This is a genomic window from Xanthomonas sp. CFBP 8445, from assembly GCF_025666235.1.
GTDB classification, from domain to species: Bacteria; Pseudomonadota; Gammaproteobacteria; order Xanthomonadales; family Xanthomonadaceae; genus Xanthomonas_A; species Xanthomonas_A indica.
Genome location: NZ_CP102594.1, coordinates 377,690 through 491,586, shown reverse-complemented (window position 1 = coordinate 491,586; position 113,897 = coordinate 377,690). Strand labels below are relative to the sequence as shown.

The window sequence follows — 113,897 nt, the reverse complement described above, 5'->3', positions numbered from 1 at the left end:
GCTGGCGCAGGCGCTGCGCGACGGCCGCTTCGGCGTGGACCGGCTCAAGACCGGCACCCCGCCACGCATCGACGGGCGCAGCTTGGACTACGCGGCGATGGAGGAACAGCCCGGCGACGATCCGCTGCCGGTGATGTCGTTCCTGGGCGAGGTCGCCCAGCATCCGCGCCAGGTCTCGTGCTGGATCACCCACACCACCGAGCGCACCCACGCCATCATCCGCGGCGCGCTGGACCGCTCGCCGCTGTACACCGGCCAGATCGAAGGCATCGGCCCGCGCTACTGCCCCTCGATCGAGGACAAGGTGGTGCGCTTCGCCGAGAAGGCCAGCCACCAGATCTTCGTCGAGCCGGAAGGCCTGGACGTGGTCGAGATCTACCCCAACGGCATCTCCACCTCGCTGCCGTTCGACGTGCAGCTGGAGCTGGTGCGCTCGATCCGCGGCTTCGAGCGCGCCCACATCACCCGCCCCGGCTACGCCATCGAATACGACTTCTTCGACCCGCGCGGGCTCAAGGCCTCGCTGGAGACCAAGGCCATGCCCGGGCTGTTCTTCGCAGGGCAGATCAACGGCACCACCGGCTACGAGGAAGCGGCCGCGCAGGGCCTGATCGCCGGCCTCAACGCCGCACGCCAGGTGCGCGGGCTGGAACCCTGGTCGCCGCGCCGCGACCAGGCCTACATCGGCGTGCTGATCGACGACCTGATCACCCACGGCACCAGCGAGCCGTACCGCATGTTCACCAGCCGCGCCGAGTACCGGCTGCAGCTGCGCGAGGACAACGCCGATGCGCGCCTGACCGGCATCGGCCACGACCTGGGCATCGTCGAGGAAACGCGCTGGGCGCGGTTCCAGGCCAAGCAGGAGGCGGTGGCGCGCGAGAACGAGCGCCTGCGCGCGCTGTGGGCCACCCCGGGCAACGCGCTGGGCCGCGAGGTCGCGGCCACGCTGGGCGTGGCGGTGAGCCGCGAGACCAACGTGCTGGACCTGATCAAGCGCCCGGAACTGGACTACGCCGCGCTGATGCGGGTGCCGTCGCTGGGCCCGGGCGTGGCCGACGCGCAAGTGGCCGAGCAGGTGGAGATCGGCATCAAGTACGCCGGCTACCTGGACCGCCAGCGCGAGGAGATCGCACGCCAGCAGCGCCACGAGGACACCCCGATCCCGGCCGCGTTCGACTACGCCCAGGTGCGCGGGCTGTCGGCCGAAGTGCAGCAGAAGCTCGAACGCGTGCGCCCGCAGACCGTGGGCCAGGCGCAACGCATCCCCGGCATGACCCCGGCGGCGATCTCGCTGCTGCTGGTGCACCTGGAACGGGCGCGCCGCAGCCGGGTGGCGTGATCGGTCGCGAACGCGCATCGCACGCAGCCCCACGTAGGAGCGGCTTCAGCCGCGACCGGGCCGCACATCGGCAATGCCCTGTCGCGGCTGAAGCCGCTCCTACGACGGATGCCACGGGTGCAGCGCGTCAGGCGGGGCAGCGCGCGCCACCACCGGCGGCGATTGCCGGGAAGCGGGACTCGCTGAGGTAGGGCTCAGTCCTGCGCGGCCACCGGCAGCAGCCGCTGGCGCAGCAGCAGCGCGGCCAGGTCCAGGGTTTCGCCCGCCACGCGCAGCACGCTGCCCATGTTGATGAAGCCGTGGATCATTCCGGGGTGGACGCGCACCAGGGTTTCCACGCCGGCCTCGCGCAGGCGCTGCGCGTAGTGCAGGCCTTCGTCGTGCAGCGCGTCGCGCTCGGCCAGCACCACCAGCGCCGGGGCGACGCCGGCCACGTCCGGCGCCACCACCGGCGAGATGCGCCAGTCCGACGCCAGCGACGGGTCCGGCAGCAACTGGCGGTCGAAGTAGCGCATTGCCGCCTCGGTCAGCGGCGGGATGCCGGCGTTGTGCACGCGCGAGGGAAAGGGGTTGTCCGCGCGCACGTCGGTCAGCGGATAGATCAGGATCTGGCAGCGCAGGGCGATGCCGGCATCGCGCGCGGCCAGCGCAGCGCTGGCCGCCAGGGCGCCGCCCATGCTGTCGCCGGCGATGGCCAGGCGCTGCGGATCGGCGCCGACCTCGCCCGGATGCGCGGCCACCCAGTGCACCACCGCGATCACGTCCTCGATGCCGGCCGGCGCCGGATGCTCGGGCGCCAGCCGGTAGTCCACCGCCAGCACCTGGCAGCCGGCGCGCGCGGCCAGTTGCCGGCACACGTCGTCGTGCGAGTCGAGATCGCCGACCACACCGCCGCCGCCATGCGCGTAGAGGCAGGTCGGCGCCGGGCCGGCGTCGAGGCCGTGCGGGCGGTACAGGCGCAGCGGAATCGGCGCGGCCGGACCCGGCGCATGAAGGTCGCGGACCTCGGCCATCTCCGCGCGCGGGAACCCGAACTGCGCGGCGACGCCGCGCATCATCGCCCGCGCCTCGGGCAAGGGCAGTGCCTCCATCGGCGGCTGCCCGGACTGCTGCGCCAGGGCGAAGAAACGGACGACGTCTGGATCGAAATACATGGGTGGCCCTCCCGGGGCGGCTGCGCAAGCGGCGTCGGCCAGATTGTTATTTCTTATAACCATTTCCGCAAATAATCGAACTGGAACGCGCATCACGGCGCCTGGCGGGCCAGCGGCAGAGGGCCGCCTGCAGCGGCGCGGAGGCGTGCGCAATGCAGGTGTGGCAAGGCTTCGCGCGGTTTGCGGCGCACGGCGGCCGGTGTCGCGCACGTGGCTGCGCCGCATTGCAGCGCAACATGCGCGTGCGCGACCACAGGGTTCGCGCCGCGCGGCGTGCTCGGAGCGGGAGAACCGCGCTAGTCGTCCTGCGCGGCGGCCTCGCGGCCCTGCTGGCGGATGATGGCCTCCTGCCGCGCGTCCTCGATCGAGGCGCGCACCGCGCGCACGTCGGCACGGCGGGTATCGAAGGCGAAGCGGCCGGTGAGCGCGCTGTCCGGGCGCAGCGTGCCCTTCTCGTACAGCGCCCACATCTCCTCGCCGTAATGGGTGGCGTTGAGCTCGGGGGCGAAGCGCCCCAGGCAATCGCGCAGGTTGTGCACGTCGCGCAGCAGCATGGTGCGGGCGGCGTTGTTGCCGGCGGCGCTAACCACCTGCGGGAAATCGATCACCACCGGGCCGTCGGCACCGACCAGCACGTTGTATTCGGACAGGTCGCCGTGGACCAGGCCCAGGCACAGCATCTTGACCACGTCGCCGACCAGCTGTGCGTGGAAGGCCTGCGCCTGCGCCGGCTCCAGTTCCACTTCGCTCAGCCGCGGCGCGCTCTGCCCGTCGGCGTCGGTGACCAGGTCCATCAGCAGCACGCCGTGGAAATAGCCGCGCGGCTGCGGCACGTGCACGCCGGCATCCACCAACTGGTACAGGGTGTTGGCCTCGGTGTCCTTCCACGCCGCTTCCTGCTCGCGGCGGCCGAACTTGCTGGCCTTCCCGATCGCCCGCGCCTGGCGGCTGCCGCGCACCTTGCGCCCTTCCTGGTACTGCACGCGCGCCTGGAAGCTGCGCTGCGCCATGTCCTTGTAGACCTTGGCGCAGAGCACGTCGTCGCCGGCCTGGACCACGTAGACCGCGGCCTCCTTGCCGCTCTTGAGCGGGCGCAGCACGCCGTCGATGACGCCATCGTCGATCAACGGCTGCAGGCTCGGAGGAATCTTCATCGGGTGCGGCATACCTGGAGTGGGTCGCCGCGATTATGGCCCAAGCCTGGCGTCGTGCCCGGCGCATCGGTGCGGCGTCGCGGGTGTCGCGAACGCGCCGAAGCTGCGTCCGGTGCGGCCTGCGGCCTGTGCGACGCACGAGATGCGGCGCGCAAGCGTCCGGCATTTGTCTACGACGTCCGCCGAGGCGTGCCGCTGCGTTCAGCGATCGAGACGGTGGCGCGGCTGTCGTGCTGTGTGCCGCGAGGGCGCGCGCGCGTTGCCTGGGTCGATGGTTGGAGAGGCGCTCGACGGCTATCGCGTCGGGACTGAAGTCCCTCCCAGAACAAGCGCCTCCCGCGCTAACTGCGCGTCACGTGCCGTTGCGTGCGACCGGGGTCGGTCAGGGAAACAGCGCGCGGCTGGCCGCGGGGCGTGATGGGATGTCGCACAGGACGTCGCCTGGGTCGTCAGTTGGACGGCGTCCAGCTGCCATGCGTCGGGACTGAAGTCCCTCCCACAGGGGGGCGTCGCGCGTGGCGACGCTTCTGCATGCTCAGGCCCGCCTCGAGCTCCGCTTTACTCTCTGTCCACGGTCTTGCCTCAGGCGCCCAGGCCTGCCCCACTCCGGCTCAGGGCGCGGCAGGGGCCTGGGCGTCGGCGCCGCCGCCGAGCACCTGGTACAGGGTGACGCGGTTGCTGGCGTCCTGCAGGCGCAGCGCGATCAGCGCCTGCTGCGCGGCGTACAGCGAGCGCTGCGCATCCAGCACCGCCAGGTGGCCGTCCAGGCCGGCGCGGTAGCGCGCGTCGGCCAGGGTGTAGCTGCGCTGGCTGGCGTCGACCAGGGCCTGCTGCGCGGTCAGCTGCGCCTGCAGATGGTCGCGCGCGGCCAGGGCGTCGGCCACTTCGGCGAAGGCCGACTGGATCGCCTTCTCGTACTGCGCCACGGCGATGTCCTTGCCCAGCCTGGACGCGTCCAGCGAGGCCTTCAGCGCGCCGGCGTGGAAGATCGGCGCGGTGATGCTGGGCACGAACGACCAGGTGCGGCTGCCGGCGGAGAACAGCGTGGACAGCGCATCGCTGCTGCGTCCGGTCGAGGCGGTCAGGCTCAGCGACGGGAAGAAGGCCGCGCGTGCGGCGCCGATGTCGGCGTTGGCCGCCTGCAGGGTGTGCTCGGCGGCGAGCACGTCCGGGCGCTGCAGCAGCACCGTCGAGGACAGGCGCGCCGGCAGCGGCGCCAGCGCGACGCTGTCCTGCATCGCCTGTGCGGTCGGCAGCAGCGCCGCCTCCACCGGCGCGCCCACCAGCAGCTGCAGCGCATCGCGCGCCTGCGCCAACTGGGTGGCGGCGCTGGCGACGGCCACGCGTGCCGATTCCACGCTGGTCTGCTGCTGCGCCAGGTCCAGCCCGGACACGCTGCCGATGCTGTGCCGGCGCTCGGTCAGTTGCAGGGTCTGGGTCTGGCTGTCCAGGGTCTGCTGCGCCAGGGTCAGTTGTTCCTGGTCAGCGCCCACGGTCAGCCATGCCGCGGCGACCTGGGCGACCAGGCTCAGGCGCACGCTGCGCTGGTTCTCGGCGCTGGACAGCCAGTTCTGCAGGGCCTCCTGCCTGAGGCTGCGCAGTTGCCCGAACAGGTCCAACTGCCAGCTGCTGAGCCCGACCTGCAGGGTGTCGCTGGTGCTGACCTGGGAGACGCCGTCGTCGTTGCTGGCGGCGCTGCTGCGGCCGCGGCTCATGCTGGCGTTGGCGTCGAACGACGGCAGCTGCGCGGCACGCTGGATGCGGTACTGCGCGCGCGCCTTGTCGATGGACAGCATCGCCACGCGCAGGTCGCGGTTGTTCTGCAGCGCCAGCGCGATGGTCTGGCGCAGCCGCGGATCCAGGAACACCTGCTGCCAGTCCGGCATCGCCAGCGTGTCGGTGGCGGCGCCGGTCGCGGGCGCCGCATCGGCCGCGGCCAGGTCGGCCGGTACCGGCGCCGCGGGGCGCACGTAGGTCGGCGCCAGGGTGCAGCCGGACAGGGCCAGCAGCGTGGCCGCCGCCACGCTCATGCGGGAGATCGCGCTCATGCCTGCGCCTCCTCGGTGGCGGCCGGGCGCCCGGGGAACATCCGCCGCACGATCACGTAGAACAGCGGCACGAAGAACAGGCCCAGGGTGATCGAGGCCAGGGTGCCGCCGGTGACGCCGGTGCCCAGCGAGTGGCGCGCGGCCGAGCCGGCGCCCTTGCTGAACACCAGCGGCAGCACGCCGAGCAGGAACGCCAGCGAGGTCATCAGGATCGGCCGCAGGCGCATCTGCACCGCGTGCAGGGTGGCGGCGAGCAGGCTTTCGCCGCGGTGTTCGAGGTCGCGCGCGAACTCGACGATGAGGATGCCGTTCTTCGCCGCCAGGCCCACCGTGGTCAGCAGGCCGACCTGGAAGTAGACGTCGTTCTCCAGCCCGCGCAGGGTCATCAGCAGCACCGCGCCGAACACGCCCACCGGCACCGCCAGCATCACCGCGAACGGGATCGACCAGCTCTCGTACAGCGCCACCAGGCACAGGAACACGAACAGCAGCGAGATCGCGTACAGCGCCGGCGCCTGGTTGGCCGACAGCTTCTCCTGGTAGGCCATGTCCGACCACGCGTAGCCGAAGCCGTGCGGCAACTGCTTGCTCAGTTCGGCCATCGCGTCCATCGCCGCGCCGGAGCTGACCCCGGGCACCGCCTGGCCGGTCAGTTCCATCGCCGACACGCCGTTGTAGCGCTCCAGCGCGGCCGGCGCGCTGGTCCAGTGCGAGCGGGTGAAGGCCGACATCGGCACCATGTCGCCGCCGCCGTTGCGCACCGTCCAGCGGTCCAGGTCCTGCGGCGCCATGCGCGCGTCGGCATCGCCCTGCACGAACACCTTCTTGATGCGGCCCTTGTAGATGAAGTTGTTGACGAAGTCGCCGCCGAGCGCGCTGTTGAGCGTGGCGTTGATGTCGCCCGGGTCCACGCCCAGCGCCTGCGCCTTCGCATCGTCGATCTTGACCGCGTACACCGGCGCGTCCTCCAGGCTGGCGTAGCGCACGTTCATCAGCTTGGGATCGTGCTGGGCCAGGCGCAGCAGCTTGTCGCGCGCGGCGACCAGGGCGGCGTGGCCGGCGCCTTCGTAGTCCATCAGTTCGAAAGTGAAGCCGGAGGCGTCGCCCAGGCCGGTGATCGCCGGCGGCGAGGTCACGAACAGTTCCGCGTCGGGCACGTCGGCCAGCGCCTTGTTCAGATGGTCGGCGATGGTCGCCGCATCGTCGTCGCGATCGTCCCAGTCCTTCAGCCGCACGAAGGCCATGCCGACGTTCTGGCCGGCACCGGTGACGCTGAAACCGGCCGAAGACAGCACCGAGCGCACGCCCGGGTCCTTCAGCGCGGCCTTGGTCAGCCGGTCGGTCACCGCCAGGGTCTGCTCCAGGGTGGAGCCGGCCGGCAGCTTGACCAGCACGTTGAGCATGCCCTCGTCCTCGTCGGGCAGGAACGCGCCGGGCAGGCGCCACAGCAGCAGGCCGGTGATCGCGATCAGCAGCGCATAGGCGACCAGGCCCAGCGCGCGCCGGCCCAGCACCCGCTCGACCAGCGTGCGGTAGCGCTCGGACAGGTGCCGGAAGCGGGTGTTGAACCAGATGAAGAACCAGCCCAGACGCCCGTGCGACCCGATCGGCGCCTCGCCCTGGTGCAGCGGCTTGAGGATGGTCACGCACAGCGCCGGGGTCAGGGTCATCGCCACCAGCACCGACAGGATCATCGAGGCGGCGATGGTGATCGAGAACTGCCGGTAGATCACGCCGGTGACGCCGTTGAAGAACGCCATCGGCACGAACACCGCGGTCAGCACCAGCACGATGCCGACCAGGGCGCCGCCGATCTGCTGCATCGAGCGCAGCGTCGCTTCCTTCGGCGGCAGGCCTTCCTGGCCCATGACCCGCTCCACGTTCTCCACCACCACGATGGCGTCGTCGACCAGCAGGCCGATCGCCAGCACCATCGCGAACATGGTCAGGGTGTTGATCGAGTAGCCGAACGCGGCGAGCACGCCGAAGGTGCCCATCAGCACCACCGGCACGGCGATGGTCGGGATCAGCGTGGCGCGCCAGTTCTGCAGGAACAGGTACATCACCGCCACCACCAGCAGCACCGCCTCGATCAGGGTGATGACCACTTCCTTGATCGAGGTGGTGACGAACGGCGTGGTGCTGAAGGCGATGTGGTAGTTGAAGCCGTGCGGCCAGTACTGCTTGAGTTCCTGCAGGCGCTGGTCGATCGCCCTGGAGGTCTCCACCGCGTTGGCGTCGGAGTTGAGCTCGATGCCCAGCGAGGCCGAGGGCTTGCCGTTGAAGCGGGTGATGCTGTCGTAGGTCTCCGGGCCCAGGCCGATCCTGGCCACGTCCGACAGGTGCACGGCGGCGCCGCTGGCATCGCTCTTGAGCACGATCGCGCCGAACTGGGCCGGGGTCTGCAGGCGGCTGCGGGTGGTCACGGTGGCGTCCAGGCGCTGCCCGCGCAACGCCGGCTGGCCGCCGATCTCGCCGGCCGACACGTCGGTGTTCTGCGACTGCAGCGCGTTCTCCACGTCCGAGGGCATCAGCGCGTACTTGCGCAGCTTCTCCGGGTCCAGCCAGATGCGCATGGCGTATTCCGAGCCCAGCGGCTGGATGTTGCCGACGCCGCTGACGCGGCTGATCTGGTCGTCGATGTTCGATTCCATGTAGTTGGCGACATCGAAGTTGTCCATGCTGCCGTCGTCGGACGTGAACGCCACCACCTCGAACAGCGACCCGCTGGACTTGGTGATGACCAGGCCGTTCTGCTGCACCGCCTGCGGCAACACCGACATCACCGACTGCAACTGGTTCTGCACCTGCACCTGCGCGGTATCGGCGTTGGTGCCGGTCTCGAACACCAGGTTGACCTGCGCGGTGCCGTCCGAGGCGCTGGTGGAGGTCATGTACAGCAGGTGGTCCAGGCTCTGCTGCGACTGCTCGATCAGCTGGGTGACGGTGTTCTCCACCGTCTGCGCCGAGGCGCCGGTGTAGGTGGCGCGCACGGTGATGGTGGGCGGCGCCATGTGCGGATAGCGTTCGACCGGCAGCCCATGGATGGCCAGCATGCCGATCAGGACGATGACGATGGCCATGACCCAGGCCACCACCGGGTGGTTGACGAAGAAGCGCGACATGCGGGGGTCCTCAGTCGGCCTGGGCGTCGTCGCCCGGCAGCGCCGGCGCGGCGTCGAGCTGGGCGGCGGTGACCGGATACGGCTGCGCCGGCTTGCCGAGTTCGGCGCGGCTGCCGTTGACCACGATCAGGCGCTCGCCCGGCTTGAGCCCGGACTCCACCACCCAGTCGTGGCCCAGGGCCTCGCCGGTGCGGATGTGCCGCTCCACCACCTTGTCGTGCGCGTCGAGCAGCTTCACCAGCGGCTCGCCCTTGCTGTCGCGGGTCACCGCCTGCTGCGGCACCAGCACCGCGCCCTGGTCGGTGGCCATCGGCAATACCGCGCGCAGGTACATGCCCGGCAGCAGCAGGTGCTCGGGGTTGGGCACCACCGCGCGCAGGGTGACGTTGCCGGTGCCGGCGTTGACCTGGGTGCCGACGAATTCGAGGGTGCCGGCATGCGGGTAGGTGCTGCCGTCCTCCAGCCGCACCTGCACCTGCGCCTTGCCGTCGATGGCGTGGATCTGCCCGGCATCGAGCTGGCGGCGCAGCGCCAGCATCTGCGTGCTGGACTGGGTGACGTCCAGGTAGATCGGGTCCAGCCGCTGGATGGTGGTCAGCGCTGCGTCCTGCGCGGCGGTGAGCAACGCGCCGACGGTGTAGGCGGAGGTGCCGATGGTGCCGGAGATCGGTGCGGTGATGCGGGTGTAGTCGAGATTGATCCGCGCCGCCTGCAGCGCCGCCTTGGCCGCGACCACCGCCGCCTCGTCCTGGTGCAGGGTGGACAGCGCGTCGTCGGCGTCCTGCTTGCTGGCCGCATCCATGTCGGTGAGCGTGCGGGTGCGCTCGGCCTTGGGCCGTGCGCTGGCCAGCGCCGCCTCGGCCTGCACCAGGTTGCCGCGGGCGATGTCGTAGGCGGCCTGGTACGGTGCCGGGTCGATCACGTACAGCGCCTGCCCGGCCTTGACCTCCTGGCCCTCCTGGAACAGGCGCTGGCGCAGCAGCCCGCCGACTTGCGGGCGCACGTCGGCGGTCTCGTAGGCCACGGTGCGACCGGCCAGGGTGCGCTCGACCGGCAGCGTGCGCGCGCCCAGGGTCAGCACCCCCACCCGCGGCGGCGGCGCAGCCGCTGGCTTGTCGCCGGAGCAGCCTCCGGCCACGGCAATGGCCAGCACGACGGCACAGCGAAGGGGACGACGAGGCGCCTGGAGGAGGTCGGACATGGGGAGTGCGGCTGGGAAGAAACGCGCAACGCTACTCCAGGGATGTGTCGCATCGCACCATCCCTGTAACAGTGCGTTGTACGGGCTTCACCAAGGTCGGAGAAACGTCGGAAACCGGCACGCAGCATCGCGTTGGCGGGCGTCGCCATTCGTTCTATTACCGAACACAAATGCGATAATCGCCCAACGTGGCGACGTCCTTGCCAGACGCGGCATGTCATCGTGCGCACGCCCGCTTTCCGCCCTCGTGGCCGGCCGCGGACGCCGTGCGTCTCCCCTGCAGAGGATCGAAAACGTGCAAACCCAATCGGATGTGTCGGCCGGTGGCCGGATCGTGCTGTGGAGCGTCGGCCTGCTGCTGGCGCTGATCGGGCTGGCGCTGCTGGTCGGCGGCATCCGCCTGGCCACGCTCGGCGGCAGCCCCTACTTCCTGGCGATGGGCGCGGCCTGCCTGGCCTCGGCGGTGCTGGTGCTGCGGCGGCGCCCGGCCGGCGCCTGGCTGTACGCGCTGGCCTTCGTGCTGAGCGTGGCCTGGGCCTGCTGGGACGCCGGCCTGGCGTTCTGGCCGCTGGTGTCGCGGCTGATGATGCCGGCGGTGCTGGCGCTGCTGGTCGCCCTGGTCTACCCGACCCTGCGCCGCGCCCGCGGCCTGCCCGGCGGCCGCGGCGCGTATGCGCTGGCGGCGGTGCTGGCGCTGGCCTGCGCCGGCGGCCTGGCCGGCATGTTCGTGCCGCATCCGCCGGTGGCGGCCAGCGGCCCCGGACCGGCACCGGTGCCGGTGACCCCGGCGCAGGCGCAGCGCGACTGGAGCCACTACGGCAACACCGCCGGCGGCAACCGCTTCGCCGCGCTGGATCAGATCGGCCGCGGCAACGTCGGCCAGTTGCAGGTGGCCTGGACCTACCGCACCGGCGATGTCGCCCTCAGCGACGGCAACGGCGCCGAGGACCAGACCACCCCGCTGCAGATCGGCGAGACGCTGTACGTGTGCACCCCGCACAACAACGTCATCGCGCTGGACGCCAGCAGCGGCCGGCAACTGTGGAAGCACGAGATCAATGCGAAGTCCTCGGTCTGGCAGCGCTGCCGCGGCCTGGCCTACTTCGATGCCGACGCGGCGCTGGCCCAGCCAACGGCGGCCAACGCGTCGCCGGTGGCGGCGGCGGTGCTGCCGGCCGGCGCCAACTGCCGGCGCCGCGTGCTGACCAACACCATCGACGCGCGGCTGATCGCGCTGGATGCGGACACCGGCGCGTTCTGCAGCGGCTTCGGCCAGAACGGCCAGGTCGACCTGAAGGCCGGCCTCGGCGCCGCACCCGATCCGTTCTACCAGTTGACCTCGGCGCCGACCGTGGCCGGGACCACGGTGGTGGTGGGCGGCCGCGTCGCCGACAACGTCCAGGCCGACATGCCCGGCGGCGTAATCCGCGGCTTCGACGTGATCACCGGCGCGCAGCGCTGGGCCTTCGACCCGGGCAACCCGCAGGACACGCAGCCGCCGGCCGCGGGCAAGACCTATGTGCGCAGCACGCCGAACGTGTGGGCACCGATGTCCTACGACGCCGCGTCCAACACCGTGTTCCTGCCGATGGGCAGCCCGTCCACCGACCTGTACGGCGCCGAGCGCAGCGCGCTGGACCACCGCTTCGGCGCCTCGATCACCGCGCTGGATGCGAGCACCGGCAAGGTCAAGTGGGTCTACCAGACCGTGCACAACGATCTGTGGGACTTCGACCTGCCGATGCAGCCGAGCCTGATCGACTTCCCGATGGCCGACGGCCGCAAGGTGCCGGCGCTGATCATCGGCACCAAGGCCGGCCAGCTGTACGTGCTCGACCGCGCCACCGGCACGCCGCTGACCGAGGTCCGCGAGGTGCCGGTGAAGGCGGCCGACATCCCCCACGAACCGTATGCGCTGACCCAGCCGCTGTCGGTGGCCATGCCGCAGATCGGCACCAAGCACCTGACCGAAGCGGACATGTGGGGCGCCACCCTGCTGGACCAGATGCTGTGCCGCATCGCCTTCAAGAAGATGCGCTACGAAGGCCTGTACACCGCGCCCGGCACCGACGTGTCGCTGAGCTTCCCCGGCTCGCTGGGCGGCATGAACTGGGGCGGGCTGTCGGTCGACCCGGTGCACGACGTGGTGTTCGCCAACGACATGCGCCTGGGCCTGTGGGTGCAGATGATTCCGCAGAAAGCCGAGAAGGCGGCCGCCTCCAGCGGTGGCGAGGCGGTCAACACCGGCATGGGCGCGGTACCGCTGAAGGGCACGCCGTACGCGGTCAACAAGAACCGCTTCCTGTCGGCGCTGGGCATCCCCTGCCAGGCGCCGCCGTTCGGCACGCTGAGCGCGATCGACCTGAAGACCCGAAGCATCGCCTGGCAGGTGCCGGTGGGCACTGTGCAGGACACCGGCCCGCTCGGCTTCAAGATGCACCTGCCGATTCCGGTCGGCATGCCCACGCTGGGCGGTACCCTGGCCACGCAGAGCGGCCTGGTGTTCATCGCCGGCACCCAGGACTACTACCTGCGCGCGTTCGACAGCGGCACCGGCAAGGAACTGTGGAAGGCGCGGCTGCCGGTGGGCAGCCAGGGCGGTCCGATGACCTACGTGTCGGCCAAGAACGGCAAGCAGTACATCGTGATCACCGCCGGCGGCGCGCGGCAGTCGCCGGACCGCGGCGACTACGTGATCGCCTACGCGCTGCCGAACGCCAAGTAGGAAAACGGCGCCCCATTGCCACCTGTGCGGTGGCAATGGATGGCCCGGCGTTCGTCGGACTTCGCGGCGCCTCGATTGGCCAACGCATGAGTTACGGCGCCGCGCAGCGGCGTCGTATGAGTGGCGTAGGCCAGGCCGGCGTTGCCCGCACCGTCAAGCGCGGTGTTCTCAGCGTCGGCCAGACGTGCGCCCGCGGCGCCCTGCCCTCAACGCGCCGGCTGCAGCCGCATCGTCAACACCGCGGCAATGGCCACCAGCAGCGGCAACGCCAGCACGTAGTACAGGTTGGCCGGCTGCCAACCGGCGTCGACCAACACGCCGACGGTCATCGGCGAGAGGATCGCACCGACGCGGCCGATGCCGATCGCCCAGCCCAGGCCGGTGGTGCGCACGCTCGGCGCGAACACGATCGGGGCCAGCGCATACAGGCCGGCCATCGAGCCGAACAGCGCCGCGCCGATCACGAAGGCCACCGGGAAGGCCAATTGCAGCTGCGCACCCAGCGTGGCGAACGCGGCCATGCCCAGTGCGGCGATCAGGAAGCTGGCCGCGGTCAACCGCGGCAGCAAAAAGCGTGCGGCCAGCGCGCCGAACAACGCGCCGCCGACGATGCCGCCCAGGTTCAGCAGCACCCCGCCGGTGACGCCCTGTTCGGCCGACAGCCCGGCTTGCACCAGCAGTTTCGGCGTCCAGCTCAGCACGAAATAGAAGGCGAACATGTGCATGAAGAAGCCCAAGGCGATCAGCACGCTGTTGCGGCGCAGGTGCGGGGTGAACAGCGCCGCGTAGCCCGCCCTCTCCTGTACCGGCGGGCGCGGCGGCAGCGCGTCGAGCGTCGGTGCGCGCATGCGCGCCAGCAGCGCGTTGAGCCGCGCCAGCGTATCCGGCGGACGTCGGCTGAGCAGGAAATCCAGCGACTCCGGCAGCAGCGCCAGCACCACCGGGATGCACAGCAGCGAGGCGAGTGCGCCGAACAGGAAGGCCGCGTGCCAGCCCCAGCGTTCCAGCAGCACCGCGGCGATCAACCCGCCCAGCGTGGCGCCGATGGGATAGCCGGTGGCCTGCAGTGCCACCGCCGTGCTGCGCCACCTCGGGCTGGCGTATTCGGCGGTGATCACGCCCACGCCGGCAAGCATGCCGCCGATGCCGATGCCGGTGAACACGCGCAGCGCGGCCAGTTGCCAGATGTCCTGCGCCAGCGCCGAGGCCGCCATGCCGACGGTCAGGATCACCAGGCAGCACAGGATCATGCTGCGCCGGCCCCAGCGGTCGGCCAGCGGCGCCAGCAGCAGCGAACCCAGCGCCATGCCCACCAGCCCGGCGCTGAGCGCGATCCCCAGCAGCTTGCCGGACAGGTGCCAGGCCTCGGACACGTGCGGGGCGATGAAGGCCATCACCATCACGTCGAACCCGTCCAGCATGTTCAACAGCACGCAGACCGCGATCGCCGTCCACTGGAAACCGCTCATGCGGTCCAGGACGAGCGCGGTGGGCGGGGCGGCGGCATGGCTCATGGGGTCACTCCTGCAGGAACGGCGAACGAGAACCGCGGCGAGGCGGCGTCACTGGGCGGGCGCGGCCGCGTGCAGGGCATCGAGCGCCTGCCGCAGGCGTGCCGCATCGATCTGGCCGGGGGCCGAGGCGCTGCCGAGCATGCCGAAGGTCAGGCTCTGCCCGAAGGTACCGCCGGACAGCCGCGACACCGCACCCAGCGGCCCCATCGCCATGGTCAGCAACGGCTGGCCGCTGCGCTGGCGCAGTTGCCAGGTGGCGTCGAGCAAGTGCAGCACGTCGCCCGGATCGCGCGGCATCACCGCGATCTTCAGCACGTCGGCGCCCAGCGCCTGCTGCCGCTGCAGCCGCGCCACCATCTCCGCCACCGGCGGGGTGGCGTGGAAGTCATGGCTGGACATCACCACGTACACGCCCTGCCGGTGCGCATGCTCCACCAGCTGCCGCAGCACCGCCGGGTCGCGGGCCATCTCCACGTCGAGCAGGTCGGCGAAGCGCGCGTCCAGCAGGCGGGCGTACAGCGCGCCGTAGGCGGCATCGTCGATCGCCACCGCGCCGCCCTCGGCCTTGGTGCGGAAGGTCAGCAGCAGCGGCTTGCCGTGCAGCGCCTGCGCCAGGCGCGGCCCCAATGCCGCCAGCGCCGCCGCGTCGGTGGCGCCGTCCATCAGGTCGATGCGCCACTCGGCCAGGTCCGCATCGGGCGAGGCGGCGATGCGCTGCGCCTGCGCCAGCGCCTGCTCGGCGTCGTGCGCGGTGATCGGCACGATGATCTTGGGCAGGCCGGCACCGATGGCGAGCCCGCGGATCTGCAGGACGCGCGGCGCCGGCAGCGGGGTGGCCGCGGACGTCGCCGCGGGCGCCGCGGGTGCGGCCTGCAGCGGCGACGCCAGCAACAGGCCGGCGCAGCACAGGAAGGTCAGTCGTCGTGGGAACAAGGGCATCGGGGTCGGCCTGGACAGGAAGGCGCGCAGCGCGCGCTCAGAAGGTGAGCTTGACCTGCAGCCCCACCGCCAGCGCGTTGTCGATGCGCGCATAGGCGAAGGTGCCGGGGTTGACGATGTACTGCACATCCGGCCGCAGCATCAGCCACGGCGTGAGCTGCGCGCTGTAGGACAGTTCGTAGAGTTCCTCGGCGGTATCGAGCGCGAACACCGGCGCGTCCGGCGGCACGCCGGCATCGAGCAACGCCGCGCGCCGCGCGTCGAGCAGGCGATGGTTGATGTCGGCGCCGACGTAGCCCAGGGCGATGCGGTCCTGGCTGCGCCGGCCGATGCCCTGGTACACGCCGCCCAGTGCGTACCAGCGGGTGATCTGCGCGGTGGCGCGGTCGGAGACCATGTACTGGGCGAAGCCGGTGAGGCCGCGGCCGCGTTCGCCGCCAGGGGAATACAGCTTCTGCTCTACCAGCAGGTAGGCGCCGTTGCGGCCGGTGGTGGCGCGCGGATCCAGGCCCTTGCGCGGCACCCGCGAGGAGTCGTAGTAACCGCCGACCTTGTAGGTGCCCGGATAGGCGCCGCCGGCGCCCGGCGTCCAGGTGAGTTCGACCGGGAACAGCGAGCCGGTGGTGCCGCGCGCGTCCAGGTCGAAGGCGGTGTGCACGTTGTTGTTGGTGCTGGGGTTGACCTGGAACCAGCCGACCCGCAGGTTCGCCGCCGGCGTCAGTTGCTGCGCCGCCTCGGCGCCCCAGCGCGCGTTCGGATAGTTGTACCAGCCGCTGTTGCCGGACATCGCCAGCGGGTGCGCGCAGAACGCGGCGTTGACGAAGTTGGTCAGCAGCGTGTGCGCACCGAACTGGTTGCCCATCGCGTAGAAGCCGGCCTTCACGTACGTGCGCCCGTCGTTGAAGCGGCGGTCGTAGCTCAGTTCGGTGAGCCGGGTGAACTGGCCGCCGTAGGCTTCCTGGATCGGGAAGCGGTTGCCGAGCAGGTCGGCCGAGGTGCTGCGGCCGCGGCGGTCGTTGACCGTCACGTGCAGCGCGCCGCCGTCCCAGCCGGCGAGTTTGGCCAGGTCCAGATCCACGCCCAGCCGCACCTGCTGCGCATAGCGCGCGCTGCGCTCGCCGCGCTCGCCGCGGCCGCCGTCGACCACGCCCATGGCTTCGCCGACGTAGTCGCCGCGCACGTTGACGCCGCGCTGCAGCCAGTCGCTGCGCGTGCCGTTCCAGTCGCCGCTGAAGGTGCTGTGCGCCAGGTCGGTGGCGTCCTGCGCGGCGGCGACCGCCGGGAGCAAGGCGACGGCCGTGGCCAGCAGCGACCAGGCCGGCAACGACGGCACGCGTCGCACCGTGCGAACGCCGGCGGATGCGGCGCGGCTCACGGTGCCACCGCCAGCGGCGCGCTCAGCGGCGAGGTCGCGCCATCGTCGCTGGTGACGGTGGCGGTGAGCGTGGCCAGACCCATGCTGTCGCCGTCCAGCGGCAGCGCGAAGCGGCCCTGCCCCTGTGCATCCACCGGCGCCTCGACGCGGCCGAGAAAGCGTTCGGCTTTGTCGTCGCCGGGCCGGCGATTGCCGAACAACTCCACGGTGTACAGATGGCCGGGGCGGCCGACGAAGCTGCCCTGCACCTGCGGCACGCCGGCGCCGCGCTCGATCGCGCGCAACTGCGGGGCGGCCTGGCCGTAGTTCGGCGGCGGTTGGCAGCCGTCCGCCGCGACGGCACCGCAGATCGCCGCGCGCTTGCGCGGATCCGGATCGACGCCAATGCCGCGCGAGCCGACGAAGGGCGCATGCTCCAGGCCCGGCACGCCGAACACGATGGCGCCGCGTGGCTGGCCCGGCACGCAGGCGCCGCCGGCGAAACAACGTTCGATCTTCAGGCCGTTGCCGGACAGCAGGTTGGCGCTGAACCGGTTGGGTTCGCTGCGCGGCTGCGGGCGCACCGCGATGCCGATGCCGTTGCCGGTCAGGCGGTTGCCCTCGATGAGGTTGTCGCGGCCGGTGACGCTGACCCCGATCGAATTGCCGGCGAAGTCGTTGTCGGCGATGGTGTTGCGGTTGCCCCAGTTGATCTGCAGCCCGTCGGAGTAACGCTCGAACCGGTTGCGCAACACGGTGTTGTCGTTGCCCCACAGGATCTCGATGCCCTGCGAGGGCTCGGGGTTGGCGTCGGTGGAGCGGAACACGTTGTCCGCCACCAGGTTCCAGGCGGCGCCGCGGGTCAGTTCCAGGCCGTCGCCGTTGTCGAGGAAGGTGTTGCGCTCGATGCGGTTGCGCACCGTGGTGGTAGCGGTGGACTGGCCGTTGCCGTCGTCGCCGGTCAGCATCACCCCGGCGCCGCCGTGGTTGGCGACGATGCGGTTGTCGCGCAGCACATTGTCGCTGGCGCGGTTGAGCAGCACGCCGATGCAGAAGTTGCGGATCTCCAGGCCGCTCAGTTCCACGCCCCGGGTATCGCGCAGCACCAGGCCCGGCAGCGTGGTGCTGCGCACGTTGGTGCCGAACTGGCCCTTCTCCGCACCCGGGCAGGCGGCGGTGCCCTTGCCGTGGATGTAGCCGGCGCCGTCGATGGCGATGTACTGGCCATCATGCGCCCGCGCCAGGCCCACCACCTGCAGCGGCCCCTGCAGAGCCGGCAACGGCGCGCGCGGGCGGATCACGTACGGCGGCGCGCCGACCGCGGCGATCTCGATGCGGTAGCGGCCGGGCGCCTGGTTGGCGGTGGTGATCGCCCAGCGCAGGGAGCCCGGGGCGTCGTCGTCGGCGTAGCGATCCACGGTGAGCACGCTGCGCTCCGGCGGCGCCGGCTCGGCCTGGTAGGCGCGCACGGCACCGGGAAGCAGGGCCGCCGCCAATAAGGCCAGGCCGCGGGAAAACGCACAGGACATGCACCATCTCCAACAGAATCGGGACCGCGCCGGCGGCGGGCGGCGCCGTGGCCGCCGGTGGCGCACGCGTCGTGCGCTGCCAGGCGCCGGAACAGGGGCAACGCTAGTTTTATCGCAGTGCACCATTCAAGTGCGAATATCGATTGTCGGTGCGTTTATCGCACAATCGGATCTTGGCCGCGTCGAACCCCGGCGCTTTGGGGGCGGCAGTGCAACCACGGCACATGCCAGGTGCGTGGCGCTACGCGGCGGCGGCGGCCTTGCGCGCGATCAGCCGATGCACGCGCTTGCCGGAGGAGGCGCTGATGACTTCGTAGTCGTCGAGCACCTGCATGCCGCCGCCCAGCGCCGCACGCATCCGCGTCGCATCCAGCACGGTATACAGGCGGCCGTGCGCATCGCGCGGCGCGTCGTTTCCGGCCACCCGCCAGCTCAGGTACAAGGTGCCCTCCGGCATCAGCAGCTCGGCCAGCCGCGTGGCGGCGGCGGCCGCGTCCGCCTGGTCGAGATGCATCACCACCGTTTCGCACAGCACGTTGCGAAACGCGCCGGACGGGAGGCCGTCCAGCGCCGGCAACGCGGCCAACTCGAACCGCAGGCCGCGGTAGCGCCGCCGCGCCTCCTCGAGCAGCCCGGCGCTCGCGTCGTAGCCGCACACCTCGAAACCGCGCGCTGCGAGCCAGGCCGTATCGCGCCCCGCGCCGCAGCCGACGTCGGCGGTCGGCCCCGGCGCGAAATGCCGGCGGAGCAGTGCGTACATGTCCTCGGGCGCGGCCTGGTCGCGCCAGTCCTGCGCATAGCGCGCGGCATCGGCGTCGTAGGCCGCGACGGTCGGGCGATCCACCATGGCGATTGCTCCGCGACGGCGTCGCACGACGCCCGGCGTAGCTTAGCCCTTGTGTGCGACAGGCGTCGGGGGACGCGCCCCGCCGCGGCGGCCGGCCCGAGCGAGCGCGGTATCATCGGCGCCCGCGTGGCCGCCGGCCGCCCACCGCCGGAGAGCGCCGTGTCCCCGATCCGCCCCTACCTCGACAAGACCCCGCAGTTGGGCGCGCGCGTCTATGTGGACCCCGCCTGCACCCTCATCGGCGACGTGGTGCTGGCGGACGACGTGTCGGTGTGGCCGGGCACGGTGATCCGCGGCGACGTCAACTACGTGCGCATCGGCGCGCGCAGCAACATCCAGGACGGCACCATCATCCACGTCAGCCACCACAGCCCGTTCAACGCCGCCGGCTACCCGACCCTGATCGGCGCGGACGTGACCGTCGGCCACGGCACCATCATCCACGCCTGCACCATCGAGGACCTGTGCCTGATCGGCATGGGCGCGTGCATCCTGGACGGCGCCACGGTGAAGAAGTACGGCTTCGTCGGCGCCGGTGCGGTGGTCGGCCCGGGCAAGACCGTCGGCGAGGGCGAACTGTGGCTGGGCAATCCCGCACGCAAGGCGCGCATGCTCAGCGACAAGGAGATCGAGAGCCTGCACTACTCGGCGCAGCACTACGTGCGGCTGAAGGACCGCTACCTGGCCGCGGCAGCGCCGCAGTAGCCCGCACCGCTACTCGGCCGCCAACGCCAGCAAGGCGCGGCCGATCGGGCGCGGCGGCTCGCTGCGCAGCACCACGCTGGTGGTCACCGCACCGAAGCGCGCCAGGGCATCGATCACCGGCTCCAGTTGCGCCGGCGCAGGCACCAGCACGCGCAGCACGAAGCAGTCCTCGCCGGTGACCCGATGCACGTCCAGCACCTGCGGCATCTGCGCGAACTGTTCCAGGCATGCGCCGATCTGCGCATGCGTGGTGCGCAGGCGGACGATGGCCGAGGTCGCCAGGCCCAGCGCGCGCGGGTCGACCCTGGCGGTGTAGCCGGTGATCACCCCCTGTTCCTCGAGCCGACGCACACGCTCGGACATCGCCGGCTGCGACAGCCCGATGCGCCGCCCCAGCGCCGCCAGTGCGATGCGCCCATCGCACTGCAGCGCCTCCAGGATCGCGTAGTCCAGGGCATCGCCCCGCCAGGTTTTCGCCGCCACTCGCCTCGCCCCCTCGTCACGCACCGTGGATTCATCGGAAAAACGCCGCATGGGCCGATGCATTGCCATGGCGATGCCGGGCAGGCATCGCGACACTCATGCTTTCTTCCGACGGAGCGTAGCGCATGCAGGACGTGGTGATCGTACCGGGCATCGGCGACTCGGGACCGCAGCACTGGCAAACCCTCTGGCAGCAGCACGACCCGCGCATGCGCCGGCTGCAGCCGGCCTCGTTCGCGCAACCGCAGCTGCACGACTGGCTGCGCGCGCTCGACCACTGCATGCAGCGCTGCGCCACGCCGCCGTTGCTGGTCGCGCACAGCCTGGGCTGCCTGCTGGTCGCGCATTGGGCCGCGCGTGCCGAACGCCTGCCACGCGGCGCCTTCCTGGTCGCGGTGCCCGACCCGGACAGCGCCGCGTTTCCGCATGCGCACGCCGCCAGTTTCGTGCCGGTGCCGACCGCGCCGCTGCCGTTTCCCAGCCTGATCGTGGCCAGCAGCGACGATCCGTACGCGGCGCCTTCCTACAGCCGCCGTTGCGCTTCCGACTGGGGCAGCGGACTGGTCGCACTCGACCGCCTGGGACATCTCAATGCGGCCAGCGGCCTGGGCGCATGGCCGCACGGCGCGCAGTTGCTGGCCGCCTTCTACGCCGGCCTCGGACCTGCGCCGGCCTCCCCCGCCTGAGCGCCACCGACGCAGCGCCGGCGGGATGCCGCGCGGCGCCGTGGGCCGGGAAAAAGCGTGCTCGCGACTGGCGCACCGCGCGCGCTTGCGCGACACTACGCGTCTCTGGCGTGGGGACGCCACCGAATGGAATCGCCGATGATCAAGACTTCGCTGCGCGGCCTGCTGGCCGCTTTTTTCTGTGCGCTGTGCACCACCGCCGTCCCGGCGCTGGCCCAGGACAGCGGCCCGGACATGACCGCCGAGCAGTTCGTCGGTTCGCTGCATTTCCGCGACGGCCATATCGAACTGCCGCAGGCCAAGGTGCATTTCGACCTCGGCCCGGCGTTTCGCTTCCTGGACAAGACCGACGCGCGCCGGGTGCTGGAGAGTTACTGGGGCAACCCGCCCGACGACGACGTGCTGGGCCTGATCGTGCCGCGCCACCCCGCGCTCGACGAGAAGGGCAGCTGGGCGGTGGTGGTCACCTATTCCGACGACGGCTACGTGTCCGACGAGGACGCCAGCAAGATCGACTACCAGGCCATGCTCAAGGACATGCAGGACGAGACCCGCGAGTCCAACGCGCAGCGCAAGAAGGCCGGCTACGAGCAGGTCGACCTGATCGGCTGGGCCGTGCCGCCGCGCTACGACACCGGCAGCAAGAAGCTGTACTGGGCGCGCGAGCTGGCGTTCGCGGGCGAGCGCGAGCACACCCTCAACTACGACATCCGCGTGCTCGGCCGGCATGGCTACCTCAGCCTCAATGCGGTCTCGGGCATGGGCGAACTGGCGCAGGTGCGCGAGGGCATGCAGCAGCTGCTGCCGATGGCCGAGTTCGACAGCGGCGCGCGCTATGCCGACCACAACCCGTCCACCGACAAGATCGCCAGCTACGGCCTGGCCACCCTGATCGGCGGCGGCCTGGCGGCCAAGGCCGGCCTGTTCGCCAAGCTCGGCCTGCTGCTGGCCAAGGCCTGGAAGCTGGTGCTGGTCGGCCTGATGGCCCTGGTCGCTGGCGTGCGCAAGCTGTTCTCCGGGCGCCAGCGCGACGGCGGCACGGTGCGCTGATCGGCGCCGCCGGCGCGCTGGGCAATTCACGCCTTGCCGGCTAAAGTGCCGCTTCGGAAGCAGGACGCAGTCGAGAGCAGCATGCCGCCACAGGCAGCCGGCCGAACGGAAGGACGGCCTCCCCACATCGCAGGCGCCCCTGTCCGCCGCGCCACGCGGTGGTGGTGAACCGCATGCTCGATACCTACCGCGAGGTCATCACGCCCGAGGGCGTGCCGCTGCAGCTGCCGGCCGCCGGCGCGGTGCCGCGCGCGCTGGCCTGGTTGATCGACCTGGCGCTGCGCTTCGCCCTGCTCACCGCCATGGGCATGTTCCTCGGCCTGCTCGGCGGCCTCGGCCAGGGCCTGTACCTGGTGGCGATGTTCCTGGTGTTCTGGGGCTACCCGATCGTGCTGGAGGGCTGGCGTGGCCAGACCCTGGGCAAGCAGGCGCTGTGCCTGCGCGTGGTGGCGCGCGACGGCGCGCCGGTGGGGTGGATGGCGGCGATCACCCGCAACCTGCTGCGCACCGTGGACATGCTGCCGTTCGGCTATGCGGTCGGGCTGATCGCCTGCCTGTTCGATGCGCATTCGCGGCGCCTGGGCGATCTGGTCGCAGGCACGCTGGTGGTGCACCAGCCGCCGCGCGAGGACGCGGCGCTGCCGCCGATCGCCAGCGCGCTCGCGCCGCCGCGGCCGCTGCTGCCGGCCGAACAGACGGCGCTGATCGCCTTCGCCGAGCGCGCGCCGCGGCTCACCCCCGAGCGGCAGCTGGAGCTGGCCGCGCTGGCGCAGCCGCTGACCGACGCGGCGGGCCAGGCCGGGGTGCTGCGCCTGTATGCGATGGCCAACTGGCTGCTGGGCCGCCGATGAAGCAGGAACAGTTCGTCCTGCGCCATCAGCACGAGTGGCAGGCGTTCGAGGCCTGGCTGCAGCGCAGCGGCAGCGGCAGCGGACGCAAGCCGGCGAAGGCCGCCGACACCACCGTCGACCCCAAGCACGCGGCCGTGCCGCCGAGCCCGGGCCCAGACCAGCCGCCGCCGCCGCTCGCCGACGAAGACATGCCGGCACGCTACCGGCGCGTGTGCCATCAACTGGCGCTGGCGCGCAGGCGCGGCTACAGCCCGCAGGTCACCGCGCGCCTGCAGCACCTGATGCAGCAGGGCCATACCGTCCTGTACCGGGCGCCGCGTCCGCGCTGGCGGCGCGCGGCGGAGTTCCTGTTCGCCGAATTCCCGCAGCTGGTGCGCAGCCAGGCCGGCTACATGGCCGCGGCCACCGCGCTGTTCGTGGTGCCGCTGGTGACCCTCTTCGTGCTGCTGCAGTTCCGGCCGGAACTGATCCACGGGCTGATGGACCCGATGCAGGTCAGCCAGATCGAACGCATGTACGACCCGGCCGCCAGCGTGCAGAAGCTGGGCCGCGACAGCGGCACCGACTGGCAGATGTTCGGCCACTACATCATGAACAACATCAGCATCGGCCTGCGCACCTTCGCCAGCGGCCTGCTGGCGGGACTGGGCACGGTGCTGGTGCTGCTGTTCAACGGCATCACCATCGGTTCGGTGGCCGGGCACCTGCACCAGATCGGCTACGGCGTCACCTTCTGGCGCTTCGTCGCCGGGCATGCGCCGTTCGAACTGACCGCGATCGTGATCGCCGGCGGCGCCGGCCTGCAGCTCGGCCTGAAGGTGTTGGCGCCGGGACGGCGGCGGCGCATCGATGCGCTGGTGGAGGGCGGCAAGATCGGCGCCCGGCTATGCCTGGGCGTGGCGGCGATGTTGCTGGTGGCCGCCTTCATCGAGGCGTTCTGGTCGTCCATCGCGACCGTGCCGGCGTGGATCAAGTACAGCGTGTCCGCGGTGCTGTGGACGCTGGTGCTGACGTGGCTGTGGCGCGGCGGGCGCGGCCGGGCGGAGGCGATCGATGCGGATTGAGCGCCTGGACGTGGTGCTGCGCGCACGCTCGGCCTGGGAAGCGATGGAACTGGGCAGCGCCCTGGTCCGCCGCCACGCCGGGGCGATCTGGAAGCCCTGGCTGCTGGTCACCCTGCCGCTGTTCGCCGTGCTCAACCTCGGCGCCTGGGCGATCGACCAACTGTGGCTGGCGCCGCTGCTGCTGTGGTGGCTGAAGCCGGTGCTGGACCGGATTCCGCTGTTCGTGATCTCGCGCGCGGTGTTCGGCGACGTGCCGCGCGTGCGCGACACCGTGCGCGCGCAGGGCACCTGGGGCTGGCGCACCCTGCTCGGCTACCTGACCTGGCGCCGGCTGAGCCCGGCGCGCAGCGTGTTCATGCCGCTGGAGCTGCTGGAAGGCGCGAGCACCGACCAGCAGCGCGAGCGCCGCCGCACCCTGGGCGGGGCCATCTACGGCCATGCGCTGCTGATGGCCAGCGTGTACTGGCATTTCGAAGCAATGCTGTGCCTGGCCTGCATCGCCACGATCTTCCTGTTCGTGCCCATCGACCTGCTGCCGGAAACCGCGCGCGCGGCCTGGTCGCTGATCGGCCAGCAGACCCCGGTGTGGGCCGACCTCGGCTTCAACGCCATAGGCTGGCTGGCGATGACCCTGATCGAACCGTTCTTCGTCGGCGCTGGCTTCGGCCTGTACCTCAACCGGCGCACCCAGCTCGAAGCCTGGGACGTGGAGATGGCGCTGCGCCGGATGGCCGCGCGCCTGCGCGATGCCGCGCCGCTGGCGCTGCTGTGCGTGGCCCTGCTCGCCGCCCCAGCCGCAGCGCTGCGTGCGCAGCCAGTGGCCGACGACACGGCAGTGCAGACTGCGGCAGCGCCGGCCACAGCCAACGACACGCGCGATGCCGATGGCGAGACCGCCACTGACTCGGACTCGGACTCGGACTCGGACTCGGACGCAGATGCCGACACCGACACCGACACCGATGCCGACGGCAAGACGCCTGCCGCACACGCCACCGAGCGCCACCACCATGGGGCGCGCCCGGTCCCGTTGGACGAGGTGTTCGACACCGTGCCCGCCGCCGATGCGCGCTTCGCCCGTGCCGCCGACCGCGCCTACACCGACCCGCTGCTGACCGCCAAGCGCACCATCGGCTACTGGAAGAAGCGCAATCCCGACGAACCGCCCAAGCCGGACGACAAGGAGCGCAACCTCACCCCGTTCGGCGAATGGCTGCAGGCCGCGGGCCAGGCCATCGCCTTCATCGGCAGATGGGGCATGTGGCTGCTGGCGGGGATCGTGCTGCTGGTGCTGCTGCTGACCGCCAAGCACTGGCTACCGTGGATGCGCGGCGGCGGACGCCGACGCGCGGCGGCGGCGGCGGCGCCGGAGCACGTGCCGGTGCTGGCGCCGCAGCCGCTGCCCGACGACGTGGCGACGGTGGCGCGGCGCGCCTGGCGTGAGGGCCGCCACCGCGACGCGCTGGCGCTGCTGTACCGGGCCAGCGTGGCGACGCTGTGCGAGCGCGCCGACCTGGTGCTGCCGCCCAGCGCCACCGAGGCGCAGTGCCTGCGCGCTGCGCAGCGCCTGCCCGATGAGACCGACCGCGGCCTGTTCGCGCGCATGGTGCGAGTCTGGCAGCACGCCGCCTACGCCGGCCGCCTGCCCGAGGACAGCGCCTTCGATGCGCTGGTCGACGACCTGCAGCGGCAGTTCCGGTGGCAGGCATGAACAGCGGCACGCGCAATGCGCTGATCTTCCTGGTCGGCCTGCTATTGGCCAGCGTCGCCGCGGCCTGGTTCTTCGGCCGCTACGAACGCGCCGAGCGGGTGATCGTGTTGCCGCCGCGCGGCGAGGCCGCCTACAACCCGCTGTACGCGCTGCGCCAGACCCTGCGCGCCGACGGCGTGCGCGCCGAGTCGCGGCAACGCCTGGACCTGGCGGCGATGCGCCTGCACCCGCACGACAGCGTGGTGCTGTACGGCGATCCGCGCATGCTCGGCCAGGCCGACAGCGACGCCTTGCTGGACTGGGTGGAGCATGGCGGGCATCTGGTGCTGCGCACGCCCACGGCCGAGGTCAAGCACGGCGACGTGCCGATCCTGGAAGCGCTGGACATCACCGTCGAGGCGCGCAGCCCGGACAACTGCCTGATGATGGCGGTGCCCGGCGCGGCGCCGCAAAAAGTCTTCTGCGACGGCCGCCGCTTCCACATCGATCCGGACACGCCCAGTAATTGGTGGAGCGGCGAGGACGACGACTTCGTGTTTGCGCGCGTGCCCTTCGGCCACGGCAGCGTGGACGTGCTGTCGCAACTGGATTTCCTCGAGAACCAGGACAGCCGGATCGGCAAGATGTTCGATGGTTCGCCGATGCAGAACGACCCGGTCCTGCGCGGCGGCGGGCTGCGCGAGGCCGGCAACCGCCTGCTCGCCCGGCAGGTGCTGGGGCCGAACTACGGCCAGGGCACCATCCACCTGGTCTATTCGGCCGAACTGCCGTCGCTGTGGCGCACCCTGTTCACCCGCGGCTGGCCGGCCTGGCTGCCGGCGCTGCTGATCCTGCTGGCCTGGCTGTGGTCGCGCATGCAGCGCTTCGGGCCGCTGCGCGCCGCACCGCCGGCCGACCGCCGCTCGCTGCTGGAACACGTGCGCGCCAGCGGCGAACACCTGCTGCGCTACGGCCGCGCCGACCTGCTGCACGCGGCGGTGCGCGAGGCGTTCCTGGCGCGGCTGCGCCGGCGCGCGCCGATCGCCGCCGCGCTGGAGGGCCCGGCCAAGGCCGCCGCCATCGCCGACCGCCTGCAGCTGCCGGTGGCGCAGGTCGAACAGGCGCTGCAGCCGCCACCGCCCCACCAGCCCGCCGCCTTGCGCGAGCGCATCCGCCTCCTCGTCCAGATGAGAAACCAGTTATGACCACCGCCTCCTCCGACGCCGTCGCGCCGCTCGCCGGCCCTGCCCTGATCGAACGCGCCGAGGCGATCCGCGCCGCGGTCGGCCACGCCTTCATCGGCCAGCCGCAGGTGCTGGAGCAGATCCTGATCGCGCTGCTGGCCGGCGGCCATGTGCTGATCGAGGGCGTGCCCGGCCTCGGCAAGACCCTGCTGGTGCGCGCGCTGGCGCAGGCGCTGGAACTGAACTACGCACGCGTGCAGTTCACCCCGGACCTGATGCCCAGCGATGTCAGCGGCCACGCCGTGTACGACCCCAAGACCGAGAGCTTCAAGATCCGTCGCGGCCCGGTGTTCACCCACCTGCTGCTGGCCGACGAGATCAACCGCGCCCCGGCCAAGACCCAGTCGGCGCTGCTGGAAGTGATGCAGGAAGGCCAGGTCACCATCGAAGGCACGGCCTTCCCGCTGGCGCCGCCGTTCCTGGCCCTGGCCACGCAGAACCCGGTGGAGCAGGAAGGCACCTACCCGCTGCCGGAAGCGCAGCTGGACCGCTTCCTGCTGAAGATCCTGATCGACTACCCGCAGCTGGAGGACGAGGCGCGGATGGTCGCCGCGGTCACCAGCGGCCGCAGCGCCGGCGACTTCGACCTGTCGCAGGTGCCGCGCGTGCTGGGCGCCGAGGACGTGGTGGCGATGCAGGCCGGCACTGCCGCCATCGCCGTCGACCCGCAGGTGATCGACTACGCCGTGCGCATCGTCGCCGCCACCCGTCGCTGGCCCGGCATCGCCCTGGGCGCCGGCCCCCGCGGCAGCATCGCCCTGGTCCGCGCGGCGCGCGCGCAGGCGGTGCTGTCCGGCCGCGACTTCGTCATCCCCGACGACATCCGCGACGTGGCCAAGCCGGCCCTGCGCCACCGCATCGCCCTGGCCCCGGAACTGCAGATCGAAGGCCAGAGCGCCGACGACGCCCTGAGCGCCCTGCTGGCCAAGGTGGAGGCGCCGCGGAAATGAGCGGGGATTGGGGAGTCGGGATTGGAGATTGGCAACAGCCGGGCGCTGCGGCGGCCCGCGTCGCGGTGTCTTGGCCGACCCGCTGTACCACGCTCTCTGTAATCCGACACCGCCTCATCGCCACGGGACACTGCAGGCGCCGATGCGCGCCTCTGCGAATCCCCACTCCCCAATCCCGAATCCCGGCCCCCCGATGAGACCCGCCCCGCCCCTGCTGGCCCTGCTCGCACTGTGGGCGCTGTGCGGCCTGGCCGTGGCGCTGGGCTGGTTGCCGCTGTGGAGCTGGCAGGCGGCCGCGGCAGGCATCGCGCTGGTCGCGGCGCTGGATGCGTGGCGGCTGTGGCGGCGGCCGACGCCGCAGGTGCGCCGCGAGTTGCCCGAAGCGCTGCCGCTGGGCGTGCAGCGCGAGGTCGTGCTGCACCTGGACAGCGCGCAGCGCCAGCGCGTGGATCTGTTCGACCTGGTGCCCAGCGGCTGGGAACTGCAGGGCCTGCCGCAGCGCATGACCCTGCCTGCCGCGCATCAGACCCAGGTGCGCTATCAACTGCGCCCGACCGCGCGCGGCCGCTTCGTCTTCGACGGCACCCACCTGCGCCTGCATGCGCCCTGGCGCCTGTGGTGGCAGCAACGCCTGGCCGGACAAGTACAGACCGTGCGCGTGTATCCGAACTTCGCGCCGCTGACCCGCTTCGCGCTGTTCAGTGCGGAACAGGCCTCGCGTCTGGTCGGTGCGCACCTGAAGCGGCGCCGCGGCGAAGGCACCGACTTCCACCAGATGCGCGAGTACCGCATCGGCGACAGCCTGCGCCAGATCGACTGGAAGGCCACCTCGCGCGCGCGCAAGCTGATCTCCCGCGAGTACCAGGACGAGAAGAACCAGCAGTTGCTGATGCTGATCGACACCGGGCGGCGGATGCTGGCCAGCGAACGCGGCCTGTCGCACTTCGATCATGTGCTCAACGCGGCGCTGGTGGTGTCGTACCTGGCGCTGCGCCAGGGCGACGCGGTGGGCATGATGGCCAGCGGCGGCGAGGCGCGCTGGGTGGCGCCGCAACGCGGCATGGCCACGGTCGACGTGCTGCTGCGCGCCAGCTACGACCTGCAGCCGCAGCCGGTGGCCACCGACTACCTGGCTGCGGCCACCGAACTGTCGCTGCGCCAGCGCCGCCGCGCGCTGGTGATGCTGGTCAGCAACGTACGCGACGAGGACATCGAGGACCTGCTGGCCGCGGTGCGCCTGCTGCAGCGCCGCCACCTGGTGTGCGTGGCCAGCCTGCGCGAGCGCGAGCTGGACCAGGCGCTGAGCGAGGACGTCCACGACCTGCCGCAGGCGGTGCAGGCCGGCGCGGTGGCACGCTACCTGCAGCAACGCAGCGCCGCGCACGACGCCCTGCGCAGCCACGGCGTGATGGTGCTCGACGTCACCGGCGAGGAGCTGCCCGCCGCGCTGATCGAGCGCTACCTGGCGGTGAAGCGCGACGGCTTGCTGTAGCGCGCCTTGGCTAGGGCGGCGTTGCGCCTTCCCGTTCTTGGTTTGGATGCCAGCAGCCAGCACAGTGCCGTAGCGTGGCAACGCAGGTGCGAGCGGGTATTGTTCCAATGCAATCACTGCCCCCATGTAGGAGCGGCTTCAGCCGCGACGGGCGTTCACCGAGACGCTGTCGCGGCTGAAGCCGCTCCTACAGTGCCCTCGGTGCAGGCCACCGAAAGAGACTGAGCGGCATGCCCCATCCATTGCGCAGATCGCGCGAATCACCTGAAAGGCAAAATGCGCACGGACGCTGCGTACACGCCCGACGTCGCACGCATAGCCACGGACATTGCCGTCGCCATCGGCCGTTCGAACCGATGCCGCCGGCGCACGAACCCCTGGCGTTCGAGCAGCGGACCGAGTACCTCGGTAATCTGCAGAAGGATGCTGTCCTTGGTCTTGTCGGTCATGGCCTGTGCACTACTGGCGTATCGCTTGCGCCGGCGCGCAGACCCCGAAATCCCAGGCGCGCGCTCCGCCTCGGCGTTCCGACGCTCGCCGCATCACCCATGGAAGTCCAACGCCCCAACCAGCACCACATCGTCGTTGCCGCGAGGCGCGCCAACCGCGCCGGGCCGATTGCATCCACAGCCAGCACGCGCACGACCACGGCGGCAGCGCCTCGCACTCCGCTGCCGCTCACGTCGCCGCAGGCACCGGCGGCAACTGCGCACCGGCCTGCTGCAGGCGCTGCAGCGTCCGCATCATCAGCGGCCGGTGCCGCGCCAGCTTCATCCACGCCGGCAAGCGCGCCACCATCGAGCGGCCGAACAGACCGCGGCGTTCGCGCAGCGTCGCCGCCACATAGTCCTGCAGTTCCTGCAGATGGCGCGGGTTGTAGGCCCACAGCACGCCGGCGCGGGTCGGCGCGACCAGCACCAACGGCAGGCCGAAATGCGGATCGCAGGGCGATCCGTCGCGCACACGGTACGGGGTGACGGCCACCGGGCTGCTCTTTCCGCACTGCGCGCAACGTCCGGACAAGGTTGCCGGTGGAGATGCTGCGCCGGTCGATGTCTCACGCACCCGGACCCATTTGTGTCCGCAATGGCCGCAGGCGCGATGGCCTTCCAGCTGCACCGCCCCCACCCAGTCGTCGGCGTCGCTGTCCAGCCCTGCAGCGCACTGCCCGCAACGGAAGCGTGCCTGCCAGCGATACGGCTCCCACTGCGCCAGCACCCAGCCCGGCGCGCCGCAGCGATGGCAGCGCACCGCCACTTGGTCCGCATAGGCGGCCAAGGGCGTGCCGTCGTTGCGGTGCCGACGCGGCACACCAGGCGACGCCGCTTCGGCGCGCGACTGCGACTCAGGCATACAGCACGCCAGGCCGCGCGTCCTCGACGATGGCGTGCGGCAGGAACCGCGCGCTGTCGCGGGTGATCGGGCCATCGTCCTCGCGGATGCCGATGCCGCAGGCGCGGTCGCCGACGATCCAGCTGCCCACCATCGGGTAGCGGCCCTCGAACGCCGGCAGCGGATGCGCCTGCTGGCGGACATACGGCCCGGCATAGGGCCCGTCGCTCTCCAGCACACGGCCATCGTCCAGATGCAGCACGATGTTGGCGCCCTCGCGCGAATGCAGCGGTTTGCGCACCCAGCCCGGCGGCAACGCGCTGCCGTCGTCGAACGCGGCCGGCAGCAGGTTCGGGTGGCCGCGGTGGCGTTCCCACAGCAGCGGCAGGATGCCCTTGTTGCTGAGCAGCGCCTTCCACGGCGGCTCCAGCAGGCGCAGGCCCGAGCCCGGCAGGGCCTGGCCGAAGCGCTCGGCGAACATGTCCTCCAGCGGATACAGCTTGAACAGCGCGCCGATCACCGTGTCGTCCAGATCGGTGTAGCGGCCGTCGCTGGACAGGCCGATGTCCTCGATCGCGATCAGCTCGCCGCTGACGCCGGCCTGCATTGCGCAGTCGCGCAGGTAGGCGATCGTGCCCTGGTCCTCCTCCGAATCGCGCACTGCGGCGAAGTACAGCGGCGGCGGCAGCCCGCCGGCAAGCGCGGCGAAGCGCTCCAGCAGGGCCTCGTGGATGGAGTTGAACTGGTCGGCCTCGTCCGGCAATCGGCCCTGCGCGCGCTGGTCCTCCAGCCACTGCCACTGGAAGAACGCCGACTCGAACAGCGAGGTCGGCGTGTCGTAGTTCAGTTCGTACAGCTTTGCCGGGCCGCGGCCGTCGTAGGCCAGGTCCAGGCGCCCGTACAGATGCGGCTCGCGGCGCCGCCAGCTGTCGGCGATCCAGTCGCGGAACGCCGGCGGAATCGCCAGCCGCTGCATCAACGCCTCGCTGGCGACGATCTCGTCGAGCAGGCCCATCGCCATCGCATGCAGTTCGGCGCTGGGATCCTCCAGATCGCGTTCGATCTGGCGCAGGCTGAACGCGTAATAGGCGCGTTCGTCCCAGTAGCGCTGCCCGTCGATGGTGTGGAAACGGAAGCCGTACTCCGCGGCCTGGGCGCGCCAGTCGCCGCGCTCGACGATCGCGATGCGTTTCATGCGGGGTCTCGTGCGATGGAAAGAGAGCCGGACTCAGCTGCCGAAGCCGCGCCCACCGCCGGATTCGCCGAAACCGCCGCGGCTGACGGTGACCGCCCGATTCGGCGTGGCGCCGATGTGGGTCATGGTCTGGTTGCCGCGCAGGCTGCTGCCGGCCGCGGCCGCGCCGGCACCGCCGGAATAGGACGCCGGCCGCTGCCACTGGTCCTGCCGGTCCTGGTAGGCGGGCGCGGCATTGAACCCGGCGGCGCGGTTGTTGTTGAGCATCTGCGACAGGAAGAAGCCGGTCATCATCGGCCCGATGAAGGAGTGGCCGTGGCTGTCGCGCTGCTCCACGCAGCGCTCCGGCGCATAGTCCTGCGCGCACTGCTCGCGGCTGGCGTACTTGGGCCCCTGCTCGGCGGCCTGCTTCTGCGCCTGCGCGAACGCCTCGCGGCAGGTGGCGATGTCGTGGGTCTGCGCCACGCAGGCATCCACCGAGGTGTACAGGCCTTCCTGCGCTTTGGCTTCCGGCTCGCGCCCGCAGGCGGTGAACAGCAGCGGCGCGGCGCTCATCAACAGCAAGGCGGTCGTCTTCGACCTTTTCATGGCAACGTCTTCCTGAGTCCAGCCACGATGATGCCCGGTTCCGCCGGCCGCGGAAACCCGCGGCCGGCGGTTGGACGTCGCTGCGGACGCAGTCGCGACGCGTCAGCTCGTCGGCGGCGGCGGCACGTAGCTGGACAGGCGCGCGTCGAAATACGGCTGCACCGCGGCGATGTTGGACTTCACCTGGATGTCCATGCCGACGTCGCGGCTCATGCCCAGCACGTCGTTGTCCGGCCAGCCGGGCCCGAAGCACCACTGCGTGCTGGGGATGTTGTTGGCCTGCAGGTGCGCGAGCATGCGCTTGGTCGCCAATTCCGCGCTGGCATTGCCCGCCGGATAGCCGTGCTCGCCGAGAAAACCGCGCTTGCCTCTGTGTGCCAGCCAGTCGATGAACGGCGTGACCATCTCGATGCCGGTGTCCGGCGCAACGGATTCATTGGGATTGGCCCAGGCACCGCCGCCGTGGCCCTCGTTGTCGAGGTAGTTGTGCGCCTCGTAGACGATGCGATCGTACGGATCGGGGATCGTGTCGAGGTTATTGGACACCTGGTCCCACAGGCGCGCGCTCGCGTACTGATTGCCGCAGACGAACACATAGTGCGACCGGTCGAAATCGAAGATGCGCGCCGCGGTGGCGGTGGCGGTGCGCAGCCAGTGGTCGGCCATCACCAGCTTGCTGCCGTCGGCGTTGTACTCCGGTCCCTCGTAGGGCTCGTTCATCAGGCCCCAGCCGAAGATCGCCGGATGCGAACGGAAGCGCTGCACGATGCGGCTCCACAGATCCGGCAGGCCGGCGGCGTTGTACAGCGTGCAGCCCGGCGTGCCGATCACGCGGTACTCGTAGAGCTTGAGCAGGGTGTCGGCCGGGTCGAAGTAGGCCAGGTACAGGAAATTGCCTTTGCGGTAGGTTCCGTTCCACACCGATTGGTCGGCGGGGTCGGTGACCGCGCGCCCATCCGGCCCGATCAACTGCCCGGCCCCATCGCGACGATAACCGGACTTGCTCGCGACCTTGATCGGCAGGCGCATGTAGTCGTGCAACTCCAGGATCGCCACCTTGCCGCGCTGCGCGAGCCGATTCAGCACCTGCTCGACCTGGTCGCAATACGTGGCGTTGAGCGGCATGCCCTGGCCGGTGCTGAAGCGTGCGGCGGTGGTGGGCAGGCGGAACAGCGGGCAGGCGCCGGCGGCGGCGATGTGCTGGTCGCGGATGTCGCGGTAATGCCGGTCGATGATGGCGTTGTCCACGAAGTTGTTGGACGCCAACCCGGACAGGTTGAGACCGGCGAACGGCAGCGTGCCGGCGGCACGGGCCTGGCCGCCAAGGCCCCAGAGTGCAGCGCCGGCGGCAATGCCGACACCGGCGCGCAGCACGCTGCGGCGGCCCGGATCGGCCGGGGTGGAGGCAAGGGACGGGGTGGGGGAGGAAACAGCGGAAGACGACGAACGCACATGCCGAAGCATGGACACCTCCTGTGGTCGTGATGGGCGAGCCGGGCCTACGCCCCCTGACGCACCGGCCTCCGCAGTCTGCCAAGCGGGTGCGGACAGGTCTGCGACCCGCTTCGCACTCCTGGCCGGGGCGCGGCGGCGCCAGCGCGCGTGCTAACGTGAACGGCCCACCCGGTGGCCGCCGGGACGGTTGCAGCAGCAACGATCCGATCGCGCCACCATCGCCAGCCTCCCGCCCGCACGTTCGCTGCTCCCATGCCCGACTATCGCTCCAAGACCTCGACCCACGGCCGCAACATGGCCGGCGCCCGCGCACTGTGGCGCGCCACCGGCATGCAGGACGCCGACTTCCACAAGCCGATCATCGCCATCGCCAACTCCTTCACCCAGTTCGTGCCCGGCCACGTGCACCTGAAGGATCTCGGGCAGCTGGTCGCGCGCGAGATCGAGCGCGTCGGCGGCGTGGCCAAGGAATTCGACACCATCGCCGTGGACGACGGCATCGCCATGGGCCACGACGGCATGCTGTACTCGCTGCCCAGCCGCGAGATCATCGCCGACTCGGTCGAGTACATGGTCAACGCGCACTGCGCCGACGCGCTGGTGTGCATCTCCAACTGCGACAAGATCACCCCCGGCATGCTGATGGCGGCGCTGCGCCTCAACATCCCCACCGTGTTCGTCTCCGGCGGGCCGATGGAGGCCGGCAAGACCAAGCTCGCCGACCACAACCTGGACCTGATCGACGCGATGGTGATCGCCGCCGACCCCACCGCCTCCGACGAGAAGGTCGCCGCGTTCGAGCGCAGTGCCTGCCCTACCTGCGGCTCCTGTTCGGGCATGTTCACTGCCAACTCGATGAACTGCCTGACCGAAGCGCTGGGCCTGGCCCTGCCCGGCAACGGCACCGTGGTCGCCACTCATGCCGACCGCGAGCAACTGTTCCTCAAGGCCGGCCGCACCGCAGTGGAACTGTGCCACCGCTGGTACGGTGCCGAAGACCCGCGCGCGCTGCCACGCGGCATCGCCACCTTCGAGGCGTTCGAGAACGCGATGACCCTGGACATCGCGATGGGCGGCTCCACCAACACCATCCTGCACCTGCTCGCCGCCGCGCAGGAAGCCGAAGTACCGTTCACCCTGCGCGACATCGACCGCCTGTCCAAGCGCGTGCCGCAGCTGTGCAAGGTGGCGCCGAACACGCAGAAGTACCATATAGAGGACGTGCACCGCGCCGGCGGCATCGTCGCCATCCTCGGCGAACTGGCGCGCGGCGGCCTGCTGCACACCGACCAGGCCACCGTGCACAGCCGCAGCCTGGCCGACGCCATCGCGCAGTGGGACATCACCCAGAGCGACGACCCCGCCGTGCAGACCTTCTACCAGGCCGGGCCAGCCGGCATCCCCACCCAGGTCGCCTTCAGCCAGGCCACGCGCTGGCCGAGCCTGGACGCCGACCGCGCCACCGGCTGCATCCGCGACGTCGCCCACGCCTATTCGCAGGAAGGCGGCCTGGCGGTGCTGTACGGCAATATCGCCGAAGACGGCTGCGTGGTGAAGACCGCAGGCGTGGACGAATCCATCCACGTGTTCGAGGGCAACGCCAAGGTGTTCGAAAGCCAGGACGCCGCAGTCAAGGGCATCCTCGCCGACGAGGTGAAGGCCGGCGACGTGGTGGTGATCCGCTACGAAGGCCCCAAGGGCGGCCCCGGCATGCAGGAGATGCTGTACCCGACCTCATACCTGAAGTCCAAGGGCCTGGGCAAGCAATGCGCCCTGCTCACCGACGGCCGCTTCTCCGGCGGCACCTCCGGCCTGTCGATCGGCCACGCCTCGCCCGAGGCCGCGGCCGGCGGCTCCATCGGCCTGGTCCGCGACGGCGACCGCATCCGCATCGACATCCCCCAGCGCCGCATCGACCTACTGGTCTCCGACGCGGAACTGGCCACGCGCCGCGCCGAACAGGACGCCCGCGGCTGGAAGCCAGCGGAACCGCGCCCGCGCAAGGTCAGCACCGCGCTGAAGGCGTATGCACTGCTGGCGACCAGTGCGGACAAGGGGGCGGTGCGGAACAAGGCGCTGCTGGATGGGTGAGGCGTTGTCATGGAGGCCGTGGAGTTCCACGGTCTTCATGGCGCTTTGGCATCGCACTGTGGGAGGGACTTCAGTCCCGACGCGGGATCGCAAACGCCGCTGCTGCATTATGTTTCCTGACGCCTTTGACGCTCGCCGCCGCCCCTAGACCATCCAGCGGACTGCGCACCGCTGGACTTCCTCGGACAGCTGGTCGGCCGACCCGACCACTGCGTGGATCCACCGACCGATGTGCGGCCGGGAACAGGTATTGCCAGCCCGTTCGACCTCGGGATTGGGGTATTTGCGCACCAGCGCGTGCGGCAGGTGCACCCTCCCCGCCCCTTCGGCCAGATCCGCCGCGTGCAGCAGCAGTGCCCTATCGCGTTGCCGCAGCAGCGGCTCGCGCAGGCGCGTTGGCAATGGCACACGCCGATCCTTGCCACTCTTGCCGTCACGCACCACGATCTCGCCGCGCCCCAGCTCCACATCCTTGATCCGCAATCGCAGGCATTCCAGCAGCCGCATGCCGCTGCCATAGAGCAGCCCGACCATCAGCCAGCAAGGTCCCTCCAGCGCGGCCAGCAAGCGCGTGACCTCCTCGACCGAGAGCACCACCGGAATCCGCCGCGGTCGCTTGGCGCGGACCAGATTCTCCATCCATGGCGGTTCCATGCCCAGAACCTGTCGATAGAGGAACAACAAAGCTGCCAGCGCCTGATTCTGCGTTCCGGCCGAGACCTGCCCATGTGTCGCCAGATCGGTCAGGAACGCTTCGACCTCGGCCTGCCCCATCCGCGCCGGATGTCGCGTGCCGTTGGCCAGGATGAAGCGCCGTATCCAGCCAATGTAGGCCTGCTCGGTACGCAGGCTTTAATGCCGAAGCCGCAACCGGCCACTCACCTGCTCCAGCAACCTCGGCGAAGGACGCGCCGTTACGCCTTCATCGTCATGGGTGTAACTCATACGCCAACTCGAACGTCGGATAACGCAGCCAGCATTGGCGCACGGAGCCGCCGCCACCATCAGGCAAGTCATTGATGCAGGCTGGGAATTTCCCGCTTTGCAGACGTCTGCCGTTGGTGGATACTTGGGGCATCACCGCTTTTGGGCGGTCCAATAGTAGTTAGACCTCATGAGAAAGCTACTTTCCGTCCACGACAGCTTTGAAGTTCCGGAGAGAGGGCAGGTCATAGTCGGGCGGAGCGAGGATAAGGACGCGCAGCTGCTAGCTGGCCAGAAGTTCGTACTCGTCCTTGCCAACGGCGAGCGCCACAGCCTTACGGCTTTCGGCGTAGAGCAATTTACTCGGTGTTTCAGCGAGGCCACCCAACTTGGCATCCTCATCGGTGCGCAGCTCAACACTTCAGCGGCTCTCTCAGATTCAGAGATCTGGGTTGATTGCTAACAATTCATTCAAGCCGAACCCGCTTCGCGGGTCGGCTTAATTCACGCGTTAGGGGGCGCGGACAGATTCATGGACCTTGATACCATTCATGGGCTGGAGGAACTGGCACTTGGCGCCGCGCTCTTGCTGCTCCCGGTGCCAGTCTCGGTGCACGAGAAGGCCGCAAGCTTCTGGCGGCAGCACCCGGCGTCGTTTCCTTAGCCCTCTTTGTACTTGCCTTCGCTCAACTACACCTTGCCCGCCGTGAGGCTTCAGATCTTCTCCAGTCAGCCTATGGAATCGGTGCGGTAGTAGCTGCCACCCTACTGCTGCCATCTGTCTTAAATCTCCGCAGCCGCTGGCTCGGCCTGGTCCACCTAGTCACGTTGGCCGACGTGCTCTGGTCCTGGTTCATTGGTGCAATGCTGCTAGCCCGGGATGGCCTATAGATGGGAGCGCTAGGTTTGCCCCCTAACAAATTCGTCCAAGCCGACGCCGCTTCGCGGTGCGGCTTAACTCAGGCGTTAGATTGCATATGACGATTCGTGCTATCGGAAAGACTTTGGCTACAGAGCTTCACCGACGTCTGAAGCCGCTTGGCTTTTCCAAGCGCGGATCCACTTTCTCGCGCGGACGCACCGGCTACACGGAGCTGTTTCGAATCACAGGTAGCTCATGGAACTCCGAAGAAGAGCCTTGGGTGTTCTACCTAGATGTAGCTGTCCGTCTTGATGAAATTCCAACAGATGCGAGGGCCAAGGGGTTATGGCGAGAGGCGCATGCCGTTGGTCGTGTCAACCATCTCCTCGCCTCCGCCCCCGGAGACTTCGCTGCTACCGCTAACTCTGTGGGCGCAACCGCAGAGCAACTTGCACACATTGTTTGCCAAGCAAGCGACGCACTGCCAAACGCCTTGACGGAGATTGAGCGTCGTGCCTCAAAGGGCCTGCTCAGCCCGCTGCCAATTCCAGCCTCGTGGGCGCAGTAGCATGCAACCTAACAATTCCTTCAAGCCGATGCCGCTTCGCGGCGAGGCTTAACTCAGACGTTAGCCCTCACAAATGACATCACCCGTCACACAAGAAGATGCTCTCTCGTATCACAAGGCTACTGGCTGTCCACTCGCGCGCGCATCCGTCGTGCTTGCTGCCATGGAGCCCTCGCTGCGCGAGCGCGTTCCATTGGCCAGTCAGCAGTTCCAAAATTCTCGCGGCCTTCGTGACCGCTAGAGTTCGCACCAGAAACTTCCGCACTTATCGAATCCGCTTGCGCCGAGGCTACGGAGCGTGCAAGGGCGTCGGGACGCACCGGGCGAGGAAGCTGCCATTTTATTTGGCAGGAGCAGGCTCGCATTCTTTACGAGCGGTACAATCTTGTCTGGTTTTCACCAAAAGCAATGGACCCCGGCGTCGTGTATGACTAGGCAGGCTAACCATTCGTTCAAGGCGGACGGCTTCGCCGCCGCTTAACTCAAGCGTTACGTGCCCCCATGCATTCTCGCTCTCTTGCCTCAGTTCTGATGCTTCTCGCGCTGTCTTCCTGTGCGCAAGAGACATCCCCTATCGAAGATCGGAAGGAAAAGATCAAGGTCATGGAATCCAACGCAACAGGGGCGTCGCTCGAGCGGAGAACACGTTCAGTCGCCCGACTCAAATCGGAAGGGGTGCCAGTCATCGAACATCTTCCGGCAATTGAGGATGTCCGAGATGTCAAACGCAGGACCAAAGAGGAAATTGCGTGGCGGGCAATGGCCCTACTAGTCGTGGCCGTTAAAGGTGAAGGCCTAGAGCAGCCTATTGTCGACAAGATCGTCAAAGACTATGGTCTCGATGGACACTTCACACCCAACGAGGCGGCCTTCGTTCAGCAGCAATCTCCTACTACCCATGACCGAATCCAGTTTGCTTGGCGGTATGAGGCTGCATGGACTCTGCTGTGGTCGCTTGGCTACGTCGAGGCGTTGGGAAAGCCCACCGAAATCTGCGACGTCCCACGCGCTGTGAAGTTCCTACACGAACGCACTTCCTCACAGTTTATTTCTGATTCCAAGCTACGGCCCATAGAAGAGATCCTGGATGAGGCGGATCTAATCTATCGCTATCACTGGGCGGTAGTTGATGCCAGGATAAACGGCAAGAAAGCCCCAGCATCTCTAGAGCCGGGAGTAACCATGGAGAGGCACCATGCCCTCAACTGGCTCATTGGATATATGGATCAAGAGTGGGATGACATCTCGACAGACACCTAACAATTCATTCAAGCCAACGCCTTTGGTGCTGTTTAACTTAGGCATTAGACGCCAATGGATGCGTACCAGTTACTCGAACAAACCGCGCCCATGCTGGATGATGTCCTCGGGCGCATCGGGCTTCACCAAACGGGCGCGCCTCTCGATCCCGCTTCGGTTGCACCGCACCTTGATCGCTGGCTGAAGGATCAGCAGGTCCCGGAAGAAGACGTTGGTTTCCTAGTCATGATCGTCGGTGGATTCATCGTCCAATACCTCCTTAGGGTCGCAGGTGCTGAAGCACTGGTTGCGGAAGGCTTTCCGGCGATCAGGCTGCCCGTGGCCGATGTCGTCGCGCGCGAGTTCGACCCATATGCGGCTGCCGCTGGTCTGGTCCGCGGCGACCGGGAACTGGCCGCCTTCCTTTCCAAGGTTGGCAGCTAACAATTCGTCCAAGCCGACGCCGCTTCGCGGTGCGGCTTAACTCAGGTTTTAGAAACAAAACTCACTCCTAGGCATACAAGATTACTACAACATGGATGATTTAGAAGAGTACCCAAGCCGCGAAGAATTCCTAAGTTCACTGTGGAGCGAAATCATCAATTCGCCGATGCAGGAGGTCTGGATCGACAATGTAATCAATACATCGCAGCAGCACCCCGATGGTCCATTCGGGGACGTCGGCCCTGTCCTGGAACGACTGCTTTCTTTGGGAGCATCGAGACGCGACCTGTCCCTCATCTATCGCATGGCATCCTATGAGGCCGTGTTTGACACGCTCTATAAAATGGCGGATCCAGGGGTCAAACCAGATGACGCGCCCATGCTGTTTGAGGACCTGCTTGGGTCGGACCCATCGGGTCTGGACGCCGGGCCTGGTTCAGCGCCAGAGAAGAACGCCTAATAGTCGATGCAAAATTTACCGAACCGCTCGCTGTGACGGGCTAACATCCGCCCTCTAACAAAACGCTGTGCGCCGCAGCGCATGTCTCGGAGACTCACTGACGCATCGTTCTGGGAACACTTTAACGCATCTTGCTCGTCATCGGGGGCCGCTACCTGGTGTTTGCATCTGTGTATGGCATGCGGCTCTACTGGGCGTTTAGTCTAGCGCTAACTGCAAGCGCAATTGTCTTGGCATTGTGTCGCGCGCCCACGTTCTTCGTGGTTGCCGTTGGCGCGATCATCGTTCGTGTTTGGCGTCGCAGCCTTTTCACAGCATCGGAAGTGGGTGCGCGCCAGCAACTCGTTCAAGCCGACGCCGCTTCGCGGCGCAGCTTAATTCCAGCATCGGGTCCTTCATGAACATCCCCGCCAAGTTCGAAATCTCTAGAGTTGTCAGTTCGTTGGAGCACGGTACAAAGTTGGTGGGCCGAATCGCTTCCGGGAAAATCTCGAAGGGGATGTTTGTTCTCGTTTGGATCGATGGCGGCTTGTTCTGGGAGATTCCCGTGCACTCTGTCGAATGCTCAAGACAGAACGACGTGACAGAGGTAGCACTAATGTTGCAGATCGATCAGGAAGAAGATCTCGAGTTGCTAGGAGACTTGTGCTCGGCGGGGACCGTGCTGGACGTAGTTCACACACCGTCGTAGCGGGCCTGACGATTTGTTCTATTCAATCCGGCCACCACTCGCGGTGGCGGCCTAACTTGGGTTGAGCATTGGCAATGCATTTGTCAGTACGTTGATGGAAACCACCACAGCCGGTACGGATGTACTTCCGTCGCTTGATCGGACCGACGACATTTTTTCCGAAAATCGCGAAGTAGATTTCTCTGATAGCTCCCGACTCAGAAAAGCTGCTCTCTTCGCATCCCTCTGCAGGCGGCGACTGATCGGGCTCGGACCCTACTGGCGAGGAGCCGGCATCCACCGTAAGCCTACGGCACACCACAACAGGTCGACGGCGTCGTTTACACACTCCACCTTCCCTTGACATGGTCCGCCGCGAAAGGCAAAAAATGAAGAAGACAATGGCAGGCATCGCCATGACAGCGGCCTTGCTGGGCCTGCCGCTCGCAGCACCGGCTTCGGAGCCAGTGTCATCCATCACCAAGGCGACACTGCAGGAATCCGATAGCGAGTACCAACACAGCCCGCTCTGCGAGAAGGAAGAGCTCACGCTGTGGACCTGCCAAACGCGCAAACGCGTGTTCTCGCTGTGCTCGTCGAAGCTAGTCAACCGGACCTCGGGCTACCTGCAGTATCGGGCGTCGGAGGGTGGCAAGCTGGTATTGCAATACCCCGCCGAGAAGAAGCCGCCGACCGGACTGTTTAGCTATCGCTCGTTCTTGAACGGCAACGCATCGATCGAGTTCGCCAATGGCGGCTACCGGTACAGCCTGTTCGACCCGCTCCGATCCGCCTCGTCCATTTCCGTCTCCGGACCTGGAGCGTCGGACAAGACCACGCGGATCGCCTGCGGCCCCAACCAGACGCTGCAGCTCAACTACACGATGCGGCTGATGTATGACTCGGGCATCTGGGCCGATCCCTGAATGCGATGCAGCACGACTCGCACACCCTCACCAGCGCGTCGCCTGCCGCGGCTGGCGCTGTGGACGGCCAGGGCGTGCGACGGTCTTGGCGATGGGCGCAATCGGCAAGTTGCTACACTCGATACGAGCATCCAGGTCTCACCAATCGCTCGCCATAGGCAAATGTTCGGCTCCACCGTGAAGTTCAGTACCTCATTTTGCTGGCTCCGAAAGATTCCTTCCCTCAACCATCGGCCCCATCATGAAATACACGATCGCCTTCCTGTTACTTGCCCTTGCCTCGTCGCCAGCGCTTGCCCGCAAGAATTGCGATGAGTTGAAGGCGGAGCTCACCGCGAAACTCGATGCCCACGGCGTCAAGGACTACACGCTGGAGATCGTCGACAACGCCGACATCAAGGATCGCAAGGTCATCGGCAGTTGTGCGGCGGGAAGCAAGAAGATCGTGTACAGCAAGAACAAACCGTCGACGTAAGCGACAGGAGCTGTTACGTCATGCATGCAAGGTGGTGCAGCCCCGCGCAGGGCGTCGTCCTCGCGCATCACAGGAGGGCGCCATGCAGGTAGTGGAGCACGAACCGCACGCCTGGTTCCTGCTGCGCGACGGCGACACGCTGCTGCTCGACGTCAACTGCAGCCATGGCCCGGTCGGTTACGCGTGGACCATGGCGCTGACTGCCCAGGAAGTAGAGCAATTCCGCGCGCTCGGGCGTGATTTCATCGCGCAGCTCGCCGAGCGCGTGCAGTCGACCGCGCCGGGGGTCTTGGGCAATCGGTCGCCGTATCTTGTTCGCAAGGCGGATGCCGAGACTCGCCAGCGTGTCACCCTGGCTATCAAGGCCTGGATCCGGGCCGGCTGATCATCCGGCGCGCGTCGTGCTCCCCGACTCCTTACGCCGCACCATCGTTTTCTTCCAGCGACATCGACAATGACACAAGACACCAACGCTCAAGGTCGCAAAGCGCTCCGCAGGACGAAGGAGTCCGAGCAGCGCGCATCTGACGAGGCAACCCTTCCCCTCCCCAAGGAAACGCTCTGGGCCTTGTTCGATCACCTGAATGACGCGCTCGCCGATGGCTGCGATCATTCCTTGCGGCTCACCACCCAGTTCCTCGCGTCCCACGGCGTCGCTCCGGAGTCGGTCATCCCTTGGCTTGGTGCACACGGCGGCTTCTGCGATTGCGAGGTGCTTTTCAATGTCGAGGAGCGCTGGGGCAAGCCGTGACCGGACAGCTGCCTGATGCATGACATGCCGCATCACTTCCTCGCCGATCTGCATCTGCTTCCTGCGCAATCAGGAAGCAAGGCAACTGCGCTCGTCTCCGGCAATGGTGCGCCATTCTCTGCATCGATCAGCAACCGTGGTCGGCCCGTCTCACCTTTACCGGTCGCCCGTCGCCCGGCGATACGTTCCGGGCCGCGGTACAGTTGTTGATGGCTGACGCAATTGCACATTTCCCGGCGGGCGCCGATTTCACGCTCTGGGCGAACGGCAACGCGGGGACAGGCCACGTGGTCTCGAGTACGGCCTGACAAACATCGCGGTCCACCCGGAGTCCCACATGCACGTCGACATCACCCACCACGTGGACGCCAGCGAGCCCGACGACGCGGACGGCTACTACTACGCCTACACCCTCTATCGCTTCAGCGACGGCCACAACCAATTGGTGGCGCGCAGCTACGACGACGAGGCGGACCAGGCGCATTTCCTGAGCATCACGGTGGGCGGACGCGCGCGGACGATGACCGATGCGGATCTGCGGCATCCCCTGCTGCTGGCTGCCGCGGCGTACCTGGGCGAGGCCGGCAAGCGTAGACTGCGCTGGCTGAGCGGCCGCGGCGACGGTTACGAGCCACTGCCCGGCCAGCCCACCATCGGACCAGCGGAGGTTCCATGAAACGCGTCACCGGGATCGGCGGCATCTTCTTCAAGGCGCAGGATCCGGCCGCGTTGCAGGCCTGGTACCAGCGCCATCTCGGCATCGACGTGCAGGCCTGGGGCGGCACTGCCTTCGCCTGGAACGACGGCAGCGGCGCACCAGTGACCGGCTCCACCGTCTGGTCGATCGGCGCGGCGGCGCGGGAACCGCACTTCTCGCCCGGCACGGCCCCTTTCATGATCAATTACCGGGTGCACGATCTGCATGCCCTGGTCGCGGCGCTGCGCGAGGAAGGCTGCCACGTGCTGGATCGTATCGACGAATCCGAATACGGCGCCTTCGCCTGGGTCATCGACCCGGAAGGCAACAAGGTGGAACTCTGGCAGCCACCCGCCGGCCAGTAGCGTTGGCCTCGGCCGGTCGGTTGGTCGACCGATAGCGCCGTAAGCCCGACCAACCAGCGTCGAAACCACCGCACACGCGGGCATCGCCCACGCGCCGACCGGTGGGCAGGCGCTGCCGACGGGCGGTGCGCGATCTTCGCCCTCCCTGCACCGCCCTGCCACTACTGTCCGCGCTCATTGTCCTGATCGGGATCCGCGCCACCGATGAATGCCTCGCTCCCGAATTCCCCCTCGCCCCTGCGCGCGTTCACGGCGCGGGTGCTGGTCGTCATGGCGCTGGGCGCGCTGGCGCTGCTGGCCTGGCAGTTGTCGGAGCTATTGCTGATCGTGTTCGGCGCGGTGGTGGTGGGCGTGCTGCTGCACGGGCTGGCCACGCTGTTGCGCAAGTGGTTGCCGCTGCCGGAGTGGGCGGCGCTGGCGCTGGTGATCCTGGTGCTGGTGCTGGCGCTGTCGGCCATCGTGCTGCTGTTCGGCGCCGAGGTGGCCGCGCAGATCGACACCTTCCGCGCCACCTTGCCGGCGGCCTGGAACAAGTTCCATGCCTGGCTGCAGTCCGGCCCGCTGGGGCCGCAGATCGAGCGCATCCCCGACCAGTTGCGCGACGGCGCCTCGACCCTGGCCACGCACGCCGGCGCGATCGTGCTGTCGGCCGGCGGCGGCGTCACCGACGCGGTGCTGATGATGGTCGGCGGGCTGTACCTGGCCGCGCAGCCGGCGCTGTATCGGAAGGGCCTGCTGCACCTGCTGCCGCGCGACCGTCGCGGCGTCGCCGACGAGGCGTTGACCGCCAGCGGCCAGGCGCTGCGTGCGTGGCTGACCGGGCAGTTGCTGGCGATGGCGGTGATCGGCACCCTGACCGGCATCGGCCTGTGGCTGCTGGGCGTGCCGGTGGCGCTGGGCATCGGCCTGTTGACCGCGCTGCTGGACTTCATCCCCATCGTCGGCCCGATCGTGGCCGCGGTCCCGGCGATCCTGCTGGGTTTCACCGTCAGCCCGCAGGTGGCGCTGGGCGCGCTGCTGCTGTTCGTGGTGCTGCAGCAACTCGAGGGCCACGTGCTGCAGCCCCTGATCCAGGCGCGTGCGGTGGACCTGCCGCCGGCGTTGCTGCTGTTCTCGCTGTTCGGCATCGGCGTGCTGTTCGGGCCGATGGGCGTGGTGCTGGCGGCGCCGCTCACCGTGGTGCTCTACGTGCTGGTCAAGCGCCTGTACGTGCAACATGCGCTGGGCGATGCCGAAGGGGCGGACGGGGCCGGAACGCCCGCCGCCTGATCTGCGGTGCGATCCACCACGATCCCGCACGCCACGATGCCGACCGATCCGCAGGACCCGCAGCGCGACCTGGCCGACACCTTGCACGGTGCCGCCGCGTACAACGACAAGGGCCACGCCTGGCTCGGGCACGATGCCGGGCAGATCGCCGACATGCAGCATCGGTTCCAGGCGCAACTGACGGCGCTGGCCGCGCGCCTGGGCGAGACGCGGCTCGGTCCGGCGCTGAGTGCGGCCATCGCCAGTGGGGCGGCGGCGCGCGACGATTCGGGACGGTACGTCGCGCTGTGCGAACAGGTCTTTGGGGTCCACCCCTCTCGCTGAACCGAAGCGAGCACCGCTCTCGATCCATTTCGACATCCGCGCCGGGTCACTCCTGCGATACGCCCGCTGAACGCGGGTTCTGCACTGGGACCGGCTCGCTTTGACTTGTCATTCACGCGGCCCACACTGGCGGGTGCCTTTCCCTCGCCCAACGACACCGTGAAGAAGCCGCCTCAGGATCCCGCGTCCACCACCGCCGACACCGACACCACTCCCGAAAACCCGCAACGCCGGCGCCTGCTCGGTGGCCTGGCACTGGCCGGCAGCGCCCTGGCGCTCGGCGGCCCCGCCGAGGCCCAGGCCGCGACCGCCCAGCGCGCGCCCGCGCGTGCGCTGTCGGCGACGGAGTTGGATCGGCAACTGCGGCAGAAGATCGAGCACGTGGTGGTGATCTACGCCGAGAACCGCAGCTTCAACAACCTGTTCCCCGAATTCCCCGGGCTGCAGCAGCCGCTGTCCAAGGTGACGCCGGCGCAGGCGCGGCAGGTGGACCGCGACGGCAGCGTGCTCGACATCCTGCCGCCGATCTGGGGCGGGCTGGCGCCGGACGAACAGGTGGTGGCGCACCGCCGCTACAAGATCGGCGAGGACGCGATCGGGCCGCTGCCCAACGCGCCGTTCGCGCTGCGCGCGCCCGACGGCCAACTGCTGCCGCACGGCATCGTGACCCGCGACCTGGTGCATCGCTTCTACGAGAACCAGATGCAGATCAACGGCGGCCGCAACGACGGCTTCGCCGCGTGGAGCGACGCCGGCGGCCTGGTGATGGGCCACTACGCCGATGCGCCGGCCACGCTGCGGCTGTGGAGCCTGGCCCGCGACTACACGCTGTGCGACAACTTCTTCATGGGCGCCTTCGGCGGCTCGTTCCTCAACCATCAGTACCTGGTCGCCGCGCAGGCGCCGTACTACCCCAAGGCCGACAGCAGCCCGGCGCGCACCCAGATCAGCGTGCTGGCCAGCGACCGCCCCGACGAGATCCGCCTGGCGCTGCAGGACGATTCGCCGGGCACCGCGCTCAACGGCCGGCCGCGCTTCGTGCGCAACGGCGCGCTGACCCCGGATTTCTGGGCGATCAATACCCTGAGCCCGCCGTTCCAGCCCAGCACCAGCCAGGACCCGACGCGCCCGGACTACGCCGATCCCAACAGCCCCAACACGCTGCCGCCGCAGACCCACCGCCACATCGGCGACGCGCTCGACGCCAAGGGCGTGGACTGGGCCTGGTACGCCGGCGGCTGGGGGCTGGCGGTGCAGGGCAAGGGCGACACCGGCGACACCAGCGAGTTCCCGGGCAGTCCCAACTTCCAGATCCACCACCAGCCGTTCAACTACTTCGCCAACCTCGCCCCCGGCACGCCGGCGCGGGCGCGCCACCTGCGCGACGGCGGCCTGGGCGACAGCGCCCCGCAGAACCGCTTCCTTGCCGACGTGCAGGCCGGCACGCTGCCGCCGGTGACCTTCTACAAGCCGCAGGGCAACCTCAACATGCACGCCGGCTATTCCGACGTGGCCGCCGGCGATCGCCACATCGCGATGGTGGTGGACGCGCTGCGCAACAGCCCGCTGTGGGACAAGACCGTCGTGTTCATCACCTTCGACGAGAACGGCGGCTGGTGGGACCACGTGGCGCCGCCCAAGGCCGACCGCTGGGGCCCCGGCTCGCGCATCCCGGCGCTGGTGGTGTCGCCGTATGCCAAGCGCGGCCACGTCGACCACGGCGTCTACGACACCGGCTCGATCCTGCGCTTCATCACCCGCCGCTTCGGCCTGGAGCCGCTGCCGGGCCTGGTCGAGCGCGAACGCGCGATGCACGCCGCCAGCGGCGTGGTGCCGGGCGATCTCACCGCCGCGCTGGACCTGGGCTGATCCCGCGCCAGCACGGGTACGCGCGTCGCCCGCCGCTGCCCGCGGCGGGCGATCGCACTTGGCGACGACGCGCCATTCTGCCGCTGCCCGGCCCCGCCTCCACGCCGTGCCGCGATCAGGCGGCGTGGAACGTGCCAGCGCCGCGTTGCCGACGGAACAGCAGCAGCGTGCAGGCCAGGCCGATCAGCGCCGCCAGCGACAGCCACAACGCCGGCGCGGCGCGGCTATGGGTGGTGTGGATCAGCCAGGTGGACACCGCCGGGGTGAAGCCGCCCATCGTTGCGGTGGCCAGGCTGTAGGCCAGCGAGAAGCCGGTGGTACGGACCTCCGCCGGCATCACCTCGGTCAGCGCCACCACCATCGCGCCGTTGTAGGCGCCGTACAGCAGCGACAGCCACTCGCCGACCAGCAGCAGCCGCACGAACGAGGGCGCATCGACCAGCCACTGCAGCGCCGGCCACACCGTCAGCAGCATCGCCACGCTGGCGAACACCAGCAGCGGCTTGCGGCCGATGCGGTCGCTCAGCGCGCCCATCACCGGCAGCCACACGAAGTTGGACAGGCCGATGCAGCCGGTCACCACCAGGCTGTCGAGCTCGCTCAGGTGCAGTTCGGTGCGGCCGTAGGTCGGCATGTAGGCGGTGATCAGGTAGAACGACACGGTGGTCATCATCACCATGCCCACGCCGGCCAGGATCAGCCCGACGTTGGCGCGCAGCGAGCGCGCGATGCCGGCCAGGTCCGGTGCCTGGCGCGCGGCGAACTCGGGGGTTTCCTGCAGCGAGCGGCGGATCAGGAAGATCAGCGGCACGATCAGGCTGCCGATGGCGAACGGCACGCGCCACCCCCAGCTGTCCATCACGCTGTCGGACAGCAGCGCATGCAGGGCCACGCCGAGTGCGGCGGCGAACACCACCGCCACCTGCTGGCTGGCCGACTGCCAGGCCACGTAGAAGCCGCGCCGGCCCGGCGTGGCGATCTCGGCCAGGTACACCGACACGCCGCCCAATTCGGCGCCGGCGGAGAAGCCCTGCAGCAGGCGGCCGAGCAGCACCAGCAGCGGCGCCAGCACGCCGATGGTGCCGTAGCCGGGGACGAAGGCGATCAGCAGCACGCCGGCCGACATCAACCCCAGGGTCAGGATCAGGCCCTTGCGACGCCCGTGCCGGTCGATGTAACCGCCCAGCACCAGCGCGCCGATCGGCCGCATCAGGAACCCGGCGCCGAACGTGGCCAGCGACAGCATCAGCGAGGCGAACGCGCTGTGCGACGGGAAGAACGCATGGCCGATGGCCGTGGCATAGAAGCCATAGACCATGAAGTCGTACATCTCGAGGAAGTTGCCGGTGACCACGCGGAACACGGCGGCGGCGCCGTGCGGCGCGGCCTCGGCGGCGGCTGGGGGCGTAGCGGAAGAGGCCATCGATCGAAGTCTGCTGGAGAAGAAAGGCGCCGCCGTGCGATGGTGTGCGACATCGGCGGCGGCGCGCGTGGCAACGGTACAACACGTCGCGTGCGCATGCCGCCACGGCGCGGCGTGCCGCTACGTGCGGGTTAATGCATGGCGGTCCGAGGGTACGGTTCGTGACACGCGTGGTTGCGACGCCGGGATGCGCCGCGACGCGCCGGCGGTGCGCGCAAGCGCCGATGCCGGCGTTGATCCACCCCCGGCATCGGCACGATGCCTTGGCGCAACCACCTCCACCGAACCTGGCGCGCACATACAGTCGACGACGCCACCACTCCCGAATCGGTAGGCTGCAGGCTGGTCACGCCCCAGGAAGCGCCGCCAATGCCTGCCCTTCGACCGCTGCATCTCGGCGTGATCGCCGACACCCATGGCCTGCTGCGGCCCGAGGCGCTGGAGGCGCTGCGCGGTTGTGCGGCCATCGTGCATGCCGGCGACATCGGCAAAGCCGACGTACTGGAGGCGCTGCGGGCACTGGCGCCGCTGCACGCGATCCGCGGCAACATCGATACCGCGCCGTGGGCGCAGGCGCTGCCCGAGACCCTGGACCTGGACATCGAGGGCGTGCGCCTGCACGTGCGCCACGACCTGAAGACGCTGGACCACGTCGCCGACGGCGTGGACGTGGTGATCAGCGGCCACTCGCACATGCCGTCGCTGCAGACCCGCGATGGCGTGCTCTACCTCAACCCCGGCAGCGCCGGCCCGCGCCGCTTCCGCCTGCCGATCAGCCTCGGCCACCTGTATCTGACCGCGACCGGCCCGCGCGGCGAGTTGCAGACCCTGGACTAGCGCAGGCGCGCGTCCCGCGCTGTCGGGCACGGATGCCCCGCGTGCGGCGGACAGGCGGCGGACGCGCGCGATCTTCGCTACAGTGGGCGCGGGGAGGCGTGCGGCCAGCCGATGGGCGTGGCGGCGCCAGGATGCGACAGCGCGAAGGGGAACGAGCATGCGCAAGGGATGGAACGTGTTCGGCAAGGTCGGCCTCGGCCGCATGACCAAGGACGAGTACCAGGCCAACCTCAACGGCCTGAACATGTTTTTCGGCGCCGTCCTGGGCCTGGTGCTCACCGGCACCGAACGCCTCAGTGCCTGGCAGTTCGGCGTGGCGCTGGCCGTGCTCGCCAGCCTGGTCATCTCGATCCTGTTCATTTCCAGCAGCCGGCACCGGGTGGCCTACGCGATCTACACCCTGGTGATGGCGCTGCTGCTGCCGAAGGTGATCGACGTGATGCTCAAGGGTCACGACCTGCTGCCGGACAAGGTGCAGCCGACACTGATCGTGTGGACCATGATGACCATCATGGTGGAGTTCTGGGGCCGCGAGAAGGACGCCGAACCCGCTGCCGCCACGGCCGCGGACCGCACGCGCGGCTAGGCCGCGCGCGGACGCGGATGCACGTCGCGCACCGTGGCGATGGCGGCGCGCCGCCTCACCAATCGGTCGGCGCGTAGTCCTTGAGGAACTGGCCCCACACGTGCTCGCCGGTGTTGAAGCCGTGGATGATCGGATCGACGATGCGCGCGGCGCCATCGACGATGTCCAGCGGCGGATGGAAGCGCTCTTCCTGCACCTTGCGCGCGGCGATCTCGGCCGGATCCTCGTCGGTGACCCAGCCGGTGTCCACGCTGTTCATGTGGATGCCGTCGTTCTGGTAATCGGCCGCCGAGGTGCGGGTCATCATGTTCAACGCGGCCTTGGCCATGTTGGTGTGCGGATGCCGGGTGGTCTTGAAGTTGCGGTAGAACTGCCCCTCCATCGCCGATACGTTGACGATGTGCTTGTCGCGCTCGGGCGTGCGCAGCATCAGCGGCTTGAGCCGCGCGTTGAGGACGAACGGCGCGACCGCGTTGACCAGTTGCGTCTCCAGCAGTTCCACCGACGACACTTCGTCCAGCAGCAGGCGCCAGGAGTTGCGCCCGCGCAGGTCCACCTGCTGCAGGTCCTGGTCCAGGCGTCCTTCCGGGAACAGGTGCTGCTGGGCGAGCAGATCGTCGGCCAGCAGCGGCACCTGCGACAGTTCCGCGGCGCGCAGCAGGCCGTCGGCACCGGCGCGCCCATTGCCGTCCCCGGCCGGCAGCGTGTTCCCCCCGGACGGCAGCAGGTCGGGACCGCGCAGGCCTTCGTACTGGCCCACCAGCCGGCGCACCTGTTCGGGCAGCTCGTGCAGCGCGGCGGTCTCGCCGGCCAGCATGTGCGCGTAGAACTGCGGCGGCCGGCGCACGGTCTGGCAGGCGTTGTTGACGATGAAATCCAGGCGCGTGCGGGTGGCCAGCAGTTCGCTGCAGAACGCCTCGACGCTGGGCGTGTGGCGCAGGTCCAGCCCGTACACCTGCAGGCGGTGGCCCCATTCGGCGAAATCCGGCTCCTGCGCGTAGCGCGCCGCCGAGTCGCGCGGAAAGCGCGTGGTCACGATCAGCTCGGCGCCGGCGCGCAGCAGCTTGAGCCCGGCCTGGTAGCCGATCTTGACCCGGCCGCCGGTGAGCAGCGCCACGCGCCCGCGCAGGTCCGCGGTCTCGGTGCGCTTGACGTAGTTCAACTCCGCGCAGGGCGGGCACATCTGGTCGTAGAAGTGATGCAGCTCGGTGTACTTCTGCTTGCACACGTAGCAGTGGCGCAGTTCGGGCGAGTGCGCTGCCGGCTCGGCCGCCGCGGCCTGCGCGTGGATCAGCGCTTCCGGCGTGTGCGGCGGGAAATAGTTCGGCGTGCTGAACACCGGCTTGCGCCGCAGCGCGCGGATGCCGGTCTGCGCCAGCAGCTCCTCGGCCTTGCGCACCTTCTCCTGGTGGCGCTCGCGCGCCTGTTCCTTGAGCAGCTTGCGCCGCGCCTTGGGTTCGGGGTTGAAGACCTGGGCGACCACCTGCAGCAGGCGCACCCGCTCGGCCTCCGGCACGGTATCGAGCACGCGCCGGTCGGCGGCGATGGCCTCGAGCAGGTCCAGGGCGATGCGCAGGCGCTCGGCCAGGGGCAGTTTGTCGGGCGAAACAGGGGCAGTGGCGTTCAAGACAGATCCGGGATGGGCAACGGCGAGCCGCGGCAGGGCGCCGGCACGATGCCGACAGGGCAGCACGCAGCCCGGATGCGCCGCCGCCCGCCAAGGCGGCGGACAGCGCGGCTCGGGCCGCGGCGGGCCGGAGGAACCGGCCACCCAGGCATTTTCGCCGATCCGGGGCCCGCGATCCACGCGCGGTGCGATGGCCATGCCCGGCACCCGCCCCGGAGGCGGGGCGCGATCGCTCAGCGCGCCGGTGCGGTCGCGAACTCGCCGCGCTGCAGCCGGGCCACGTCGTTGCCCTGCGCATCCTTGGCCTGCAGATCGGCGCCCTTGGCCGCGAGTTCCTTCAGCACCTCGGTGCGCTGGAACAGGGCCGCGTACATCGCCGCGGTCTGCCCGGCGTTGTTGCGCTGGTCCGGCGCGCAATCGGCCTGCATCAGCCGCTTGGCGATGCTCAGTTCGCCCTTGAAGATCGCGCCCATCAGCGCGGTGTTGCCGCGCTTGTCCTGCGCGCAAGGGTCGGCACCTGCGCGCAGCAACTGCTCCACCGCCGCCTGCTGGCCGTGGTAGGCGGCCAGGATCAACGCGGTATAGCCCTTGTCGTCGCGGGTATCGAGGTCGTAATGGGCCCGGATGAACTCGGCCAGCATGTCCTGGCGGCCCTGCCGCGCGGCATCGAAGAAATAGGTGCGCAATTGCGCCTGCACCGCGGCCGTATCGGGCGCCGCAGGCGCGGCCGGTGCCGCGGCGGCCGTGGCGCTCACCGCCAGGCCGAGCAGGAAAAGAACAACACGACGCATGGTGATCTCCGCAAGAAGATGCGCAGCGCGGCGATAGCGCCGCCACGCCGCGCGTGGGACGCATCAATCCTGCAACTGCGCGGCCAGTTGCTTGACCCGCGCCAGGTCGCCCTTGGCCACCCGTGCCACGCCGCTGCCGTAGGCCGGATCGGCCTTGTACAGGAACGACAGCATGATGTGCTTGCTCACGTCGTCGGTGCCGGCCAGCGATTCGCCGAAGCTCTGGATCAGGTCCTGCTGCTCCTTCTTGCTGTAGCTGCGGAACAGCTCGCCGGCCTGCTTGAAGTTCTGCTCACGCGTGATCTTGGCCTGCTGGGTGGTGCCTGACAGCGGCAACTGGCTGTAGCGCGCGCTCGGATCCTGCGGCCGCGGGCTGAGCCGGCTCGGCTCGTAGTTCACGCCGCTGTTGGTGCTGCCGGCGTTCATCGCGCCATCCTGGTTGCCGTTGTTGACCGCCACCCGCGGCCGGTTCACCGGCAGGCTCAGGCCATTGGTGCCGACGCGGTACAGCTGGGTATCGGCGTAGGAGAAGATGCGCCCCTGCAGCAGCCGGTCTTCCGACGGCTCGATGCCCGGCACCAGGTTGGCCGGCGCCATCGCCACCTGCTCGGTCTCCTGGAAGAAATTGTCCACGTTCTTGTTCAGCACCATCTGCCCGATCTTGCGCTCGGGCACGCCCGGCCAGATCTTGGTGGCGTCCAGCGGATCGAAGTCGAACTTGGCCAGATCCTCGGGCGCGAGCACCTGGATGTACAGGTCCCACTTCGGATAGTCGCCGCGCTTGATCGCGCCGACCAGGTCGTTGGTCAGGTGGCTGTAGTCCTTGCCCTGCACCGCCACCACCTGCTGCGGATCCAGGTTCTTGAGGCCCTGCAGGCTCTTCCAGTGGAACTTGACGTAGTGCACCTGGCCCTGCGCGTTGACCAACTTGTAGGCGTGCACGCCGTTGCCGTCCATGAAGCGATAGCCGGCGGGCGTGCCTTCGTTGGAGTACAGCAGGGTCAGGGTGCGGGTCGCCTCGGGCACGTGCGAGAAGAAGTCGAAGCGGCGCGCATCGTCGTCGAGGTTGGTGCGCGGGTCCGGCTTGAACGCATGCACCATGTCCGGGAACTTGATCGCATCGCGGATGAAGAAGGTCGGGAAGTTGTTGCCGACCAAGTCCCAGTTGCCTTCGCTGGTATAGAACTTGGTGGCGAAGCCGTGCGGATCGCGCAGCGTTTCCGGCGAATGGTTGCCGTGCACCACCGAGGAGAAGCGCACGAACACCGGCGTGGTGGTACCCGGCGCGAACACCTTGGCCTTGCTCAGGTCGGAGATGTCGGCGGTGGCGGTGAACTCGCCATGCACGCCGGTGCCGCGCGCGTGCACCACGCGCTCGGGGATGCGCTCGCGGTCGAAGCGCTGCAGCTTCTGGATCAGTTGCACGTCCTGCAGCAGCGTCGGGCCATTGGGCCCTGCGGTTTGCGAGTTCTGGTTGTCGCCCACCGGCGCGCCATTGTCGCGGGTGAGCGTGGACTGTGCGGCACTGGCCGACAGGCTCAGGGAAGGCGACAACAGGACAAGCAACAACAGGGATCCAGGGCGCATGGCGTCGGCTCGCGTGAAGGGAGCTGCAGCATGGCGGCAGCGCGGCGCACAGAACATTCGTTCCTTGCAATCGATGCCATCGACGCGGCCAATCACGCACGCGCACTGTGATCGCGACCATTGCCGGAGCGCGCAATCCGTTGCAGCGACAGCGCAACTGCAACGTCAATCGACGGCGATGCCAGTGCAGATCGGCCGCAAAATGTAGACATGCACGCGGGGCATCGGCAGCGTCGGCACCTGGCGATGCGTTCGCACGCGCACCGCGGCGCGATGCCGCGTCGGCATTGCCGCGATGGCGACGCTAGCGCTTCGCGCTCAGCGCGCGACTACGATTGGCGAACAGCGTTTGATCGGCACGGCTGTAGGCGTCGCGCTGCACGGCCGCGTCGATGCCGCGCTGGAAGTCGGCGCGGAAGCCCGGCTCGGTGATGCGCTGGGCGATCAGGAACACCGCGTGCGCCGTCTCGGCGCCGACCGCCTGCGCATCGGGAAAGCCCTGGCGCCGGATCAGCTCGGCCAGGCGCTCCTGGCTTTCCTTCTGCGCCATCCGCACCTCACGCGCGAACGCGCGCAACGAGACGGTATCGTGCTGCAGCCGCTGCGGCGTGTAGTCCCGTTTGAGGTCGGCGCGCGCCTGCGCGTCGTCGCTGATCAACTGCAGCAGTTGCATGCGGTAGGCCGGATTGGCCACCGCCGCGGGGTCTTCTGTCGGTGCGCCGGTCGGCTGCGCCGGGGCGATCCCCGCCAGCACCCACAACGCCGCTCCGAACGCCCATCGTCTGGCGACTCGCATGATGATCCCCCCTGTCGCCTGGGATACTAGATCAGCGCGCGCGGCGTGTCCCTGCTTTTGGGCTGGACAACACATATCAGCGCCCAGCTCACACAGATTTAGCGTCTGGAATCACCTTTTTTAACAAACTACGTCACGCATTCGCGACTGATCCAGGCGAGGTTGCCCACTACCTGACACACCCGCGAGGGCGCCCAAGCCTATCCTCCCCGCGATCTCGTCCGCGAACAGTTCGGCGCTTGAGCTCTGACTGCCTCAGGCGGGGAGGAGCATGTCTCCGTCTCCAGCCGCGGCCTGCTTGCCGCCGCGTCACTGTCCGGCGACGTCCGGCGGCAATCCCATCTTGGCTCGGCGCTGCTGCAGCTGCTCCGGCTGTTCTACATCGAACAGGCTGCCATCTGATTTGTGCTGGGTCCCATAGAGTTGCGGCCGACCACTCAGCACGCGGTTGCGATCCACGAATAGCGCGAGATCCTCTTTGCTGTAGCGCCCCTTGTCGGCCGCGGCTTCGATGCCTTGCAGGAACGCGTCACGGAACGTCCGGTCCGCGGCATGCTGCGCGATCAGAAAGCCCGCGTGCGCGCCGTCATCACCGGCGACCGCGGTATCCGGGAAGCCGTATTGGCCCATCAGCGCGGAGAGCTTCTGCTGGTTCTGTTGCTGCGAAGCATGGATCTGCAACGCGAGAGCACGCGCGGCACCAGGATCGCTCTGCAACTGCTGCGGCGTGTAGTGCTTCAGGGCATCGTCGCGGATCTGCTGGTCGGCCCGGGCAAGCTGCAGAAGCTGTTGTCGGTAATCGGCATTTACGCTCGCGGCTTGGTCAGAATGGGCCATCGAGGGCTCCTGTTGAGGACGTGCGAAACCGCAGCCAGCGATCGCGAACAGGGCCGCCGCCGCGGCCAAACGCATCATCATTCGCATAAGGGACTCGTTTCAGTTGGGATCGGTGTACGCTCGGATGCGCGCGCAAGCGGTGCGACGGCGACAGGCGTGGCGAACTCGCGATAGCGCGCGATGTCACCATGCACCAGCAAAGCGCAGAACTTGCGTGCGACATCCAGATGTGGAAGCTTCTGGTCCAGATACAGGAACTGGCCGCCCGGGTTGAGCTCGATGAAGATCGGCTCGCCTCCATCCGCCGGGACGAGAAAATCGGCACAGAAAAAGTCGATGGCCAGCGTCTGTCGCAGGTGCTCAAGCTTGACCAGCAGCGCGTGCGGCAGCGCAATCTCGGCATAGGTGATCGTGGTCTTGTGGCGCACCGCGCGGTAATCGATCTCGCCTTCCAGCGCATGCGTCATCTTGACCGCTACATACTGCCCCTGAAGGCAGACGACGCGCAAATCGCCACGGTGGGGCACAACTTCCTGGTAGTTGGTGGGGCAGGCGCTCACGTCGCCATCGGCCAGGGTTTCCTCGATACAGACGCGCGTCGCATAGGACACGCTATAGCCCGCGTTTTCCGACCAGGCCCCGACGTTGAATGGCTTGACGACAACGCCATCCGGTTCGGCGCTACGAAACCGACGAATGTCGTCCGCACGGCGGCTGATCAGGGTCCGCGGGAGGCGCAGGCCGCTGGCTGCCGCCATCGCCAACTGCAATGCCTTTTGGTCCGCCATCAGCGCCTGCATCGGCGCATTGATCCAGCGCTGCACGCCGACCCCGCTCCCCATCACGGCAAGCGTTCCAAGGTCGAACAGCAATCCCTCGGAGCGGATGAATCCCACATCCTGCTCGTGCACCGCCGCGGGCGGCTGCTTCTTGAACAGCAACCGCCTGCACCAGGCGGCGTCATAGTGCAATGGTGACCCGTCGCGCACGAAGCGGGCTCCGTGCGTGTCGCACAGCATCGATCCGGTCATGCCGGTCGGCCATGCGCCACTGTCGAACAACTCCACCGTATGTCCCGCCGCCACGATCATGGCGGCGATGGCCGTTGCGTGCGTGTCGCGTTGCGGCGCCACGATCAAGACCTTCCTTGCCTCTTCCTGCGTCATCTGGGCATCCGTTGTGCAGTCTCGCCGGATGCATGGCGGCGCTGCAGCGCCGCCATGCGCCTTCCGATCAGCCGATGATGACGATGGTCTCGGTATCGACAGCTTCGACGATGATGACGATCAGCGTGTCGCCCTGCTGCTGACCGCCACCACAGGAGATCGCATTGACTTCTTCCTGGGTCATTTCACGCGCGAAGCGCTGGGCAACGGGACGCGAATTTTCCGTGTTCACGACAGTTTCCATTCCACTCTCCTTGAAAGACAGCATGGTTATTCGCCGGCGACGATGCCGGCGAGCTTCTCGACGCTTCGCGACGCGTCAAGTCTTTCGGCGCCATGACGCACGCCTTGATTCCGCTCCGCCCCCAGCACGACCTTGCGGTCGGCCGAGGCGATGGTGTCTTCTCGATGCGCGATCAGGACGCGCGTCATGCTCAGCGCCTTGATGTGCGCATTGACCATCTCGTCGCGCTGCCGATCCAGATGGCTGGTTGCCTCATCCAGCACCAGGATCTTGGGCTGCCGGTACAGGGCACGCGCCAGAATCACTCTCTGCCGCTGCCCGCCCGACAGGATCGACCCCATGTCGCCAACCAACGATTCGTAGCCCATCGGCATCCGCACGATGTCGTCGTGGATGGCCGCCAGCTTGGCGGCGGCCACAACGCGCTGCAGGCTGGCGTCAGGATCGAAGAACGCGATGTTGTCGGCCAACGAGCCGGCGAAAAGCTGGTCGTCCTGCATCACCGCACCGACCATGCCGCGATAGGTCTCCAACCCCAGCCGTCGGATTTCCACACCGCCCACCTCGATATGCCCTTCGGTTGGCGCGAGCAAGCCCAACAGGAGTTTGGCCAGGGTGGATTTGCCGCAACCGCTCGGTCCGACGATGGCCACCGACTCGCCGGCGCGAATCTTCAGGTCAAAGTGGCGCAGGACCCAAGGATCATCGTCTGAGTAGCGGAAGCTCACGCCCTTCAGCTCAATCTCCGGCGCCAGTTCGGGCCCACTGTAGTGTCCCAGCGCATACGGTTCGGGATCACTCATGGCGATGTCGGCGATACGCTCGGCATGCAATCGCAGCATACGAAACTCGACGCACTTGTCGACCAGGCTTCCTGCCCGGCTGGTGAACAGATCCGCATAGCTGAGAAACGCCACCAGCATGCCCGCCGACAACGCATCATGCAGTGCCATGTAGCCACCGATGCTGATCAGCAGCACGCGCTGGAGCCCGAAGACGCCGCCATTCAATGCGGTGAACGCCAGGCCGATGCGCTGCGCCTGCATATCCAGACTGGCGGCCTGGACGGTCGCCGCGAACAGCCGGCTCTGACGCAGGCCCTGCTTGTTGGCTAGCTTGATCGCCTGGATGCCGCGGACCGACTCCATCAACTCGCTCTGCTGCCGCGCCGAATGAAACAATTGATCGCGGGTGATCCGGAACTGCACGCGGTACATCGCCACGCGCAGCAGCAAGTAGCAGACGAATGCCGTCAACACCAAACCGGCGAGCTTGGCGCTGTAGAAGAACAGCACCACCAGCGCCAGTACGCCGGTCATGCCGTTGAGGACTGCTTCGACGAAACTGCCGGTCAGCGTGGTCTGGATCGACTTCAGCGACCCGAACCGGGACAGCACATCGCCCATATGCCGCTTTTCGAAATAGTCCAGCGGCAATCGCATCAGGTGGCCAAACAGGTTGTTGATCCACTGGCTGTTGAGCGAGGCGCCCAGCCAGCTGACCACCCAGCTGCGCGCCAGACTCAGCGCCGTCTGTGCGAGTACCGCGAGGAGGAATCCGATCGCCAGGATCTTCAGCAGTGGCATGTCTGCGGAGACCAGGACGTGGTCGATCAGCCACTGCATCTGGAATGGCATCAGCAGCACCAACATCTCGATCGCCAGCGCCAGCGCAAAGACCTGCACCAGCGCGCGACGCAGCCCGACGACCCTCCCGGTCAGCATCCGCAAGGACACTGGCTGCGGCGCCGCCACCTTCTCGAAGCTCGGACTCGGCACCAGTTCCAGCAACACGCCGGTGAAATGCTTGCCGACCTCTGCCAGCGGCAGCCGCAGCACGCCGCGCGCAGGGTCGTGGATCAGCGCGACCCCTCGCGTGACGCGCTCAAGGACCACGAAGTGGCTTAGATCCCAGTGCAGGATGCAGGGGCCGCCAACAGCGGCCAGGTAGTCGAGCTCAGCGCGCATCGGCCTGACCTCGAAACCGATGGTGCGCGCGATTTGCATCAGACGCTCAAGACGTGCGCCCTGCAAAGAGATGCTGAAGCGCCGACGCAGGCTGGGCAGGTCGACGTTCTGCCCGTGGAATCCCGCGACCATCGCCAGGCAGGCCAGGCCGCACTCCGCCGCCTCGGTCTGCATGACCGGCACGATCCGCGTCGCAAACGGCGACCTCCAGGGCGACCAGGACCCGCTCATGACCCACGCTCGTCAGACGGGGCATCGCGCATCCCGGCGGCCAGTTCGTAGACCGGCTCGAACATCCATTCGATCAGATGTCTGCGTTCCAGCAGAATGTCCGCATCCAGCGCCATCCCGGGGCGCAGTGGCTCCTTGCGTCCGTACGCCACGACATTCTGGCTACCCAGTTCGACGACCACCCGGTAGCGCTGCTCCTTGATGTCCTGGCCCAGCAACCGGGTCAGATCGCCCGAACTCATCGCACTGCGCGAAATTTCCGCGACGCGGCCGGCGTGCCGTCCGAACTTTTGATACGGGAATGCCTGATAGCGCAACACGACCCGATCGCCCGGGCTGACGAACCCGACTGCACGCGAAGACACCCAGAGCTCGGCGCGCAGACGCGTCTCCTGCGGCAACAGCGTCATCAACGGCTGCTGTGCAGCGACCGGCTGCCCCGGATACACCAGCAGATTGCCGACGATCCCATCCGATGGCGCGCGCAGGATCACCGCGCGGCGGGCCTCGCTCTCGGAAATCGACTGTGCCACGTCCGCCAGTTGCCGGTCGATCTCGTTGTTCTTTCCGATCAGCGTTGCCGGAAGCTGCTCCAGCTGTGTCCGCAATTGCGATTGCTGCTGCCGCAGTTCCAGCGAATGCTTCTGCAGATCCTTGAACTGCGCCTGATTCTGTATCGCCACATCCTGCTGCTGCAGCAACTGCACCTTGGTCAATACCCCACGGTTGCCGGGACTGGACCATTGCTCGTACAGGCGCATGGCGCTATCGGCACGTTGCCGCTGCAGACCGATCTGTTCTTCGGTACTGGCAATCTGACGTTTCAGCAGTTCGATACGCGTACGCAAGTCGCGATCCTGCGCCTGCGACAGGCTGCGCTGTTCCTCGATGTCGGAACGCAAACGCTCGCGCTTGAGGCGCAATTGCGCGATCACCGATGCCTGCGTATCGCCGAGCGAGGCGCTGTCCTGTTCGCCGGAAATCTCGATCAGCGGTTGTCCCGCACGGACTTTCGCGCCCTCCTTGACGAACGTACGCACGACCCGCCCAGAGGTCGAAGGCGTCATGGTCAGCAGCCCGCGATCGGGCACCAACGTGCCACTGACCGCTTCTCGCCGCGTATAGCTGCCAATGCACAGCAGCGTCAGAACAAAGACGAGTAGTGCGATGCTGACCCAGAAGTAAGCCCAACCGAAGCGTGGCGCGTCCAGGCGCACGGCGCCGAGCCAGCCCTCGCGGCGCGCTCGAAACACTTCTTCCCTGAAGAATCCGTCCGCCATCGCCATCCCCTGAGCGGCGCTGTGTGCTTTCCTAGCGCGTGAATGTTTATCGCTTTTTGGGATCAGGGCCGTCAAGCGCGCATCGACGCATCCATGGACGGCACGGTAGACAATTCACGCTGCTACGACGCTGCCCGCGGCGCGTTGCGCAGAGCAGCGACCGGCCACGTCGGCATCAGCGGCGTCGCACGCGCATTCGCTAGCCGATCACCCGCTTGAACGGCGGCAACGCATCGATGATGCGCTTGCCATAGCGCTTGGTCAGCAGCCGCGAATCGAGAATGATCACGCGGCCGTGGTCGTCGGCGGTGCGGATCAGGCGGCCGGCGAACTGGGTCAGGGTGCGCAGCGCGTGCGGCACCGCGATCAGGTTGAAGGCGTTGAGGCCGCGGCTCTCGAACCATTCGCCGAGCGTGGCGGTCTGCGGATCGGTCGGCACCGCGAACGGCACCTGGGTGATGACTACCGTGGTGCAGGCCTCGCCCGGCAGGTCCAGGCCTTCGCCGAAGGAATTGAGGCCGAACAGCACCGAGCCTTCGCCGGCGGCGATGCGGCGCATGTGCTCGCCGATCATCTGCGACTTGGAGCCGTCGCCCTGCACCAGCACGCGGTTGCGCTGCGCGATCGGCAACAGGTCGGCCACCTTGAGCATCTTCCAGCGCGAGGTGAACAGCACGATCGAGCCCTTGCCCCAGTCCAGCTCGCGCACCAGGTAGCGCGCCACTTCGCGCGGGTGGCCCTCGCGGTCGTCCGGCGCCACCGGGAACGCCGGCACGATCAGTTCGGCCTGGTTGGGCAGGTCGAACGGCGAGGACAGCGACACCATCTCGGCGTGCGCGGGCAGGCCGTTGTCGATCGCCAGCGCCTGGAAATCGCCGCCGCCGGTGAGCGTGGCCGAGGTCAGCACCGCCGCGTCCACCTCGCTCCACAGCAGCGAGCGCAGCACCTGCGCGGCCGACACCGGCGAGCAATGGCAGATCAGATCGGCATCGCGCGAGGCGGTGATCCAGCGCGCCATCGGCGGCTGCCCGTCCTGGTCCTCGCGGCGCCAGCCCAGCCACAGCGCGTACTGCTGCTCGACCATCTCCAGGGCCATGCCCAGGTTGCGCTGCAGGCGTTCCTTGGCCGCATCCTCCTGCTTGGACTTGGCCGCCAGCTGGTGCGCGGCCTGCACCCAGTTCAGCAGCGCGCCGGTGTCCTGCGCCTGCGCATCGATCAGCGGCTTCCACGCTTCGGGCAGGCGCCCGTTGGGCGCGCGCCACATCGGCTCGTCCTGGCCCGGCTCCGGCACCCACACCCGTTCAATCTCGGCGCGGAACGCCTTCAGCCCCTTGGACACCTGCGCGGCCAGTTCCACCGCCTCGTTGGGCAACTGGTTGCCGATGCGGTCCTTGTCGGCAAGCCGGTAGGCGGCGCCGACCAGCGCCTGCAGGCGGCCGGTGCGCCGCGCCATCTCGTCCAGCGGCAGATTGGCCGCGCCCTGGTCGATGGCGACGCCGGCGATGTGGTGGCCCTCGTCGAGCACCAGCAGCATGTCCGACGGCGGCGCGATCAGCGGCTGGCCGTTGTCGCTGTCGCCCAGCGACAGCGCCGACAGCAGCAGAGCGTGGTTGGTGACCACGATCTGCGCATCGCGCACCTCGCTGCGCGCCTTCAGCACCGGGCACTGCACCGCGAACGAGCAGCGTCGGCCGGCGCAACCGGCGGCATTGGTGGTGATGCGCGCGCGCAGCGACGGCGGCACCGGCTCCGGCGCGGCGTCCAGGTCGCCGTTCCAGGTCCTGTCGGCATAGGCCTTGGCCAGCGCCCGCGCCTGTTCGGCCTCGGCCGGGCTCAGCGGGCGGTCGTACAACGGCGCCTCGTCCTCGAACATGCTGTCCTGCGCGGCCTCGCCATGCAGCTCGGCCACGTTGCGCGTGCACAGGTAACGGGTGCGGCCCTTGGCCAGGGCCACCGTGGCCTCCAGCCCGGTCGCCTTGAGGAAGGCCGGGATGTCGCGCTCGACCAGCTGCGACTGCAACGCCACCGTGCCGGTGCTGATCACCAGCTTCTTCTTGCTGGCCAGCGCGATCGGCACGCCGGCGGTCAGATAGCCCAGGCTCTTGCCGACGCCGGTGGGCGCTTCGGCCACGCCCACGCCGCCGGACGTGCCCAGCGCACGCGAGACCACGCCGATCATCTGGCTCTGCGCGCGGCGCACGCGGAAGCCCGGCGTATTGGCCTGCAGCTTGGCGTAGGCATCGCGGATGGCCAGCTTGACCGGTTCGGTGAGCTGACGCGGGGACGGGCCGGACGCGGGCGGCGTCGACGGCGAAGGGGACTCGGTCATCCCGACATTTTCTCACGTCCCGTCGCAAGGACTGAAACGCGGGAACTGAACGGCGCGCCATGCCGCCTTACGGCGGCGGCGCGGCCTTGCGCGGCAGCGCCAGCCACAGCGCGCGCAGCAGCAACCCCAGGCCGACCAGGTACAGCGCATCATCCAGCAGATGCACCAGCGCATAGACGCCCGGATGCATGGCGCGGAACTGATCGTCGATCAGGGCCGCCCATGCCAGCACCGCGTCCAACAGCCGCGGCAGGATCGCGCCCACCAGCAACACCGTCAGCCCGAGCCGCGCCCGGGTGCGCGCGCGGCCCGGCGCCAGCCGTGGAAGCAGCAGCAGGGCGATCAGCGGCAGCAGCAGACGCGCCAGCAGGCCGAGCGCGCCGGTCAGCGCGCTCACGTCCAGCACCGGGTACAGCCCCATCGCCAGCATGGCGCCCTCCATGGACCAGGCCCGTCGGCGTCGGTCAGTGCGGCGCCGCCACGCGCGGCGGCAGGGCGAAGCGCAGCGCCAGCACCACCAGCAGCATGCCCACCGCGAATACCAGCGCGGCGACGAAGCTGACAATGCCAAGCATGCTTGAGACCGACGAGTAGCTATGGCCTTGGGAAACCAGCCACATCGGCACGAACGACATCGCCGTCCCCAGGCCCAAGGCAAGCAGCAGGATCGCCAGCCCGCAGATGCCCAAGGTGCGTGCACGGCCAGGACGGCGCGTGAACAGCAGCGCCAGACCGACCACATAGACCAGCAAGAGCGGCAACTGCGTAAGCAGTCGCGTCAGCACTTGCAGCATCAACGATTCGTCCATGCGTTTACTCCCGGATAGATGGCGGAGGCGGCGTCTTTCAGTCGGCGCTGACCAGCACTGCGTCGCGCTCGCGCAGCGCGGCATACACCGGATCGGTGTCCGGGCGCACGCCATGCCATGCCTCGAAGCTCTCGGCGGCCTGTTCCACCAGCATGCCCAGGCCGTCCACGGTGTCGCGGCAACGCGCCGCGCGCGCCCAGGCCAGGAATGCGATCGCGACCTCGCCGTAGTTCAGGTCCACCGCCAGGGTCATGCTGTTGATCAGCGACAGCGGCAGGGTGAAGCTGGCGGCCGGATCGCGGCCGATGGTGGTGGCGTTGACGATCAGTTCGAAATCGCCCAGTTCGCGCAGGTCTTCCCAATAGCGCGAGATCGCGCGCGCCGGCTCGCCCAGCGCATCGACCAGCGCGTCGGCGCGTTCCGGCGCCCGGTTCACCACCACCAGTTGCTGCACGCCGGCCTCCAGCAGCGCCGGCGCCACGCCGCGCGCGGCGCCGCCGGCGCCCAGCAGCAACGCGCGGCGACCGCGCAGGTCCAGGCCGTTGCGGCCGGTCAGGTCACGCACCAGGCCGGCGCCATCGGTGTTGTCGCCGTGCCACTGGCCATCGCGGTAGCTGAGCGTGTTGACCGCACCGGCCGACTGCGCGCGTGCGCTGTGCACCAGGCTGAGCGCGAACGCGGCTTCCTTCAGCGGCAGGGTCACGTTGGCGCCGACGCCACCGGCCGCGGCGAAGGCGGCCAGCGCCGCGGCGAACCCGTCGGCCTGGACGTCGATCGCCTCGTACTGCAGGGCGATGCCGGTCTGTTTGGCGAAGGCGGCGTGGATGCGCGGCGACAGCGAATGGGCGACGGGGTGGCCGAACACGGCAAAACGGGAGTTGGGCATGGAGCGCTCGTTGGTTGTTTTAGACTGGCGGCGACATTCCATGGAATCCCTCATGCGGACCCCTGCCCTGCCGCTCGCGCTGGCCGCGAGTTTACTCTGCGCGCCGTGTGCGTTCGCGCTTTCCGAATTCGGCATCGAGGGCATGGGCGTGGTGTCGACCGCCGCCGACGAGACCCGCGCGAGCGTGTCGCCCGACGGCCAGCGCATCGTCTGGGCCAGTCCCGACCGCGCCGGCGGGCCCGGCGGCGGCGACCTGTGGCAGGCGGTGCTGCGCGACGGCCGCTGGCGCGACCCGCAACCGCTGCCGGCGCCAGTGAACTCGCCGAACCTGGACAGCGACCCGTTCTTCAGCGCCGACGGCCGCTGGCTGTACTTCGCCTCCGATCGTCCCGGCGGCCACGGCGGCAGCGACCTGTACCGTGCGCCGGTGCTGGCCGGCGGCGGCTACGGCGCACCGCAGAACCTGGGCGCGGCGGTGAATTCGGCGGGCAACGAACGTGCGCCGGCCCTGTCGCTGGACGGCACGCGACTGCTGTTCGCCAGCGACGGCCACGGCGGCGCCGGCGGCCTGGACCTGTTCGTGGCGCGCCTGCAGGGTCAGACCTTCGCCGCACCGCAGGCGCTGGCCGGGGTCAACAGCGCCGACGACGAAACCGATGCGGCCTGGCTGGGCGACGGCCGCGCGCTGCTGTTCGCCCGTGCCCACGGCAGCGCGAGCAGCCAGGTGTTGCTGGCGCAATGCGCCGGCGGCCGCTACGCGGACCCGCAGCCGCTGGCGCTGTCGTTCAACGGCAGCGATGGCCACACCGCCGGTGCCGTAGTGGACGCGTCCAAGCCGGGCGAACTGCTGTTGTCCGGCAGCGCCCGCGCGCCGAAGGCCGGCAAGCGCGACCTGTACCGGATCAAGGCGCCAGCGGCGACCGGCAGCGGCGACTGCATCTAAGCGGGTTGCGCGGCGACGCGACGCACGGTTGCAATTGGTCGAGCGCAGTCGCGAACGTTCGCCGAAGGAGTACGGCGGCGGCGGCCGCCCCCTTCCGGCAACCACGCCCGGGCGTTTCCGGGATGCCCGGGCTGCTGCCATGCCGGCGGGCAAGCGGCGTAAGAAAAGGCCGGTGTGGGAGGGACTTCAGTCCCGACGCGTGGCACTTGGGCGCATCCCCTCTGCGCTTGCCGCAACCGAAGCCCTCCTCCAACAACGCGCTCTACCGCAGTCAGCGAGACACGCCGTGGTCTTGCCGGAGCACATTTCGCCTTTTTTGCAGAAACAGCCGCGACATGCATTCCCGGGTGCCGGTCGCGGCTGAAGCCGCTCCTACGAGGCACGGCGTATCCGGTTGATCCATGACCGGCGCAGACGATAGGAGACGCCCTGAAGTCGCGCCACTCGCATCTCCAGCCGGCACATGATGTGCAGCAGCAGTCGACGCAAGCACGCAGCGGACGCCGATTACGCCGCTATCGGCGCATCATCTCAATACACATCGCGTCGGTAGCGCCCTTCGGCGCTGAGCGCATCCAGCGCGTCCTCGCCAAGGATCTCGCGCAACGCATTATCCACGCCGCGCGCCATGCCCTGCAGGCTGCCGCACACATACACGGTGGCGCCACGCGCCACCCAGGCGCGCAGCGTGTCGGCGGCCTCGCGCAGCCCGTCCTGCACGTAGCGCTTGTGCGCCTGGTCGCGCGAGAACAGCAGGTCCAGGCGCTGCAGATGGCCCGCGGCCTGCCAGGCCCGCAATTCGTCGCCGAACAGCGCGTCGTGCGCGGCGTTGCGTTCGCCGAACAGCAGCCAGTGCCCCTGCACGCCGGCCTGCTCGGCCTCGCGCAGCAGGCTGCGCAGGCCGGCGATACCGGTGCCGTTGCCGATCAGCAGCATGGGCGCATCGCCATGCCGGCGGAACCCGGGGTTGGCCCGCACCTGCGCGCGCAGCACGGCACCCACCGGCGCGTGCTGGCACAACCAGCCGGCGCCCACGCCGGGGCTGCCGTCGTCGCGCAGGGTCAGGCGCACGACCAGCTGCAGCAGGCCGTCGGCCGGCACCGAGGCGATCGAGTACTCGCGCAACGGCAGGCTCGGCAGCGCATCCACCCAGGCCTGGAGATCGTCGTCCGGCGCCGGCGGCGTCAACGCGCGTGATGCCAGCGCCTGCCACAGCGGCTGACGCACACCATCGGCGTGCACCGCCTGTTCGGCGTCCAGCGCCTGCGCGGCGAGCCAGGCGCGGACCGTGTCGGCGGCGTGGCAGGGCTGCACTTCCAGGATGTCGCCGGCGTGCCAGTGCGCCTGCGGCGGCGGCGCCAGATCGATGCGCCACACCGGGGCGCCGGCGCTGCCGGGGTTGAGCAGGACGCGACCGGCCAGGCGCCAGTCCAGCGGTTCCGGTGCCTGCAACACCGGCGCCGACGCCGCCACTCCGGTGAGCGCGGACAGTTGCCATTGCCACTGCGCCAGCGCCTGCGGGTCGGCGTTGTCCACTTCCAACGGCGGGAACAGCGCCTGCGCGCCCTGCGCGTCCAGCCAGTGCTGCACCTCCCGCGAGAAGCCACAGAATTGCGGATACTGGCGATCGCCCAGGCCGAGCACCGCATAGCGCAAGTCCGGCAGCGCCTGCGCCTGGCGCAGCACGCGGCGGACGAAACCACGTGCCGCGTCCGGCGGTTCGCCATCGCCGAAGGTGCTGATCACGAACAGCGCGCGCTGGGTGCCGCGCAGGTGCGCCAGGTCCAGCTGCGCCAGCGAGCGCACGTCCACCGCCAGGCCGGCGGCCTGCAGTTGCGCGGCGGTCTGCCAGGCCAGGCGCTCGCCCAGGCCGCTCTGGCTGGCGAAGCCCACCAGCCAGGAGCCGGCGGCATCGCCGACCAGCCCCGGCAGCGCACGCCGCGCGTCGCGCAAGGCGCGCTTCTTGCGACGGCGGTCCAGGTACAGCATCCAGCCGGTGACGAAGAACAGCGACATGCACAGGCTCGCCAGCAGCATCACCACGCGCCCGGGCAGGCCGAAGAAGCTGCCGGTGTGCAGCGCGAACATGCTGGTCAGCAGGCGCCGGCCCAGCGGTTGCTGGCGATACTCCAGGTGGCGCAGGACGCGGCCGCTGGCCGGATCGACCTCCACGCTGTCGTAGGCGCGGTCGTGCGCCGGGTCGGGCGGCAGGTAGCGGGCCACGATCGGCTGGCCGCTGCGGCCGGGCAGGCGCAGATCCAGGTAGGCGCGCTGTGCGGCGGGCACGGTCGCCAGGGCCGCCTGCAGCCGTGCGTAGTCCACCGTCGGCGGCTTGCCGCCGCGGCCGCCCTCCTTGTCCTTGGGTGCGGCATCGCCGCCGAGCATCGCCACCAGCCCCTGCCGGTACCAGTCGTAGGACCAGTACAGCCCGGTCGCGGCGATCAGCAGGTAAAGCAGCAGGCACCAGGTGCCGATCACCGAGTGCAGGCTCCACAGGAAGCTGCGTCCCTGCCGGTTCCACTCCACCGCCCACCAGGCGCGCCAGCTCCACCATCGCCGCGGCCAGCGCAGGTACAACCCGGACAGGCAGAAGAAGATCAGCACGAAGGCGCAAACGCCGGTGACCGCCTTGCCGCGCTCGCCGGCGGCCAGGCGCCGGTGCAGGTCTTCGACGAAGGAGAAAAACCCGTCCAGGCGCGGCGCCGGCAGCACCGCGCCGGTGTAGGGATCGAAGTACAGGCGGCCGCCGTCGCGGCCGGGCAGGCGTACCGCGGACGGCCGCGTGCCAGTCGGGTCGATCAGCAGCCGGTTGCTGCGGTGTGCGCCGTCCAGGTCCAGGCGCCGCGCCAGTTCGGCCAAGGGCAGCGGCTGCTCGCCGGCGGCATGGCGCGCGGCGATGGCCGCCAGCGGCGGATTGGCCAGGCGCACGATCTCGTCCTCGAAGGCCAGCGTGGCCCCGCTCAACCCCATCACCGACAGCACCAGCCCGGCGCTGATGCCGAGCAGCCAGTGCAACTGGAACAACAGCGTCTTGATCACGGCGCGCGCGGGGGACAGGGCGGGCGCGCATTGTAAATGAGAACGCTTATCGCATGCGATTGATCCGGCGCGGCGCGGCGTCTACCGCCAAGCGTGACCGCCGGCGCGGTTGCCATTTGCCGCACATCCAGCGGTCACCCGGCGGACATCGAACCTGGCCAGTTTCTTCACCTCCATCGACCACCCCCGAGGTTCCTGCAATGTCCGTCTCCCTGCGCGGTTGTCTTGCCCTGCTTGCGCTGTTCGCCGCCCAGGCGGCCAGCGCCGCCACCAGCTGCCCCACGCTCTACGTCGGCGGCAAGGCGCCGACGCTCGACGCGTCGATCACCAGCCGCACCACCGAGGTCTGCCATACCGAATACGTGCTGATGGCCTCGGGCGTGACCAAGGGCCCGCTGTACTCGGCCGAGCACATCACCGACCAGCAGGTCGCCGGCGCCGAATCGATCGGCCGCGTCGGCTCCTTCCACGACGAGACCGGCATCCCGGCCGCCGACCGCTCGCACACCTCGGACTACACCAACTCCGGCTTCGACCGCGGGCACATGACCCCGGCCGGCGATGCCTCGACCACCAACTCGGAGAAGGAAACCTTCTCGATGGCCAACGTGGTCCCGCAGGACCACAAGCTCAACACCGGCGAGTGGGCGCGGATAGAGGAGCAGGTGCGCCAGCTGGCCAAGCAGCGCGGCGAGGTCTACGTGGTCACCGGCCCGGCCTTCGACAGCGGCACGCGCAGCAGCATCGGCGCCGACAACGTGCAGATCCCGAACTACGTGTGGAAGGCGGTGTACGAGCCGGGCAACGGCGCGGCCGCCTACATGTGCGTCAACGACAGCACCATCAACTGCGACGTAGTGTCGATCAACGACGTCATCACCATGTCCGGCGTGGATCCGTTCCCGGCGATCAGCGCCAGCATGAAGGCCAATCCGATCGCGCTGACGTTGCCGTAAGGCGGGGAGTCGGGAGTGGGGAATCGGGATTCGTAGTAGCGTCCTGACTCCCCCTGCCCGGGTTGGGGCGGCCGGAGGCGCGTGTGCGCCAGCCGGCCGCCACTGCAAGCGCGCACACCTCAGCCGGTGTGCGCTGTCATCGCGTCGACCAGCGCCGCGAACACCGCGCTGCAGGCGGCGCTGCCGCGCACGTCCTGGTGCATCACGATCCAGCTTTCCAGGCCCACGCGCACCTGCTGCGGCAGCACCGGCACCAGCGCCGGCGTCCGTCGCGCCAGCGCGACCTGGCAGAAGCCGATGCCGCAGCCAGCACGCAACAGCGCCAGTTGCGCCAGATCGCTGTCGGCGCGCAACGCGAACGCCTCGCGCCGCCATGGCGGCAACGCACTGCGCGCCGCGCGCAGGAACGGCGTTTCCGCATCGAAGCCGATCAGCGCATGCTGCGGCAGGTCCTCCAGCGTCTGCGGCAGCCCGTGGCGGTCCACGTAGTCCTGGTGCGCGAACAGCGCCACCGCCACCGCGCCGACGTGGCGCGCGACCAACACGTCCTGGGTGGGGCGGGTCATACGCACCGCGACGTCCGCTTCGCGGTGCAGCAGGTCCTGCACCCGGTTGCTCAGCACCAGTTCCAGCCGCAGGTGCGGATGCACGCGGCGCAAGGCCGCCAGCACCGGCGGCAACACCTCCGCACCGATCACCTCGCTGGCGGCGATGCGCACCGTGCCGCGTACCGCATCGCCGTGGCGGCCCGCCGCGCGCTGCAGCGACGCGGCCAGGCTGCTCATCGCCTGCGCATGCCCGCGCAAGGCCAGTGCGGCATCGGTCGGCAGCAGGCCGGTCTGCGAACGCACGAACAGCGGCACCGCCAGCGCCTGTTCCAGCGCCGCCACGTGACGGCCGACGGTGGGCTGGGTCAGGCCCAACGCGCGTGCCGCCGCCGACAGCGAGCCTTCCTCCAGCACCGCCAGGAAGGACCGGTAGAGTTCCCAACCGATCGTGTTGTCCATACAGAAATGTATAGCCGGTCCGCATTATTCGCCAATTTTCTTCAGCGGCACCGGCACCGACACTGACCGCCGACCACAACGGAGCGCTGTCATGTCCTCTTCTTCTTCCACGGCCCTGGTGCTGGGCGCCAGCGGCGGCATCGGCGGCGAACTGGCGCGGCAGTTGCGCGACGCCGGCTGGCAGCTGCGCGCCCTGCAACGTGGCCTCGCCCACGCCAGCGAGGAGCGCGATGGCATCCATTGGTGCCGCGGCGATGCGCTGCAGCGGGCGGACGTGCTGCAGGCGGCACAGGGGTGCGCAGTGATCGTGCATGCGGTCAATCCACCGGGTTACCGGCGCTGGTCGGAACTGGTGCTGCCGATGATCGACAACACCGTCGCCGCCGCCATCGCCGAGCGCGCCACCGTGGTCCTGCCGGGCACGGTCTACAACTATGGCCCGGACGCCTATCCGGCGCCGGACGAAGACGCACCGCAAGCGCCGATCACCCGCAAGGGCGCGATCCGGGTGGAACTGGAGCGACGCCTGCAGGCCGCGACCGCGCAAGGCGCACGGGCGATCGTGGTGCGCGCGGGCGATTTCTTCGGCCCGCGCGTGGGCAACAGCTGGTTCGCGCAAGGGCTGGTGCGGCCGGGACGACCGGTCACGACGGTGACCCTGCCGGGCGATCCGGGCGTGGGCCACCAATGGGCCTACGTGCCGGACGTGGCGCGGACCATGCTGGCGCTGCTGCAGCGGCGCGAGCGTCTGCCGGACTTCGCCCGTCTGCACATGGACGGGCATTGGGACGCCGACGGTACGCAGATGGCCGCGGCGATCGCGCGGGTCGCGCAACGCCATGGCCTGGCGCCGCCACGCACGCGCCGCTTCCCGTGGCCGCTGCTGACCCTGGCCGTGCCGTTCTGGCCGCTGGCGCGCGAACTGCACGAGATGCGTCCGCTGTGGCGGCAGCCGCTGCGCATGCGCAATACGCGGCTGCTGGAGTTGCTCGGCGAAGAACCGCATACGCCGCTGGACGCAGCGGTGGAGGCGACGCTGCGCGGGCTGGGCTGTCTGCCGGCGGCGACGTCCTCGACAGAGCGCCACCGTGCGTAGGAGCGGCTTCAGCCGCGACCGCCCTTTCCCGGTCACGCCAGGTCGCGGCTGAAGCCGCTCCTACGAGGATCCGCGGTCGATGGACTGTGCGATCGTGCCGCTGTGGGAGCGACTTCAATTGCGAGAGGCTTCCGAGCAAACGCGTGGAGGCCGAAGGACATCTCTAGCTAACGACGGAAGACAATTCGTAGGAGCGGCTTCAGCCGCGACCAGTCGCGACCGACATGCCTGGTCGCAACCGAAACCGCTGCTACGAGGCCACCGACCTGTCCCGCTTCGCCGCGACAACGCGCGACGTCAGAGGCTCCCTGACGTCGCTCCTACAGAGACACGATCGCTCAGCGCGCCTCGCGCAACCAGCGCGCCACCTGCGGCGCGAAGTAGGTCAGCACGCCGTCGGCACCGGCGCGCTTGAACGCCATCAGCGACTCCAGCACGCAGGCGCGCTCGTCCAGCCAGCCGTTGCCGATCGCCGCCTTGAGCATCGCGTACTCGCCGCTGACCTGGTAGGCGAAAGTGGGCACGCGAAACTCGTCCTTCACCCGCCGCACCACGTCCAGGTAGGGCATGCCGGGCTTGACCATCACCATGTCCGCGCCCTCTTCCAGGTCCAGGGCGATCTCGCGCAGGGCCTCGTCGCCGTTGGCCGGGTCCATCTGGTAGGTGGTCTTGTCGGCCTTGCCGAGGTTGCCGGCGCTGCCCACGGCCTCGCGGAACGGGCCGTAGAACGCCGAGGCGTACTTGGCCGAGTAGGCCATGATGCGCACGTGCAGGTGCTCGTCGGCATCCAGCGCGCGGCGGATCGCGCCGATGCGCCCGTCCATCATGTCCGACGGCGAGACGATGTCCACGCCGGCCTGCGCGTGCGACAGCGACTGCTGCACCAGCGCCTGGACGGTGATGTCGTTGAGCACGTAGCCGCGGTCGTCGATGATGCCGTCCTGGCCGTGGCTGGTGTACGGATCCAGCGCCACGTCGGTCATCACCCCCAGCTCGGGGAAGCGCGTCTTCAGCGCGCGCACCGCGCGTTGCGCCAGGCCGTCCGGGTTCCAGGCCTCGGCCGCGTCCAGCGACTTGCCGGCCGGGTCGATCACCGGGAACAGGTCGATCACCGCGATGCCCAGTTCCAGGGCCGCCTCGGCCTCCTTCAACAGTTCCTCGATCGACAGGCGCTCCACGCCGGGCATGGAGGCGATCGGCGTGCGCCCGGGCACGTCGTGCACGAACACCGGCCAGATCAGGTCGTCGACGGTGAGGGTGTGCTCGCGCATCAGGCGGCGCGAAAAGGCATCGCGGCGCATGCGCCGGGGGCGATAGTGGGGATGGGCCACGTGCAGGCTCCTGGGTGGGCGGATTCTGGGAGGCCGCGCCGGTCGCACGGGCCGATGCCGCCAAGGCACCGCAGGCCGCGCCGCCGGCACCGGCGTGAACGCAAGGCGGCCCGCGAGCGGCGCCGTCGGCTGCGCATGTTACTCCCGCCGACGTGGCCCGCCGCATGGGATGGTGCAACACAGCATGCCGGTCGCCCGGCCTGCGGCTCAGATCACGCCGCCGCCCAGGCTCAGCCGGATCACCCCGACCACGATCACCAGCGCATTGAGCATCAGGCCGGTCTTGGCGCGGCCGCGGTTGGGCGCGGCGGTGAACAGCAGCCCGATCGCGGCGATCAGCGCACCGACCGCGGCGAACGGGATCAGGAACCAGTTGCCCCAGCCGAGCAGCGGGATGAAGGCCAGGATCATCCACAGCAACGCCACGATGCCCCACAGCAGACTGATCAGGCCCATGCCGGCCTCCATACGAATGTCAGCCTGCACGATAGCGCACTGCAGAGGCTGGCGCGGCGCGTCCGCCCGGCTGATAGCGGGCAGTCCCCGCTGACCGCGCAACGGATCGCCCAGGCAACACGGGTAGGGGATGCACGCACTGGATCGTCTTTATGCGGGACGGGAACCCTGGACCGTCCCCCATCGAGGAGCAGCCCATGAAGCGCTGGATATGGAGTTTCGCCATCTGCCTACTGTCGTTCCCCGCCGTCGCCGAGCCCGTCTACAAGAAGCTCGTGTGCCGCGACAACGACCCGTTCGTGTTCTGTACCCAAGGCTGCAAGGGCGTGGACAAGAACTGGAGCCCGGTCGACCCGATCAGCGGCTCCTGGCAAGCGGACCCCGGGTATTGCTTGCGGCCAAGTCCGGTGCGCTGCTGCAAGCACGGTTCGCACTGCGGCGCGTGGACGCCCACCGCGATCGTGGCCGTCAGGCAGTACGAAGACATCTGTCCTGCCGCCGTCACCCAAGGCGACTGGACGGACCCGAGCCGGCGTCCGGAGAACGTGCCCTACGAGCACTGACGATCATGCCGCTGCACGACCGACGCAGCGGCGTGCTGCCCCGCCAGACGCCCTGACCTTGGCATGGGGATCACGCCCGCCCTGCCAGGGTGACGGCGGCGGGTTCGGCGCGATTCACCCGGCCCGCCTATGATCGCGTGAGATCCGAATACGGGGGTAAGGCCATGACTGTCCGACCGTTGCTGCCGCTGGCGCTGCTGCTGGCCCTGAGCGGCTGCGCCAGTTCCTCCAAGGTGATGGTCGGCGCGGCACGCCCGCCGATCGATCCGGCGCTGGTGCAGATCTACTCCGCGCCGCCGCCCGGAGCGATCGACATCGCCCAGTTGGAGGCCTCCAGTGCGGCCGGCTTCGGCACCCAGGGCCAGACCGACGCAGCGGTGGACCGGCTCAAGCGCGACGCGGCCAAGCTCGGCGCCAACGGCGTGGTGCTGATGGGCGTGGGCTCGCAGCGCTCCGGCGGCGGCCTGTCGGTCGGCGCGGGCAGCTACGGCGGCCACGTCGGCGGCGGGCTGGGCATCGGCATCCCCACCACGCAGAAACGCGCCGCCGGCATGGCGATCTGGGTGCCGCCGGGGGCGGCGGCGCCGGCGGCACCGCAGCCTGCGGCGCCGCCCGGTCGCTGAATTTGGTCAGGCAGGCCAGCGGCCGGTGGCCTACCCGGCCGATGCGCCGGCGCAGGCGAACCCACTGATCACCCGAAGCGGGTCATCCGGTCTGCCCTGGCCAGCAGGGTGGGCCCATGGACCGTGCCCTCCGCCACTGAAACCCTTGCTAAGCTATTTGCGGGCAAAATCGGCTGGACCCGTCGCGGGTCCGGGGTCGGGATGCCGCTCGCCACGCAACGACACGTTTGGTCCGAACGTTTGGGATGGACCGCTTTCGACAGAGGGAAGGGTGATGAAAAAGCTGATCTGGATTCTGGTTGCGTTCCTGGGGATGCAGGGTGCCGCTAGCGCGCAACAGGTCTACGAAGACCTGTCTTGTCGTTCCAACGATCCGTTCGTGTTCTGTACGCAAGGCTGCAAATCGCCCAACCGACATTGGAAACCTGTAGGTGCCGGCAGCGGATGGGCGCCGATTCCGCCCTACTGCCCCTACCCCACGGTCGTCAGCACCAAGTACTGCAAAGGGTGGTCCGTCATTGCGTACAACGCATGGTTCGAACGCCAGCGCATCTGCCAGGTAGGCGGCGGTAAGGCTAGCGACTGGACGGGACGGCAGCGCCCCGAAACTGATCCGGGAAATCACTGACAGCCGCAGCCTGTCCGATGTCGACGGTGATCGCAAGCGCGCTCACTTGCGCTGTGACGGCACGAACGCCTCGTCCACCGCCGCGGCCAGCTGATCCGGGGGCAACAACCCCTGGTCCAGCAGGAAGTTATTGAACTTCAGCCGGTCGAACCTGGCGCCCAGCGCCAGCTCGGTGCGCATGCGCAGTTCCAGGATGCGGCTGTAGCCGTAGAAGTAGCTGCCGGCCTGCCCGGGGGCACGCACCATGTAGCGGTCCAGCTCCTGCCGCGCCATCGCCGGCGACAGGCCGACCTCGTTCTCCAGCACCAGGCGCGCGCGCTCGCGGTCGATCAGGCCGAGGTTGAGCATCGGGTCGAGCATCGCCCGCGCTGCGCGCAGCAGGCGGAACTGCAAGGCGACCAGCTGCCCGTCCAGCGGTTCATACGGCACCATCTCGGCTTCGGCGTACAGCGCCCAGCCTTCGACATTGACCGAATTGAACGCGAACAGGCTGCGCGCCAGCGACACGCCGCGCTCGACCATGGCGGTGAACTGCAGTTCGTGGCCGGGCCGGCCTTCGTGTGCGCTCAGCGTCCATGCCGCCGCGCCGAAGTTGAAGTCGTCGTAGTGCTCGCCCTTGCCGGCGCTGTCCGGATTGCCCAGCGGCAGCACGAAGGTGCCCTGCTCGCCGGTGTTGCCGACCAGTGGGGCCGGGCGGAAATGTGGCGCCGGTTGCGCAGCGCTTTCGGCCGGCGAGCCCAGGCGCATCTGCATCGGCCGCTGCGGCACGTCGACGATGTGCTGCTGGCGGATGATCGGATCGATGCGGTCGATGACGCTGCGGTAGTGGGCTTCGAGCTTGTCGTCGGGAATGGTGTCGCGCTTGAGCGCACGCAGTACCGCGCGGTAGTCGCGGGCATCGTCGCCGCGCAGGCCCTTGGCGGCGGCCACCAGCGGCGCCAGCTGCTGCATCGTCGCGCGGGTTTCCATGAACTCCAGCTGCGCGCGCTGCATCAGCACCTGCGGTGCGATATCGATACCGACCTGCTTGAGCTGGAACGCGTACAGCTCGGGCGGCAGGCGTGCATCCTCGCGCGCCTGCGGCAGCACCACCGTACGCGTCCAGGTGGCGTAGTCCTGGAACTGCTGGTCCATCGCCGCCAGCGCTGCGTCTGCGCCGGCGATCTTGTACTCGGCGAACAGCGAACGAATGCCCTTGGCGTAGGTGTCGACGTTGCTCAAGGCCTGTTCGACCTCGCGCTTGGTCGGCTGCAGGAGGTTGCCGTCGGCGCGCTTCTCTTCGTAGCGTTGCCGCGCCAGCAGCAGGCTGGAGGTGCTGCCCGGCGCCAGCCCCACGTAGCGCTGCAGCCGCAACAGCGCCTTGGCGCGGCGCGCCGCCGGTACCTGCTCGGACAACAGATTGTTGATGCCGCCGAACACGTGCTGCGGCGCATCGGTCCATGGCAGCAGCAGGCGCTCGTTGAGCGTGCTGCCCTCGATGGATTGATCGGCGGCGTGGATCAGGATCGCCAGATCCTGGCGCACGTTCGGATCGCGCTCCACCTGCAGCTTTTCCTGCAGCGTGCGGCGCGCGGCGGCAGTGGCCTCGCGGAAACGCCGCGCGTTGTCGGGACCGAAATCGGAAACCTGGTCGTCGAATCCTGGCACGCCGAAGAAGCTCACTTCTTCGGCCTGGAACGGCGCCTGCGCCTGCAGCAGGATCTGCGCGAACGCATTGCTGCGCTCTACCCAGGCCGGCGCACGCGTCGCCGCTGCAGCCGGTGCGGCCGCCGCAGCCAGCGCCGGAAATGGCGAAGGCGCTGCCAGCGCCAGGGTCAGGGCGATGGCGAGAACACGTGGCTTCATGGCGCAGCTCCGACAGAATGATGTGCGGACCGTACGCGGCGCGCGCCGGATCGGCCATCTGCCGGAGGTCATGGCTGCCGGGACGCGGCGGTGCAGCATGCGGGTGGGCGGGCATCGCGGCCGCCACCGCACGCCTGCGGTGGCAACGGGAGCGCGTGATTGCAGACGTAGGGGTGCGACGTCGCACACCCATGGAGTCCATCACTGCAGCAGACCTAGGGCGGCGCAACGGCCGCCGCTCACTTACTTCTTGGTGCCGGCCTCGGCCGGCGCGACGTGGTGCGCGTCCGCCGCGGGCAGCGGCGGCGCATCGACCACCATTCCGTCCACTTGCATCCCGTCCGCCTCCTCGTCGTCGGCATCGGCGTCCTGCCCGAGCGCATCGAGCAACGGGATCGCTTCACCCGCATCCGGCAATACCTGCAAGGTGGTGTAGTGCCACTCGCCCGCATGGCGTTCGGCTTCGATGTACAGGGTGCCGTTGGCGCGGCTGCCGTGCAGCGACACGCTCAGCTCGGCATTGCCACTGCCACCGCCGCTGCTGTTGAAGCTGCCGCTGGGCATGATGCCGTCCTTGATCGGCGCGCCCAGCGCGGCCGCCACGCGCGGATCGCGTTGCGCGGCCATCACGCCGACCCGGTACGGCTCGGACGACTTGGTGACGCGCGCGATACCGAGCACGAACACCGCGATCGACGCCAGCAGCAGGGCGCCGAGCACCAGCACGATCAGCGGCACCGCCCACTTCCAGTGCCTCGACCACCAGCCGCGCTTGGCCGGTGGCAGCGCCGTGGCGGAGGCAGGACCGGGCGTCCCGGGCAGTGGCGGCGGACTCGACATGACGTCACTCCTTGTCGTGCGAAAGCGGAAAGGTGAAATGCAGCGGCGCGCTCAAGGCTTGAGGCAGCGCGCCAGGAACGCCTCGGTGGTGCGGTAGCGATGCAGCGCGTTGCTGCCGGACAGGCCGTGCTTGGCACCGGGATAGGTCATCAGCTCGAACAGCTTGCCGCGCTTCTGCAGTTCGCTCATCAGCGAGGTGGAGTTGGTGAACAGCACGTTGTCGTCGGCCATGCCGTGCAGCAGCAGCAATTGCGAGGTCAGCCCGTCCAGGTGCGCGGCCACGCGGCTGTCGCGGTAGCCGTCGGGATTGGCCTTGGGCAGGTTCATGTAGCGCTCGGTGTAGTGGCTGTCGTACAGGCCCCAGTCGGTGACCGGCGCGCCGGCGGCGCCGCAGGCATAGGCCTCGCTGTGCTTGGCCAGCAGCATCAGGGTCATGTAGCCGCCGTTGGACCAGCCGTACACGCCGATGCGCGCCGCATCCACCCACGGCTGCGCCTTCAGCCAGGCCACGCCGCGCAACTGGTCGTCCACTTCCACGGTGCCCTGGTGCTGGTACAGCGCACCGCCGAAATCGCGGCCGCGGCGCGGCGTGCCGCGGTTGTCCAGCGAGAACACCACATAGCCGTGCTGGGCCAGGTACTGGTCGAACAGCGCATCCCCGCGGCCGGGCCAGCCATCGACCACGGTCTGCGCGGCCGGGCCGCCGTACACGTAGACCACCACCGGATAGCGCTTGCCCGGATCGAACCCGTCCGGCTTGATCAGCCGGTAGTGCAGCGGGGTCTTGCCGTCGGCGGCGATCATGGTGCCGAACTCGACCGGACGCTGCGCGGCGCGGTAGGCGGCATAGGGATGCTGCGGATCGGCCAGGTCGTTGACCAGCAGGGTGGCGATCTTTTCGCCATTGGCGCGGAACAGCTCGATCTGCGGCGGCGTGGTGGTGTTGGACCAGCTGTCGACATAGACGCTGGCGTTCTTGGCGAAGCTGGCCGCATGCGTGCCGTTGGGCTTGGACAGCTGCTCGATCGCGCCGCCGGCCAGCGGCACCGCGTAGAGCTGGGTCTGGGTCGGCGACGCCTTGGTCGCGGAGAAGTAGACCTTGCCGGCGGCCTCGTCCACCGCCAGCAGTTCGTCCACCACCCACTCGCCCTGGGTCAGCGGACGCAGCGTGCGGCCGTCTTCCGACGCCAGGTACAGATGCTCGTAGCCGCTGCGCTCCGACCCCCAGACGAAGCGCCCGTCCTTGAGGAAATGCAGGTCGTAGGTGAGCGGCACCCAGGTCGGGCTGGTCTCGGTGATCAGCACGCGCTGCTTGCCGCTGGCCAGGGTCGCCTCGATCAGCTCCAGGCGTTTCTGGTCGCGCGACTGGCGCTGGAAGGTCAGCCGTTGCGGATCGCGCCAGTCCACGCGCGCCAGGTAGATGTCCGGGTTCTTGCCCAGGTCGATCCACTGCGGCTGCGCGCCGGCACGCGGCGCGATCACCCCGAGCTGGATCTTGACGTTCGGCTGCCCCGCCTGCGGATAGCGCTGCTCCACCACCTCGGTATGGTCGGCATAGACCTCCGGGCGCTTCTGCACCGGCACCTCGGTTTCGTCGATGCGCGCGAAGGCGATCGCCGAGTCGTCCGGCGCCCACCAGTAGCCGGTGTGGCGGTCCATCTCTTCGTCGGCGACGAACTCGGCCACGCCGTTGCCGATGGTCTCGCTACCGTCGCGGGTGAGCTGGTGCTGCTGGCTGCTGGCCAGGTCGATGACCCACAGGTTGCGCCCACGCACGAAGCTGACGTAGCCGCCCTTGGGCGAGATCTTCGGGTCGGTGACGAAGCCTTCGCCGTGGGTGAGCTTGCGCACCGCCGCGCTGCCGGTCTTGCTCAGGTCGTACAGGTACAGCTCGCCGCCGAGCGGGAACAGCAGCGCATGCGCGTCCGGCGCCCACTGGTACTCGACGATGCCGGTGTAGGCGGCGATGCGCTGGCGCTCGCGGCGCGCCTTCTCCTCGTCGCTCAGGGTCTCGGTGCCGGGCAGCACCAGCTTCGAATCCACCAGCATGCGGGTCTGCCCGCTGGCGATGTCGTATTCCCACAGATCCAGCTGGTTGCGGTCGCTGTCCTTGCCGCGCAGGAAGGTCACCCGCGAGCCGTCCGGCGCCACCTTGGGCTTCATCAGGGTCGGCCCGGACAGCGGCTTGCTGCCGGTGATGGCTTCCAGGGTCAGTTTCTCGGCGTGGGCGGGAACGATGGGGGTGGCGAGCATGAGGGCGAGAGCGGCGAACAGAGAGCGCATGAAGGTTCCTGATGGAGCACCGAGCGCACGGATGATGCGCGTGCGCCCGGGATTTGAGAAGCGCGCCGGCTCAGCGCTGCCCGAACAGGTGCTTGCGCTCGGCGTCGCTGAGCGGCTTGCCCGCGTTCGGGTTCACCTGCTCCTTCAAGGCGTAGGCGCGCTGGGTGGCCGGGCGCGCGGCGATGGCATCGTGCCAGCGCTTGAGGTGCGGGAAGGCGGCGTAGTCGGGGGTCAGGCCGTTGTACACCTCGATCCACGGATAGCTGGCCATGTCGGCGATGCCGTAGGCGTCGCCGGCCAGGTAGGCGCTGCGCGCCAGGCGCTTGTCCAGCACCCCGTGCAGGCGCCGCACCTCGTTGCCGTAGCGCTCGATCGCATAGCCGATCTTCTCCGGCGCATAGACGTTGAAGTGGCCCATCTGCCCGGTCATCGGGCCGAGGCCGGCCATCTGCCAGAACAGCCATTCCAGTGCGACCACGCGCCCGCGCGGATCGGCCGGCAGGAAGCGGCCGGTCTTCTCGGCCAGGTACAGCAGGATCGCGCCGGACTCGAACACGCTCTGCGGCGCGCCGCCGTCGGCCGGGGCGTGGTCGACGATGGCCGGCATCTTGTTGTTGGGCGAGATCGCCAGGAACTCCGGCGCGAACTGCTCGCCGGCGCCGATGTTGACCGGCTTGAGCGTGTAGTCCAGCCCGGCTTCCTCGAGGAACAGGGTGACCTTGTGGCCGTTGGGGGTGGGCCAGTAGTACAGATCGATCATGGCGGCGGTCCTGGACAGGGGACCCCGAGTGTAGCCGCGCCCCCCGGCTTGGCAGCGTCACCGCCGGCCGGGTACCCTGGCCGCTCCCGCAACGCAGCATTCCAGACCACGCCATGACTCCCGAGCGGCCTCGCCTGCATCCCCTGTCCAACCTGATCTTCGCCTCGCGCTGGCTGCAGTTGCCGCTGTACCTGGGGCTGATCGTGGCCCAGGGCGTGTACGTGTTCCTGTTCGGCAAGGAGCTGTGGCACCTGATCCACGAGGCGCCGAGCCTGGGCGAGCAGCAGATCATGCTGATCGTGCTCGGCCTGATCGACGTGGTGATGATCTCCAACCTGCTGGTGATGGTGATCGTCGGCGGCTACGAGACCTTCGTGTCGCGGCTGGGCCTGGAAGGCCACCCGGACCAGCCGGAGTGGCTGAGCCACGTCAACGCCAGCGTGCTCAAGGTCAAGCTGGCACTGTCGATCATCGGCATCTCCTCGATCCACCTGCTCAAGACCTTCATCGCGGTCGGCGCGCTCGGCGGCATGCCGATGTGTTCGCCGGAGCAGCTGGCCAGCGCCGTGGGCACCGTGGATCTGAAGAGCTGCGCGACGCTGACCGCCACCGGCGTGCTGTGGCAGACCATCATCCACGGCATCTTCATCCTGTCGGCGATCGGCATCGCCTGGACCGACCGGATCATGTCCGCGTCCGCGCCGGCGCGCCCGGCGCATTGACGGACGCGCGCAGCGTCACGCTTTTTGCCGCATGGCAGCGTCTGCCACGCACGCGGCGGCCGCGGATGCTAGATTGACCGATGGGGTGCGCTGGCGGCATGGGGGCCGCAGCACCGCGAACGCACCGCCGTCGCATCGTTGATTGCCAACACCGGGGATTCAGGGGGACGCATGTCGCAACTCACCACATTCGCCAAGGCGCGCCGTGTCGCGCCGGTCCTGTTGCTGGCCGCGCTGGCGGCCTGCTCCAAGCAGGACGAGACCGCACCACCCAGCGCCACGCCGGCCACCGCCGCAGCCAACGCAGCGGCGACGCCGGCGGTGTCGGCCAAGGTGCAGTCGATGGGCACCGAACAGTTGCACGACTCGGCCAGCCAGGCGCTGCGCGAGAACCGCATGTACGCGCCGGCCGGCAACAACGCGGTCGAGTACTACCTGGCGCTGCGCGACAAGCAGCCGGACGACGCGGGAGTCAAGAGCGCGCTGACCGACCTGATGCCGTACACGCTGATCGCCGCCGAACAGAGCATCAACCGCGAGGATTTCCCGGAGGCCCAGCGCCTGATCGGCCTGATCGAGAAGATGGATCCGCAGGCGCCGGCCCTGCCGCGGCTCAAGCAGGGCATCAGCAAGGGCATGGAGGCCGTGGCCCAGCGCAGCCAGGACGAGACCGACAAGGCCAAGAAGGACGCCGAGCAGAAGGCCAAGCTCGCGGCCGAGCAGCAGAAGCAGGCGCAGCAGCAGGCCAGCGAAGCGCAGGCGGCGCAGCAGATCGCCGCACAGCAGGAGGCCGCGCGCCGCGAGAGCGCACGCCAGGAGGCCGAACGCCAGGCCGCCGCGCGCCCCGCCACGCCCGCCGCGACGCAACCGACGCCGGCACCTGCCGCGGCACCCGCGGCCGCGCCGGCGGCCACGGCGCAGACCCTGCGCCCGATCAGCACCCCGGCCCCGCGCTATCCGCCCGAAGCCCTGCGCTCGGGGACGGCCGGCGAAGTGCTGGTGGAGATCACCGTCGGCACCGACGGCGCGGTCACCAATGCCCGCGTCCTGCGCTCCACGCCGCCGCGGGTGTTCGACCGGGAGGCATTGAACGCGACCAAGCGCTGGCGCTTCGAGCCGGTCAGCGCCCCGGTGACCACCCGCCGGACGCTGGCGTTCAATCCCGGCGGTTGAGCCGCCGTTGACGCGTGCCCGGCCACCGTGGCCGGGCACGCCGCATCGCCAGGCGCGGCACCCGCGCGAAAACGCTCAGGACACTGGCGCACTATCCGCACGGCGCCCGGGCGCGCCGAAGCGCCCCTTGCGCCAGGCCACCCAGGTCGCGATCGCGCCCACCACCGTGCAGACCAGCAGGCCCGGCAGCGATGCTTCCGGGCCGAACGCGCCGCCGCTCAGCCAGTCCGGCATCCCGGCCTGCACCGTGCTGCGCGCGATCGCCTGGCCCATGTCGGTGCCCGACACCGCCGCGCCGAACAGATAGCCCTGGGTGAAGTTCCAGGCCGCATGCACGCCGATGGACACCCACAGCCGGCCGGTGAGCACGTAGAAGGCGCCCAGCATGATGCCGGCCTCCACCGCGATGCAGAGCGCGGCGAACACGCTCGCGTTCGGATTGCCGAGGTGGGCCAGGCCGAACAGCGCCGCCGACAACGCGAACGCCAGCCAGGGACCGAACGCGCGCCACAGCAGCCGCAGCAGGATCGCGCGCAGCATCAGTTCTTCCACCACGCCGGCCTGCAGTGCCTTGCCGAGCGCCCCCCACGCCGGCGCCGGCCCGGTCCAGCGGATCGCGTACACGCCCAACGCCACCATGAGCGCCATCACCATCGCGAACATCGCCGCGCCCAGCAGCAACCCCAGGGTCAACTGCGATGGCATCGCGCGCCAGGCGAGCTCCGCCGGCCAGCGCCGCTCGCCCAGGCGGACCGCCACGGCGTAGAGGATGGCGGCCATCGATGCCGTGGCATACGGTGCGAGTTGACCCGCGCCCGGCGGCAGGAGCCTGCCGCACAGCAGCGGCACCGCCACTGCCACGACCACCATCAGCGCCAGCAAGGCGACCGCCCAGGCCACCGCCCTCAGCCAGCGCAGCATGCCCGGCTGCAGGATGCGCGCCTCGCCCAACACCAGCAGGCGCGTGCGGTCGGCGGCATGCGTTGCAGGCGCATCGTGTGGATCGGAAGACATGCAAGGCTCGCTGCGGGTCGGGGTACAGGAAGGCGGATGCAGCCGCCGTGCGGGAACGCCATGCGCATCGCGGTCGCGTGTTCGCACGGCGACCGCGACCAGGGCGACGCAGCGCGCGGCGCTTGTCCGCGCGCTGCTGGCGGCTTAGGCGGAGATCGCCAACTGCTCCTGCCGGTAGCGGCGCACCGCCGCCAGCCACAGCACCGCGGCCGGGCCGAAGCCGGTGAGCAGGTAGACCGCCCAGATCTGCGGATCGATCGCCTCGCGGCGGATGATCTTCATCAGCATCTGGTTCTGCGCCAGGAACGGCACCGCGAATTGCCACAGCGTGGTCTTCAGCGGATACACCATCAAGGCGTAGCCGGGCAGCATCGGCAGCAGCATCAGCCAGGTCATGTGGCTCTGCGCTTCCTTCATGCTCTTGGCCGAGGCCGCCAGGTAGGTCAGCAGCGAGGTGCCGATGAACAGCATCGGCAACAGCACGAACAGCATCTGCAGCATCGCCACGAAGCTGACGTTGAGCTGGCGGCCGATGCCGCTGGCCACCTGCGCGCTGAGCTTGAACGCGAGCAGGGTCAGCAGCAGCGACACCAGGCCGACCACGCAGGCCGCGGCGATCTTGCCGCTGACGATGGCGCTGCGCGAGGCCGGCGTGGCCAGCAGCGGCTCCAGCGATTGCCGCTCGCGTTCGCCGGCGGTGGCGTCGAGGATCAGGTAGGCGCCGCCGATGAACGAGGTGATGGTCAGCAGCACCGGCAGCAGCATCGCCAGCAACGCACCGCGCTTGGCCTCGGGCGTGGCCAGGTCCTGCAGCGCCACGTCCAGCGGCCGCGACACCTGCGAATCGATGCCGCGCGCCAGCAGGCGCAAGGCACCGACCTGCTGGCCGTACATGCTCAACGCGGCCTGCACGCGCTGGGTCGGGATGTCGGCATCGCGGCGGGTGCTGTCCTTGATGATCTCCACCAACGCCGGGCGTCCTTCGTGCCAGGCGTTGGCGTAGTCCTCGTCGATCTTCAACGCCAGGTCCACGTCCTGGCTGCGGATCGCACTGGTCAGGTCCTTCGGCGGCGCGACCGCGTTCAGGCCTTGCGCGGCGAGGAAGGCGACCAGGTTCGGCGCGCGTTCGCGGCCGATCACCGGAATGTCCAGCGGCTTGTCGATCTGCGTGCGCACGCGGCTCTCGGCCAGCGCGCCCATGCCCAGGATCAGCGCCGGGTACAGCAGCGGCCCCAGCAGCAAGGCCAAGGCCAGGGTGCGGCGATCGCGCGAGAGGTCGCGCAATTCCTTGCGCATCACGGTGAATACGGTACGGAGCAGGCTCATGCGTGCAGTCCCTCGTCGCTGCCGATCGCCTTGACGAAGGCGTCTTCCAGATTGGGTTCGCCGGTGAGGGCGCGCAGTTCGTCAGCGGTGCCGGCGGCCACCACCGTGCCCTTGGCGATGATCACGATGCGATCGCACAGCGCCGCCACCTCCTGCATGATGTGGCTGGAAAAGATCACGCAACGCCCTTCCTCGCGCAGCTCGCGCAGGAACCCGCGCAGCGCCCGCGTGGTCATCACGTCCAGGCCGTTGGTGGGTTCGTCCAGGATCACGTTGCGCGGGTCGTGGACCAGCGCGCGGGCGATCGCGGTCTTGGTGCGCTGGCCCTGGCTGAAGCCTTCGGTCTGGCGGTCGAGGATGTCGTCCATGTCCAGCGCCTTCGACAGCAGCCGCGTGCGCTCGGCGATACGGGCCGTCGACAGTCCGTGCAGCTCGCCGAAGTAGGCGATGTTCTCGCGCGCGGTCAGCCGCTTGTACACGCCACGCGCATCCGGCAGCACGCCCAGCGCGCGCCGCACCGCCATCGGATCCTGGCCCACGTCGACGCCGTCCACGCGCACCTGCCCCTGGTCCGGCGCCATCAGCGTGTACAGCATGCGCAAGGTGGTGGTCTTGCCGGCGCCGTTGGGGCCGAGCAAACCGGTGATCTGGCCGTCGGCGGCCTGGAAGCTGACCCCTTGCACGGCCTGCACGGCGCCGGCGCGGGTCTTGAATGCCTTGTGCAGATTGTCGGCGACGATCATGCCTGCCCCTCCCTGTCGAACGCTGCGCAGCTCATGGTTCCCATCCGTTGAATGAAGTGAAGGCCGGCACGCCGCTCATCGCGTCCAGGCAGGTGGCATCGAGGTGCTTGGCATCGGCGGTCTCGAAGAACTGGCCGAGCAGCTTGGGCATGCAGCCCAGGGTCATGGTGCCGTGGCCCTGGCCGCGCACCACCAGGTGGCGGCCGTTGGGCAGGCCCTTCAGCACGCGCTCGGCGTAACGCGGCGGCGTCACCGGATCCAGCTGGCCGGAGGTCAGCAGCACCGGCAAAGTGGAGGTGAATGGCGCGGTGAAGTCGGCCGGCCGGGTGCCGGTCGGCCACACCGGGCATGGCGCGAAGAACATCTGCGCCACGTCCGGGCCGAGCAGCGTGTCGTGCGTCTGCGGCGCGCGATAGCGGTCGGCGTCCTCGGCGCAGATCACCGACCACTGCATGCCGCGGTTCATCTGCCCGTCCAGTTGCCCGCCCATCATCCGCGCCAGCGACATCAGCGGCCCGTAGCGGCCGTTGGCGGCTTCGTCCAGCACCAGCGGCAGCAGCGACGCGGTCTGTGGTGCGTAGGAGAACGAGAACGCCAGGCTGGTGACGGTGTCGGCGGTGACACGGTCGTGGCGGCTCTCGCCGCTGGCCGGATCGCGGTAGTCCACCTCCACCGGTGCCTGCCGCAGCCGCTCCACCACCGCGCGCAACTGCGTGCGGGTATCGGTGGGGAAGCGCTTGGCGCAGGCCGGGTCGGCCTTGCACTGCTCGGCCTGCAGGGCGATGGCATCCTCGAAGGTGGTGGCGAACTCGCCGCCGACCACCAGGTCGTTCGGCGCCACGCCATCGATGACCACGCTGCGCACGTGCGGCGCGTAGCGGCGCGCGTACTGCTGGGCGACGCGGGTGCCGTAGGAACCGCCGATCAGGTTGATCTTGTCCACGCCGAGCGCGGCGCGCACCGCATCCAGATCGCCGATCGCCTGGGTGGTGGTGTAGTAGCGCGGATCGGCGCGGCCCTGCAGCGACTGCGCGCAGCGGCGGGCGTAGTCGACCAGTTCGTTCGCGGTGGGCGCGCGCGCCGGATCGGCCAGCGGCATCTCCTTGCCGTCCGCGCCCAGGCAGCTCAGCGGATTGGACTGGCCGGTACCGCGCTGGTCGATCAGGAACACGTCGCGGCGCTTGCGGGTCTCGCGCAGCGCCATGTCGACGATGCTGGCGACCTGGGTGGCGGCCTGGCCGGGGCCGCCGGCGAGGAAGAACACCGGATCCGGGTCGCTGCCGCCCTCGCCGGTGATCGGCAGCCAGGCGATGTTGAGTTCGATCTTGCGGCCGTTCGGCGCCGCCGGATTCTCCGCCACCGGCATGCGCGCGCACTGCGCCGCGACGTTGTTGGAGGCCACCGGATTGGTCAGCGTGCACGGGTGGAAGCGCAGCGCGCCATAGCTGCGTTCGGACGACTGCGGCGTCGGTGCCTGGGCCGCCTGGCAGGCGGCGAGCAACAGGGTCGCCGCCGCGATGGCGAACGGCCGGGAGGGGTGTCGCATGGTTCGCATCCTTGAGTTCATGGCTTGCAGAATGCCATGCCGGAACATGGCGTCGTCGGGGCCCGGTGGGGCATGGAACGGAGTGCGCGCTTACTCGGCCTCATCGAACAGGAACACCTGCTCGATGCTGTGCGCGAACAGCCGCGCGATACGGAACGCCAGCGGCAGGCTCGGATCGTACTTGCCCGTCTCCAGCGCATTGATGGTCTGTCGCGACACGCCCAGCCGCTCGCCCAGTTCGCCCTGCGACCAGCCGTGCGCCTCGCGCAGTTCGCGGATGCGGCTGTTCATTGGTAGCGGCGCGCGTTCGCGACCTTGACCACCCCATAGGTCGCGCACAGCGCCGGGAACACCCACAGCATCACGCTCGAGGCCGGCACCGCGATCACCTGCGCCGCCTGCAGGAAGCCGGCCGCCATGTAGACGCCGCAGATCAGCCCGGCGGCGATGGCGATGGACTCCAGTTCGATGCGCCGCTGCAGTTCGTCGGAGTCGCGCACGAAGCGCGCCACCGCACGGATCACCAGCGCCAGCATCAAGGCCGGCAGCAGCGCGACCACCACGCGCAGCCAGTGCGCGTCGACGCTGTCGAGCAGGCGCTTCCAGAACAGCATCACCACCACATAGGCGCCCATTGGCGGGAAGAACTCGCGGTAATAGCGCCGCGCCAGCGCCCGCGGCGCACTGTCGGCCAGGCTGCCCCGCGACCACCACATCAACAGCGCCATGAACAGGCCGCCGATGCCGACGCCCATGCATACCCCACGCAGATACTCGCTGCCGCCGAGCGGCAGCCAGGCGGCCGCCGCCAATAGCGCAAGACTCACGCACAGCACCACGATCGCGTTGCGCCTGCAGTTGCCCATCACTGTCCCCGATTCTCAGCCGATCCCCGATCCGACACCGTTGCGGCTGCCGCTCCTGTCGTGCCGACCTTGTCCCCTGTCAAGCACGCTTGACAGGAGAATGCGCGCAGCGGGAACGACTGTCAAGCGTCCTTTACAGATCGAGCGAAAGCATCATGGGCCGGCACAACTGGCCCCTCTCCCACCGGAAGAGGGGTTGGCGTGAGTAAGGCTGCGAAGCGCACCCGACGCTGCGGGAGCATGCGGCTTCGCCCCGGGCAGGCGTTCCCGACGAGGCGGTCGCGGCTGAAGCCGCTCCTACGCAGGATGCCCGCGCGGACGGCAACCACCATTGGCTGTTGACCTGTCCGGATGAGACGAAGACAAACCCAGACGGCGCGAGTAGCCCCTCTCCACCGGGAGAGGGGTTGGGGTGAGGGTAAGCGCGCGAAGCGCACCCGGTGCTGCGAGAACGCGCGGCTTCGCCCCCGGCAGACATTCACGGTGAAGCGGTCGCGGCTGAAGCCGCTCCTACGAGCGAACGCCGCGCCGGCGGCAGCCGCTACTTGCTGCTGACGTACTTCTCGCGGCGGATGTGCTGCACCGGCAGCCCCGCCTCCTTCAGCGCATCGAAGCAAGCGTCGACCATGTTCGGATTGCCGCACAGGTAGGCGATGTCGCCCTCGGCCTGCGGCGCGAATTCGCCCAGGAACTGCTGCACGTAGCCATGCCGCACATCGGCATGCGGCGCCTCCGGCAGTTCGCGCGAGAAGCACGGCACGAAACGGAAACCGGGATGCGCATCGGCGAAGGCACGGAACTCGTCGCCGTACAGCAGCTCGGCCGGCGTCCGCGCGCCCAGCAGCAGCACCACCTCCACACCGCGCTCGGCCATCGCCGCTTCCAGCAGCGGCAGCATCGAGCGGTACGGGGTGACGCCGGTGCCGGTGGCGATCAGCAGATAGCGACGGTTGACGTCGCCGGGCTGCAGGCAGAAGCGCCCGTACGGACCGCTGGCGCAGACCTGGCCGCCGATCTCCAGCCCCTCGAACAACGCCGTGGCCGCGCCGCCGGCGACGAAGCTGACCGCGATCTCGACGGTGGCACCGGCCGGCTGCGCCGGATCGTGGCGGGTGGCCAGCGAGTAGCTGCGCTTGGTCGCGGTGCCGTCGGCATAATGGAAGTGCACCTGCACGAACTGGCCGGGCACGAACGGCAGGGGTTGGCCGTCGTCGCGAACGAAGCGGTAGTGGCCGACGGCCGGGGCCAGCATGTGGCGATCGACCAGTTTCAGCGGGAATTGGGCAGGCACGGAGATGCAACAGTCTGTGGCCGGGGGCGACCCCACGAGGTCTTCTATAATAGCGGCTGCACTTCTCCTGCGCCGTCGATGCGGCGCGAAGGCCCGTCTTGACTCCCGCATCCGCTCCTTCTCCCCAGACGCTGGCGCCTGCCCTGCGCGTGCGCGACCTGCGCAAGACCTACGACAACGGCGTGCAGGCCCTGCATGGCGTGTCGCTGGACGTGCTGCCCGGCGACTTCTTCGCCCTGCTGGGCCCCAACGGCGCCGGCAAGTCCACCCTGATCGGCATCATCAGCTCGCTGGTCAACCTCAGCGCCGGCCAGGTCGAGGTGTTCGGCACCGACCTGAGCAGCCAGCGCAGCGCGGCGATGCGCCTGATCGGCCTGGTGCCGCAGGAGATCAACTTCAACCTGTTCGAGAAACCCTTCGACATCCTGGTCAACTACGCCGGCTTCTACGGCATGCCGCGCGCCGAGGCCGAGCGTCTGGCCGAAGTAGAACTCAAGCGCGCGCACCTGTGGGAGAAGGCCCAGGTGATGAGCCGCACCCTGTCCGGCGGCATGAAGCGGCGGCTGATGATCGCCCGCGCGATGATGACCCGGCCGCGCCTGCTGATCCTGGACGAACCCACCGCCGGCGTGGACATCGAGATCCGCCGCGACATGTGGCGCGTGCTGCGCGAGATCAACGGCGCCGGCACCACCATCATCCTCACCACGCACTACCTGGAGGAAGCGGAGAGCCTGTGCCGCAACCTGGCGATCATCGACCGCGGCCGCATCGTCGAACAGGGGCCGATGCGCGCGTTGCTGGCCAAGCTGGACGTGGAAGGCTTCCTGCTGGACATCGATGGCGAACTGCCGGCACAGCTGCCGGCGATCGAGGGCACCACCCTGCTCGCCCAGGACGCGCACACCCTGGACCTGGACATGCCGCGGGCCATGGACCTCAACCGCGTGTTCGCCGCGCTGGGCGACGCCGGCATCCGTGTGCGCTCCATGCGCACCAAGAGCAATCGCCTGGAAGAACTGTTCGTGCGCCTCACCGGCGAGCACCGCGATGCCGCCACGGCCAGCGCCGGCGCCACGCCGCCGTCCGCCACTCCCTGATGCCCCCACGGCGACGACCATGACGACCCCGACCGATTCCACCCTCCCCGTTTCCGACGCCACCCCGGCCCAGCGCAACTGGATCGCGCTGGGCACCATCGTGCGCCGCGAGGTCAAGCGCATCCTGCGCATCTGGGGCCAGACCCTGGTGCCGCCGGCGATCACCATGACCCTGTACTTCCTGATCTTCGGCGGCCTGATCGGCTCGCGCGTGGGCGACATGGGCGGCTACAGCTACATGCAGTTCATCGTCCCCGGCCTGGTGATGATGAGCGTGATCCAGAACAGCTACGGCAACATCAGCTCCAGCTTCTTCGGCGCCAAGTTCGGCCGCCACGTCGAGGAACTGCTGGTCAGCCCCATGCCCAACTGGGTGATCCTCTGGGGCTACGTCGCCGGCGCCGTGCTGCGCGGGCTGATGGTCGGCGTGATCGTGCTGATCATCGCCATGTTCTTCACCCCGGTGCGCATCCCGCACCCACTGGTGACCCTGACCACGGTGCTGCTGGGCGCCACCATCTTCTCCCTGGCCGGCTTCATCAACGCGGTCTACGCGAAGAAGTTCGACGACGTGGCGATCGTGCCGACCTTCATCCTGACCCCGCTGACCTACCTGGGCGGCGTGTTCTACTCGGTCAAGCTGCTGCCCGGCTGGGCCGAGGCCGCCACCCACGCCAACCCGATCTTCTACATGGTCAACGCCTTCCGTTACGGCCTGCTCGGCAGCAGCGACGTGCCGGTGTGGGTGGCCTACAGCCTGATGCTGGGCTTCGTCGCGGTACTGGCGGCGCTGGCGCTGTGGTTGCTGCGGCGCGGGGTGGGGTTGCGGAGCTGACGTTCCGCGTCCTCCGCGCCCGAGTTGCAGACGGCTCACGCGCCCCAGGCCCCGCAGGCGGCGGCACCACCGGGACGCGTCCCTGCGTCGGCCCGGCTCAGAATCTCTGACAGCAAACCTGGGGCGGCGTCGCGCCGTCTGCCAGCTATGTCGTGATTTCACGGGCTTAGCCGAAGCAGGCGTCGCCAGCTTGCACCGTGTCGATACAAATCGCCGGCTGTCCCGCTTTGCGTCGCCGACCGCCTGCGCTCACTGGTCCGCGCCTGCGCAAACCAGTAAGCGCAGAGGCATTCGCGGATGGCATGACGCGCCACACGCCGCCATATTCCGCCACGCATCACACCCAAACCTGACGGTGCGCACGCCGCAACTGCACCGAATTCACAATTGTATATTCCATACGGGATCGCACGCGTCCAAAGTTTGACTCAATAATGTGATGCGAACCTAGTTAAGCGCCAATTTATTAACGCTAGTTTTCTTGTAACGGCAATAAGCCGACGCTACAGTGCACACGTCCGCTACACACCATCTCTTTACTGGACGTAAAGCGCGGGCCGGAGACCAGCTTCGTCTCCGTGAACGACTTCACTTAATGAACCCACTCGCCACACGTTGCCGCGGGGCACGCTTGTGTGTTGCCGGTAATTGGGCGATCGAGCCAAGGAGAGGAATCAGATGAAGATCCAACGCAAGCCCATCCGCTTCGGCCGCAAGCAGCAAGGCCAAGGCATGACCGAGTACATCATCATCGTGGCCCTGATCGCGATTGCGGCGATCGGCGTGTTCACGTTCTTCGGCGGCACCGTCCGCAGCCAGGTCGCCGGTATGGCGCAGGAGCTGTCGGGCAAGCAGGATGCCAGCCAGATGATCAACCGCGCTGGCACCAACGCCGGCAAGGCGCAGGCGCAGGCCGACAAAGACAAGGGCATGGCCGCTTACAACGGCAACAAGTAACGCTCTTGCCACCATCTGCCCGACGGCGGGCAGATGGTGGCCTGCCGTTGGTCGTACCGGCAGGAGCCGTCCGCAGGCTTCTGCGCATAGCTAGCTCTTCAATCCCATGGAACCAGCCGGGTCCGACGCATGCGTCGTGCCCTCGGCGTGGTGTTGCCCGAAGGAAGCCGTATGGTGATCATCGCCGCTGCCGATTCCTCGACCAGGACGGTCGCCCAAGGGCCGACCTGCGCTCGCGCCAGGATGCGAGGGCAGGCCATGCCGATGGTGCTGGTCTTCCTGATGGTGCTGTGCGTTGGCTTGCTGGTGACCTTCAACACCGGCCAGGTGGTCGGCAAGAAGGTCGAACTCACCAATGCCGCCGATGCCGCGGCGTACAGCATCGCCGTCGAGCAGGCGCGCGCGCGTAATTTCGCGGCGTATCTGAATCGTGGACGCGTCGCCAACGAAGTGGCGATCGCACAGGTGGTCAGTCTGAATTCCTGGCTGACCATGGTGCACTCCTCCTCGGTGCACTTCGAGAAGGTCGTAGAGGTCGCGGAAGTCTTGCTGTTCTGGGTGCCGGCTCTTGGTCAAGTCCTGATCGGCGTGGATCGCGCGATGACGGCGATCAACAGCGCCCTCAAGGTGTTTCGCCGGACTTTCCTGCAGGCAGCGACCACCACCATCGGCCTCTTGGATCAAACGTTCGACCATCCCTATGCGCTGGCCGCCGAAGCGGCCGTCGGCGATCTCACGTCCGAAGCCAACGTCTTCGCCATGGCCAGCAAAGTGGTCAAGGACAATGTGCCCGATGCCGATCTGACCGTGGTCGGCAAGGGCGTTCTGGCCAAGAACGTGCTTTCCGCAGGCAATCAGCTCGAAAGCTATAACCCGGGCGAACGCCGCGGTCTGACCAGTACCAACCAGGGTGGCGAGCGCTACCGCAATGTGGTGATGGCGTCGCGCGATACGTTCACGCGCGCGCGCGACGGCACCGCGTTCGGCATCTTCAACAACAACGGCGGCACCGACATGGTCGAGTACGACCGCTGGTCGGCCGTGGATACCTTCCAACTCAAGCTTCCGCTGCTCTTCACCACCCTCAAGATTCCGATTGGTTGGGCTGGAACGCAGGCGGTCAACAATCGCAAACCCAACTTCTTTCCCGGCATGAACAACGGGCGGGGATGGCGGTCGCCCTACGAAAACAATCGCACCTATCGGGCTTACAACGGCACCAAACGCAGCGACATCGCCGGCGCTTTCATCGAAGGCGACCCGGCCGTGATTCCGGACTTCAAGCGCAACGATGCGTTCATCAACAGCTACCGTTACGGCATCAGCCCACGCTATCGGGACGTCAAGGATGCGTACTCGCAGCAGCCCGACGGCGCGAATGCGGGGCCGATCTATACCGTCGAAGTCGGCACCCGGGTCGACAAGGCACGCACCAGCTCGGCGCTGAAGATCGGCAGTGGCCGAATGCAATTGAAGGACCAGGCACGCGGCGACCAATTGCGCGCGATGGCCAGTGCGCAGGTCTACTTCAACCGGCCCAGTGAACTCAGCGCGTTCCGGCGCTCGGTCTGGGGCAGAGGCGACAGCAAGTTCGAAAAAGGCAGTCTGTTCAGTCCGTATTGGCAGGCGCGCCTGGTGCAAACCCCCATTTCCGACCGCACACTTCTGGTAGCCGCTCCATGATGGTACTGACCAACCGATCCCGCGCTCTGGCACTTGCTTGCATGGCCTCGCTGGCGTCCACCGCCGGTTGCCAGTCGCACGATGCGACCGAGAGCGGCAGCGGCGGGGATTCCTCCTCCGAAAGCGGCGTCAAGTCGCTGCCCGCCCTGCATGTCGTGCTGACCTGGGAGTCGCGCATGGGAGGCGAGAATCTGGAGCGCAAGAACTACCAGGCGAAGCTGGAAGCCTGCCGTGGCTCCGGCATGCCCACGCGTGCGCTTTCGCCGCAGGACGAAGCCAAACTGGGAACCGGCGAGGTCGAGATCATGATCGACGCGCATCGGCAGTTTGCGCATCAGGTCAGTTGGACCCTCGGCGCCGATGGCGATAGCGCGCAGGCTGCGTGCATGGTCAAGCTCGAGGAGCACACGGACAAGGACGCCATCGAAGACGCGAACGGCATGTACATGGCCATCGACAGCAGTGCGCGCGCGCAGGAGCGCCAGACCGTGCAGGCCATCGGCTGGAAACTGGCTGGCGACGCTCAGGTCAAGGGACAGCCCTGCACGCGTTGGGAGAACGGCAAGCAGGAAGTGTGCATGTGGTCGGGCGGCAGCAAGTGGGGCTTTTCCGAATCGCCCGGCGATGCGGCCGGATGCACGATCGATGGTGCCGGTGCGTATCTGCAATCCATTCCGCTGGATGCCAAGCCCCTGCAGGGCGGCAACGGCTGCGTGCTGCAGGTCAAGTCGTTCAGTCTCGGCAGCGGTCTGATTCCTTCCAACGTGGCAGGTGAGAAAGAAGAAAACTAGGAGGACACAGGATGAAGACGACGCTCTTTACACCAGCGCGCAGGATGCGCGGACAGGGGATGGTGGAGTTGGCGGTGTGCGCCGCTGTGCTGGTGCCGCTGTTCCTGCTGATCCCGGTCGTCGCCAAGCTAGGGCATGGCAAGCAGATGGCGATGCAGGCGGCCCGCAACGCCGCTTGGGAAGCCAGCGTGGCCAAAAACTATCAGCCGGCCAGCCGCACCGTGCTGCAGAGCAAGGCGCTTGACCGCAACTTCGCCGATGCAGACGCGCCCATCACCAGCCGTACGTCCGGTGTCAGCACTGGGACGTTCTCCGACCAGATGCTCAACACTTTCTCGAACCAGAAGCTGCTGGAAAAGCGCGACCTGTCGGTCACGCGTACCGCCAACAGCGGCTCTCCCGGCTACCTCGACGACGCAGCGAAAATACTGCCGAAGAACTATTTCGACAATGCCTTCCCGCCCAACAAGAGCGGCTACGTCACTGCGGAAGTGACGCTGAACTATCGCGACCTGAAGACCGCAGATGGTCGACCTGCGCGCTTTCTCGAGCCACTGGACAACCTCAATCTGTCCGACAAGCGTCACCAGACACTGCTGACCGACGCCTGGAATGCCTCCGGACCGCGCAGTGGTGCGCGCAGCGTGATCGCCACGGTGCGTCCTCTGGCGCCGGTCTCCTACTTCGAGGGGCTGAACGGGGTCTTCGATCTGCTGAAGCCCTTGACACCGATCCTGCCCATGGTCGGCTCTCTCGGCGATCTCGAGCTGGGGGCGATCGAGCCGGATGTCGTGCCTGCGGACAAGCTCGCCAACTACCCGGTCAAGCCGGGCAAGCCATGAGTCCGCGCGTCTCCCACCGCTTGCTCGCAGGCGGGCTTGGCGCGCTCTTGTCGACGGCCGCGGCGCAGCAGGCGCATGCGCTGGACTGGCCGGAGGTTCCGGTCCCCGACCAGGCCTCGGGCGAGATCGTGTCCGAGCACATGCTCTACAACGGTATCGCCATGCGGGCCAGCCGCTTCCGTCTCGACCAATCGCCGAAGCAGGTCGAGCAGTTCTATCGCAAGGAGTGGGGCAACGCCGTCGTGACCACGCCGATGGGCAACAAGACCGTGCTCGGACACATGACCAAGAGCGGCTACTACATCACGGTGGAACTGAGTGGCGATGCCAATCGCACACAGGGCCAGATCGGCGTCATGGAAGTTCCCAAGAAGGATCTCCCCGCCGACGGCATCGGCAAGGGCTTCGGCCGGCTGCCCGATACGCAGGTCGCCGAGGACATCGTCTACATGGACACCCCGCGTCATGTCAGGACGCTGAGCATGCTCAACCGCTATACCCCGCTGCAGAACCAGCAGTACTACGCACGCTACTTTGCCGGGCAGGGCTATGCCCGCGACGGCTCCTCGTCGGCATGCACCGTGAGCAGCCCGCACTGCGTTTCCCGTTTCACCCGGCAGGACGATCGCGTCACCGTGACCTCGAGTCGCGGGCACACCGGTACCGTGATCGTCGCGGTGGTCGAATGAACGCGCACGCCCTGCCCGACCGACGCCTTCAGCGCGGTCAGTCCACGATCGAATACACCGTGGTGGTCATGGCGCTGGTGATCGTGCTGATCGCCAAGCCCGACGTGATCACCGAGGTGGTGACAGCCCTGAAAGATCTCTATGCCGCCTTCGTCTACGCCATCTCGGCGTCGGACGTGCTGGTGGGGTGATCCCCTTTCCTCGCGATGACCTGCCCGACGGCGCCTCTTCAATGCAGAAACCCAAACTCAGCAAGAACGTCCTTTTCATCCTGATCGCGGTGGTCATGGCCGGCCTGGCCGCCTTCATCGCAGTCAGCTACATACGTACCACCGTCGCCGAGCGCACCCAGGACAACCGACCGATGGTCGACGTTGCCGTACCGGTGAACGATTTGCCGCAGGGGGCGATCCTGCAGGGCAGCGATCTGGCCCTGCGCACGGTCCCGGCCGAGTTCGCGCCCGCCGATGCGGTCACGCCCGACAACCACACCCAGTTCGAAGGCCGAATGTTGCGGGCGCCGGCACGTGGCGGTGCGCCGCTGAGCGCCAGCGCCCTGGTCCCGCTGTACGACCAGTTCTCGCGGCTGATTCCCAAGGGCAAGGTCGCCTACACGATGAGCGTGGACGAGAACAATTCGATCTCGGGCATGATCGCGCCGGGCGACCTGATCGACATCTTCTTCGTCAAGGACGCCGCCACCAGCAGTGGCAGTGCCGGCAGCGCTGGCGGCCAGGGAGCGGGTGCACAGGTCTTCCCTCTGCTGCAGAAGATCAAGGTGCTCGCGGCCGGCAGCCGGATCGGCGAGGCGTCGACGCCGAAGGAAGGCGAGGAATCCAACACCTCCACCGGCTTTTCCAGCGTCACCCTGGAGCTGGACCAGTACCAGGCCAAGCAGCTGGCCGTTGCCTCCAAGGTGGGCGCGGTACGCGTGCTGCTGCGCGAAGTACAGGACACCTCGCCGGGTGCGGCGACGGGCATGAGCGAAAGTCAGTTGTTGCGATCGCTGGGATCGGGCGATCCGGCAAACACAGGCAGCGGAAGCAGCCGCGTTGAGTTCATCATTGGCGGAAAGGGTTAAGCATGACGCAAGCAACACGCCGTCGCAGGAGCAAGGCCGGGACATCGGCGCCATGGTTGGCCGGCTTGCTGCTGGCGGGCATCGGGGGATGGAACGCATCGGCACAACAGGCCGCCACCAACGCCGCAGCCGCACGGCCAGCCGCGCACACTGCGGCGCCGTCACCGGCGCCGGCAGCCGGACAGGCAGCGGATGCCACGTCGGCGGAACAGGCGCGACTGATGGCGCAAGGGCGCCAGGTCGACCAGCTCAAGCAGACAGTGGAATCGCAGATCCAGGAACTGGGCAACGGCGGCTCCTCGTCAGGCGGTGGCGGCGTCGCTCTGGCCGGCGACAAGAAGCCGTCGGTCGCCCCGCTGATCCAGCCGTCGCAAAGCATCTATGCGGGCGAGGCCGTGGTGCGGCGAGTGCCCGGGGCACTGCGCCGCATCGCGGTCGGCGACGGCGAAGTCCTGAGCGTCTTCTCGGTCGGCAAGTCCGAGCTGGTCATGATCGGCACCAAGCCCGGTGAGACCAACGTCCACCTGTGGATGGCCGATGGCAGCCAGCGCGACGTCAACGTGACGGTGGGTGGCAGCAAGTCCGAAGGTGCGGCCGAGACCGTGCGCGAACTGTTGGGCAATACGCCGGGCGTTACCGTGCGGGCCATCGGCTCCAATGTGGTGATCTCGGGCAACGACGTCGACGCGGCCACCACGGCCAAGATCCAGGCGTTGCAGAAGATCTATCCGCAGGTGTTGAACTTCGCCGGGGCCGACCCGGTGGGGATGCGGCCGATGGTACAGATGGACGTGTCCATCATGGAGTTCAACAAGAACGCCGTGGAGGATCTGGGCATTCGCTGGGACAGCACCATCGATGGTCCGATCGGCGGCCTCATCCGCGACGTGACCACGAACAATTACTTCCGCGTACTGCCGCAGGACAACCAGACCTTCCAGGACATCAAGGACCAGTTGCCCACCAAGCTGCCCGGGCCGCAGGGCTACTTCGGCATCGCCACCACGATCGCCTCGAAGATCAACCTGCTGATGAGCCGCGGCAAGGCCTGGGTGCTGGCGCAGCCCAAGCTGAGTGCCAAGAGCGGCAGCAACGCGACCTTCCTGGTCGGCGGCGAAGTGCCGATCGTGGTGCCGTCGATCCTTGGCCAGACCCAGATCGAGTACAAGGAGTACGGCATCCGCCTGAACATCAACCCGTCGGTCAACTCGTCCAATCAGGTGAATACCTCGATCATGGCCGAGGTCAGCCGGATCGATCCGTCGGTGTCGGTACAGGGCGTTCCCGGCTTCCTGACCCGGCGCGTCGAGACCGAACTGAACGTCAACGCCGGCCAGACCATCGTCATCTCCGGCCTGCTCGATCGGGAGGCCTCCAAGGCCGTGGACAAGCTGCCGCTGCTGGGCGACATCCCGATCCTGGGCAAGCTGTTCCGCTCCGATGGCTTCCGTGGCAACAAGACCGAACTGGTGATCTTCGTGACCCCGCGCATCGTCAGCCCGACCTCGCCGGAGAACCTGCAGGACCTGCAGCGCGCCGAAGGGATCGAGAAGGAGCTGCAGAACGAAATCAGCCCCCGGCAAGACAAGTTGATCAAGTAATCCCACCCACGGAGCGCAAGGTTCACCGCCATGTTCACAGTGCTGATCAATACGCCAGGAGGCGACACGCGTCAGGTCAAATGCATGCACCGCGAGTGCGGCATCGGCCGCGCCGATGCCAATCTGGTGATGCTGCAGGGCTGGAACATCGCCGGCAAACACGCCACCCTGCTGCGCGAGGACGAGGGCGTGTTCATCCTGCCCCTGGGCGGGCGCGAGCCGATCACGCTCAACGGCAAGGTGGTGCTGGCCAAGCAGGGGCCGATCGACGGCAAGGACGAGATCCGCATCGGCCAGTACATGCTGAAGGTCAGTGGCGACGATGCGCGCATCGTCCGGCAGACGCCTGCCGCCAACGACGGCGCTGCGACCAGGGCGGCAGAAGCGCCTGCGGCGGCGAGCGAGGCCGCCGCCGCTCCCCAGCCGACCGCGCCCGCGGCAACAGACATGGTGGTGGCTGGCCCGCCGCCGTCGGACATCGCCACCTGGCGCACCAAGCTGCATATGGCGCTGGTGCGGCAGATGGATCTGCGGCGCATGGACGTGCGCAGCATGGACGACAGCGCGCTGCGCGACAGCACCATCAACCTGATCGACGACATCCTCAAGCGCGAGTTCAGCGATCTGCCGGCGGACATCAGCCCACGCAGATTGGCCAAGCAGGTGCTGGACGAGGCGATCGGACTGGGGCCGCTGGAGGACCTGATCGACGATCCGACCGTCACCGAAATCATGGTCAATTCCCATGACGACATCTTCATCGAGCGTGCCGGGCGCATCCAGAAGTCCGACGTGGTGTTCTCCAACGAACGCGCCTGCCTGGCGGCGATCGAGCGGATCGTCACGCCCCTGGGGCGGCGCATCGACGAAAGCTCGCCGTTGGTCGACGCACGCCTGAAGGACGGCTCGCGCGTCAACGCGGTGATCCCGCCGGTCGCTCTGCGCGGGCCCAGTATCAGCATCCGCAAGTTCGCCACGCGTCGGCTGATGGGTGAGGATCTGCTGAAGTTCGGTTCACTGAACGAGGCGATGCTGGAGTTTCTGATCATGGCGGTGCGCGAGCGCCGCAACATCGTGGTGTCCGGCGGTACCGGCTCGGGCAAGACCACCCTGCTGAACATCCTGTCGAACTTCATCCCCGACGGCGACCGCGTGGTCACCATCGAGGACGCGGCCGAACTCAAACTGGTGCAGCCCAACCTGGTGGCACTAGAAGCCCGCCCGCCCAACATGGAGGGCAAGGGCCAGATCACCATCCGCGACCTGGTCAAGAACGCGTTGCGTATGCGCCCGGATCGGATCGTGGTCGGCGAGTGCCGCGGCGGCGAGTGTCTGGACATGCTGCAGGCGATGAATACCGGCCACGAAGGCTCGTTGACCACCGCGCACGCCAACAACCCTCGCGAGACGCTGTCGCGCCTGGAGGTGATGGTGATGATGGCCGGCATGGAGCTGCCGATGGTCGTGGTGCGCGAACAGATCGCGTCGGCGGTCAACCTGATCGTGCACCAGCGCCGTTATCCCTGCGGCTCGCGCAAGGTCAGCCACATCACCGAAATCACCGGCATCGAAAGCGGCACCATCCAGATGCAGGACCTGTTCCTGTTCAAGCCGACCACCTACCACGGCCCCGACGGCAAGGTCGCCGGCAATTTCGTGGCGACCGGTGCGGTGCCGGAGTTCTACGAGGAACTCGCCGAGCGCGGCGTGTCGGTGGATCTGGGCATCTTCCGCAACCAGGGAGGCGCGCGCTGATGGGCCTGTGGCTGATCGCCCTGCTGGTGTTTGCCGGGACCGCGATGGCCATCCTGCTGATCGCGCGCTCCAGCGAGCAGTTCCTGAAGCGCTACCGCGAAAGCTTCATGGACCAAGCCCGCATGAACCTCGCGGACATGTTCCTGTTCCTGGATCCGGCGCAGGTGTACATGATCAGCGCCATCGTGATGGTGATCATTCCGTTGCTGCTCTGGATGCTGACCGGCAGCCTGGTCATCGCGGTGCTGATCGGCATCTTCCTGATCTTCGCGCCCCGCAAGGTCTACGCGTTCCTGCGCAAGCGCAGGCTGGAGAAGATCCAGGAGCAGCTACCCGACGCGCTGCAGATGCTGTCCAGCAGCCTGCGTGCCGGCGTCGGCTTCGCGCCGGCGATGGAAGTGCTGGTCCACGATGGGCAACCGCCGCTGGCGCAGGAACTGGCGTTGGTCTTGCGCGAGCAGCACATGGGGCTTCGTGCCGAAGAGGCGATGGAGAACTTCAGCAAGCGCGTGCCCATTACCGATGCCGAACTGTTCGTCTCGGCGGTCAACATCTCGCGCGAAGTCGGCGGCAACCTGGCGGAAACCCTGGCGACCCTGGCCGAGACCCTGCGTCGACGCCTGACCATGGAGAAGAAGGTGAAGTCGCTGACCGCACAGGGCCGCCTGCAGGGCATCGTCATGGCGATGCTGCCGGTGTTCCTGATCGGCTATCTGAGCCTGATGTACAGCGAAACCATGCAGCCGATGTTCCATAGCTGGCACGGCTGGGTGGTGATCACCATCTGCCTGGTCATGGAATACCTGGGCTATCGTCTCTGCAAGAAGATCATGACGATCGACGTATGACCTGGATGCTCGTCCTCATCGCTCTTCTGGCTGCCGGCGCCGTTGCGCTGGTGGTGATCGGCACGCGCGGCGTGATCCGCGAGGTCGAACTGGAAGACCGCACCTACTACGACCCGCTACCGCGGCTGATGCAACTGATGTGGCCGTTGGTGACCGTGCTGACTCGGCGCATCGCGCCGCGCCTGAGCGTGGCGCAATTGGAACAGACCCATCGCCAGTTGCAGGCCGCCGGCCAGGACTACACGCTGACGCCGGAAGAGTTCTACGGCTTGCGCATGGCCAGCGCGCTGGTGGTGATCGCTTTTTTTCTGCTGTGCACCGGGATGCTCGGCCACCTGGGTATCGGCTCGGGCCTGATGTGCCTGCTGTTCGGCGGCGTGCTGGGCTGGCTGTACCCCGCGTTGTGGCTGGGCGAGCGGCGCAAGGCCCGGCAGAAGACCGTCGTGCGCGATCTGCCGGTCTACCTGGATTTCATCACCATGTCGGTCGAGGCCGGCCTGAACGTCACCGGCGGCATCGAGCAGGCGGTCGCCAAGGGGCCCGCAGGGGCGCTGTCGCAGGAGTTCTCGCGCATGCTGCGCGATCTGCGCGCCGGCCTGCCGCGCGCCGAGGCCTTACGGCGCATGGCCGAGCGCATGGACATCGCGCAGATCACCAGCTTCACCAGTGCGCTGATCCAGGCCGACAAGGTCGGCGCCAATTTGAGCGACACCTTGCGCGCGCAGGCCAATCAGCGTCGCGAGGAGCGCTTCCTGCGCGCCGAGAAGCTGGCGCTGGAAGCACCGGTGAAGATGATGCTGCCGCTGGTGATGTTCTTCTTCCCGCTGATCTTCCTGTTCCTGGGTTACTTCATCTACTTGAAGATGCTGCAGGAGGGGATCCTGTGAAGCGCGGATGCATCGAGCGCAGCGCCGGCAACCCGATCCCGCAGGTGTGGGCGGCGGATACCTGGTGGTCGCGCGCGCGCGGGCTGCTGGCGCGCCCGGCGCTGGCCGAGGATGGATCGGAAGCTTTGCTGATCCGGCCCTGCGCCAGCGTGCATACCATCGGCATGGGCTACCCGCTGGATCTGGTGTTCCTGGGCCACGACGATGTGGTGCTGGAGTGGCGCGAGAACGTCAGGCCGTATCGCACCGCGATGTGCCGGCGCGCCGCGGCCACCATCGAGTTCCATGGCGGTGCGCTGGACCGCCTGCAGCCGCAACGCGGCGAACACTGGCACTGGCGCGCCACCGCGCCGGCGCCTTCCTCTCCGGGAGTCCGGTCATGAAAGCACGCGTCCGCACTGTGCGCAGCCGCTCATCGATGCGCGGCCAATCCATGGTGGAACTGGTGATCATCACACCGGTGCTGCTGTTCCTGTTGCTTGCCGTCATCCAGGCCGTGCTGCTGTACCGCATGAAGTCCACGCTCGACTATGCCGCGCTGATGGCGGCGCGCGCGGGCGCGGTCAGCGGGGTGGACCGCATGGAGATGCGCAAGGGCTTCGCCAAGGGCATGATGCCGCTGTATGCCAACGACACGGGTCAAGCCGCGGTTGAAGTGGCATACGCGAAGGCGTTCGCCGACCTCACGCTGCATGGCCGCATCACGGTCATCAATCCGACGCGGGCCGCCTGGAGCAACTTCCGCGAACGCCAGTACAACGGCCAGTACGCGTTGCCCAACGACACGCTCGCGTATCGCAGCGATGCGGTCGGCAGCAGCGGCGTCAATGTGCAGGACGCCAACATCCTCAAGATCAAGGTGGTCTACGACGCGCCGCTGGTGGTCCCTTTTGTCGATTGGGTGTTGGGCGGAAAATCCCAGTACCTGAAGCCAGGCACGTTCGAATCGTCCCCGCTGCAGCCATTCACCAGGCGCTTGCCCATCGAGAGCTACGCCATCGTGCGCATGCAGTCGCCGATCTATACGCAGGGCAATCTGGACAAGTGATGCGTCGACAGACACGGCTGGCGTGCGTGATGGCGCTGTGCCAGGGGTTTGCCGGCGTGGTACACGCCGAGGACGCCGGGCTCGCTGGCGTAGCGCAGGTCACCACCAACGAGCTTGGCGGCCTGAGCCGGATCCAGCCGCGCGGCGCGGCGCAGCCGGCGACGGTGTTCTTTCGCGACGGCGCGCTGCGCATCCAGTTCCAGGATGCCGGCGGTCGGTCGTATGCCCTGATCCTCGCGAAGGATGCGCCGACCGGCTGGATCGTCGGCCAGCAGGGCGGTGCCATGCCGGTTCCCGGCATGCGCTGGCCGCTGCGTTTCGACCCGGAGCAGCCCTGTGCGGGCCTGGGCATGTTCGCCGACTGCCAGCGAGGCGACAGCGGCCTGCGCGCGGGCCGCTCCGCGGTGCAATGGCGCTATCGCCTGGCCAACCCGGACGGTCCTGGCAGGACCCGGCAAGGCACCATGTGGCTGGATCGCGAAACCGGCCTGGTGCTCGCCTATCGCGGCAAGACCGGGCTGGAACAGCAGCAGCAATGGGACATCCAGCGCGTCGACTACGGCCCGCAGCCGGACGCGTTGTTCCAGCCACCCGACCTCGCGCACTGATCCCGCTTCCACTGCGACCCAAGCACGCGTTGCCATCGTTGGTCGACGCGGATTCATCGTTCTGCAGCAAGATCGGTCGATCTCGCCGTTACACTAGTTTGGTTCGTCCCCCGACAAGGAGTATCTCTGTGAAAAGAGCAGTAGTGGCGACCTTGGCCCTGGCCGTCATCGCAAGTCTGAGCGCCTGCAAGAAGCATGAGCAGCAGCCCGCGCATCCCGACGATCAGGCGCCGGCCCCCGCGGCGACTGCCAGCAACACGCAGGACGCTCCCAAGCAGCAGGCTGCCGCCAATACGGCATTCGACCCGGCCAGCCTGCCGGTGTCCGACGTCCCGCTGGGAGACTTCCCCTACATCGCGCTGCCCACGGGCTATGTCACCAGCAGCACACCGGACGTCGCGGACTTCGACCAGGTGCCGTTCTGGACCGGCGATCGCCTGCAGCCGGTCGAGGGCAAGGTCTGGTCCGCGCACATCGATGCCGCACAGGGCAAGACCTTCTCGGATCTGGAACTGGAACGCAACATCGAGGCGGTCGTCACGGCACTTGGCGGCAAGAAGATCTTCGACGGCCGGATTCCCGAAGCGGCCACGCAGAAGATCAAGGAGTGGCCACGCGATGTCGCCACCAAGTACAACAGCGGCCTGGGCGATGTCTGGAACAACCCGACGCAGGTGTTCGTGGTGCATCGCGCCGATCGCGATATCTGGATCCACCTGTGCAGCTACCAGTTCGGTGGCGGCCTGCTGATCGCCGAGACCAAGCCGCTGCAGGTCACCGCCAGCCTGCTGCCGGCCAGCGAACTGAAGACGCAGATCGACAAGACCGGCAAGGTGGCGCTGCACGTCAACTTCGCCACCGACAAGACTGACATCCTGCCCGATTCGCAACCGCAGATCGCCCAGGTCGTGCAGCTGCTCAAGCAGGATGCGGCGTTGAAGCTGGCCGTCAACGGTTATACCGACGGCACCGGCGATGCCGCGCACAACAAGACGCTGTCGGAAGGCCGCGCCAAGGCGGTGGTCGCGGCCCTGGTTGCGCAGGGCATCGATGCGTCGCGGCTGAGCGCAGCCGGCTTCGGCGATGCCGATCCGGTGGCGGACAATGCGACCGAACAAGGCAAGTCGCAGAACCGCCGCGTCGAGTTGGTGAAGAAGAGCTGAGCCACACTGGTCACCGCTGCGTGCGGTCACCTGACGGCGCGTGCGGCGCGCGATACGGCGCAACGGCATAGCAGGTTGCGTCGCATCGTCGATCGCACTGCATACACGCTCGTTTGCCGGCATGCGTTCCCACGGTCGGACGCGTCCCACCCCATGGCGATCCACGTCTCATGCGTATCCTGATTCTCGGTGCCGGCGCGACCGGCGGTTACTTCGGCGGACGCCTGGCCCAGGCCGGCGTCGATGTCAGCTTCCTGGTGCGGCCGCCGCGGGCCGCGCGCCTGCAGCGCGACGGTCTGCGCATCCGCAGTCCGCGCGGCGATGCGACCATCGCGGTGAACACGCTCACCGCCGAAATGCTGCCCGGCGCGGCGCAGGCGCGGCCGTTCGATCTGGTGCTGCTCAGCTGCAAGGCCTACGACCTGGACAGTGCGCTGGACGCGGTGGCGCCGGCCGTGCACGACGGCACCAGCGTGTTGCCGATCCTCAACGGCCTGCGCCACTACCGGGCGCTGGATGCGCGCTTCGGTGCGGAACGGGTGATCGGCGGGCTGTGCTTCATCAGTGCGGTGCTCGATGCCGATGGCGCGATCCAGCACCTGGCCAAGCCGGCCTCGCTGACCTTCGGCGAGCGCGATGGCCGCGGCGCCGACAGCGCGCGCGTGCGCGCCCTGGCGGATGCATGCACGCAAGCCGACGTGGATCACCTGGCCACGCCGTGGATCGCGCAGGAGCAATGGATCAAGTACACCTTCCTCACCGCGCTGGCCGCAGCCACCTGCCTGATGCGAGCGCCGATCGGGCGCATCGTCGCCAGCGACGACGGCGTGGCGCTGGTGCGTGGCCTGTATGCCGAGTGCACGGCGGTGGCCGCAGCCGCGGGCGAACCGGTGCCCGAGGCGGCGCAGGCCAGTGCGCTGCAGTTGCTGACCCACCCCGGATCGCCGATGAAGGCGTCGATGCTGCGCGACCTGGAAGCCGGGCAGCAGGTGGAAGCGCAACAGATCGTCGGCGACATGCTCGCCCGCGCCCGCGCCGCCGGGCACGAGGCACCGCTGCTGATGGCCGCGTACTGTCACCTGCAGGCCTACCAGGCCGGCCTTCCCGCGCGCTGACGCGCACTGCGCGCGGTCGGCGCGGCAATTCCCCTTCGCGCCCGCGATGGCGCGCTGCGCGCCGCCGCGGACAATCGCGCGCCCTGACCGCGGGACGGCCACGCGTCTTCGCGTGCCGCTGACGCGCCTGGCGCCTATGCTCGCCCACCACACAGGGGCAAGCGACGGGCACGCGCATGGAAAAACTGTTCCGCGGCGGGCATTTCCTCATCATCCTGCTGTTCCTGCTGTGCGCGGCCGGGCTGATCTGCATGGCCGTGCTCGAGCTCTGGTACGGCCTGACGCCGGGCGGCGAACTGGTGGTGCGCGACCGCTTCAACGTGGTGCTGGAAGCGATCGGGTTGCTCACCGTGGCGCTGGTGACCCTGGAGCTGGGCCAGACCATCTACGAGGAAGAGGTGCAGCGCGACGTCAAGGTCAGCGGACCGACCCGGGTGCGCCGCTACCTGTCGCGGTTCTTCGTGGTCATCGTCATCGCCCTGGCGATCGAGACCCTGGTGTCGATCTTCGAACTGATGCACGACGACCCGGCCAAGCTGCCCTACGCCGCCGCGGTCGGCCTGTGCGCGGCGCTGCTGCTGGTCGCCTGGGGCGTGTTCGTCAAGCTCAACCGCAGCGCCGAGGAACTGGAGCCGGAAGCCATGGCCGAGGCCAAGCGCGAAGACGCGCAGGTCGAGTGAGGCGGGCGGCTGCCGCTCGGCAGGCCGCATTGCGCTTCTCGTAGGAGCGGCTTCAGCCGCGACGACGCCTTGCCGGTAACGCCCGGTCGCGGCTGAAGCCGCTCCTACACCTGTTTACCCGCCGGCGCCTGCCCTCAAGCCGGCGTCGGCAGGCGGAAGAACGTCCGCGCGGCGGCAGTGCTGGCGGCGGCGACCGTCGCCACGTCCTCGCCGCGATCGCGCGCCAGCTCCTCGACGATGTGCGCCAGGAACGCCGGTTCGTTGCGCCGGTCCTTGGGCGTGGGCTTGAGCGTGCGCGGCAGCAGGTACGGCGCGTCGGTCTCGATCATCAACCGGTTGGCGGGAATGTGCTTCACCAGCTCGCGCAGGTGCGCGCCGCGGCGCTCGTCGCACAGCCAGCCGGTGATGCCGACGTACCAGTCGCGATCCAGGTAGTCGAACAGTTCCTCGCGGCTGCCGGTGAAGCAGTGCACCACCGCCGGGCCGAGCTTGCCGTCGAACTGGCGCATCAGTGCCATGAAGTCGGCATGCGCGTCGCGCTGGTGCAGGAACAGCGGCTTGCCGGTGTCCACCGCCAGTTGCAGTTGCCGCTCGAACGCGCGGTGCTGTGCCGGCCGCGGCGAGAAGTCGCGGAAGTAGTCCAGGCCACACTCGCCCACCGCCACTACCTCGGCGTGCATGTGCAGCGCGCGCATTTCGGCGTCGCACTCGGCGGTGTACTCCACCGCGTGGTGCGGATGCACGCCGGCGGTGGCGTACAGCAGGCCCGGATGCTGCTGCGCCAACTGCAATGCCAGCGGCGAGTGTTCGCGGCTGGCACCGGTGACCACCAACTGCGCGACGCCGGCGGCGCGGGCGCGCTGCAGTACGGCGTCGCGGTCGCGATCGAAGGACTCGTGGGTGAGGTTGGCGCCGATGTCGATCAGGGTCATGCGGTTGCGCGGGAATCAGCCGGGAAAGACGCCGATTGTACGGGGCCGGCCCAGAACGCCGCTCTACAGCGGCGCGGCGGCCCCGTATCCTTGGCCGATGACGTCCGCCGTGTTTCCGATCGATCCGCTGCTGCCGCAGATCCGCGACAGCCTCGCCGCCCATCCGCGCCTGGTGCTGGAAGCCCCGCCCGGCGCCGGCAAGACCACCCAGGTGCCGCCGGCGCTGCTCGATGCGCCCTGGCTGCAGGGCCGGCGCATCGTCATGCTGGAACCGCGCCGGGTCGCCGCGCGCAGTGCCGCCACCTTCATGGCCCGGCAGCGCGACGAAGCGCCGGGCGAGACCGTGGGCTACCGCATCCGCTTCGAGAACAAGGTCTCCGCCCGCACCCGCATCGAGGTGGTCACCGAGGGCATCCTGACCCGCATGCTGCAGGACGACCCGATGCTTGAGGGCGTCGGCGCGCTGCTGTTCGACGAATTCCACGAGCGCCACCTGGCCGCGGACCTGGGCCTGGCGCTGGCCCTGGACGTGCAGGCGCAGGTACGCGAGGACCTGCGCATCGTGGTGATGTCGGCCACGCTGGACGGCGAGCGCCTGGCGCAGTTCCTCGACGCGCCGCGGCTGTCCAGCGCCGGGCGCAGTTTCCCGGTGGAGATCGCGCACTTCCCGGCGCGACGCGAGGAATCCCTGGAAGCGCAGGCCCGGCGCGCGGTGGAGCATGCGCTGCAGCAGCATCCGGGCGACGTGCTGGTGTTCCTGCCCGGGCAGCGCGAGATCGGGCGGGTGCAGGCGGCGCTGGCGGCGGTGGGGGTTGGCGTCGAGGGGGCATCCGCCGCCGCGTCGAGCGTTGCCCCAGCAGACACCACTTCCGGCGCCCCCTCATCCGGCGCTGCGCGCCACCTTCTCCCGGAGGGAGAAGAAGGCGGGGTCGAGGTGTTGCCGTTGCACGGCGAGTTGCCGGTGGAGCAGCAGAGCAAAGTGCTGCAGCCCGATCCGCAGGGGCGGCGGCGCGTGGTGCTGGCGACCAACGTCGCCGAGTCCTCGGTGACGCTGCCCGGGGTGCGCGTGGTGATCGACGCCGGGCTGGCCCGCGAGCCGCACTACGATCCCAACAGCGGCTTCTCGCGGCTGGACGTGGCCGCCATCGCCCAGGCCTCGGCCGATCAGCGCGCCGGCCGCGCCGGCCGTGTCGCCAGCGGCTGGGCCTACCGGCTGTGGCCGCAGTCGCAGCGCCTGGAGGCGCAGCGCCGCGCCGAGATCCTGCAGGTGGAACTCGCCGGGCTGGCACTGGAACTGGCCGCCTGGGGCAGCGATGGCCTGCGCTTCGTCGATCCGCCGCCGCCCGGCGCACTGGCCGCCGCCCGCGAGCTGCTGCAGCGGCTGGGCGCACTCGGCGCGAACGGCACCATCACCGCCAGCGGCCGGCGCATGCTCGCGCTGGGCACCCATCCGCGCCTGGCGGCGATGCTGCTGGCCGCCGGCGATGCGCGCGCGCAGGCGCTGGCCTGTGACCTCGCCGCCCTGATCGAAGCGCGCGACCCGCTGCGCCAGGGCGGCGATGCGCTGGCCGCACGCTGGCGCGCCCTGGCCGCGTTCCGCCGCGGCCGCGTCCCGCACGACGCCAACCGCGGCGCGCTGGCGGCGATCGACGCGGCCGCCAAGCAGTGGCGGCGGCGCCTGCGCAGCGATGCCGCTGCGCCGGACAGCGTAGAGGCGCATGCGCTCGGCGATCTGCTGGCCCATGCCTTTCCTGACCGCATCGGTACCCGCCACCCGAACGATCCGCTGCGCTACCTGCTAGCCAACGGCCGCAGCGCGCGCCTGTTCGACAACAGCGACCTGCGCGGCGAGCCCTGGCTGGTCGCCACCGAACTGCGCCACGAGGCCAAGGACGCACTGCTGCTGCGCGCCGCGCCGGTGGACGAGACCTACCTGCGCGCGCAATTCCCGCAGCGCTTCGCGCAAGAAGACGTGGTGCGCTGGGATCCCGAACGGCGCGCACTGAGCGCGCTGCGCGAGACCCGCTTCGATCGCATCGTGCTCGACAGCCGCCCCGCCGGCCGCGTCGAGCCGGCGCAGGCGGCCGCGGCGCTCACCGAGGCGGTACGCGAACTGGGGCTGCAGGCGCTGCCCTGGAGCGAGGGCCTGGCGCAGTGGCGCGCGCGGGTGGCCGGGCTGCGCCAGTGGATGCCGGAACTGGACCTGCCGGACCTGGGCGATGCCGCGCTGCTGGACAGCCTCGACGACTGGCTGCGCCCGGCCTTCGCCAACAAGACCCGGCTCGACGCGCTCGGCGAGGACGCGCTGGGCGAGGCGCTGAAGGCGCGGCTGCCGTGGGACCGGCGCCAGGCCATCGACCGCCATGCCCCGGTGCGCATCGCCGTGCCCTCGGGCATGGAACGGCGCATCGACTACAGCGTGGACCACGCCGGACAGCCGCAGCCGCCGGTGCTGGCGGTCAAGCTGCAGGAACTGTTCGGCCTGGCCGACACCCCGCGCATCGCCGACGGCCGCGTGCCGCTGCTGCTGCACCTGCTCTCGCCCGGCGGCCGGCCGCTGCAGGTCACCCAGGACCTGCGCAATTTCTGGTCCAGCACCTATCCGGAAGTGAAGAAGGAAATGAAGGGGCGCTACCCGCGCCACCCCTGGCCGGACGATCCCTGGACTGCCACCGCCAGCCATCGCGCTAAGCCACGCGGTACCTAGCGCCTATGCCCGATTCCCGGGCATGCCACGCCGTGACAGCGCGGTTGTACCGGGCAGAGAGAGGATGTGGACGACGCGGCCGCGGACACACGCAACATGGTCGATCGGGCCGAGTATGCAGACGCAAGGCCAACGCCGCGCCGCTCGAATCGACGACAAGCCAGACCGCGCACGCAGCACCGGCAGCGCGTCGCAGATCCAACGCTGCGCAGGCCGGGGTGGATCGCGCGTTGCCACCCACGTCCCCGCATTCAGCCGGCAGACGAATCCGCGGCGCTGCGCTAACGCCCCGTATACGGCACGGGGGCGACACTGCAGGCCTTCATTCCTGCCAGTAGGGGACGCCCATGAGCAAGCTGACCATCATCACCGACCGCGCCCTGGATTTCGCCAGCCACGCCGGCGACAGCCTCAAGCATCTCGGCCCGCAGGCGAACAAGTGGCTGCAGTCGGGCAAGGCGGTGAGCGCGCTCAAGGCCGGCGCCGCGCTGGGTGCGGTGAAGACCGGCACCAAGGTCGCGCGCACTGCGGTGCGCCGCAACCCGGCCGTGGCCATCGCCGCCGCCGCGGTGGGCGTGGGCCTGCTCGGCTACGCCATCTACCGCAAGCGCCAGCGCGACAAGGGCACGCCGATCGAAGGCAATGCGCAGCGCATCGAAGCCGCCAGCAAGCGCGGCAACGTCGGTGCGCGCCGCAGCGCCGCCAGCACTCGTGGCACGCGCCGCAACGCGGCAGCGCAGGACGCCACCGAAGAGTGAGATCCGCGCACTGCCGCTGACGGCAGCCGCAGCATGAAACGCAGCGACCGAGAGACATCCCGGTCGCTTTTTTTTTATGGAGTCGCTGCGCCCCGCTCTTCCAACGTAGGAGCGGCTTCAGCCGCGACCGACGGGTTACCGAGATTCCCATGTCGCGGCTGAAGCCGCTCCTACGCATGGCTCGGCACAACACGCACTACAGCGCGCGCCAGGCCCCAGGCGCCAACCCGTCCACCCGGTGCGCGCCCATCGCCGCGCGCACCAGGCGCAGCGTCGGCAGGCCGACCGCCGCGGTCATCCGCCGCACCTGGCGGTTGCGGCCTTCGCGCAGCACGATCTGCAGCCAGGCATCGGGCACGCGCTTGCGGAAGCGCACCGGCGGATCGCGTGGCCACAGCGATGGCGGCGCGTCCAGCAGCGCCACCTCGGCCCGCGCGGTCGGGCCATCGTTCAACAGCACGCCGTCGCGCAGGCGCTGCAACTGCTCCGGTTGCGGTGCGCCCTCCACCTGCACCCAATAGGTCTTGGGCTGCTTGTGCCGCGGATCGGTGAGGCGGTGCGCCAGCGCGCCGTCATCGGTCAGCAGCAGCAGGCCCTCGCTGTCGTAGTCCAGGCGTCCGGCCGCATACACGTCGGCAGGCAGGCCGAACTCGGCCAGGGTCCGCCGCGGCGGCGTACTGCGGTCGGTGAACTGGCACAGCACGTTGAAGGGCTTGTTGAAGGCGATCAGCATCGGCGGGAACGGCAGTGGGCCTGCGCCGCACGGTGCGGCGCAGGCATTGTCCCATGCCCCGGCGGCGCGCCGCCCGCGCGCCAGCTCAGCGCTTGACGAACTTCAGGGTCATCCGGTCGCTCTCGCCGATCGCCTGGTACTTGGCGTCGTCGGCGGCCTCGTGCTGGTTGCTCGGCGGCAGCGTCCACACGCCGCCAGGATAGTCCTTGCTGTCGCGTGGATTGGCGTTGACCTCGCTCTTGCCGGCCAGCTTGAAGCCGGCCGCCTCGGCCATGGCGATCACCTGCCCCTGGCCGACATAACCGCTCTTGTCGTCCGCCGGCACGTCGGCCTTGGCGCGGTGCTCGACCACGCCGAGCACGCCGCCGGGCTTGAGCACTTGGTAGAAGCCCTTGAACATGCCCTCGGCCTGGCCGGCCATGCGCCAGTTGTGCACGTTGCGGAAGGTCAGCACCAGATCGGCCGAGCCGGGCGGGCCGAACACCGGCGCGTTCGGGGCATACGCGACGATGCGCGCGCGATCGTACTGGGCCGGCGCCGCGGCGAACTTCTGTTCCAGGCCGGCGCGCGCCTTTTGCTGGTAGTCGCGGCCGCGCCCTTCCGGCACGGCCGCCGGATCGACCACGGCGGCGATGTACTGGCCGCGCTCGCGCAGGTACGGCGCGAGGATCTCCGAATACCAGCCGCTGCCCGGGGTGACCTCGATCACCGTCTGGGTCGGCTTGATACCGAAGAACGCCAGCGTCTGCCCGGGGTGGCGATAGGCGTCGCGGGCGACGTTGGCGCGGTCGCGCCAGCTGCCGTTGATGGCCGTCTGCAGCGATGCATCCGGCGCTGGCAGCGTCGCGGTGTCGGCGGGCTTGATCGCCTGCGCCGCGGGGGCGAGCAAGGCGGTGGCGATGGCCAGGGTGCAGGCGCAGGCGAGCGAGGTTCGAAGCGTCATGGCAGGCATCCGCAAGAGAGGTGGCGCGAGCCTAGCATGCGAC

At 68.7% G+C, this 113,897-nt stretch carries 103 protein-coding genes and 1 pseudogene (1 of these 104 cut by a window edge); 55 read left to right on the top strand and 49 right to left on the bottom strand.

Going from position 1 to position 113,897, the window contains the following annotated elements; translation table 11 throughout:
* Positions 1-1,342: the 3' portion of a tRNA uridine-5-carboxymethylaminomethyl(34) synthesis enzyme MnmG gene (gene mnmG, locus NUG21_RS02225; RefSeq protein ID WP_263392151.1), read on the top strand. It extends 548 nt beyond the left edge of the window; 1,342 of the gene's 1,890 nt are visible here — the last part of the coding sequence; its start codon lies beyond the left edge, outside the window; it ends in the stop codon at positions 1,340-1,342.
* A gap of 194 nt (positions 1,343-1,536) precedes the next feature.
* Here mnmG and NUG21_RS02220 read toward each other — a convergent pair whose 3' ends face one another.
* The 5 genes from NUG21_RS02220 to NUG21_RS02200 form a co-directional block, all read right to left on the bottom strand.
* Positions 1,537-2,496 (bottom strand): alpha/beta hydrolase, encoded by a 960-nt coding sequence (locus NUG21_RS02220; protein WP_263392150.1) that lies wholly within the window; start codon positions 2,494-2,496, stop codon positions 1,537-1,539.
* 296 nt (positions 2,497-2,792) lie between these two features.
* Entirely contained in the window at positions 2,793-3,650 is an 858-nt protein-coding gene (locus NUG21_RS02215) for a PA4780 family RIO1-like protein kinase (protein WP_048491578.1), read from the bottom strand.
* Positions 3,651-4,261: 611 nt separating this feature from the next.
* Positions 4,262-5,698, bottom strand: coding sequence for an efflux transporter outer membrane subunit (locus NUG21_RS02210; RefSeq protein ID WP_263392149.1), 1,437 nt, complete (start codon positions 5,696-5,698; stop codon positions 4,262-4,264).
* On the bottom strand, positions 5,695-8,823 hold the full coding sequence (locus NUG21_RS02205; RefSeq protein ID WP_263392148.1) for a multidrug efflux RND transporter permease subunit: 3,129 nt from the start codon (positions 8,821-8,823) through the stop codon (positions 5,695-5,697). The genes NUG21_RS02210 and NUG21_RS02205 overlap by 4 nt, the downstream gene beginning before the upstream one ends.
* 10 nt (positions 8,824-8,833) lie before the next feature.
* Positions 8,834-9,976 (bottom strand): efflux RND transporter periplasmic adaptor subunit, encoded by a 1,143-nt coding sequence (locus NUG21_RS02200; protein ID WP_160946743.1) that lies wholly within the window; start codon positions 9,974-9,976, stop codon positions 8,834-8,836.
* A 343-nt stretch (positions 9,977-10,319) separates the two neighbouring features.
* On the opposite strand from NUG21_RS02200, the gene NUG21_RS02195 reads away from it, so the two are divergent.
* A complete protein-coding gene (locus NUG21_RS02195) occupies positions 10,320-12,749 on the top strand; it encodes a glucose/quinate/shikimate family membrane-bound PQQ-dependent dehydrogenase (protein WP_263392147.1) in 2,430 nt (809 codons plus the stop codon).
* Between the two features lie 206 nt (positions 12,750-12,955).
* On the opposite strand, the gene NUG21_RS02190 is transcribed toward NUG21_RS02195, so the two are convergent.
* The 5 genes from NUG21_RS02190 to NUG21_RS02170 all read right to left on the bottom strand — a co-directional run bounded on the left by NUG21_RS02190 (position 12,956) and on the right by NUG21_RS02170 (position 18,932).
* Positions 12,956-14,263: an MFS transporter gene (locus NUG21_RS02190; RefSeq protein ID WP_263392146.1), complete on the bottom strand. Its 1,308-nt coding sequence runs from the start codon at positions 14,261-14,263 to the stop codon at positions 12,956-12,958.
* A gap of 48 nt (positions 14,264-14,311) precedes the next feature.
* Positions 14,312-15,202 carry a type I 3-dehydroquinate dehydratase gene (gene aroD / locus NUG21_RS02185; protein ID WP_242081403.1) on the bottom strand — a complete coding sequence of 297 codons (891 nt, stop codon included), beginning with the start codon at positions 15,200-15,202 and terminating at the stop codon, positions 14,312-14,314.
* Positions 15,203-15,239: 37 nt separating this feature from the next.
* The gene (locus NUG21_RS02180; protein WP_263392145.1) at positions 15,240-16,535 is read right to left on the bottom strand and encodes a carbohydrate porin; all 1,296 of its coding nucleotides are present in this window, start codon (positions 16,533-16,535) and stop codon (positions 15,240-15,242) included.
* 38 nt (positions 16,536-16,573) lie between these two features.
* On the bottom strand, positions 16,574-18,085 hold the full coding sequence (locus NUG21_RS02175) for a right-handed parallel beta-helix repeat-containing protein (RefSeq protein WP_263392144.1): 1,512 nt from the start codon (positions 18,083-18,085) through the stop codon (positions 16,574-16,576).
* A 241-nt stretch (positions 18,086-18,326) separates the two neighbouring features.
* Positions 18,327-18,932: a methyltransferase domain-containing protein gene (locus tag NUG21_RS02170; RefSeq protein ID WP_263392143.1), complete on the bottom strand. Its 606-nt coding sequence runs from the start codon at positions 18,930-18,932 to the stop codon at positions 18,327-18,329.
* A gap of 159 nt (positions 18,933-19,091) precedes the next feature.
* Here NUG21_RS02170 and NUG21_RS02165 point away from each other — a divergent pair, with 159 nt between their 5' ends.
* Positions 19,092-19,637: a gamma carbonic anhydrase family protein gene (locus NUG21_RS02165; protein ID WP_242081407.1), complete on the top strand. Its 546-nt coding sequence runs from the start codon at positions 19,092-19,094 to the stop codon at positions 19,635-19,637.
* A 9-nt stretch (positions 19,638-19,646) separates the two neighbouring features.
* Here NUG21_RS02165 and NUG21_RS02160 read toward each other — a convergent pair whose 3' ends face one another.
* Positions 19,647-20,120, bottom strand: coding sequence for an Lrp/AsnC family transcriptional regulator (locus NUG21_RS02160; protein WP_160946863.1), 474 nt, complete (start codon positions 20,118-20,120; stop codon positions 19,647-19,649).
* Between the two features lie 125 nt (positions 20,121-20,245).
* Here NUG21_RS02160 and NUG21_RS02155 point away from each other — a divergent pair, with 125 nt between their 5' ends.
* The 8 genes from NUG21_RS02155 (at position 20,246) to NUG21_RS02120 (ending at position 29,147) form a co-directional block, all read left to right on the top strand.
* Positions 20,246-20,806 carry an RBBP9/YdeN family alpha/beta hydrolase gene (locus tag NUG21_RS02155; protein ID WP_263392142.1) on the top strand — a complete coding sequence of 187 codons (561 nt, stop codon included), beginning with the start codon at positions 20,246-20,248 and terminating at the stop codon, positions 20,804-20,806.
* A gap of 126 nt (positions 20,807-20,932) precedes the next feature.
* Complete coding sequence (locus NUG21_RS02150) at positions 20,933-21,856, top strand: DUF2167 domain-containing protein (RefSeq protein WP_160946751.1); 924 nt, start codon at positions 20,933-20,935, stop codon at positions 21,854-21,856.
* Positions 21,857-22,017: 161 nt separating this feature from the next.
* Positions 22,018-22,707 (top strand): RDD family protein, encoded by a 690-nt coding sequence (locus NUG21_RS02145; RefSeq protein WP_263393017.1) that lies wholly within the window; start codon positions 22,018-22,020, stop codon positions 22,705-22,707.
* Positions 22,704-23,771, top strand: a complete 1,068-nt coding sequence (locus NUG21_RS02140; RefSeq protein ID WP_263392141.1) for a stage II sporulation protein M — start codon at positions 22,704-22,706, stop codon at positions 23,769-23,771. Before NUG21_RS02145 ends, NUG21_RS02140 begins: the two co-directional genes overlap by 4 nt.
* Positions 23,761-25,482 (top strand): DUF4129 domain-containing protein, encoded by a 1,722-nt coding sequence (locus tag NUG21_RS02135; protein WP_263392140.1) that lies wholly within the window; start codon positions 23,761-23,763, stop codon positions 25,480-25,482. The genes NUG21_RS02140 and NUG21_RS02135 overlap by 11 nt, the downstream gene beginning before the upstream one ends.
* The gene (locus tag NUG21_RS02130) at positions 25,479-26,666 is read left to right on the top strand and encodes a DUF4350 domain-containing protein (protein WP_263392139.1); all 1,188 of its coding nucleotides are present in this window, start codon (positions 25,479-25,481) and stop codon (positions 26,664-26,666) included. The genes NUG21_RS02135 and NUG21_RS02130 overlap by 4 nt, the downstream gene beginning before the upstream one ends.
* A complete protein-coding gene (locus NUG21_RS02125) occupies positions 26,663-27,655 on the top strand; it encodes an AAA family ATPase (RefSeq protein WP_160946756.1) in 993 nt (330 codons plus the stop codon). The genes NUG21_RS02130 and NUG21_RS02125 overlap by 4 nt, the downstream gene beginning before the upstream one ends.
* A gap of 193 nt (positions 27,656-27,848) precedes the next feature.
* Positions 27,849-29,147 carry a DUF58 domain-containing protein gene (locus NUG21_RS02120; RefSeq protein WP_263392138.1) on the top strand — a complete coding sequence of 433 codons (1,299 nt, stop codon included), beginning with the start codon at positions 27,849-27,851 and terminating at the stop codon, positions 29,145-29,147.
* Positions 29,148-29,407: 260 nt separating this feature from the next.
* On the opposite strand, the gene NUG21_RS02115 is transcribed toward NUG21_RS02120, so the two are convergent.
* The 5 genes from NUG21_RS02115 to NUG21_RS02095 all read right to left on the bottom strand — a co-directional run bounded on the left by NUG21_RS02115 (position 29,408) and on the right by NUG21_RS02095 (position 33,636).
* The gene (locus NUG21_RS02115; protein ID WP_019796684.1) at positions 29,408-29,596 is read right to left on the bottom strand and encodes a hypothetical protein; all 189 of its coding nucleotides are present in this window, start codon (positions 29,594-29,596) and stop codon (positions 29,408-29,410) included.
* Between the two features lie 229 nt (positions 29,597-29,825).
* Positions 29,826-30,425, bottom strand: coding sequence for a hypothetical protein (locus NUG21_RS02110; protein WP_263393016.1), 600 nt, complete (start codon positions 30,423-30,425; stop codon positions 29,826-29,828).
* Between the two features lie 67 nt (positions 30,426-30,492).
* Entirely contained in the window at positions 30,493-31,674 is a 1,182-nt protein-coding gene (locus NUG21_RS02105) for a glutathionylspermidine synthase family protein (RefSeq protein ID WP_263392137.1), read from the bottom strand.
* A 33-nt stretch (positions 31,675-31,707) separates the two neighbouring features.
* Complete coding sequence (locus NUG21_RS02100; protein ID WP_184502843.1) at positions 31,708-32,262, bottom strand: DUF1190 domain-containing protein; 555 nt, start codon at positions 32,260-32,262, stop codon at positions 31,708-31,710.
* A gap of 102 nt (positions 32,263-32,364) precedes the next feature.
* Complete coding sequence (locus NUG21_RS02095; RefSeq protein WP_263393015.1) at positions 32,365-33,636, bottom strand: glycoside hydrolase family 5 protein; 1,272 nt, start codon at positions 33,634-33,636, stop codon at positions 32,365-32,367.
* Between the two features lie 333 nt (positions 33,637-33,969).
* On the opposite strand from NUG21_RS02095, the gene ilvD reads away from it, so the two are divergent.
* A complete protein-coding gene (ilvD, locus tag NUG21_RS02090) occupies positions 33,970-35,808 on the top strand; it encodes a dihydroxy-acid dehydratase (protein WP_263392136.1) in 1,839 nt (612 codons plus the stop codon).
* A gap of 193 nt (positions 35,809-36,001) precedes the next feature.
* On the opposite strand, the pseudogene NUG21_RS02085 reads toward ilvD, so the two are convergent.
* Positions 36,002-36,657: pseudogene (locus tag NUG21_RS02085) on the bottom strand (integron integrase); the annotation flags it as partial.
* A 2,108-nt stretch (positions 36,658-38,765) separates the two neighbouring features.
* Between NUG21_RS02085 and NUG21_RS02080 the strand changes: the two are divergent.
* The 12 genes from NUG21_RS02080 to acpA all read left to right on the top strand — a co-directional run bounded on the left by NUG21_RS02080 (position 38,766) and on the right by acpA (position 47,651).
* The gene (locus NUG21_RS02080; protein WP_263392135.1) at positions 38,766-39,422 is read left to right on the top strand and encodes a DUF4272 domain-containing protein; all 657 of its coding nucleotides are present in this window, start codon (positions 38,766-38,768) and stop codon (positions 39,420-39,422) included.
* 90 nt (positions 39,423-39,512) lie between these two features.
* Entirely contained in the window at positions 39,513-39,845 is a 333-nt protein-coding gene (locus NUG21_RS02075; protein WP_263392134.1) for a hypothetical protein, read from the top strand.
* A gap of 91 nt (positions 39,846-39,936) precedes the next feature.
* On the top strand, positions 39,937-40,305 hold the full coding sequence (locus NUG21_RS02070; protein ID WP_263392133.1) for a hypothetical protein: 369 nt from the start codon (positions 39,937-39,939) through the stop codon (positions 40,303-40,305).
* Positions 40,306-41,364: 1,059 nt separating this feature from the next.
* Positions 41,365-41,901 (top strand): hypothetical protein, encoded by a 537-nt coding sequence (locus tag NUG21_RS02065; RefSeq protein WP_263392132.1) that lies wholly within the window; start codon positions 41,365-41,367, stop codon positions 41,899-41,901.
* A 241-nt stretch (positions 41,902-42,142) separates the two neighbouring features.
* The gene (locus NUG21_RS02060; RefSeq protein WP_019797344.1) at positions 42,143-42,376 is read left to right on the top strand and encodes a DUF1161 domain-containing protein; all 234 of its coding nucleotides are present in this window, start codon (positions 42,143-42,145) and stop codon (positions 42,374-42,376) included.
* Between the two features lie 82 nt (positions 42,377-42,458).
* Positions 42,459-42,761, top strand: a complete 303-nt coding sequence (locus tag NUG21_RS02055) for a hypothetical protein (protein WP_019797343.1) — start codon at positions 42,459-42,461, stop codon at positions 42,759-42,761.
* A 69-nt stretch (positions 42,762-42,830) separates the two neighbouring features.
* Positions 42,831-43,127, top strand: a complete 297-nt coding sequence (locus NUG21_RS02050; protein ID WP_263392131.1) for a DUF2695 domain-containing protein — start codon at positions 42,831-42,833, stop codon at positions 43,125-43,127.
* 337 nt (positions 43,128-43,464) lie between these two features.
* Positions 43,465-43,803, top strand: a complete 339-nt coding sequence (locus NUG21_RS02045) for a hypothetical protein (protein WP_019796017.1) — start codon at positions 43,465-43,467, stop codon at positions 43,801-43,803.
* Positions 43,800-44,189 (top strand): VOC family protein, encoded by a 390-nt coding sequence (locus NUG21_RS02040; protein ID WP_019796018.1) that lies wholly within the window; start codon positions 43,800-43,802, stop codon positions 44,187-44,189. Before NUG21_RS02045 ends, NUG21_RS02040 begins: the two co-directional genes overlap by 4 nt.
* Before the next feature lie 270 nt (positions 44,190-44,459).
* A complete protein-coding gene (locus tag NUG21_RS02035; protein WP_160946868.1) occupies positions 44,460-45,458 on the top strand; it encodes an AI-2E family transporter in 999 nt (332 codons plus the stop codon).
* 36 nt (positions 45,459-45,494) lie between these two features.
* Complete coding sequence (locus tag NUG21_RS02030; protein ID WP_263392130.1) at positions 45,495-45,782, top strand: hypothetical protein; 288 nt, start codon at positions 45,495-45,497, stop codon at positions 45,780-45,782.
* Positions 45,783-45,941: 159 nt separating this feature from the next.
* Positions 45,942-47,651, top strand: coding sequence for an acid phosphatase (gene acpA / locus NUG21_RS02025; RefSeq protein ID WP_263392129.1), 1,710 nt, complete (start codon positions 45,942-45,944; stop codon positions 47,649-47,651).
* Positions 47,652-47,766: 115 nt separating this feature from the next.
* On the opposite strand, the gene NUG21_RS02020 is transcribed toward acpA, so the two are convergent.
* A complete protein-coding gene (locus NUG21_RS02020; RefSeq protein ID WP_263392128.1) occupies positions 47,767-49,074 on the bottom strand; it encodes an MFS transporter in 1,308 nt (435 codons plus the stop codon).
* 369 nt (positions 49,075-49,443) lie between these two features.
* Here NUG21_RS02020 and NUG21_RS02015 point away from each other — a divergent pair, with 369 nt between their 5' ends.
* Together NUG21_RS02015 and NUG21_RS02010 are read left to right on the top strand one after the other, a co-directional pair.
* Positions 49,444-49,911 carry a metallophosphoesterase family protein gene (locus NUG21_RS02015; protein ID WP_242081434.1) on the top strand — a complete coding sequence of 156 codons (468 nt, stop codon included), beginning with the start codon at positions 49,444-49,446 and terminating at the stop codon, positions 49,909-49,911.
* A 157-nt stretch (positions 49,912-50,068) separates the two neighbouring features.
* Positions 50,069-50,497 (top strand): hypothetical protein, encoded by a 429-nt coding sequence (locus tag NUG21_RS02010; protein WP_242081435.1) that lies wholly within the window; start codon positions 50,069-50,071, stop codon positions 50,495-50,497.
* A gap of 55 nt (positions 50,498-50,552) precedes the next feature.
* Here the strand turns inward: NUG21_RS02010 and NUG21_RS02005 are convergent, their stop codons facing one another.
* The 13 genes from NUG21_RS02005 to aroE all read right to left on the bottom strand — a co-directional run bounded on the left by NUG21_RS02005 (position 50,553) and on the right by aroE (position 65,047).
* Positions 50,553-52,124 (bottom strand): SDR family NAD(P)-dependent oxidoreductase, encoded by a 1,572-nt coding sequence (locus tag NUG21_RS02005; protein WP_263392127.1) that lies wholly within the window; start codon positions 52,122-52,124, stop codon positions 50,553-50,555.
* A 233-nt stretch (positions 52,125-52,357) separates the two neighbouring features.
* Positions 52,358-52,915 (bottom strand): ankyrin repeat domain-containing protein, encoded by a 558-nt coding sequence (locus NUG21_RS02000; RefSeq protein WP_263392126.1) that lies wholly within the window; start codon positions 52,913-52,915, stop codon positions 52,358-52,360.
* A gap of 63 nt (positions 52,916-52,978) precedes the next feature.
* A complete protein-coding gene (katB, locus tag NUG21_RS01995; protein ID WP_160946775.1) occupies positions 52,979-54,502 on the bottom strand; it encodes a catalase KatB in 1,524 nt (507 codons plus the stop codon).
* 304 nt (positions 54,503-54,806) lie between these two features.
* On the bottom strand, positions 54,807-55,298 hold the full coding sequence (locus NUG21_RS01990; protein WP_263392125.1) for a hypothetical protein: 492 nt from the start codon (positions 55,296-55,298) through the stop codon (positions 54,807-54,809).
* 309 nt (positions 55,299-55,607) lie between these two features.
* The gene (locus NUG21_RS01985; protein WP_242081439.1) at positions 55,608-56,135 is read right to left on the bottom strand and encodes a DUF6624 domain-containing protein; all 528 of its coding nucleotides are present in this window, start codon (positions 56,133-56,135) and stop codon (positions 55,608-55,610) included.
* A 77-nt stretch (positions 56,136-56,212) separates the two neighbouring features.
* Positions 56,213-57,301 (bottom strand): ATP-grasp domain-containing protein, encoded by a 1,089-nt coding sequence (locus tag NUG21_RS01980; protein ID WP_263392124.1) that lies wholly within the window; start codon positions 57,299-57,301, stop codon positions 56,213-56,215.
* Between the two features lie 67 nt (positions 57,302-57,368).
* Positions 57,369-57,545, bottom strand: coding sequence for a hypothetical protein (locus NUG21_RS01975; protein ID WP_184502842.1), 177 nt, complete (start codon positions 57,543-57,545; stop codon positions 57,369-57,371).
* Between the two features lie 26 nt (positions 57,546-57,571).
* Complete coding sequence (locus NUG21_RS01970) at positions 57,572-59,743, bottom strand: peptidase domain-containing ABC transporter (RefSeq protein ID WP_263392123.1); 2,172 nt, start codon at positions 59,741-59,743, stop codon at positions 57,572-57,574.
* Positions 59,740-61,098: an HlyD family secretion protein gene (locus NUG21_RS01965; protein WP_317852475.1), complete on the bottom strand. Its 1,359-nt coding sequence runs from the start codon at positions 61,096-61,098 to the stop codon at positions 59,740-59,742. Before NUG21_RS01965 ends, NUG21_RS01970 begins: the two co-directional genes overlap by 4 nt.
* A 124-nt stretch (positions 61,099-61,222) precedes the next feature.
* Positions 61,223-63,352, bottom strand: a complete 2,130-nt coding sequence (gene dinG, locus NUG21_RS01960; RefSeq protein ID WP_263392122.1) for an ATP-dependent DNA helicase DinG — start codon at positions 63,350-63,352, stop codon at positions 61,223-61,225.
* Positions 63,353-63,419: 67 nt separating this feature from the next.
* Complete coding sequence (locus NUG21_RS01955; protein WP_263392121.1) at positions 63,420-63,782, bottom strand: hypothetical protein; 363 nt, start codon at positions 63,780-63,782, stop codon at positions 63,420-63,422.
* Between the two features lie 34 nt (positions 63,783-63,816).
* On the bottom strand, positions 63,817-64,161 hold the full coding sequence (locus NUG21_RS01950; RefSeq protein WP_019797512.1) for a hypothetical protein: 345 nt from the start codon (positions 64,159-64,161) through the stop codon (positions 63,817-63,819).
* A gap of 37 nt (positions 64,162-64,198) precedes the next feature.
* Positions 64,199-65,047 (bottom strand): shikimate dehydrogenase, encoded by an 849-nt coding sequence (gene aroE, locus NUG21_RS01945; protein WP_263392120.1) that lies wholly within the window; start codon positions 65,045-65,047, stop codon positions 64,199-64,201.
* Between the two features lie 52 nt (positions 65,048-65,099).
* Here aroE and NUG21_RS01940 point away from each other — a divergent pair, with 52 nt between their 5' ends.
* Positions 65,100-65,990: a TolB-like translocation protein gene (locus NUG21_RS01940; RefSeq protein ID WP_263392119.1), complete on the top strand. Its 891-nt coding sequence runs from the start codon at positions 65,100-65,102 to the stop codon at positions 65,988-65,990.
* Between the two features lie 531 nt (positions 65,991-66,521).
* Here NUG21_RS01940 and NUG21_RS01935 read toward each other — a convergent pair.
* A complete protein-coding gene (locus NUG21_RS01935) occupies positions 66,522-69,029 on the bottom strand; it encodes a PepSY domain-containing protein (RefSeq protein ID WP_263392118.1) in 2,508 nt (835 codons plus the stop codon).
* Positions 69,030-69,229: 200 nt separating this feature from the next.
* On the opposite strand from NUG21_RS01935, the gene NUG21_RS01930 reads away from it, so the two are divergent.
* Positions 69,230-69,985, top strand: coding sequence for a DNA/RNA non-specific endonuclease (locus tag NUG21_RS01930; protein WP_019797629.1), 756 nt, complete (start codon positions 69,230-69,232; stop codon positions 69,983-69,985).
* A gap of 119 nt (positions 69,986-70,104) precedes the next feature.
* On the opposite strand, the gene NUG21_RS01925 is transcribed toward NUG21_RS01930, so the two are convergent.
* Complete coding sequence (locus NUG21_RS01925) at positions 70,105-70,992, bottom strand: LysR family transcriptional regulator (RefSeq protein WP_263392117.1); 888 nt, start codon at positions 70,990-70,992, stop codon at positions 70,105-70,107.
* 91 nt (positions 70,993-71,083) lie between these two features.
* On the opposite strand from NUG21_RS01925, the gene NUG21_RS01920 reads away from it, so the two are divergent.
* Positions 71,084-72,088: an SDR family oxidoreductase gene (locus NUG21_RS01920; protein WP_263392116.1), complete on the top strand. Its 1,005-nt coding sequence runs from the start codon at positions 71,084-71,086 to the stop codon at positions 72,086-72,088.
* Between the two features lie 338 nt (positions 72,089-72,426).
* On the opposite strand, the gene hemB is transcribed toward NUG21_RS01920, so the two are convergent.
* Positions 72,427-73,419 (bottom strand): porphobilinogen synthase, encoded by a 993-nt coding sequence (gene hemB, locus NUG21_RS01915; RefSeq protein WP_263392115.1) that lies wholly within the window; start codon positions 73,417-73,419, stop codon positions 72,427-72,429.
* A 207-nt stretch (positions 73,420-73,626) separates the two neighbouring features.
* Complete coding sequence (locus NUG21_RS01910; RefSeq protein ID WP_010340624.1) at positions 73,627-73,875, bottom strand: hypothetical protein; 249 nt, start codon at positions 73,873-73,875, stop codon at positions 73,627-73,629.
* A gap of 197 nt (positions 73,876-74,072) precedes the next feature.
* On the opposite strand from NUG21_RS01910, the gene NUG21_RS01905 reads away from it, so the two are divergent.
* The 3 genes from NUG21_RS01905 (at position 74,073) to NUG21_RS01895 (ending at position 75,689) form a co-directional block, all read left to right on the top strand.
* A complete protein-coding gene (locus NUG21_RS01905) occupies positions 74,073-74,438 on the top strand; it encodes a hypothetical protein (RefSeq protein WP_019797800.1) in 366 nt (121 codons plus the stop codon).
* Between the two features lie 164 nt (positions 74,439-74,602).
* The gene (locus tag NUG21_RS01900; protein WP_263392114.1) at positions 74,603-75,061 is read left to right on the top strand and encodes a hypothetical protein; all 459 of its coding nucleotides are present in this window, start codon (positions 74,603-74,605) and stop codon (positions 75,059-75,061) included.
* Positions 75,062-75,335: 274 nt separating this feature from the next.
* Positions 75,336-75,689: a hypothetical protein gene (locus NUG21_RS01895; protein WP_160946790.1), complete on the top strand. Its 354-nt coding sequence runs from the start codon at positions 75,336-75,338 to the stop codon at positions 75,687-75,689.
* A 42-nt stretch (positions 75,690-75,731) separates the two neighbouring features.
* On the opposite strand, the gene NUG21_RS01890 is transcribed toward NUG21_RS01895, so the two are convergent.
* The 4 genes from NUG21_RS01890 to NUG21_RS01875 all read right to left on the bottom strand — a co-directional run bounded on the left by NUG21_RS01890 (position 75,732) and on the right by NUG21_RS01875 (position 81,417).
* Positions 75,732-77,534, bottom strand: a complete 1,803-nt coding sequence (locus tag NUG21_RS01890) for a DUF885 domain-containing protein (protein ID WP_263392113.1) — start codon at positions 77,532-77,534, stop codon at positions 75,732-75,734.
* A gap of 243 nt (positions 77,535-77,777) precedes the next feature.
* The gene (locus tag NUG21_RS01885) at positions 77,778-78,374 is read right to left on the bottom strand and encodes a cytochrome c oxidase assembly factor Coa1 family protein (protein WP_263392112.1); all 597 of its coding nucleotides are present in this window, start codon (positions 78,372-78,374) and stop codon (positions 77,778-77,780) included.
* Positions 78,375-78,425: 51 nt separating this feature from the next.
* Positions 78,426-80,657, bottom strand: coding sequence for a dipeptidyl aminopeptidase 4 (locus tag NUG21_RS01880; RefSeq protein WP_263392111.1), 2,232 nt, complete (start codon positions 80,655-80,657; stop codon positions 78,426-78,428).
* A gap of 70 nt (positions 80,658-80,727) precedes the next feature.
* On the bottom strand, positions 80,728-81,417 hold the full coding sequence (locus NUG21_RS01875; protein ID WP_019796028.1) for a glutathione binding-like protein: 690 nt from the start codon (positions 81,415-81,417) through the stop codon (positions 80,728-80,730).
* Between the two features lie 113 nt (positions 81,418-81,530).
* Here NUG21_RS01875 and NUG21_RS01870 point away from each other — a divergent pair, with 113 nt between their 5' ends.
* Positions 81,531-82,139 carry a TIGR00645 family protein gene (locus NUG21_RS01870; RefSeq protein ID WP_017908501.1) on the top strand — a complete coding sequence of 203 codons (609 nt, stop codon included), beginning with the start codon at positions 81,531-81,533 and terminating at the stop codon, positions 82,137-82,139.
* 171 nt (positions 82,140-82,310) lie between these two features.
* Entirely contained in the window at positions 82,311-83,312 is a 1,002-nt protein-coding gene (locus NUG21_RS01865) for an energy transducer TonB (protein ID WP_263392110.1), read from the top strand.
* Positions 83,313-83,387: 75 nt separating this feature from the next.
* Here NUG21_RS01865 and NUG21_RS01860 read toward each other — a convergent pair whose 3' ends face one another.
* The 7 genes from NUG21_RS01860 to NUG21_RS01830 all read right to left on the bottom strand — a co-directional run bounded on the left by NUG21_RS01860 (position 83,388) and on the right by NUG21_RS01830 (position 90,059).
* Positions 83,388-84,326: a CPBP family intramembrane glutamic endopeptidase gene (locus tag NUG21_RS01860; RefSeq protein ID WP_263392109.1), complete on the bottom strand. Its 939-nt coding sequence runs from the start codon at positions 84,324-84,326 to the stop codon at positions 83,388-83,390.
* A gap of 144 nt (positions 84,327-84,470) precedes the next feature.
* On the bottom strand, positions 84,471-85,652 hold the full coding sequence (locus NUG21_RS01855) for an ABC transporter permease (RefSeq protein ID WP_019797040.1): 1,182 nt from the start codon (positions 85,650-85,652) through the stop codon (positions 84,471-84,473).
* Positions 85,649-86,395: an ABC transporter ATP-binding protein gene (locus NUG21_RS01850; RefSeq protein ID WP_242081456.1), complete on the bottom strand. Its 747-nt coding sequence runs from the start codon at positions 86,393-86,395 to the stop codon at positions 85,649-85,651. Before NUG21_RS01850 ends, NUG21_RS01855 begins: the two co-directional genes overlap by 4 nt.
* A gap of 31 nt (positions 86,396-86,426) precedes the next feature.
* Positions 86,427-87,941, bottom strand: a complete 1,515-nt coding sequence (locus NUG21_RS01845) for an alpha/beta hydrolase (protein ID WP_019797002.1) — start codon at positions 87,939-87,941, stop codon at positions 86,427-86,429.
* A 90-nt stretch (positions 87,942-88,031) separates the two neighbouring features.
* Positions 88,032-88,232, bottom strand: coding sequence for a type II toxin-antitoxin system RelB family anti-toxin (locus NUG21_RS01840; RefSeq protein WP_010340539.1), 201 nt, complete (start codon positions 88,230-88,232; stop codon positions 88,032-88,034).
* Positions 88,229-88,807 carry a hypothetical protein gene (locus NUG21_RS01835; protein WP_019797003.1) on the bottom strand — a complete coding sequence of 193 codons (579 nt, stop codon included), beginning with the start codon at positions 88,805-88,807 and terminating at the stop codon, positions 88,229-88,231. Before NUG21_RS01835 ends, NUG21_RS01840 begins: the two co-directional genes overlap by 4 nt.
* Positions 88,808-89,348: 541 nt before the next feature.
* A complete protein-coding gene (locus NUG21_RS01830; protein WP_263393013.1) occupies positions 89,349-90,059 on the bottom strand; it encodes an FAD-binding oxidoreductase in 711 nt (236 codons plus the stop codon).
* A gap of 137 nt (positions 90,060-90,196) precedes the next feature.
* On the opposite strand from NUG21_RS01830, the gene NUG21_RS01825 reads away from it, so the two are divergent.
* From NUG21_RS01825 to NUG21_RS01735, 19 genes are all read left to right on the top strand, one after another.
* On the top strand, positions 90,197-91,198 hold the full coding sequence (locus NUG21_RS01825; protein ID WP_184502838.1) for an ABC transporter ATP-binding protein: 1,002 nt from the start codon (positions 90,197-90,199) through the stop codon (positions 91,196-91,198).
* Positions 91,199-91,217: 19 nt separating this feature from the next.
* On the top strand, positions 91,218-92,033 hold the full coding sequence (locus tag NUG21_RS01820) for an ABC transporter permease (protein WP_019795950.1): 816 nt from the start codon (positions 91,218-91,220) through the stop codon (positions 92,031-92,033).
* Positions 92,034-92,711: 678 nt separating this feature from the next.
* Entirely contained in the window at positions 92,712-92,990 is a 279-nt protein-coding gene (locus tag NUG21_RS01815; protein WP_017907702.1) for a hypothetical protein, read from the top strand.
* Between the two features lie 171 nt (positions 92,991-93,161).
* Complete coding sequence (locus NUG21_RS01810; RefSeq protein ID WP_242081461.1) at positions 93,162-94,673, top strand: pilus assembly protein TadG-related protein; 1,512 nt, start codon at positions 93,162-93,164, stop codon at positions 94,671-94,673.
* Positions 94,670-95,464, top strand: a complete 795-nt coding sequence (locus NUG21_RS01805; protein ID WP_263392108.1) for a hypothetical protein — start codon at positions 94,670-94,672, stop codon at positions 95,462-95,464. The genes NUG21_RS01810 and NUG21_RS01805 overlap by 4 nt, the downstream gene beginning before the upstream one ends.
* Before the next feature lie 11 nt (positions 95,465-95,475).
* Positions 95,476-96,306 (top strand): TadE family protein, encoded by an 831-nt coding sequence (locus NUG21_RS01800; protein ID WP_242081463.1) that lies wholly within the window; start codon positions 95,476-95,478, stop codon positions 96,304-96,306.
* Positions 96,303-96,995: a hypothetical protein gene (locus NUG21_RS01795; protein WP_242081464.1), complete on the top strand. Its 693-nt coding sequence runs from the start codon at positions 96,303-96,305 to the stop codon at positions 96,993-96,995. Before NUG21_RS01800 ends, NUG21_RS01795 begins: the two co-directional genes overlap by 4 nt.
* Positions 96,992-97,186, top strand: a complete 195-nt coding sequence (locus NUG21_RS01790; RefSeq protein ID WP_160946803.1) for a hypothetical protein — start codon at positions 96,992-96,994, stop codon at positions 97,184-97,186. The genes NUG21_RS01795 and NUG21_RS01790 overlap by 4 nt, the downstream gene beginning before the upstream one ends.
* A 41-nt stretch (positions 97,187-97,227) precedes the next feature.
* Positions 97,228-98,076 carry a Flp pilus assembly protein CpaB gene (gene cpaB / locus NUG21_RS01785; RefSeq protein ID WP_019795942.1) on the top strand — a complete coding sequence of 283 codons (849 nt, stop codon included), beginning with the start codon at positions 97,228-97,230 and terminating at the stop codon, positions 98,074-98,076.
* A 221-nt stretch (positions 98,077-98,297) separates the two neighbouring features.
* Complete coding sequence (locus NUG21_RS01780; RefSeq protein WP_160946805.1) at positions 98,298-99,677, top strand: type II and III secretion system protein family protein; 1,380 nt, start codon at positions 98,298-98,300, stop codon at positions 99,675-99,677.
* Positions 99,678-99,707: 30 nt separating this feature from the next.
* Complete coding sequence (locus tag NUG21_RS01775; RefSeq protein ID WP_242081466.1) at positions 99,708-101,432, top strand: TadA family conjugal transfer-associated ATPase; 1,725 nt, start codon at positions 99,708-99,710, stop codon at positions 101,430-101,432.
* Positions 101,432-102,280 (top strand): type II secretion system F family protein, encoded by an 849-nt coding sequence (locus NUG21_RS01770; RefSeq protein ID WP_263392107.1) that lies wholly within the window; start codon positions 101,432-101,434, stop codon positions 102,278-102,280. The genes NUG21_RS01775 and NUG21_RS01770 overlap by 1 nt, the downstream gene beginning before the upstream one ends.
* Entirely contained in the window at positions 102,277-103,167 is an 891-nt protein-coding gene (locus tag NUG21_RS01765) for a type II secretion system F family protein (RefSeq protein ID WP_019795943.1), read from the top strand. The genes NUG21_RS01770 and NUG21_RS01765 overlap by 4 nt, the downstream gene beginning before the upstream one ends.
* Positions 103,164-103,550, top strand: a complete 387-nt coding sequence (locus NUG21_RS01760; protein WP_019795944.1) for a DUF192 domain-containing protein — start codon at positions 103,164-103,166, stop codon at positions 103,548-103,550. The genes NUG21_RS01765 and NUG21_RS01760 overlap by 4 nt, the downstream gene beginning before the upstream one ends.
* A complete protein-coding gene (locus tag NUG21_RS01755) occupies positions 103,547-104,215 on the top strand; it encodes a TadE family protein (protein WP_160946807.1) in 669 nt (222 codons plus the stop codon). The genes NUG21_RS01760 and NUG21_RS01755 overlap by 4 nt, the downstream gene beginning before the upstream one ends.
* On the top strand, positions 104,215-104,823 hold the full coding sequence (locus tag NUG21_RS01750) for a hypothetical protein (RefSeq protein WP_184502835.1): 609 nt from the start codon (positions 104,215-104,217) through the stop codon (positions 104,821-104,823). Before NUG21_RS01755 ends, NUG21_RS01750 begins: the two co-directional genes overlap by 1 nt.
* A 128-nt stretch (positions 104,824-104,951) precedes the next feature.
* Positions 104,952-105,986 (top strand): OmpA family protein, encoded by a 1,035-nt coding sequence (locus NUG21_RS01745; protein ID WP_242081470.1) that lies wholly within the window; start codon positions 104,952-104,954, stop codon positions 105,984-105,986.
* Between the two features lie 170 nt (positions 105,987-106,156).
* The gene (panE, locus tag NUG21_RS01740; protein WP_263392106.1) at positions 106,157-107,101 is read left to right on the top strand and encodes a 2-dehydropantoate 2-reductase; all 945 of its coding nucleotides are present in this window, start codon (positions 106,157-106,159) and stop codon (positions 107,099-107,101) included.
* Between the two features lie 176 nt (positions 107,102-107,277).
* A complete protein-coding gene (locus tag NUG21_RS01735) occupies positions 107,278-107,781 on the top strand; it encodes a hypothetical protein (RefSeq protein WP_019798367.1) in 504 nt (167 codons plus the stop codon).
* A 134-nt stretch (positions 107,782-107,915) separates the two neighbouring features.
* Here the strand turns inward: NUG21_RS01735 and NUG21_RS01730 are convergent, their stop codons facing one another.
* A complete protein-coding gene (locus NUG21_RS01730; RefSeq protein ID WP_263392105.1) occupies positions 107,916-108,713 on the bottom strand; it encodes a TatD family hydrolase in 798 nt (265 codons plus the stop codon).
* A 97-nt stretch (positions 108,714-108,810) separates the two neighbouring features.
* Here NUG21_RS01730 and hrpB point away from each other — a divergent pair, with 97 nt between their 5' ends.
* Positions 108,811-111,420, top strand: a complete 2,610-nt coding sequence (hrpB, locus tag NUG21_RS01725) for an ATP-dependent helicase HrpB (RefSeq protein WP_263392104.1) — start codon at positions 108,811-108,813, stop codon at positions 111,418-111,420.
* 347 nt (positions 111,421-111,767) lie between these two features.
* Positions 111,768-112,178 (top strand): hypothetical protein, encoded by a 411-nt coding sequence (locus NUG21_RS01720; protein ID WP_263392103.1) that lies wholly within the window; start codon positions 111,768-111,770, stop codon positions 112,176-112,178.
* A 196-nt stretch (positions 112,179-112,374) separates the two neighbouring features.
* On the opposite strand, the gene NUG21_RS01715 is transcribed toward NUG21_RS01720, so the two are convergent.
* Positions 112,375-112,911 carry a pseudouridine synthase gene (locus NUG21_RS01715; RefSeq protein WP_263392102.1) on the bottom strand — a complete coding sequence of 179 codons (537 nt, stop codon included), beginning with the start codon at positions 112,909-112,911 and terminating at the stop codon, positions 112,375-112,377.
* Between the two features lie 85 nt (positions 112,912-112,996).
* Entirely contained in the window at positions 112,997-113,854 is an 858-nt protein-coding gene (locus NUG21_RS01710) for a class I SAM-dependent methyltransferase (RefSeq protein ID WP_263392101.1), read from the bottom strand.
* Positions 113,855-113,897 lie beyond the last annotated feature (43 nt).

What these genes read in the sequence shown, in the direction of transcription:
- NUG21_RS02220 (WP_263392150.1), bottom strand. Translation starts at nt 2,496, where the DNA reads ATGTATTTCGATCCAGACGTCGTCCGTTTCTTCGCCCTGGCGCAGCAG.
- NUG21_RS02215 (WP_048491578.1), bottom strand. Translation starts at nt 3,650, where the DNA reads ATGAAGATTCCTCCGAGCCTGCAGCCGTTGATCGACGATGGCGTCATC.
- NUG21_RS02210 (WP_263392149.1), bottom strand. Translation starts at nt 5,698, where the DNA reads ATGAGCGCGATCTCCCGCATGAGCGTGGCGGCGGCCACGCTGCTGGCC.
- NUG21_RS02205 (WP_263392148.1), bottom strand. Translation starts at nt 8,823, where the DNA reads ATGTCGCGCTTCTTCGTCAACCACCCGGTGGTGGCCTGGGTCATGGCC.
- NUG21_RS02190 (WP_263392146.1), bottom strand. Translation starts at nt 14,263, where the DNA reads ATGAGCCATGCCGCCGCCCCGCCCACCGCGCTCGTCCTGGACCGCATG.
- aroD (WP_242081403.1), bottom strand. Translation starts at nt 15,202, where the DNA reads ATGCCCTTGTTCCCACGACGACTGACCTTCCTGTGCTGCGCCGGCCTG.
- NUG21_RS02175 (WP_263392144.1), bottom strand. Translation starts at nt 18,085, where the DNA reads ATGTCCTGTGCGTTTTCCCGCGGCCTGGCCTTATTGGCGGCGGCCCTG.
- NUG21_RS02170 (WP_263392143.1), bottom strand. Translation starts at nt 18,932, where the DNA reads ATGGTGGATCGCCCGACCGTCGCGGCCTACGACGCCGATGCCGCGCGC.
- NUG21_RS02155 (WP_263392142.1), top strand. Translation starts at nt 20,246, where the DNA reads ATGCAGGACGTGGTGATCGTACCGGGCATCGGCGACTCGGGACCGCAG.
- NUG21_RS02150 (WP_160946751.1), top strand. Translation starts at nt 20,933, where the DNA reads ATGGAATCGCCGATGATCAAGACTTCGCTGCGCGGCCTGCTGGCCGCT.
- NUG21_RS02140 (WP_263392141.1), top strand. Translation starts at nt 22,704, where the DNA reads ATGAAGCAGGAACAGTTCGTCCTGCGCCATCAGCACGAGTGGCAGGCG.
- NUG21_RS02135 (WP_263392140.1), top strand. Translation starts at nt 23,761, where the DNA reads ATGCGGATTGAGCGCCTGGACGTGGTGCTGCGCGCACGCTCGGCCTGG.
- NUG21_RS02130 (WP_263392139.1), top strand. Translation starts at nt 25,479, where the DNA reads ATGAACAGCGGCACGCGCAATGCGCTGATCTTCCTGGTCGGCCTGCTA.
- NUG21_RS02125 (WP_160946756.1), top strand. Translation starts at nt 26,663, where the DNA reads ATGACCACCGCCTCCTCCGACGCCGTCGCGCCGCTCGCCGGCCCTGCC.
- NUG21_RS02120 (WP_263392138.1), top strand. Translation starts at nt 27,849, where the DNA reads ATGAGACCCGCCCCGCCCCTGCTGGCCCTGCTCGCACTGTGGGCGCTG.
- NUG21_RS02115 (WP_019796684.1), bottom strand. Translation starts at nt 29,596, where the DNA reads ATGACCGACAAGACCAAGGACAGCATCCTTCTGCAGATTACCGAGGTA.
- NUG21_RS02105 (WP_263392137.1), bottom strand. Translation starts at nt 31,674, where the DNA reads ATGAAACGCATCGCGATCGTCGAGCGCGGCGACTGGCGCGCCCAGGCC.
- NUG21_RS02100 (WP_184502843.1), bottom strand. Translation starts at nt 32,262, where the DNA reads ATGAAAAGGTCGAAGACGACCGCCTTGCTGTTGATGAGCGCCGCGCCG.
- ilvD (WP_263392136.1), top strand. Translation starts at nt 33,970, where the DNA reads ATGCCCGACTATCGCTCCAAGACCTCGACCCACGGCCGCAACATGGCC.
- NUG21_RS02080 (WP_263392135.1), top strand. Translation starts at nt 38,766, where the DNA reads ATGGAATCCAACGCAACAGGGGCGTCGCTCGAGCGGAGAACACGTTCA.
- NUG21_RS02075 (WP_263392134.1), top strand. Translation starts at nt 39,513, where the DNA reads ATGCTGGATGATGTCCTCGGGCGCATCGGGCTTCACCAAACGGGCGCG.
- NUG21_RS02070 (WP_263392133.1), top strand. Translation starts at nt 39,937, where the DNA reads ATGGATGATTTAGAAGAGTACCCAAGCCGCGAAGAATTCCTAAGTTCA.
- NUG21_RS02065 (WP_263392132.1), top strand. Translation starts at nt 41,365, where the DNA reads ATGAAGAAGACAATGGCAGGCATCGCCATGACAGCGGCCTTGCTGGGC.
- NUG21_RS02060 (WP_019797344.1), top strand. Translation starts at nt 42,143, where the DNA reads ATGAAATACACGATCGCCTTCCTGTTACTTGCCCTTGCCTCGTCGCCA.
- NUG21_RS02055 (WP_019797343.1), top strand. Translation starts at nt 42,459, where the DNA reads ATGCAGGTAGTGGAGCACGAACCGCACGCCTGGTTCCTGCTGCGCGAC.
- NUG21_RS02050 (WP_263392131.1), top strand. Translation starts at nt 42,831, where the DNA reads ATGACACAAGACACCAACGCTCAAGGTCGCAAAGCGCTCCGCAGGACG.
- NUG21_RS02045 (WP_019796017.1), top strand. Translation starts at nt 43,465, where the DNA reads ATGCACGTCGACATCACCCACCACGTGGACGCCAGCGAGCCCGACGAC.
- NUG21_RS02040 (WP_019796018.1), top strand. Translation starts at nt 43,800, where the DNA reads ATGAAACGCGTCACCGGGATCGGCGGCATCTTCTTCAAGGCGCAGGAT.
- NUG21_RS02035 (WP_160946868.1), top strand. Translation starts at nt 44,460, where the DNA reads ATGGCGCTGGGCGCGCTGGCGCTGCTGGCCTGGCAGTTGTCGGAGCTA.
- NUG21_RS02030 (WP_263392130.1), top strand. Translation starts at nt 45,495, where the DNA reads ATGCCGACCGATCCGCAGGACCCGCAGCGCGACCTGGCCGACACCTTG.
- NUG21_RS02020 (WP_263392128.1), bottom strand. Translation starts at nt 49,074, where the DNA reads ATGGCCTCTTCCGCTACGCCCCCAGCCGCCGCCGAGGCCGCGCCGCAC.
- NUG21_RS02015 (WP_242081434.1), top strand. Translation starts at nt 49,444, where the DNA reads ATGCCTGCCCTTCGACCGCTGCATCTCGGCGTGATCGCCGACACCCAT.
- NUG21_RS02010 (WP_242081435.1), top strand. Translation starts at nt 50,069, where the DNA reads ATGCGCAAGGGATGGAACGTGTTCGGCAAGGTCGGCCTCGGCCGCATG.
- NUG21_RS02000 (WP_263392126.1), bottom strand. Translation starts at nt 52,915, where the DNA reads ATGCGTCGTGTTGTTCTTTTCCTGCTCGGCCTGGCGGTGAGCGCCACG.
- katB (WP_160946775.1), bottom strand. Translation starts at nt 54,502, where the DNA reads ATGCGCCCTGGATCCCTGTTGTTGCTTGTCCTGTTGTCGCCTTCCCTG.
- NUG21_RS01990 (WP_263392125.1), bottom strand. Translation starts at nt 55,298, where the DNA reads ATGCGAGTCGCCAGACGATGGGCGTTCGGAGCGGCGTTGTGGGTGCTG.
- NUG21_RS01985 (WP_242081439.1), bottom strand. Translation starts at nt 56,135, where the DNA reads ATGGCCCATTCTGACCAAGCCGCGAGCGTAAATGCCGATTACCGACAA.
- NUG21_RS01980 (WP_263392124.1), bottom strand. Translation starts at nt 57,301, where the DNA reads ATGACGCAGGAAGAGGCAAGGAAGGTCTTGATCGTGGCGCCGCAACGC.
- NUG21_RS01975 (WP_184502842.1), bottom strand. Translation starts at nt 57,545, where the DNA reads ATGGAAACTGTCGTGAACACGGAAAATTCGCGTCCCGTTGCCCAGCGC.
- NUG21_RS01970 (WP_263392123.1), bottom strand. Translation starts at nt 59,743, where the DNA reads ATGAGCGGGTCCTGGTCGCCCTGGAGGTCGCCGTTTGCGACGCGGATC.
- dinG (WP_263392122.1), bottom strand. Translation starts at nt 63,352, where the DNA reads ATGACCGAGTCCCCTTCGCCGTCGACGCCGCCCGCGTCCGGCCCGTCC.
- NUG21_RS01955 (WP_263392121.1), bottom strand. Translation starts at nt 63,782, where the DNA reads ATGCTGGCGATGGGGCTGTACCCGGTGCTGGACGTGAGCGCGCTGACC.
- NUG21_RS01950 (WP_019797512.1), bottom strand. Translation starts at nt 64,161, where the DNA reads ATGGACGAATCGTTGATGCTGCAAGTGCTGACGCGACTGCTTACGCAG.
- aroE (WP_263392120.1), bottom strand. Translation starts at nt 65,047, where the DNA reads ATGCCCAACTCCCGTTTTGCCGTGTTCGGCCACCCCGTCGCCCATTCG.
- NUG21_RS01940 (WP_263392119.1), top strand. Translation starts at nt 65,100, where the DNA reads ATGCGGACCCCTGCCCTGCCGCTCGCGCTGGCCGCGAGTTTACTCTGC.
- NUG21_RS01930 (WP_019797629.1), top strand. Translation starts at nt 69,230, where the DNA reads ATGTCCGTCTCCCTGCGCGGTTGTCTTGCCCTGCTTGCGCTGTTCGCC.
- NUG21_RS01925 (WP_263392117.1), bottom strand. Translation starts at nt 70,992, where the DNA reads ATGGACAACACGATCGGTTGGGAACTCTACCGGTCCTTCCTGGCGGTG.
- NUG21_RS01920 (WP_263392116.1), top strand. Translation starts at nt 71,084, where the DNA reads ATGTCCTCTTCTTCTTCCACGGCCCTGGTGCTGGGCGCCAGCGGCGGC.
- NUG21_RS01910 (WP_010340624.1), bottom strand. Translation starts at nt 73,875, where the DNA reads ATGGGCCTGATCAGTCTGCTGTGGGGCATCGTGGCGTTGCTGTGGATG.
- NUG21_RS01905 (WP_019797800.1), top strand. Translation starts at nt 74,073, where the DNA reads ATGAAGCGCTGGATATGGAGTTTCGCCATCTGCCTACTGTCGTTCCCC.
- NUG21_RS01900 (WP_263392114.1), top strand. Translation starts at nt 74,603, where the DNA reads ATGACTGTCCGACCGTTGCTGCCGCTGGCGCTGCTGCTGGCCCTGAGC.
- NUG21_RS01895 (WP_160946790.1), top strand. Translation starts at nt 75,336, where the DNA reads ATGAAAAAGCTGATCTGGATTCTGGTTGCGTTCCTGGGGATGCAGGGT.
- NUG21_RS01890 (WP_263392113.1), bottom strand. Translation starts at nt 77,534, where the DNA reads ATGAAGCCACGTGTTCTCGCCATCGCCCTGACCCTGGCGCTGGCAGCG.
- NUG21_RS01885 (WP_263392112.1), bottom strand. Translation starts at nt 78,374, where the DNA reads ATGTCGAGTCCGCCGCCACTGCCCGGGACGCCCGGTCCTGCCTCCGCC.
- NUG21_RS01880 (WP_263392111.1), bottom strand. Translation starts at nt 80,657, where the DNA reads ATGCGCTCTCTGTTCGCCGCTCTCGCCCTCATGCTCGCCACCCCCATC.
- NUG21_RS01875 (WP_019796028.1), bottom strand. Translation starts at nt 81,417, where the DNA reads ATGATCGATCTGTACTACTGGCCCACCCCCAACGGCCACAAGGTCACC.
- NUG21_RS01870 (WP_017908501.1), top strand. Translation starts at nt 81,531, where the DNA reads ATGACTCCCGAGCGGCCTCGCCTGCATCCCCTGTCCAACCTGATCTTC.
- NUG21_RS01865 (WP_263392110.1), top strand. Translation starts at nt 82,311, where the DNA reads ATGTCGCAACTCACCACATTCGCCAAGGCGCGCCGTGTCGCGCCGGTC.
- NUG21_RS01860 (WP_263392109.1), bottom strand. Translation starts at nt 84,326, where the DNA reads ATGTCTTCCGATCCACACGATGCGCCTGCAACGCATGCCGCCGACCGC.
- NUG21_RS01855 (WP_019797040.1), bottom strand. Translation starts at nt 85,652, where the DNA reads ATGAGCCTGCTCCGTACCGTATTCACCGTGATGCGCAAGGAATTGCGC.
- NUG21_RS01850 (WP_242081456.1), bottom strand. Translation starts at nt 86,395, where the DNA reads ATGATCGTCGCCGACAATCTGCACAAGGCATTCAAGACCCGCGCCGGC.
- NUG21_RS01845 (WP_019797002.1), bottom strand. Translation starts at nt 87,941, where the DNA reads ATGCGACACCCCTCCCGGCCGTTCGCCATCGCGGCGGCGACCCTGTTG.
- NUG21_RS01840 (WP_010340539.1), bottom strand. Translation starts at nt 88,232, where the DNA reads ATGAACAGCCGCATCCGCGAACTGCGCGAGGCGCACGGCTGGTCGCAG.
- NUG21_RS01835 (WP_019797003.1), bottom strand. Translation starts at nt 88,807, where the DNA reads ATGGGCAACTGCAGGCGCAACGCGATCGTGGTGCTGTGCGTGAGTCTT.
- NUG21_RS01830 (WP_263393013.1), bottom strand. Translation starts at nt 90,059, where the DNA reads ATGCTGGCCCCGGCCGTCGGCCACTACCGCTTCGTTCGCGACGACGGC.
- NUG21_RS01820 (WP_019795950.1), top strand. Translation starts at nt 91,218, where the DNA reads ATGACGACCCCGACCGATTCCACCCTCCCCGTTTCCGACGCCACCCCG.
- NUG21_RS01815 (WP_017907702.1), top strand. Translation starts at nt 92,712, where the DNA reads ATGAAGATCCAACGCAAGCCCATCCGCTTCGGCCGCAAGCAGCAAGGC.
- NUG21_RS01810 (WP_242081461.1), top strand. Translation starts at nt 93,162, where the DNA reads ATGGTGATCATCGCCGCTGCCGATTCCTCGACCAGGACGGTCGCCCAA.
- NUG21_RS01805 (WP_263392108.1), top strand. Translation starts at nt 94,670, where the DNA reads ATGATGGTACTGACCAACCGATCCCGCGCTCTGGCACTTGCTTGCATG.
- NUG21_RS01800 (WP_242081463.1), top strand. Translation starts at nt 95,476, where the DNA reads ATGAAGACGACGCTCTTTACACCAGCGCGCAGGATGCGCGGACAGGGG.
- NUG21_RS01795 (WP_242081464.1), top strand. Translation starts at nt 96,303, where the DNA reads ATGAGTCCGCGCGTCTCCCACCGCTTGCTCGCAGGCGGGCTTGGCGCG.
- NUG21_RS01790 (WP_160946803.1), top strand. Translation starts at nt 96,992, where the DNA reads ATGAACGCGCACGCCCTGCCCGACCGACGCCTTCAGCGCGGTCAGTCC.
- cpaB (WP_019795942.1), top strand. Translation starts at nt 97,228, where the DNA reads ATGCAGAAACCCAAACTCAGCAAGAACGTCCTTTTCATCCTGATCGCG.
- NUG21_RS01780 (WP_160946805.1), top strand. Translation starts at nt 98,298, where the DNA reads ATGGCGCAAGGGCGCCAGGTCGACCAGCTCAAGCAGACAGTGGAATCG.
- NUG21_RS01775 (WP_242081466.1), top strand. Translation starts at nt 99,708, where the DNA reads ATGTTCACAGTGCTGATCAATACGCCAGGAGGCGACACGCGTCAGGTC.
- NUG21_RS01770 (WP_263392107.1), top strand. Translation starts at nt 101,432, where the DNA reads ATGGGCCTGTGGCTGATCGCCCTGCTGGTGTTTGCCGGGACCGCGATG.
- NUG21_RS01765 (WP_019795943.1), top strand. Translation starts at nt 102,277, where the DNA reads ATGACCTGGATGCTCGTCCTCATCGCTCTTCTGGCTGCCGGCGCCGTT.
- NUG21_RS01755 (WP_160946807.1), top strand. Translation starts at nt 103,547, where the DNA reads ATGAAAGCACGCGTCCGCACTGTGCGCAGCCGCTCATCGATGCGCGGC.
- NUG21_RS01750 (WP_184502835.1), top strand. Translation starts at nt 104,215, where the DNA reads ATGCGTCGACAGACACGGCTGGCGTGCGTGATGGCGCTGTGCCAGGGG.
- panE (WP_263392106.1), top strand. Translation starts at nt 106,157, where the DNA reads ATGCGTATCCTGATTCTCGGTGCCGGCGCGACCGGCGGTTACTTCGGC.
- NUG21_RS01735 (WP_019798367.1), top strand. Translation starts at nt 107,278, where the DNA reads ATGGAAAAACTGTTCCGCGGCGGGCATTTCCTCATCATCCTGCTGTTC.
- NUG21_RS01730 (WP_263392105.1), bottom strand. Translation starts at nt 108,713, where the DNA reads ATGACCCTGATCGACATCGGCGCCAACCTCACCCACGAGTCCTTCGAT.
- hrpB (WP_263392104.1), top strand. Translation starts at nt 108,811, where the DNA reads ATGACGTCCGCCGTGTTTCCGATCGATCCGCTGCTGCCGCAGATCCGC.
- NUG21_RS01720 (WP_263392103.1), top strand. Translation starts at nt 111,768, where the DNA reads ATGAGCAAGCTGACCATCATCACCGACCGCGCCCTGGATTTCGCCAGC.
- NUG21_RS01715 (WP_263392102.1), bottom strand. Translation starts at nt 112,911, where the DNA reads ATGCTGATCGCCTTCAACAAGCCCTTCAACGTGCTGTGCCAGTTCACC.
- NUG21_RS01710 (WP_263392101.1), bottom strand. Translation starts at nt 113,854, where the DNA reads ATGACGCTTCGAACCTCGCTCGCCTGCGCCTGCACCCTGGCCATCGCC.